Origin of the sequence: Caulobacter sp. 602-2 (assembly GCF_011043625.1) — a bacterium.
Lineage (GTDB): Bacteria > Pseudomonadota > Alphaproteobacteria > Caulobacterales > Caulobacteraceae > Caulobacter.
Map to the genome: position 1 here is coordinate 1 of NZ_JAAKGT010000001.1, position 115,343 is coordinate 115,343.

At 70.4% G+C, this 115,343-nt stretch carries 83 protein-coding genes and 1 pseudogene (1 of these 84 running past the window's edge); 49 read left to right on the top strand and 35 right to left on the bottom strand.

From position 1 onward, the window contains the following. The first annotated feature begins 184 nt into the window (after nucleotides 1-184). A complete protein-coding gene (locus tag G5B46_RS00005) occupies nucleotides 185-1,636 on the top strand; it encodes a porin (RefSeq protein ID WP_165255022.1) in 1,452 nt (483 codons plus the stop codon). On the opposite strand, the gene G5B46_RS00010 is transcribed toward G5B46_RS00005, so the two are convergent. The 7 genes and pseudogenes from G5B46_RS00010 to G5B46_RS00035 form a co-directional block, all read right to left on the bottom strand. Next, entirely contained in the window at nucleotides 1,633-2,634 is a 1,002-nt protein-coding gene (locus G5B46_RS00010) for an alpha/beta hydrolase (protein ID WP_165255024.1), read from the bottom strand. The genes G5B46_RS00005 and G5B46_RS00010 overlap by 4 nt on opposite strands. Before the next feature lie 10 nt (nucleotides 2,635-2,644). Next, a complete protein-coding gene (locus G5B46_RS00015; protein WP_165255026.1) occupies nucleotides 2,645-3,247 on the bottom strand; it encodes an AraC family transcriptional regulator in 603 nt (200 codons plus the stop codon). A gap of 150 nt (nucleotides 3,248-3,397) precedes the next feature. After that, nucleotides 3,398-6,118 (bottom strand): winged helix-turn-helix domain-containing protein, encoded by a 2,721-nt coding sequence (locus G5B46_RS00020; RefSeq protein ID WP_205691410.1) that lies wholly within the window; start codon nucleotides 6,116-6,118, stop codon nucleotides 3,398-3,400. Nucleotides 6,119-6,191: 73 nt separating this feature from the next. After that, nucleotides 6,192-6,887: an ABC transporter ATP-binding protein gene (locus G5B46_RS24785; RefSeq protein WP_346764868.1), complete on the bottom strand. Its 696-nt coding sequence runs from the start codon at nucleotides 6,885-6,887 to the stop codon at nucleotides 6,192-6,194. A gap of 276 nt (nucleotides 6,888-7,163) precedes the next feature. Beyond that, nucleotides 7,164-8,663: pseudogene (locus G5B46_RS24790) on the bottom strand (ATP-binding cassette domain-containing protein); the annotation flags it as partial. Continuing rightward, nucleotides 8,660-9,538: a branched-chain amino acid ABC transporter permease gene (locus G5B46_RS00030; protein WP_165255030.1), complete on the bottom strand. Its 879-nt coding sequence runs from the start codon at nucleotides 9,536-9,538 to the stop codon at nucleotides 8,660-8,662. The pseudogene G5B46_RS24790 and the gene G5B46_RS00030, both read right to left, overlap by 4 nt. 3 nt (nucleotides 9,539-9,541) lie before the next feature. After that, nucleotides 9,542-10,720 carry an ABC transporter substrate-binding protein gene (locus tag G5B46_RS00035; RefSeq protein WP_205691411.1) on the bottom strand — a complete coding sequence of 393 codons (1,179 nt, stop codon included), beginning with the start codon at nucleotides 10,718-10,720 and terminating at the stop codon, nucleotides 9,542-9,544. A gap of 273 nt (nucleotides 10,721-10,993) precedes the next feature. Here G5B46_RS00035 and G5B46_RS00040 point away from each other — a divergent pair, with 273 nt between their 5' ends. The 6 genes from G5B46_RS00040 to G5B46_RS00065 all read left to right on the top strand — a co-directional run bounded on the left by G5B46_RS00040 (nucleotide 10,994) and on the right by G5B46_RS00065 (nucleotide 19,566). After that, entirely contained in the window at nucleotides 10,994-11,779 is a 786-nt protein-coding gene (locus G5B46_RS00040; RefSeq protein WP_165255031.1) for a GntR family transcriptional regulator, read from the top strand. Between the two features lie 8 nt (nucleotides 11,780-11,787). Continuing rightward, nucleotides 11,788-12,420 (top strand): flavin reductase family protein, encoded by a 633-nt coding sequence (locus G5B46_RS00045; protein ID WP_165255033.1) that lies wholly within the window; start codon nucleotides 11,788-11,790, stop codon nucleotides 12,418-12,420. Nucleotides 12,421-12,916: 496 nt separating this feature from the next. Continuing rightward, nucleotides 12,917-16,201, top strand: coding sequence for a TonB-dependent receptor (locus tag G5B46_RS00050; protein WP_205691412.1), 3,285 nt, complete (start codon nucleotides 12,917-12,919; stop codon nucleotides 16,199-16,201). An 8-nt stretch (nucleotides 16,202-16,209) separates the two neighbouring features. Continuing rightward, on the top strand, nucleotides 16,210-17,613 hold the full coding sequence (locus tag G5B46_RS00055; RefSeq protein ID WP_205691413.1) for an amidohydrolase: 1,404 nt from the start codon (nucleotides 16,210-16,212) through the stop codon (nucleotides 17,611-17,613). Nucleotides 17,614-17,798: 185 nt separating this feature from the next. Continuing rightward, complete coding sequence (dusA, locus tag G5B46_RS00060) at nucleotides 17,799-18,818, top strand: tRNA dihydrouridine(20/20a) synthase DusA (RefSeq protein WP_165255039.1); 1,020 nt, start codon at nucleotides 17,799-17,801, stop codon at nucleotides 18,816-18,818. A 76-nt stretch (nucleotides 18,819-18,894) separates the two neighbouring features. Then, the gene (locus tag G5B46_RS00065) at nucleotides 18,895-19,566 is read left to right on the top strand and encodes a hypothetical protein (protein ID WP_165255040.1); all 672 of its coding nucleotides are present in this window, start codon (nucleotides 18,895-18,897) and stop codon (nucleotides 19,564-19,566) included. A gap of 163 nt (nucleotides 19,567-19,729) precedes the next feature. Here G5B46_RS00065 and ybaK read toward each other — a convergent pair whose 3' ends face one another. Beyond that, on the bottom strand, nucleotides 19,730-20,203 hold the full coding sequence (ybaK, locus tag G5B46_RS00070) for a Cys-tRNA(Pro) deacylase (protein WP_165255043.1): 474 nt from the start codon (nucleotides 20,201-20,203) through the stop codon (nucleotides 19,730-19,732). A 109-nt stretch (nucleotides 20,204-20,312) separates the two neighbouring features. Here ybaK and G5B46_RS00075 point away from each other — a divergent pair, with 109 nt between their 5' ends. Both G5B46_RS00075 and G5B46_RS00080 read left to right on the top strand, forming a co-directional pair. After that, entirely contained in the window at nucleotides 20,313-21,458 is a 1,146-nt protein-coding gene (locus G5B46_RS00075) for an aminotransferase class I/II-fold pyridoxal phosphate-dependent enzyme (protein WP_165255045.1), read from the top strand. Nucleotides 21,459-21,572: 114 nt separating this feature from the next. Beyond that, nucleotides 21,573-24,338 (top strand): twin-arginine translocation signal domain-containing protein, encoded by a 2,766-nt coding sequence (locus G5B46_RS00080; protein WP_165255047.1) that lies wholly within the window; start codon nucleotides 21,573-21,575, stop codon nucleotides 24,336-24,338. 147 nt (nucleotides 24,339-24,485) lie between these two features. Here the strand turns inward: G5B46_RS00080 and G5B46_RS00085 are convergent, their stop codons facing one another. Together G5B46_RS00085 and G5B46_RS00090 are read right to left on the bottom strand one after the other, a co-directional pair. Beyond that, nucleotides 24,486-26,525, bottom strand: a complete 2,040-nt coding sequence (locus G5B46_RS00085) for a HAMP domain-containing sensor histidine kinase (protein WP_165255049.1) — start codon at nucleotides 26,523-26,525, stop codon at nucleotides 24,486-24,488. Continuing rightward, complete coding sequence (locus G5B46_RS00090) at nucleotides 26,522-27,256, bottom strand: response regulator transcription factor (RefSeq protein ID WP_165255051.1); 735 nt, start codon at nucleotides 27,254-27,256, stop codon at nucleotides 26,522-26,524. Before G5B46_RS00090 ends, G5B46_RS00085 begins: the two co-directional genes overlap by 4 nt. Before the next feature lie 391 nt (nucleotides 27,257-27,647). Here G5B46_RS00090 and G5B46_RS00095 point away from each other — a divergent pair, with 391 nt between their 5' ends. The 6 genes from G5B46_RS00095 (at nucleotide 27,648) to G5B46_RS00120 (ending at nucleotide 37,272) form a co-directional block, all read left to right on the top strand. Next, nucleotides 27,648-28,667 (top strand): LacI family DNA-binding transcriptional regulator, encoded by a 1,020-nt coding sequence (locus G5B46_RS00095; RefSeq protein ID WP_165255052.1) that lies wholly within the window; start codon nucleotides 27,648-27,650, stop codon nucleotides 28,665-28,667. 319 nt (nucleotides 28,668-28,986) lie between these two features. Continuing rightward, nucleotides 28,987-31,176, top strand: a complete 2,190-nt coding sequence (locus G5B46_RS00100) for a TonB-dependent receptor (RefSeq protein WP_165255054.1) — start codon at nucleotides 28,987-28,989, stop codon at nucleotides 31,174-31,176. An 82-nt stretch (nucleotides 31,177-31,258) separates the two neighbouring features. After that, a complete protein-coding gene (locus tag G5B46_RS00105; RefSeq protein WP_165255055.1) occupies nucleotides 31,259-33,235 on the top strand; it encodes a glycoside hydrolase family 3 N-terminal domain-containing protein in 1,977 nt (658 codons plus the stop codon). Between the two features lie 13 nt (nucleotides 33,236-33,248). Continuing rightward, complete coding sequence (locus G5B46_RS00110) at nucleotides 33,249-35,444, top strand: beta-glucosidase (protein WP_165255057.1); 2,196 nt, start codon at nucleotides 33,249-33,251, stop codon at nucleotides 35,442-35,444. Between the two features lie 15 nt (nucleotides 35,445-35,459). Continuing rightward, nucleotides 35,460-37,046: a carboxylesterase family protein gene (locus G5B46_RS00115; RefSeq protein ID WP_205691414.1), complete on the top strand. Its 1,587-nt coding sequence runs from the start codon at nucleotides 35,460-35,462 to the stop codon at nucleotides 37,044-37,046. A 13-nt stretch (nucleotides 37,047-37,059) separates the two neighbouring features. Further along, the gene (locus G5B46_RS00120; protein ID WP_165256440.1) at nucleotides 37,060-37,272 is read left to right on the top strand and encodes a hypothetical protein; all 213 of its coding nucleotides are present in this window, start codon (nucleotides 37,060-37,062) and stop codon (nucleotides 37,270-37,272) included. 181 nt (nucleotides 37,273-37,453) lie between these two features. On the opposite strand, the gene pip is transcribed toward G5B46_RS00120, so the two are convergent. After that, nucleotides 37,454-38,551 (bottom strand): prolyl aminopeptidase, encoded by a 1,098-nt coding sequence (pip, locus tag G5B46_RS00125; RefSeq protein WP_165255058.1) that lies wholly within the window; start codon nucleotides 38,549-38,551, stop codon nucleotides 37,454-37,456. A 141-nt stretch (nucleotides 38,552-38,692) separates the two neighbouring features. Here pip and G5B46_RS00130 point away from each other — a divergent pair, with 141 nt between their 5' ends. Together G5B46_RS00130 and G5B46_RS00135 are read left to right on the top strand one after the other, a co-directional pair. Next, nucleotides 38,693-39,118 (top strand): hypothetical protein, encoded by a 426-nt coding sequence (locus G5B46_RS00130; RefSeq protein WP_165255060.1) that lies wholly within the window; start codon nucleotides 38,693-38,695, stop codon nucleotides 39,116-39,118. Continuing rightward, nucleotides 39,115-39,795, top strand: a complete 681-nt coding sequence (locus G5B46_RS00135; protein ID WP_165255062.1) for an HTTM domain-containing protein — start codon at nucleotides 39,115-39,117, stop codon at nucleotides 39,793-39,795. Before G5B46_RS00130 ends, G5B46_RS00135 begins: the two co-directional genes overlap by 4 nt. On the opposite strand, the gene G5B46_RS00140 is transcribed toward G5B46_RS00135, so the two are convergent. Beyond that, nucleotides 39,792-40,943 (bottom strand): lactonase family protein, encoded by a 1,152-nt coding sequence (locus G5B46_RS00140; protein WP_165255063.1) that lies wholly within the window; start codon nucleotides 40,941-40,943, stop codon nucleotides 39,792-39,794. The two genes, G5B46_RS00135 and G5B46_RS00140, sit on opposite strands and share 4 nt — an antisense overlap. Before the next feature lie 185 nt (nucleotides 40,944-41,128). Between G5B46_RS00140 and G5B46_RS00145 the strand changes: the two genes are divergently transcribed. From G5B46_RS00145 to G5B46_RS00160, 4 genes are all read left to right on the top strand, one after another. Next, nucleotides 41,129-41,686, top strand: coding sequence for an RNA polymerase sigma factor (locus tag G5B46_RS00145; protein WP_346764848.1), 558 nt, complete (start codon nucleotides 41,129-41,131; stop codon nucleotides 41,684-41,686). Then, nucleotides 41,661-42,611, top strand: coding sequence for a FecR domain-containing protein (locus tag G5B46_RS00150; protein WP_165255065.1), 951 nt, complete (start codon nucleotides 41,661-41,663; stop codon nucleotides 42,609-42,611). Before G5B46_RS00145 ends, G5B46_RS00150 begins: the two co-directional genes overlap by 26 nt. A gap of 136 nt (nucleotides 42,612-42,747) precedes the next feature. Then, nucleotides 42,748-45,810 (top strand): TonB-dependent receptor, encoded by a 3,063-nt coding sequence (locus G5B46_RS00155; protein ID WP_205691415.1) that lies wholly within the window; start codon nucleotides 42,748-42,750, stop codon nucleotides 45,808-45,810. Nucleotides 45,811-45,899: 89 nt separating this feature from the next. Further along, a complete protein-coding gene (locus tag G5B46_RS00160; RefSeq protein WP_165255066.1) occupies nucleotides 45,900-47,000 on the top strand; it encodes a pectinesterase family protein in 1,101 nt (366 codons plus the stop codon). A gap of 4 nt (nucleotides 47,001-47,004) precedes the next feature. Here the strand turns inward: G5B46_RS00160 and G5B46_RS00165 are convergent, their stop codons facing one another. Further along, nucleotides 47,005-48,429 (bottom strand): XRE family transcriptional regulator, encoded by a 1,425-nt coding sequence (locus G5B46_RS00165; RefSeq protein WP_165255068.1) that lies wholly within the window; start codon nucleotides 48,427-48,429, stop codon nucleotides 47,005-47,007. A 150-nt stretch (nucleotides 48,430-48,579) separates the two neighbouring features. Between G5B46_RS00165 and G5B46_RS00170 the strand changes: the two genes are divergently transcribed. From G5B46_RS00170 to G5B46_RS00190, 5 genes are all read left to right on the top strand, one after another. Continuing rightward, entirely contained in the window at nucleotides 48,580-50,202 is a 1,623-nt protein-coding gene (locus G5B46_RS00170; RefSeq protein ID WP_165255070.1) for an isocitrate lyase, read from the top strand. A 99-nt stretch (nucleotides 50,203-50,301) separates the two neighbouring features. Further along, nucleotides 50,302-50,505, top strand: a complete 204-nt coding sequence (locus tag G5B46_RS00175; RefSeq protein ID WP_165256446.1) for a hypothetical protein — start codon at nucleotides 50,302-50,304, stop codon at nucleotides 50,503-50,505. 245 nt (nucleotides 50,506-50,750) lie between these two features. Further along, the gene (gene aceB, locus G5B46_RS00180; RefSeq protein ID WP_165255071.1) at nucleotides 50,751-52,331 is read left to right on the top strand and encodes a malate synthase A; all 1,581 of its coding nucleotides are present in this window, start codon (nucleotides 50,751-50,753) and stop codon (nucleotides 52,329-52,331) included. Nucleotides 52,332-52,474: 143 nt separating this feature from the next. Next, nucleotides 52,475-54,805 (top strand): acyl-CoA dehydrogenase, encoded by a 2,331-nt coding sequence (locus G5B46_RS00185; protein ID WP_165255073.1) that lies wholly within the window; start codon nucleotides 52,475-52,477, stop codon nucleotides 54,803-54,805. Nucleotides 54,806-54,844: 39 nt separating this feature from the next. After that, nucleotides 54,845-56,686 (top strand): acetyl-CoA hydrolase/transferase C-terminal domain-containing protein, encoded by a 1,842-nt coding sequence (locus tag G5B46_RS00190; protein WP_205691416.1) that lies wholly within the window; start codon nucleotides 54,845-54,847, stop codon nucleotides 56,684-56,686. A gap of 4 nt (nucleotides 56,687-56,690) precedes the next feature. Here the strand turns inward: G5B46_RS00190 and G5B46_RS00195 are convergent, their stop codons facing one another. Next, nucleotides 56,691-57,272 (bottom strand): helix-turn-helix transcriptional regulator, encoded by a 582-nt coding sequence (locus G5B46_RS00195; RefSeq protein WP_165255074.1) that lies wholly within the window; start codon nucleotides 57,270-57,272, stop codon nucleotides 56,691-56,693. Nucleotides 57,273-57,610: 338 nt separating this feature from the next. Between G5B46_RS00195 and G5B46_RS00200 the strand changes: the two genes are divergently transcribed. From G5B46_RS00200 to G5B46_RS00245, 10 genes are all read left to right on the top strand, one after another. Beyond that, the gene (locus tag G5B46_RS00200; protein ID WP_165255076.1) at nucleotides 57,611-58,282 is read left to right on the top strand and encodes a hypothetical protein; all 672 of its coding nucleotides are present in this window, start codon (nucleotides 57,611-57,613) and stop codon (nucleotides 58,280-58,282) included. A 118-nt stretch (nucleotides 58,283-58,400) separates the two neighbouring features. Beyond that, entirely contained in the window at nucleotides 58,401-58,988 is a 588-nt protein-coding gene (locus tag G5B46_RS00205) for a hypothetical protein (protein ID WP_165255077.1), read from the top strand. Nucleotides 58,989-59,013: 25 nt separating this feature from the next. After that, on the top strand, nucleotides 59,014-59,577 hold the full coding sequence (locus tag G5B46_RS00210; RefSeq protein ID WP_165255079.1) for a hypothetical protein: 564 nt from the start codon (nucleotides 59,014-59,016) through the stop codon (nucleotides 59,575-59,577). A 16-nt stretch (nucleotides 59,578-59,593) separates the two neighbouring features. Then, the gene (locus tag G5B46_RS00215; RefSeq protein WP_165255080.1) at nucleotides 59,594-60,181 is read left to right on the top strand and encodes a hypothetical protein; all 588 of its coding nucleotides are present in this window, start codon (nucleotides 59,594-59,596) and stop codon (nucleotides 60,179-60,181) included. A gap of 3 nt (nucleotides 60,182-60,184) precedes the next feature. Continuing rightward, nucleotides 60,185-60,751 carry a hypothetical protein gene (locus G5B46_RS00220; RefSeq protein ID WP_165255082.1) on the top strand — a complete coding sequence of 189 codons (567 nt, stop codon included), beginning with the start codon at nucleotides 60,185-60,187 and terminating at the stop codon, nucleotides 60,749-60,751. Between the two features lie 13 nt (nucleotides 60,752-60,764). Further along, nucleotides 60,765-61,379, top strand: coding sequence for a hypothetical protein (locus G5B46_RS00225; RefSeq protein ID WP_165255083.1), 615 nt, complete (start codon nucleotides 60,765-60,767; stop codon nucleotides 61,377-61,379). Next, nucleotides 61,376-61,951 (top strand): hypothetical protein, encoded by a 576-nt coding sequence (locus G5B46_RS00230; protein ID WP_165255085.1) that lies wholly within the window; start codon nucleotides 61,376-61,378, stop codon nucleotides 61,949-61,951. Before G5B46_RS00225 ends, G5B46_RS00230 begins: the two co-directional genes overlap by 4 nt. Before the next feature lie 42 nt (nucleotides 61,952-61,993). Next, complete coding sequence (locus G5B46_RS00235; protein ID WP_165255086.1) at nucleotides 61,994-62,803, top strand: fimbria/pilus periplasmic chaperone; 810 nt, start codon at nucleotides 61,994-61,996, stop codon at nucleotides 62,801-62,803. Next, entirely contained in the window at nucleotides 62,769-65,324 is a 2,556-nt protein-coding gene (locus G5B46_RS00240) for a fimbrial biogenesis outer membrane usher protein (protein ID WP_165255088.1), read from the top strand. The genes G5B46_RS00235 and G5B46_RS00240 overlap by 35 nt, the downstream gene beginning before the upstream one ends. Before the next feature lies 1 nt (nucleotide 65,325). Next, nucleotides 65,326-66,321 carry a hypothetical protein gene (locus tag G5B46_RS00245; protein WP_165255089.1) on the top strand — a complete coding sequence of 332 codons (996 nt, stop codon included), beginning with the start codon at nucleotides 65,326-65,328 and terminating at the stop codon, nucleotides 66,319-66,321. A 92-nt stretch (nucleotides 66,322-66,413) separates the two neighbouring features. On the opposite strand, the gene G5B46_RS00250 is transcribed toward G5B46_RS00245, so the two are convergent. The 15 genes from G5B46_RS00250 to G5B46_RS00320 all read right to left on the bottom strand — a co-directional run bounded on the left by G5B46_RS00250 (nucleotide 66,414) and on the right by G5B46_RS00320 (nucleotide 79,278). Continuing rightward, on the bottom strand, nucleotides 66,414-66,818 hold the full coding sequence (locus G5B46_RS00250; protein WP_165255091.1) for a hypothetical protein: 405 nt from the start codon (nucleotides 66,816-66,818) through the stop codon (nucleotides 66,414-66,416). A 476-nt stretch (nucleotides 66,819-67,294) separates the two neighbouring features. Continuing rightward, nucleotides 67,295-67,921, bottom strand: coding sequence for a LuxR C-terminal-related transcriptional regulator (locus tag G5B46_RS00255; RefSeq protein WP_165255092.1), 627 nt, complete (start codon nucleotides 67,919-67,921; stop codon nucleotides 67,295-67,297). Nucleotides 67,922-68,212: 291 nt separating this feature from the next. Further along, a complete protein-coding gene (locus tag G5B46_RS00260; protein WP_165255094.1) occupies nucleotides 68,213-68,719 on the bottom strand; it encodes a prepilin peptidase in 507 nt (168 codons plus the stop codon). 21 nt (nucleotides 68,720-68,740) lie between these two features. Next, entirely contained in the window at nucleotides 68,741-69,256 is a 516-nt protein-coding gene (locus G5B46_RS00265; protein WP_165255096.1) for a tetratricopeptide repeat protein, read from the bottom strand. Between the two features lie 2 nt (nucleotides 69,257-69,258). Continuing rightward, nucleotides 69,259-70,218 (bottom strand): type II secretion system F family protein, encoded by a 960-nt coding sequence (locus G5B46_RS00270; RefSeq protein ID WP_165255098.1) that lies wholly within the window; start codon nucleotides 70,216-70,218, stop codon nucleotides 69,259-69,261. Between the two features lie 9 nt (nucleotides 70,219-70,227). Beyond that, entirely contained in the window at nucleotides 70,228-71,223 is a 996-nt protein-coding gene (locus tag G5B46_RS00275) for a type II secretion system F family protein (protein WP_165255100.1), read from the bottom strand. A 4-nt stretch (nucleotides 71,224-71,227) separates the two neighbouring features. Next, a complete protein-coding gene (locus G5B46_RS00280; RefSeq protein ID WP_165255101.1) occupies nucleotides 71,228-72,574 on the bottom strand; it encodes a CpaF family protein in 1,347 nt (448 codons plus the stop codon). A 2-nt stretch (nucleotides 72,575-72,576) separates the two neighbouring features. Continuing rightward, a complete protein-coding gene (locus tag G5B46_RS00285) occupies nucleotides 72,577-73,791 on the bottom strand; it encodes a hypothetical protein (protein ID WP_165255103.1) in 1,215 nt (404 codons plus the stop codon). Beyond that, nucleotides 73,788-74,381, bottom strand: coding sequence for a TadE/TadG family type IV pilus assembly protein (locus G5B46_RS00290; RefSeq protein WP_165255104.1), 594 nt, complete (start codon nucleotides 74,379-74,381; stop codon nucleotides 73,788-73,790). Before G5B46_RS00290 ends, G5B46_RS00285 begins: the two co-directional genes overlap by 4 nt. Beyond that, nucleotides 74,378-74,845 carry a TadE/TadG family type IV pilus assembly protein gene (locus tag G5B46_RS00295; protein WP_165255106.1) on the bottom strand — a complete coding sequence of 156 codons (468 nt, stop codon included), beginning with the start codon at nucleotides 74,843-74,845 and terminating at the stop codon, nucleotides 74,378-74,380. Before G5B46_RS00295 ends, G5B46_RS00290 begins: the two co-directional genes overlap by 4 nt. Nucleotides 74,846-74,870: 25 nt before the next feature. After that, nucleotides 74,871-76,355: a pilus assembly protein TadG-related protein gene (locus tag G5B46_RS00300; protein ID WP_165255108.1), complete on the bottom strand. Its 1,485-nt coding sequence runs from the start codon at nucleotides 76,353-76,355 to the stop codon at nucleotides 74,871-74,873. Between the two features lie 2 nt (nucleotides 76,356-76,357). Further along, a complete protein-coding gene (locus tag G5B46_RS00305) occupies nucleotides 76,358-76,675 on the bottom strand; it encodes a hypothetical protein (RefSeq protein ID WP_165255109.1) in 318 nt (105 codons plus the stop codon). Next, nucleotides 76,647-78,032, bottom strand: coding sequence for a type II and III secretion system protein family protein (locus G5B46_RS00310; protein ID WP_165255111.1), 1,386 nt, complete (start codon nucleotides 78,030-78,032; stop codon nucleotides 76,647-76,649). The genes G5B46_RS00305 and G5B46_RS00310 overlap by 29 nt, the downstream gene beginning before the upstream one ends. Nucleotides 78,033-78,103: 71 nt before the next feature. Continuing rightward, a complete protein-coding gene (cpaB, locus tag G5B46_RS00315; protein WP_165255113.1) occupies nucleotides 78,104-78,997 on the bottom strand; it encodes a Flp pilus assembly protein CpaB in 894 nt (297 codons plus the stop codon). Nucleotides 78,998-79,095: 98 nt separating this feature from the next. Then, nucleotides 79,096-79,278, bottom strand: coding sequence for a Flp family type IVb pilin (locus G5B46_RS00320; RefSeq protein WP_165255114.1), 183 nt, complete (start codon nucleotides 79,276-79,278; stop codon nucleotides 79,096-79,098). A 594-nt stretch (nucleotides 79,279-79,872) separates the two neighbouring features. Here G5B46_RS00320 and G5B46_RS00325 point away from each other — a divergent pair. Beyond that, nucleotides 79,873-92,163, top strand: coding sequence for an autotransporter outer membrane beta-barrel domain-containing protein (locus G5B46_RS00325; protein ID WP_165255116.1), 12,291 nt, complete (start codon nucleotides 79,873-79,875; stop codon nucleotides 92,161-92,163). Nucleotides 92,164-92,507: 344 nt separating this feature from the next. Continuing rightward, nucleotides 92,508-93,197 (top strand): DedA family protein, encoded by a 690-nt coding sequence (locus G5B46_RS00330; protein ID WP_165255118.1) that lies wholly within the window; start codon nucleotides 92,508-92,510, stop codon nucleotides 93,195-93,197. Between the two features lie 13 nt (nucleotides 93,198-93,210). On the opposite strand, the gene G5B46_RS00335 is transcribed toward G5B46_RS00330, so the two are convergent. After that, nucleotides 93,211-93,423, bottom strand: coding sequence for a DUF2188 domain-containing protein (locus G5B46_RS00335; RefSeq protein WP_165255119.1), 213 nt, complete (start codon nucleotides 93,421-93,423; stop codon nucleotides 93,211-93,213). Between the two features lie 186 nt (nucleotides 93,424-93,609). Between G5B46_RS00335 and G5B46_RS00340 the strand changes: the two genes are divergently transcribed. Continuing rightward, entirely contained in the window at nucleotides 93,610-96,033 is a 2,424-nt protein-coding gene (locus G5B46_RS00340; RefSeq protein WP_165255121.1) for a glycoside hydrolase family 2 TIM barrel-domain containing protein, read from the top strand. Between the two features lie 164 nt (nucleotides 96,034-96,197). On the opposite strand, the gene G5B46_RS00345 is transcribed toward G5B46_RS00340, so the two are convergent. After that, nucleotides 96,198-97,295, bottom strand: coding sequence for an aldose epimerase family protein (locus G5B46_RS00345; RefSeq protein ID WP_165256450.1), 1,098 nt, complete (start codon nucleotides 97,293-97,295; stop codon nucleotides 96,198-96,200). A gap of 195 nt (nucleotides 97,296-97,490) precedes the next feature. Between G5B46_RS00345 and G5B46_RS00350 the strand changes: the two genes are divergently transcribed. Further along, entirely contained in the window at nucleotides 97,491-98,822 is a 1,332-nt protein-coding gene (locus G5B46_RS00350) for a sugar MFS transporter (RefSeq protein ID WP_165255123.1), read from the top strand. A gap of 220 nt (nucleotides 98,823-99,042) precedes the next feature. On the opposite strand, the gene araD1 is transcribed toward G5B46_RS00350, so the two are convergent. Continuing rightward, nucleotides 99,043-100,041: an AraD1 family protein gene (araD1, locus tag G5B46_RS00355; protein ID WP_165255124.1), complete on the bottom strand. Its 999-nt coding sequence runs from the start codon at nucleotides 100,039-100,041 to the stop codon at nucleotides 99,043-99,045. 281 nt (nucleotides 100,042-100,322) lie between these two features. Between araD1 and G5B46_RS00360 the strand changes: the two genes are divergently transcribed. Together G5B46_RS00360 and G5B46_RS00365 are read left to right on the top strand one after the other, a co-directional pair. Next, on the top strand, nucleotides 100,323-101,087 hold the full coding sequence (locus G5B46_RS00360) for a FadR/GntR family transcriptional regulator (RefSeq protein ID WP_165255126.1): 765 nt from the start codon (nucleotides 100,323-100,325) through the stop codon (nucleotides 101,085-101,087). Between the two features lie 689 nt (nucleotides 101,088-101,776). Continuing rightward, on the top strand, nucleotides 101,777-103,339 hold the full coding sequence (locus tag G5B46_RS00365) for an alpha-N-arabinofuranosidase (protein WP_346764849.1): 1,563 nt from the start codon (nucleotides 101,777-101,779) through the stop codon (nucleotides 103,337-103,339). Between the two features lie 93 nt (nucleotides 103,340-103,432). Here G5B46_RS00365 and G5B46_RS00370 read toward each other — a convergent pair whose 3' ends face one another. The 3 genes from G5B46_RS00370 to modA form a co-directional block, all read right to left on the bottom strand. Beyond that, complete coding sequence (locus G5B46_RS00370; protein WP_240903280.1) at nucleotides 103,433-105,490, bottom strand: transglycosylase domain-containing protein; 2,058 nt, start codon at nucleotides 105,488-105,490, stop codon at nucleotides 103,433-103,435. A gap of 102 nt (nucleotides 105,491-105,592) precedes the next feature. Then, a complete protein-coding gene (gene modB, locus G5B46_RS00375; RefSeq protein WP_165255128.1) occupies nucleotides 105,593-106,255 on the bottom strand; it encodes a molybdate ABC transporter permease subunit in 663 nt (220 codons plus the stop codon). Nucleotides 106,256-106,260: 5 nt separating this feature from the next. Next, on the bottom strand, nucleotides 106,261-107,019 hold the full coding sequence (gene modA, locus G5B46_RS00380) for a molybdate ABC transporter substrate-binding protein (RefSeq protein ID WP_165255129.1): 759 nt from the start codon (nucleotides 107,017-107,019) through the stop codon (nucleotides 106,261-106,263). A gap of 121 nt (nucleotides 107,020-107,140) precedes the next feature. On the opposite strand from modA, the gene G5B46_RS00385 reads away from it, so the two are divergent. From G5B46_RS00385 to G5B46_RS00415, 7 genes are all read left to right on the top strand, one after another. Further along, the gene (locus G5B46_RS00385; RefSeq protein ID WP_165255131.1) at nucleotides 107,141-107,926 is read left to right on the top strand and encodes a TOBE domain-containing protein; all 786 of its coding nucleotides are present in this window, start codon (nucleotides 107,141-107,143) and stop codon (nucleotides 107,924-107,926) included. A 150-nt stretch (nucleotides 107,927-108,076) separates the two neighbouring features. Beyond that, nucleotides 108,077-108,655 (top strand): ANTAR domain-containing protein, encoded by a 579-nt coding sequence (locus tag G5B46_RS00390; RefSeq protein WP_165255134.1) that lies wholly within the window; start codon nucleotides 108,077-108,079, stop codon nucleotides 108,653-108,655. Further along, the gene (locus G5B46_RS00395) at nucleotides 108,652-109,818 is read left to right on the top strand and encodes a CmpA/NrtA family ABC transporter substrate-binding protein (protein ID WP_165255135.1); all 1,167 of its coding nucleotides are present in this window, start codon (nucleotides 108,652-108,654) and stop codon (nucleotides 109,816-109,818) included. The genes G5B46_RS00390 and G5B46_RS00395 overlap by 4 nt, the downstream gene beginning before the upstream one ends. Before the next feature lie 265 nt (nucleotides 109,819-110,083). Continuing rightward, nucleotides 110,084-111,304 carry a nitrate/nitrite transporter gene (locus G5B46_RS00400; protein ID WP_165255137.1) on the top strand — a complete coding sequence of 407 codons (1,221 nt, stop codon included), beginning with the start codon at nucleotides 110,084-110,086 and terminating at the stop codon, nucleotides 111,302-111,304. Nucleotides 111,305-111,334: 30 nt separating this feature from the next. Further along, nucleotides 111,335-113,800, top strand: a complete 2,466-nt coding sequence (nirB, locus tag G5B46_RS00405) for a nitrite reductase large subunit NirB (protein WP_165255138.1) — start codon at nucleotides 111,335-111,337, stop codon at nucleotides 113,798-113,800. Continuing rightward, nucleotides 113,797-114,150 carry a nitrite reductase small subunit NirD gene (nirD, locus tag G5B46_RS00410; RefSeq protein WP_165255140.1) on the top strand — a complete coding sequence of 118 codons (354 nt, stop codon included), beginning with the start codon at nucleotides 113,797-113,799 and terminating at the stop codon, nucleotides 114,148-114,150. The genes nirB and nirD overlap by 4 nt, the downstream gene beginning before the upstream one ends. A 4-nt stretch (nucleotides 114,151-114,154) precedes the next feature. After that, a protein-coding gene (locus G5B46_RS00415) for a nitrate reductase (protein WP_165255141.1) crosses the window boundary here: on the top strand, nucleotides 114,155-115,343 show its 5' portion. 1,511 nt of this gene lie beyond the right edge of the window; the window shows 1,189 of its 2,700 coding nt (coding positions 1-1,189); it begins with the start codon at nucleotides 114,155-114,157; its stop codon lies beyond the right edge, outside the window.

Below are 115,343 nucleotides of genomic sequence, written 5' to 3' on the forward strand. Positions count from 1 at the left end.
CTTGGACAAGGAGCAGCTGGACGCCGCCCTGGCCGGCCGCGCCGCCCCGCTGGACGCCGAGCCGCTGCCGGCCCCGGCGCCGGCCGAATAGACCCTCCCGCAACGGGGCCGCCCGCAGGCGGCGGCCCTTCCGTCCCTTCGTCTCCCTCCCGCGCCATGCGCGGGAGGCGGGGAGAACACGCCCATGCGCATGCTTTTCGCCACCACGGCCCTCGTGGCCGTCAGCGCCGTCGGCGCGGCCCACGCCGAGGACGCCGACCTGGCGCTCCTGAAAGCCCAGATCCAGGCCATGCAGGCGCGGATCGACGTCTTGGAGCGCCAGGCCGCCGTTCCGACCGCGCCCCCCGCCGTCGTCCAGCCCACGGCCCGGCCCGCCGCCCAACCTGTCGCGCCCACGCCGGCCGCGCCGCCCAAGCCCGAGCCGATGCGGTGGGAGAACGCGCCGCGCTTCACCGATCCATCGGGCGCGACCTTCAAGCTGCGCGGCCGGATCCTGCTGGACGCCGTCGACGCCACCGCCCGGCGCGACGGCCTGGCCGACTATCACGCCCGCCAGTTCAAGGCCCGGCAGCTGTTCCTCGGCGTCGAGGGGCAGAACGGCCGCTGGGGCTATCGCCTGGAGGGCGGCGCGGTCAGCGGCGGCGCCTGGGGCTGGGACGACGCCATCATCGACTATCGCCTCGACAAGCAGACCAGTCTCCTGATCGGCAACCAGAAGGCCGCCTCGCTGGAAGGGCTGACCTCGTTCAAGTCGATGACCTTCATGGAGCGCGGCGCCTTCGGCGACGTGATCGACGCCGGCTACGCGCTGTCGCTGCAGGCGGTGCGGACCGGGACCAACTGGTCGCTGTGGGGGGCGCTGCAGGGCGACAACATCAACCGCACCGACGCCGTCGGCGGTTATGATCCCAACCAGGCGGTCGAGCGCCTGGGGGCCACGGTGCGCGCCACCTGGTCGCCGCAGCTGTCGCCGGACGACCGCCTGCACCTGGGGGCCTGGGTGCGGCGGCGCGACCGGGGCGGGGAGACCGGGTTTACCTATTCGGCGGCGGCCAACACCGCCTTCCGTCCGCAGGCGTCGAGCGGCGCGACCCTGTTCTCGACCGGCGCGGTCGGCGACGGCGACACCACGGTGGGCCTCGAGGCGGCCTGGGTGCATCACGCCCTGTCGCTGCAGGGCGAGGCGGCCAGGATCCGGGTCGACCGTATCGGGACCGACGTCAGCCAGGCCCTGGGCGGACCCAACTTCGACATCGTCACGGCCTACGGCTCGGCCAGCTGGTTCGCGACGGGCGAGACCCGGCCCTACAACCCCAACGGCTCGTTCGGGCGCATCCGGGTGGCCCATCCGCTCGACCGCGGCGGCTTCGGCGCGCTGGAGTTCGCCGCGCGCTACGACTACGCCGACTTCAGCGACATGGGCGCCAACGGCGTCGCCGCCCTGAGCGCGCAGACGGGCCTGGCCACCGCCGGGACCTATCGGGCGGTGACGCTGGGCGCCAACTGGTACCCCTACGCCTATGTCCGGCTGAGCGGGAACCTGACGCGCGCCAGGATCGACAACCGCCCGGTCGCCGGCGCGCAGCTCGACGCCGACGTCACCGTCGCCCAGGCGCGGCTGCAGCTGGAGTTCTAGCGGCGGGCGGCCAGCACCGTTCGCAGGAAGCCGATCGTCGCGCCCACCGCCGCCTTGGTGGGCGGGGCGTCGCGCAGGGCTTCCAGCACCATGAAGTCGTGGATGGCGCCGACCATCCGCAGCGCCGTGACCTCGACGCCGGCCCGCATCAGCTTGCGGGCGTAGGCTTCGGCGTCGTCGCGGGTGACGTCGGCCTCGGCGGTGATCACCAGGGTGGGCGGCAGGGCCGAAAGGCGGCGCAGCGGCGTGTCGAGCACGAAGGCCGGCGTCTCGTCGTCGGGGCTCGCCGCCAGACAGGCCTCGCAGTAGCGCAGGTCGTCGGCGGTGGGCCCGGGCCCTTCGGCGAAGGCCTGGCTGGAGGCGCTTTGGCCCACCGGCGCGGTGATCGGGCACAGCAGGGCCTGGCCCGCCAGCGCCGGGCCGCCCGCGATCCCCAGCCTCAGCGCCAGGACCGCGGCGATCGCGCCGCCCGCGCCGTCGCCGGCCAGGGCCAGGCGGCCGGTGTCGAGGCCCAGGCTCCCGGCGCGCTCAATGAGCGCCAGCAGCGCGGCGTGGGCCTGCTCGACCTGGGCCGGATGCCTGGCCTCGGGCGCCAGGGCGTAGCCGACCTGCACGACGGCGGCCGCGGCGCCCAGCGCTAGGCGCCGCATCAGCCGCTCGTGCGTGCTTGCGCCGCCCATGATCCAGCCGCCGCCGTGCAGATAGAGCACGACCGGCAGGGCGCCGGCGTGGCCCGGCGGACGCAGGATGCGGACCGGCAGCCGCTGGCCGTCGGCAAGATGCAGCATCAGGTCGAGGACCTCCGCCTCGGGCAGGTCCGACTGCGGGGCCTGGGCCAGGGCGAAGGCTTCGCGCACGGTCGTCAGCGGCTGGTCGCGCAGGGGCGGCGCGCCGCGGTCCTGGCGCTCGTCGACGAACTGCTGGGTGACGGGATCCAGCACCGGATGGGCCGAGCCGGGGGTCAGCACCGGGCCGGCGGAGGGGGCGTTGCGGGACAAGGCGGGGTCCTCAGGCCAGGGCCGCGTCGGCCAGGCCGATCGAGGTCGCCTGGTCGCGCTGGTGCAGGCGCCGCCAGACCAGCGGGCTGGTCTCGAAGGCCCGACGGAAGCGGTTGGAGAAGTGCGCCTGGTCGGCGAAGCCGCAGGCGGCGGCGATCTGGCCCAGCGGCTCGTCGGTCTCGACCATCATCTCGCGGGCGCGCTCCAGGCGGCGCTGGATGATGTGTTCGCGGGCCCCGCCGCCGTAGCTGACCGCGAACGCGCGCGAGAAGTGGCTGACGCTGAGGCGGACCAGGGCGGCCAGGTCCGACACCTTGACCGGCGCGTCCAGGTTGGCGGCGAGGTGGGCGTCAACGCGGCGGACCTGCCAGGGGGCGAGACCGCCGGTGACGGGCGCTGGGCGCGCGTCGTCCAGCAGGCGCTTGCCCTCGCGCTGCACCAGTTCGATCGCCTCGCGCACCCGGCGCTCGGCGGCCAGGCGGTCGTCGCGGGCGGCGGCGCGGGCGTCGGCCAGCAGGCCGGCGATCAGGTCGGGCAGGGCGCCGGCCTGCAGGTCGATGACGCGATCGAAGCCGGACGCGGCGGCGACGGGGATCATGGGTTCGAAAGACATGGCGACGTTCCTTTCAGCGCCCGGCTCGCCGCCGGTGTGAAACTACGATGCCAAGGTCCTCCGCCGAGCGTGAGTTAAGCCTTGTGTAGAGTTGTTAAGTTGGAAAACGTCAGGAAAATCAGTTGCCTGGCGAAGTGTTGCGAGGTGCGTTCAGGTCGTGCCAAGCAGCGCCCGGGCGGCCTGGCGATCGGGGCAGCCGGGAACGTCGGGCAGGGCCTCCAGCGCCTCGCGCACCCGGCCGGGCTCGGCCAGGGAGATGGCGGTCCGCAGGGTCCAGGCGCCGGCGTTCTGGGCGCGGGCCAGGTCGAGGGCCGCGTGCAGGCGGTTTTCACGCTTGGCCGGATCGCCGGCCAGGGCCGCAAGGCGCATCAGCTCGGGCCTGACCCAGGTGGCGGGCTCGTCGTCCAGCCTGGCCAGCATGGCGGCGTCGACCAGCCCCGCGTCCGAGGCGGCGAAGCACTCGATCTGCATGGGGAAGGCTTCGGCGGGCGTGCGCGTCGAAGGATCGAGGGCGGCCAGATAGCCCTGGCCCCAAAGCTCCCAGAACCGCACGCCGCGGCCACGCGCCCGCTCCAGCAGGCGATCCGTCCAGTGACGGGCTAGGTCGGCCTGCCCGGTCCACAGGGCGACAGGCACGGCGCCCACGGCCAGGCCGTAGCAGATGGTCAGGTCGTGGTCGGTGGCCAGGGCGGCGTCGGCCGTCTCCTGGGCCAGGTGCAGGGCCTGAGCGGACTCGCCCTGCAGCCACAGGATCCGCATCTTCAGGGCATGGGCCGCGACCGTGTCGTTGACCTGGGCGTGGTTGGCCTGGTTTGCCACCACCGGGCCGGTGTGGGTGGCGATCACCCGCTCGACGAGCGCCAGAGCCGTGCTCTGGTCGCCCGAGAAGTGGTGGCGCAGGGCCTGCATGTGGTCGGCGGTCTGCAGGGCGGCCGGATCCCCGACGGCCCGGGCGATGTCCTGGAAGCTGTCGGCGAACACGGCGCAGTCGGCGTAGCGCCCGGCCAGGATGGCCTGGGCCCAGCGGCCCCAGCCGGCCCGCAGCCTGAGGCCCGGATCGTCCAGCGCCTCGGCGATCGCCAGGGCGCGGGCGAAGGCCGTCTCCATGGCCGTCGTCGGGCCATGGGTGTGCCACAGGGCGTGGCCTTGCGCGGTCAGCAACTCGACCTCGTCGGCCGAGCCGGCCATGCCGGTGTCGGCGATCCTCTTCAGCGCCGTCTCGACCAGGGTCAGGAACTCGCGCGGCAGGCTGAGATGGAACCAGAGCGCCGCCGAGACCACGGTCAGGCGGATGGCCAGCGGCAGGTCGCCGGCCGGCGAGAAGGCCCAGGCGAGCGCGGCGCGCACGTCGTCGACCAGGCGGCTCTTCTCGGCCAGCCATTCGCGGCGGGCCCGGCCCTCCCAGGCGCTGTCGGTGTCGGCCAGCTGCGCGCAGCAGTATTCGGCGTGGCGGCGGGCGGTCTCGCCGGCGTCCGGGCGCGCGGCCAGGGTCTCGCGGGCATAGGCGCGGGTGGTGTCGAGCAGGCGATAGAGGGTGGCTGGCCCCGAGGCGTCGACGGCCAGCAGCGACTTGCGCGCCAGGGCGGTGACGACGTCGAGCACGGCGTGACGGTCCAGGCCCTCGTCAGCGGCGACCGCGCGGGCGGCCTCCATCGGGAAGCTGCCTGCGAACAGGCTCAGGCGGTCCAGCACCGCGCGGCCGTCGGCCGGCAACAGGCCGTAGCTCCAGTCCAGCGTGGCCCGCAGGGTCTGTTGGCGGGGCAGGGCGGTGCGCCGGCCCTTGGTCAAGAGGCCGAAGCGGTCGTCGAGATTGGCCGCCAGCTCGGCGGCGCTCATCATGTCGATGCGGGCGGCGGCCAGTTCCAGCGCCAGCGGCATGCCGTCCAGCCGGCGGCAGATCTCGGCCACGGCGCCGGCGTTGGCGTCGGTCAGGGCGAAGGCGTCGTCGCTGGCGCGGGCGCGCTCCACGAACAGCTGCACGGCCGCGAAGCCGGCGGCGGTCCGCGCGTCGACCGTTTCGTCCGTCGGCGCGGGCAGGGTCTGCAGGCGGTGCACCCACTCGCCCTCGGCCCGCAGCGCCTCGCGGCTGGTGGCCAGCAGCAGGGTTTCGGGCGCGTCCTGGTGGATGGCCTGGGCCAGGTCGGCGGCGGCGTCGACCACGTGCTCGCAGTTGTCGAGCACCAGCACTGCAGGAGCCTGCGAAAGCCGCGCGACGACGGCGGCCAGGGCCTCGCGGCCCGAGCCGGGCAGGTCGAGGGCGGCCGCGCAGGTTCCGGCCACGAGCTCGGACTGGGCGACGGGGGCCAGGTCGACGAACACCCAGGGCAGGCCCTGGGCTTGGGCCACGCGCTCGGCGACGGCGGTCGCCACCGTCGTCTTGCCGATGCCGCCGGGCCCGATCACCGTCATGAAGCCGCGCTCGGGCAGCAGCTGGACCAGGCTATCGACGATGGCGTCTCGCCCGACGATGCGCCGTGCGCCGCTCCGGGGGCGGGCCGTGGCGGGCGGCGGGGGCGGCGGCGCGGCCGGTTCCGCGTCGGGACGGGTGACGGGGGCGACGAAGCGATAGCCGCGCCCTTGCTCGTTGAGCACGTAGCGGGCGCCGTCGCGGCCATCGCCCAGCGCCTTGCGCAGGCCCGCGATGTGGACGCGCAGGGTGCTCTCGTCGACCACGACGTCGGCCCAGACCCGCGCCAGCAACTGGTCCTTGCTCAGGAGGCCGCCGTCGGCGTCGATCAGGGCCAGCAGGATGTCCAGCGCCCGGCTGCCGATCGCCACCGGCTGGCCGCCCGCGCTCAGCAGGCGCCGTTCGCGATCGAGCGTGAACGGGCCGAAGGCGAGGGAGGAGGCGGCGGAGATCGTGGGCGGCATGCCGGCGGTTTCGCGCGGATTCGTTCGGCGTCGATAGAACTAATCTTGCGCGAAGGCATGATCGTGACTCCGTTCAGCCGCCGAGATAGGCCGTGTTCACCGCCGGATCGGCGGCGATCTGCGCGGCGGTCCCCTGGGCCACGATCCGGCCGCCGCTGAGCACATAGGCCCGGTCGGAGACCGACAGCGCCAGCCCGGCCATCTGGTCGACGATCAGCAGCGTCAGGTCCTGGTCGCGCAGGTCGCGGAAGGCGGCGAAGATTTCGTCGATCACGCGTGGGGCGAGGCCCAGCGACGGCTCGTCCAGCAGCAGCACCTTGGGCCGGCTCATCAGGGCGCGGGCCAGGGCCAGCATCTGCTGCTCGCCGCCGGAAAGCAGGCCGGCCCGCTGGTGCAGGCGTTCGGCGAGGCGCGGGAAGCGGGCCAGCATCTCCTGGGTGCGGGCCTCCAGGTCGCGGCGGTCGAGGAAGGCGCCCAGGCGGATGTTGTCGCGCACCGTCAGCTCGGGGAACACCTGCCGACCCTCGGGCGACAGCACCACGCCGCGGCGCACGCGCTCGTTGGCGGAACGGCCGTTCAGCAGTCCGCCCTCGAAGGCGACCTGGCCCTCGGCGGCAGGGTGCAGGCCGGCGATCACCCGCATCAGGGTCGACTTGCCCGCGCCGTTGGCGCCCAGCAGGGCCACGGCCTCGCCCTGGCGGACCTCGATCTCGACGCCCGACAGCACGGGCGCGGCGCCATAGCCGGCGGTCAGGTTGACCACGCGCAGGGCGTCCAGGCGGCTGACGGGGCCGCGGTCGACGGGCGCCGAGGCCGGGGCCGCGCCGAGATAGGCCGCGCGCACCGCCGGATCGGCCTGGATGTCGCCCGGCGTTCCCTGCGCGATCTGCACGCCGGCGTTCAGCACCACGACGGCGTCGGACACGCCCATCACCAGGCCCATGTCATGCTCGATCAGACCGACGGCGACGCCGGCGCGCGCGATGTCCTTCAGCAGCACGGCCAGGAGGCGCTTGTCCTCCTGCGACAGGCCGGCGGCCGGTTCGTCCAGCAGCAGCACGTCGGGATCCAGCGCCAGGGCGCGGGCGATCTCGACGAGGCGGCGATCGACATGAGCCAGGTCTCCGGCGGGGAGCGTCGGGTCGCCGGCGTAGCCGCAGGCGGCCAGCAGGGCGCGGGCGCGTTCACGCTGGGCCTTCGCGGCGAAGCGAGCCAGCGGCGCGCCGAGGCGGCCCCGGCGGGCGGCCAGCAGCACGTTGTCCTCGACGCTGAGGCTCTGGAACACCTGCGAGGTCTGGTAGGAGCGCGCCACCCCGGCGCGCGCGGCGGCGAAGGCCTGGCGGGGCAGGGGCGCCGCGCCCAGCAGGCAGCGGCCGTCGGTGGGGCGATAGAAGCCGCTGAGCAGGTTCATCACCGTCGACTTGCCCGCGCCGTTGGGACCGATCAGGGCCGTCACCCGGCCCGGCGGCAGCGAGAAGCGGGCGCCGTCCAGCGCGCGCAGGCCGCCGAAGCGCATGCCCAGGTCTTCGGCCTGCAGGGCGGCGCGGGGGCGATCGGCCAGCAGGTCGGCGAGCGTCGTCGTGCTTCCGGCGATCAGGGCGGCGGCGGGCCTTCGCTTGAAGGGCAGGGCCTCCCAGAGACCGGCCAGCCCTCGCGGCGCCAGCCACAGCACCACCATCAGCAGCGCCCCGAACACCAGGATGCGATAGGCCTCGAACCCCGACAGCAGCTCGGGCAGCAGCCCCACGACCAGCGCGCCCAGCAACGGCCCCAGCCGCCCTCCCGACCCGCCCAGCACCACCACCAGCACGAACAGGATCGACTGGGTCAGGTTGAAGGTCTGGGGTGTCACGAAGCCGGCCATCGGCGCGAAGAGGCCGCCGGCGGCGCCGGCGAACAGAGCCGACAAGGCGAAGGCCAGGGTGCGGATGACGGTGGGGTTCAGGCCCACCGAGGCGGCGGCGACGTCGGTGTCGCGCACGGCCCGCATGGCCGCGCCCCAGCCGCCGGCCGACAGGCGCGCGAAGATCGCAAGCGAGGCGGCCGCCACGGCCACCGCCAGCATGGCCATGCCGTTGGCGTCCAGAGCGGCGCCGAAAAGACTGGGCGGGGCGATGTCGAGAATGCCGTTCTGGCCGCCTGTGACCTCGCGCAGTTCCACCAGGCCATGCTCGACGATCAGGCCGAACGCGATGGTCACCATCGCCAGGTACGGCCCCTTCAGGCGCAGGGCGGGGATGGCCATCAGCGCGCCGACGCCGCCAGCCAGCAGCGCGCCCAGCGGCCAGGCGATCCAGAAGCTGACGCCGAGCCGCGTGGTCAGCACCGCCACCGCATAGGCGCCGATCGCGTAGACGCCGGCATGGCCGAACGACATCTGGCCGCTCAGGCCCACCAGGATGTTCAGGCCCACGCCGACGATGGTCAGCAGGGCGATCTGCCCCAGGACGAAGGCGTAGTAGCTGTCGAGCCCGCCGGCCAGCACGAGGGCGACGACGACCGCGCCCAGCGCGGCCAGGGTGGAGCCGAAGGAACGCATGCTCATACCTTTCGCACCTCGGCCCGGCCGAGCAGGCCGTCGGGGCGCAGGGCCAGGGCCAGGATCACCAGGCCGAAGGTCAGCATCTGGGTGTAGCCCGAGCCCAGTGCGCTGGCGGACGCGGCCTCGACCACGCCGAACAGCACGCCCGCGGTCATGATCCCCCACGGGTTCTTCAGGCCGCCGAGGATGGCCACGGCGAAGGCCTTGAGGCCCAGGACCACGCCCATGTCGGGCTGGATGGTGAACAGCGGCGCGACCAGGGCGCCGGCCATGCCGGCCAGCGCCGAGGAGACGGCGAAGGCCGCCGCGATCATCGCGCTCACGGGGATCCCCATCAGGCTGGCGGCGTCGCGGTTCTGGGCCACGGCCAGTACCGCCGTGCCCAGCAGGGTCTTGCGGCTGACCCAGTGCAGGGCGCCGGCGACGGCCAGGCCCACGACGGGGATCAGCAGGTGCAGCGGATAGACGCCCAGCGACGCGCCGCCGAGGCTGACCGAAGACGCCGTCAGGATCGAGCTGAGGCTGCGCGGCTCGGTGCCGAACAGGAACAGCGTGGCGTTGTCGGTGACCAGGCCCAGGGCGACGGTGGCCATCAGCCAGGCGTCGGACCTGCGCTTGAGGAACGGCCGCACCGCCAGCCCCTCGACCAGCAGGCCATACAGGCCGCACAGCGCGATCGTCGCCGGCGCGGCCAGCAGGACGGGCCAGCCCAGCGTGCGTTCCAGCGTGAACAGCAGCACCGCGCCCAGCATGGCGCTGGTCCCTTGCGCGAAGTTCAGCGCGCCGCAGACCGAGAAGGTGATGTGAAAGCCCAGCGCGATCAGCCCGTACATGCTGCCGAGCGCCAGGCCGCTGAGGAGGGGAGCCAGGAGATCCATGGCCTAGCCGCGCCGGACCGGTACGATGGCGTCGCCCTCGAAGCGGGCCCAGACGTAGTCGTTCTGCGTCAGGGCGTCGTGGCGGCCGTCGGCGAACGGGCGCTCGTAGGTCTTGATCAGGCCCTCGTAGCGGTCGATGGCGGAAAAGCCCTTGCGCACGGCGTCGCCGTCGGTCGAGCCGGCCTTGTCGATGGCCAGCGCCGTCAGCCGCAAGGCGTCGTAGGCGTTGGCCACGCCCACGGCCGGCGAGATGTCGGCCGGCGACTTGATGTCGGGGTACTTGGCCATCAGCGCGGCCAGCACCTTGTCGCGCGCCGGCGTGACCGGGCCGGCGAAGCTGTAGGTCTGGACGAAGGTGACGCGGCCGGCGTTGGGGCCGGCCAGTTCGCCGAAGCGGCCGCCGGCCGGGCCCCAGTGCGAGACCACCGGCACGCTCCAGCCCATGCGGTCGAGCGAGCGCACCACCTGGGCCGACGGTCCCACCGTGCCGACCAGCAGCAGCGCGTCGGCGCCGGCCGCGCGCAGCCGGCCCAGCTGGGGCGTGACGTCGACGTCGGACGGCTCGAAGCGTTCGGCGCCGGCGAGAGGAGAGCCGACCGCGGCCAGGGCCGCCTTCAGGCCCTTCTCGTTGGACTCGCCCCAGGGGTTGTTGAGCAGGATCAGGCCCGGACGCTTGGCGGCGAAGGTCTCGCGGGCGTAGGCGACCATGGCCTTGTCGACCTCCTCGTCGACGGCCGAGACGCGGAACACGAAATTGGGGCTGGTTCCATTCTGGGTGATGGCGGTGCCGGCCGCCCACGGCACCATGAAGGGAACCTTGGCTTGGCTGGCGATCGGCACGATGGCCCGGGCCACCGGCGTGTCGAGCCCGCCGAACAGCACGGCCACCTTCTCGCGGTGGATCAGTTCGCGGGCGGCGGTGACGCCGCGGGCGGGGTTGCTCTCGTCGTCGCGGCGGACCAGTTCCAGCTTGCGCCCGCCCAGCACGCCGCCGGCGGCGTTGATCTCGTCGATGGCCACCGTGAGGCCGCGGGTGATGGCCTCGCCCGAGCGCGCCGACTGTCCGGAGAGGGCGGTGACCAGGCCGATCTTCACCGGCCCCGCGCCGCCCTGGCCCTTGCAGGCGGCCAGCAGGACGGCGAGGCTTCCGACGGCGAACATGCGGCGGGACGGATTCGACACGAGACACCTCTTGAGCTGGCGCGGCGCGTGGGCGGCGGGCCGTGTTCGAAGGCGAGTTAATCGCGTCGCTCGCGGATCGGATCATAAAATCGTCGACGATTTGAAGAAATGTACGTCGACATTCTGACTGTGCAGAAAGTCGACATTCGTCGTTGCAAATCTGCTCGCGATCGCGGCATCGTGGCCCTGAGGCGGTGGGTTGGCGCGGATCCCCGGTTGCATCGGGCTCGATGCGGGCGCCTACAACCGCAATCACCAGTTTCGGCGGATTTCATGACCCAGAAGCCTTCGGCCAAGCCGCGCAAGACCGCCTCGACCGCCGCCGGCGCGCGCAAGGCCGGCCGCGGTCCGGCCCGGACCGACATGGCCGGCATCGCCGCCGTCGACGGCGGGGCCGACGTCGAGCAGCGGATCTACCAGTCGGTGTTCGACGGGGTGCTGAACCAGCGCCTGCCGCCCGGCACCAAGCTGCCCGAGCCGGCCCTGTGCTCGCTGTTCGGCGTCAGCCGGGCGGTGGTGCGCAAGGTGCTGCAGCGGCTGGAGCACGACCGCATCGTCGAGCTGCGTCCCAACCGCGGCGCCGTCGTCGCCGCCCCGACGCCCGAGGAGACCCGCAAGATCTTTGAGGCCCGCCGCGCGCTGGAAGCCGCGCTGGTCGAGCTGGCCGTCCAGCGCCACAGCGGCAAGGACATCGAGGAGCTGCACGCCCTGCTGCACCAGGAGGAAGAGGCCATGGCCAACGCCTACCAGCCGGCCTGGGCCCAGACGGCGCGCAACTTCCACCTGCGGGTGGCGGCCCTGGGCGGCAACCCGATCCTGCTGGCCTATCTGACCGAGCTGATCTCGCGCTGCTCGCTGATCGTGGCCCTGTACGAGCCGGCCGGCAACGCCGCCTGCGAGCACGAGGAGCATTGCGACATCGTCGACGCCATCTCCAAGGGCGACGCCAAGCGCGCCGTGGCGGCGATGAACGCCCACCTGGTCGGGCTGGAGGAGCGGATCTGCCTGGAGCGGCCGTCCTCGGTAAAGACCCTGGCCCAGATGCTGAACCTGGCCTGAGCCGCGCCATGCACGTCGATTTCGCCAGCATCACCGCCTATCAACGCTACAAGCTGATGGCGAGCCTGATCGTGCCTCGGCCCATCGCCCTGGTGACCACGATCAACGCCGACGGCGTGGTCAACGCCGCCCCCTTCAGCATGTTCAACATGCTGGGCGAGGAGCCGCCGCTGGTGATGATCAGCATCAACCTCCTGGCCTCCGGCGGGCTGAAGGACACGGCCGCCAACATCGTCGCGTCCGGCCAGTTCGTCGTGCACCTGGCCGACGAGGCCATCGCCGCCAAGATGCACGCCTGCGGCGAGGCGCTGCCCGCCTACCAGAGCGAGCTCGACAAGGTGGGGCTGACCACCGCGCCCTCGGTCGAGATCGCCCCGCCGCGCATCGCCGAGGCCCCGGTCGCCTTCGAATGCGCCCTGTGGGAGACGATCCGCACCGACAGCCGGCTGATCTTCTTCGGCAAGGTGCTGCACCTGCACGCCCGCGAGGGGCTGATCGACACCAAGGCCTGGCGCGTCAGCCTGCAGGACTATTTCCCCGTTGGCCGCTTCGGGGCCAGCTTCTATGTCACCACCCGCGACCGCTTCTCGCTCGAGGACGAGGCGGGCAGGGTGCGCGAGACCGAGATCGACCGCATCTAGGGCTGGGCTGGGGCTTTCCTGCCCCTGCCATTCCCCCAAATCCGTCCTTCCCCGCGTAGGCGGGGACCCAAGCGGACTCTGCGGATCGCCCACGGCTGCGCCTTTTCCCGAAAAGCAGTTTGGATCCCCGCCTGCGCGGGGAAGCTCGGGGTGATGGTTGGCGTCGCCGGGTGTCGATTCAATCTTGATCGTCCGCCTTGGGAAGATCGTCGACGATCCTTCGACTCCCCGTCCGCCCCAGAACAACAGTTGACGACCCGCGGCGCCCCAAGGCCGGGCGCCTCGCCCTGCCGCGTGGCCAAAAAAACCGGCAGACATAACGTCGACACTCATTTATCAAATCGTCGACGATTTAGTTTTAGATCATCGACGAAATTCCAGTTTCCCTGAAGTCGTCCCTGGCGGCCCGGCGACCGTGCCGATCCCGCCGCCGAGGACACGGCCGCGTGGGGATACGCGCGCCGCACTCGCAACAGGGGATATGGCGATGACGTTCATGAGAAGGCTTTCGGCCGGCGCCGCGATCGGGGTGATCGCGATGGCGGCCGCGCCCGCGGTGGTCCAGGCCCAGGTGATCACCGGCGCGATCCAGGGGCGGCTGACCGACGAGGCCGGCGCGCCCGTGGCCGGCGCCCAGGTCACCATCGTCCACGCCCCCTCGGGCACGACCACCACGGCGACCACCAGCGCCGACGGCGTCTTCTCGGCCCGCAACCTGCGTCCGGGCGGTCCCTATCGGGTGACGGCCAGCTCCGAGACCTACGGCGCCAAGACCGTCGAGGTGCCTTCGGTCAACACCGGCGACGCCTTCCAGCTGAACTTCGCCCTCGACGGCGGCGCGGTCGACGCGGTGGTGGTCACCGCCGCCTCGGTCGGCGCCAAGGACCTCAAGACCGGTCCCAGCTCCAACTTCAGCGCCGCCCAGATCCAGCTGGCTCCCTCGATCAGCCGCGACCTCAAGGACCTGGCGCGGATGAACCCGTTCGTGGCCATCGACTCCACCAACAGCAAGGCGCTGATCTGCGGTGGGGCCAACAACCGCTCCAACTCGCTGACCATCGACGGCGTGCGCCAGAACGACGACTTCGGCCTGCAGGCCAATGGCTATCCGACCCAGCGCTCGCCGATCTCGATGGACGTGGTCGAGACCCTGGGCGTCGAACTGGCGCCCTATGACGTCAACTACGGCTCGTTCGGCGGCTGCACCATGAACGCCACGACGAAGTCGGGCGGCAACGCCTTCCACGGCATGGTGTTCTTCGAGAACACCAACCAGAACCTGCAAGGCAAGAAGTTCGAGTACGACGACTTCCAGGACGGTTCGCGCCAGAAGCGCACCCTGGGCGGCAAGTTCTCGGAAAAGACCTGGGGCGCCACCCTGACCGGTCCGATCATCAAGGACCGGCTGTTCTTCACCGCCAACTACGAGAAGTTCGAGCGCGTCGAGCCGTCGCTGACCGGCCCGGTCGGTTCGGGCATGCCCAACGAGGTTCCGGGGATCACCGTCGCCCAGGCCGAGCAGGTGCGCGAGATCATCAAGCGCGTCTACGGCTACGATCCCCTGGGCTACTCGGCCTCGCAGTTCCGCAATCTCGACGAGAAGTACTTCATCAAGCTGGACTGGAATATCAGCGAGCGCCACCGCGCCACCGTCTCCTACCAGCGCACCTACGGCTCCAACCTCAACGCCTCGGGCAACACCCTGACGGGCGCCTCGACCTCGCTTGGCCTGCTGTCGAAGTGGATCGAGCGCGAGAACAATCTCGACGTCTACAAGGCCCAGCTGTTCTCGAACTGGACCGACAACTTCACCACCGAGCTGTCGGCCTCCTACAAGAAGATGGACAACCCTTCGACGCCGCTGGCGGGCACGGACTACGCCCAGTTCCGGGTGTTCGTGAACGGGACGGGCGCTGGCCCCAGCGTTTATGCCGGCACCGACGCCTCCTACCAGGCCAACGAGCTGACCACCTATCTGCAGCAGTACCGCGCCAAGGGCGTCTACACCCTGGGCGCCCACAAGATCACCGGCGGCTATGAGCGCGAGGCGCTGAAGATCTGGGACGTCTTCGTCCAGAACGCCAACGGCGCCTACGTCTTCGACTCCATCGCCGACCTGGAGGCGCGCCGCGCCTCGTCGCTGGCCTACGCCAACGCCGGCGACAACATCAAGGCGCACGGCGGGGCGACGATCCACTCGGCCATGAACACCGTCTACCTGCAGGACGAGTGGGCGATCCTGCCGAACCTGACCCTCAAGGCGGGCCTGCGCTACGACTGGTTCGAGCAGAGCGACAGCCCGCAGGCCAACCCGGTGATCCTGGCCCGCTACGGCCTGGACAACAGCGCCAATCTCGACGGTAAGCGCCTGCTGCAGCCGCGCTTCGGCTTCAACTGGCAGCCCGATCAGACCCTGACCATCTACGGGGGCGTGGGCCTGTTCGGCGGCGGCTCGCCCACCGTGTGGACGGCCAACACGTTCTACAACACCGGCATCGTGCTGGGTAACGTCAACTGCGCCCGCACCGCCACGGCCAGCGCCGCCTGCCTGGCGGGGCTGAACAATGTCGACGCCAAGACCGTCAATCCCGCCGTGCAGCAGCTCAACACCGCCAGCGCCGCGACCGGGCAGGGGCTGACCAACATCCTGGATCCCGACTTCAAGCCGCAGTCGTCGTGGAAGGCCTCGATTGGCGTCCAGAAGTACTTCGACATGGGACGCTTCGGCGGCGACGACTGGCGGGTCAGCGCCGAGTACATCCGCACCGAGGTCAAGGACGCCGTCACCTGGCGCGACCTCTACAGCGAGGCCAATCCCGGCCCCGCCGCCCCGGACGGCCGCCCGACCTTCCTGCGTGGTCGCGACAACCGCTACGACATCTTCGTCACCAACACCGGCAAGGGCCACACGGACCAGCTGGGCGTGGCGCTGGGCAAGCGCTGGTCGGACGGCTGGCTGGACGGCTTGGACGCCCAGGTCTCGCACACCTACATCAACTCCAAGGACGTCAATCCGGGCATCAGCACGGTGGCGGCGGCCAACTACAACGGCGTGGCGACCGACGACCCCAACGATCCGGCCCTGGCGACCTCGAACTACGAGTTCCGCAACCTCTCCAAGCTGTCGCTGAGCTATCGCCGCGAGTTCTTCTCGGGCTATCGCACGGGGATCAGCCTGTTCGCCCAGCGCCGTTCGGGCCTGCCGTTCAGCTACACCTTCGACGTCGGCGCCAACGCCGCCCAGGCCGGCGACGTGCTGGTCGGCGAGAACGGCTCGAACGCCTCGCGCAATCGCCAGCTGCTCTACGTGCCCAAGACCCAGAACGGCCTGGTCACCGCCACCAGCGACCCGATCATCTCCTACGCGCCGGGCTTCGACTTCGCCGCCTTCAACGCCTTCCTGCAGAAGACCGGCCTGATCGACTACGCCGGCAAGATCACGCCGCGCAACGCCTTCAAGTCGCCCGAGGTCACCACCGTCGACATCCGCATCAGCCAGGAGGCCCCGGCCTTCTTCCCGCAGGCGGCCAAGGCCGAGATCTATGTCGACATCGAGAACCTGGGGAACATGCTCAACAACAAGTGGGGCGTGATCCAGCAGGTGCCCAACCCCTACGTCTCGTCGAACATCGTGGCCCGCAACTGCCAGTTCACCGGGGTCGGCTGCGCCGCGGGGCAGGGGAATTTCTACCAGTTCGACAAGTTCACCTCGAAGGCCGCCACCAGCTTCAACACCCAGTCCGTCTGGCAGGTGAAGCTCGGCGTCCGCTACAAGTTCTAGAGGCCGATATGAGCGATCGCATGTTCAACCAACCCTCCGCTTCCGCCGCACCGGCGGCCGATCTTTCCCGCCGCGCCCTGCTGGGCGCCGGCGGCCTGGCGGCGGGGGCTATGGGCCTCGCCGCTTCGGCCGCGCCGGCCTCCGCCGCCGCCCCGGCCAAGGCGCCGGCGGCGGGCGCGACGTACTTCCTGCGCAACGTGCGCCTGGAGACCGGCTACGAGCGCGAGGGCGACGAAGTCATCGCCACCCGCACCGCGCTTGCGACCCTCAAGATCGAGAAGGGCGTGATCGCCGCCGTCCTGCCGGCCGGCGCGGCGATCCTGCCCGGCGCGGTCGTGCACGACGCCGGCGGCCTTCTGATGCTGCCGTCGTTCCGCGACATGCACATCCACCTCGACAAGACCTTCTACGGCGGTCCCTGGCAGGCGCCGCGCAAGCGCAAGGGCGGCATCGCCGGCCAGATCAAGCTGGAGCAGAAGCTGCTGCCCGAGCTCCTGCCGACGCTGGAGCCCCGCGCCGAGGCCCTGGTGGCCCTGCTGCAGGGCTATGGCACGACCTTCGCCCGCAGCCAGTGCAACGTCGACCCGGTGATCGGGACCAAGCACGTCGAGAAGCTCAAGGCCGCGCTCGACCGTCACCAGCCCGATTTCGGCTACGAGATCGTCGCCTTCCCGCAGCACGGCTTCGCCAGCATCGGCCTGGAGCAGCAGATGCGCCAGGCGGTGCGGGCGGGCGCGGCCTATGTCGGCGGCATCGATCCCACCACTGTCGACGGCGGCATGGAGCGCTCGGTCGACCTGATGATGCAGGTGGCGCTGGACGAGAAGGCCGGCGTCGACATCCACATCCACGAACCGGGCGAGAGCGGCGTGGCCGCCATCGCGCGCATCACCGACATCACCGCCCGCAATCCGGCGCTGAAGGACCGGGTGACGATCAGCCACGGCTTCTCGCTGATGTCGCTGGAAAAGCCGGCCCTGACCGACCTGGCCGCCCGCATGGCGGCGGCGGGCGTGTCGGTGGCCTCCACCGTGCCGTTCGGCGGTCGGATGATGCCGATCCCCGCCCTGCAGGCGGCGGGCGTCAAGGTGTTCACTGGCACCGACAGCGTCATCGACCACTGGTCGGTGTTCGGCAGCGGCGACGTGCTCGAGAAGGCCAAGCTGGCCTGCCAGCTCTACGGCTGGTCGGACGAGCAGGCCATCGGCCAGGCCCTGAAGATCCCCACCGGCGGGATCACGCCGCTGTCGCCCACGGGGCAGCAGCAGTGGCCCAAGGCCGGCGATGCGGCCGACTGCGTGTTCGTCGACGCCGCCAGCTCGGCCGAGGCGGTTGCCCGCCTGACGCCTCGCCAGGTGGTCCTGCACCGCGGCGTGGTCGCCGCCGGCGGCTTCAAGACGGCCCGCGCCTAGAGCCCCGGGCCGACCCGCCCCGTCGCGACGACGGGGCGGGTCGAAGGGGCGCGGCAACATGAAGGTCGATCCGGCCGGCGAAATTTCGTATGTGAGGGCCAATCTTCGGCGTCGGCGTCCCGCCGGCGCCGTTTTCGCGCCCGACAGGCCGGTCCGCGCCCTGGCGCTTCGATCCCAGTAGAAGAATGACCCAGTTCCAACCGCATAGATTTTCCGTCGCGCCGATGATGGACTGGAGCGACCGCCACTGCCGGTCGCTGCATCGCGTGCTGTCGTCGCGGGCTCTGCTGTATTCGGAGATGGTCACCACCGGCGCGGTGCTGCACGGCGATCGCGAGCGGCTGCTGGGCTATGCGAGCGACCAGCATCCGGTGGCGCTGCAGCTTGGCGGCTCCGAGCCGGCCGACCTGGCCGTCGCCGCCCGCATCGGCGAGGACTACGGCTACGACGAGATCAACCTCAATGTCGGCTGCCCGTCCGATCGCGTGCAGAGTGGCCGGTTCGGCGCCTGCCTGATGCGCGAGCCTGACCTAGTAGCCGAGTGCATGGCCGCCATGGCGCACGCCGTGAAGGTTCCGGTGACGGTCAAGTGCCGCATCGGCGTCGACGACCAGGATCCGGAAGAGGCCCTGTTCACCCTGGTCGACCGTTGCGTCGCCGCCGGCGTCACTACCTTCATCGTCCATGCCCGCAAGGCCTGGCTGCAGGGCCTGTCGCCGAAGGAAAACCGCGACGTGCCGCCGCTGGACTATCCGCTGGTCTATCGACTCAAGCGCGAGCGGCCGGACTTGACCATTTCGATCAACGGCGGCGTGCCCAGCGTCGACGCGGCGCTGGAGCACCTGCAGCACGTCGACGGCGTCATGCTGGGCCGCGCGGCCTATCACGAGGCGGGCCTGCTGGGCGCGGTCGATCGCCGGGTGTTCGGCCTCGACCTTCCCGACGTGACGCCCTTCGAGGCCGTCGAGCGCTATCGCCCCTACATCCAGGCCAACCTGGCCGAGGGCTGGCGGCTGGCCGGGATTACCCGCCACATGCTGGGCCTGTTCCACGGCCTGCCGGGCGCGCGCGCCTGGCGCCGCATCCTCACGGTCGAGGGCGTGGCCGAGGGTGCCGGGATCGAGGTCGTCGACAAGGCCCTGGAGGCCGTCCGTCGGGCCGTCGAGGAGCGCGAGCAGCGGGCCGTGGAGGCCGCGGCGAGCTGAGCCATGGGAACTGTCAAGCCTTCATAAGGGTTTGCGGCCCTAGAGGACGCCTCGAGCACTTCAAGGGACACGCAAGATGAAGACGGGACTTTTCGCGACGACGGTGATGGCGGCGCTGCTTGCGGCCGCCGGCGCCCAAGCCCAGGACGGCGGCAACTTCGCGGTCGGCGCCAATGTCGGTACGCCCGGCCTCGGCGTCGAAGCCCAGTTTCGCCTGAACGACAGCCTGGTGGTCCGCGGCGGCGGCGACTGGCTCGACTTCGACCACGACGAGACCTACGGCGACGTCGCCTATAAGGGCAAGGTCAAGTCCAAGACCGCCGGGGTCTTCCTCGACTGGCACCCGATGCAGGGCGGCTTCTTCGTCTCGGGCGGCAGCTATTTCGGCAAGCGCAAGCTGAACCTGGCCGGCACGCCGACCCGCGACACCGAGATCGGCGGCGTCACCTTCACGCCCGCCCAGATCGGCACCATCACCGGCGACGTCGAACTGTCGGACGCCCAGCCGTTCGTCGGCCTGGGCTGGGACAACACCTTCACCCGCGACGGCGCCTGGGGCTTCCGGGCCATGGCCGGCGTGTCGTTCAGCGACAGCCCGAAGGTTGATCTGACCGCCTCGGGCGGCACGCTGTCCAACGACCCTACCTTCCAGCAGCGCCTGCGCGAGGAAGAGGCCGAGGTCCGCGACGACGCCAAGGACTTCAAGTACTTCCCGGTGGCGCAGGTCGGCGTGACCTACCGGTTCTAACGCCCCTCAAGCTCGTCATCCCGGAAAGCCCGCAGGGCTTATCCGGGACCCAGGGGATTGGGCGCCGAGCTTGGGTTCACCGCCTCCCAGTGGCCGATGCGACGCGGCGGCCCCTGGGGCCCGGCTCTGCGCTTCGCTCCGGCCGGGATGACGACGAGTTGGGTTAAGCCACCAGGGCGGCCCGGATCGCTCCTGCCGCCGCCATCGCGTCGGCGGGCGCCAGCAGCACCTGCAGCCCCCGCTGGCCGCCGTTGATGTAGACGCGGTCCAGCACGAAGGCCTCGTCCTCGATGGCGGTGGGAACCTTCTTGCGCTGGCCGAACGGGCTGACCCCGCCCACCTTGAAGCCGGTCAGGCGCTCGGCGTCGGCCGGCTTCATCATGGCGGCGGCCTTGCCGCCGAAGGCCGCCGCCAGCTTCTTCATGCTCACTTCGCGGTCGGACGGCACGATCACGCAGACCGGCTTGCCGTCGACCTGGGCCATCAGGGTCTTGAGCACCCGGCCCGGATCCACGCCCAGGGCCTCGGCGGCCTGAAGCCCCACGCGCTCGGCGTTGGGGTCGTAGTCGTAGGTCGCCACCTCGAAGGCGACGCCGGCCTTGGAAAGCGCCAGGGTGGCGGGCGTGCTCTTGGACATCTGACTTCCCCTCGACCGCTTGCCGGCCCTCGACTGCGCGCCGGTTGATGGCGCAAAGCCGAGAACCGGTCTAGCAGTCGCTCGCAGTTTTCCGACGGACCGCCCCACGATGACCCGCGCCGAGATCGAACCCTTCCACGCCATCGGCATCAGCCGCCTGGCGCACCAGCTGAAGGGGGAGGGCGCGCAGATCATCCACATGGAGTTCGGCCAACCCTCGACCGGCGCGCCCGCGCCCGCCATCGCCCGCGCCCACCAGGTGCTCGACAGCGACGGCATGGGCTACTGGGAGAGCCCGGCGCTCAAGGCGCGCATCGCCCGCCACTATCAGGAGACCTACGGCGTCGCCCTCGAGGCCGAGCAGGTGATCCTGACCTGCGGCGCCTCGCCGGCCCTGGTGCTGGCGCTGTCCAGCGCCTTCACGCCCGGCGACCGCATCGCCCTGGCGAGGCCCGGCTACGTGGCCTACCGCAACAGCCTCAAGGCTCTTCACCTGACGCCGGTGGAGATCGCCTGCGGTCCCGAGAGCCGCTACCAGCTGACCGCCCAGGCCCTGGCGGCGCTGGACCCGGCCCCGGCCGGGGTGATCATCGCCAGCCCGGCCAATCCCACCGGCACGATCATTCCGCCGGAGGAGCTGGCGGCGATCGCCGAGGTCTGCCGCGAGCGCGGGATCCGCATCGTCTCCGACGAGATCTATCACGGCCTGTCCTATGTCGGCCCCACGCACTCGATGCTGGAGTTCGAGCCGACGGCGCTGATCGTCAACAGCTTCTCCAAGTACTTCAGCATGGTCGGCTGGCGTCTGGGCTGGCTGGTCGCGCCGGCCGACCTTGTCGCCCGCGCCCGCGCCTTCGTCGGCAACCTGTTCCTGACCGCCCCCTCGCTCAGCCAGCACGCGGGCCTGGCCGCCATGGACGCCCGCGAGGAGCTGGAGGGCCATGTCGCCGTCTACCGCGCCAACCGCCAGCTGCTGCTCGACGCCCTGCCGTCGCTGGGCCTGACGGCCATCGCCCCGCCCGACGGCGCCTTCTACATCTGGGCCGATATCGGCCACCTGACCGACGACAGCCTGGCCTTCTGCGAGCGCCTGCTGCGCGAGACGGGGGTGGCCACCGCGCCGGGCCTGGATTTCGATCCGGTCGAGGGCCGCCGCTTCATCCGCTTCAGTTTCGCGGTCTCGACGCAAGAGGTGCGCGAAGCGCTCGAACGCATTCAACCGTGGTTTGCAGCTCAGGCGCAAAATTCCAGATAATGCGTTGACTATCCATTATGTGAGAATAAAGCTGCGCCCGTTCCGGTGATGAAAGGGTGGCGACGGCTGCTCGCGCGGCGTCTCGACCGCCCCGGTACGGGAGGGCGCACCGCCATGGATCCTTTCAATCGTCGCGATTTCCTGCGCACCGCCGCCCTGGCCGGCGCCGTCGCCCCGATCGCCGCTCAATCCGCTCAGGCCGCCCAGGCCGCGCCGCAGACCCCGCTTGGCGCGGACGGCGTCCGCTGGCTCGACGATGTTCCCCCCGCGGCTCACGAGGGGCAGACCTTCGGCCTGCCTTGGCCGCGCGGAGCCCTGAAGGGCAAGACCGCCCTTACCGTCGCGAGCTCCGACGGCCAGATCGTGCCCGTCCAGACCTGGCCGCTGGCCTATTGGCCCGACGGTTCGCTGAAGTGGACCGGTCACGCCATCCCCGCCGACGCCGGACGCGCGCCCTTCCTCAAGGTCGTTCCCGGCAAGCCCGCCGCGCCGGCCGCCGGCGTCTCGGTGCGCGAGACCGCCGACGCGGTCGAGATCATCAGCGGCGAGCAGTCCTGGACGATCCCGCGCAAGGGCGCCGACATTATCGCCCGCGCCGCCGTGGCCGGCCGCGAGACGGTCCGCAACGTGCGCCTGGTGGCCCTGACCCAGGACAAGCCCGACTTCGAGAGCGGCCCGGTCACCGAGACCCGCTTCGAGGGCGAGATCGAAAGCCTGGTCGTCGAGCAGAAGGGCCCCGTCCGCGCGGTGGTGAAGCTGGAAGGCAAGCACCGCGGCGCGGGCCGCGCATGGCTGCCCTTCACCCTGCGCCTCTACGTTTATGCCGGCGGCCGCTCGCTGCGGATCATGCACAGCTTCGTCTTCGACGGCGACGAGAACCGCGACTTCATCCGGGGCCTGGGCCTCGTCGGCCAGGCGCCGATGACCGACCCGCTGTATGACCGCCACGTGCGCTTCGCTGGCGAGAACGACGGCGTCTGGGGCGAGGGGATTCGCCCGCTCACCGGCCTGCGCCGCGATCCGGGCAAGGCCTGGCGCGACGCCCAGGTCGCCGGCCAGAAGACCCCGGGGCTGGAGGGCATGGCGCCCACCGTCTCCAAGCGGCTGGACCTGATCCCGGCCTGGGGCGACTTCACCCTCAGCCAGCCCAATTCCGACGGCTTTGCGATCAAGAAGCGCACCAAGCCGGGTCACGGCTGGATCGACGCCATCACCAGCGGCCGAGCGACGGGCCTGGGCTATATCGGCGGGGCCAGCGGGGGCGTGGCCTTCGCCATGACCGATTTCTGGAAGCGTTGCCCCACGCGCCTGGATATCCGCAACGCCCACACCGAAACGGCCGAGTTCACCGTCTGGCTGTGGTCGCCGGACGCGCCGGCCATGGACCTGCGCTTCTACCACGACGGCATGGGCATGAACGATCACCCGGCCGAGCGTGAAGGCCTGGAGATCACCTACGAGGACTACGAAAAGAACTGGGGGCGCCCGCTGGGCATCGCCCGCACCAACGAGATCACGCTCTGGGCTCTGCCCACGACGCCCTCGCGCCCCGACTTCGCGGCCATGGCCGGCCGCCTGCGGCAGACCCCGCGCCTGATCGCCACGCCCGCCCGCCTGAAGGCGGCGCAGGTGTTCGGCGACTGGAGCCTGGTCGATCGCTCCACCCCGACCCGCCGCGCGCTGGAAGACCAGAACGATGGCCTGCTGGCGTTCTACATGCTCGATGTCGAGCAGCACCGTTGGTACGGCTTCTGGAACCACGGCGACGTCATGCACACCTATGACAGCGACCGTCACGTCTGGCGCTACGACATCGGCGGCTTCGCCTGGGCCAATTCCGAGCTGTCGCCGGACCTGTGGCTGTGGCTGTCGTTCGTGCGCTCGGGCCGCGCCGACGTCTTCCGCCTGGCCGAGGCCATGACCCGGCATACCGGCGAGGTCGATGTCTGCCATATCGGCCCCTACCGGGGCCTGGGCACGCGGCATGGCGTGCAGCACTGGGCCGACAGCTCCAAGCAGCCGCGCGTCTCCAACGCCGCCTACCGCCGCTACTACTACTACCTGACCGCCGACGAGCGGGTGGGCGACCTGATGCACGCCCTGATCGACTCCGACGAGAGCCTGACCCGCGTCGACATCGGCCGCAAGCTGCCGGGCGCCCAGCCCTCGCGGCCGCCGGGCGTGGTCGACATGGGCTTCGGCACCAGCTGGAGCGCCTTCGCCGCGGCCTGGCTCACCGAGTGGGAGCGTACGGGCGACAGGCGCTGGCGCGACCGCATCGTGGCCGGCATGGACACTATCGCGGCCATGAAGCAGCAGTGGTTCGCTGGCGGCACGGATTTCGACCTGAAGACCGGCAAGTTCCTGGGCAAGGGCGAAACCGTCAGCGTCTCGCACCTCAACGCCGTGTTCGGCGCGGTCGAGGTGCATTCCGAGTTGTTCCAGCTGATCGACAATCCGCGCTATCGCGAGGCCTGGCTGGACTACTGCCAGTTCTACAACGCCTCGGATGCGGAATTCCGGGCCAAGACCGGCGCGCCGGCCAAGGGCCGCAACCTCAAGGAAGGCCATTCGCGCCTGACCGCCTACGCCGCCTTCCACCGCAAGGACCCGGCCCTGGCCCAGCGAGCCTGGCGCGAATACTTCAGCGGCGACGCCGGCCTCGGCGTCGGCACGATCGCCACCAAGCGCCGCGTCGACGGCCCGGCCGTCATCGAGCCGATGGAGGAGATCCCGCGCATCTCGACCAACGCCTCCTCGCAATGGGGCCTGGCCACGATCCAGAACCTGGCCCTGATCGGCGACGTCCTGGAAGAAGCCCGCGCCAACCTGCCCGCCGCCGGCAAGCGCGGCCAGGACCTGGGCAAGGACACGTTCTAACCAGGAACCTCCCCCTCTTGGGGGGAGGCGCCGCCAACAGATCCTCCCCCTCTGGGGGAGGTGGCCCGGAGGACCGGAGGGGGCCAGCGCCGGCGCCGCGATCAGCCCTCAAGGAACCTCCCCCCGTGGGGGAGGTTCCAGAAACCGCTACTCGGCCGCTTCCAGCATCGCCGGCGGCTCGCGGGTTCCGCCGCGCTGGGCGGCCAGCGGCAGGCGGACCTGGGCCATCAGGCCTTCGCCGGTGTTGGACAGGCGGATCTCGCCGCCGTGGGCGCGGACGGTGGTGCGCGAGGTGGCCAGGCCCAGGCCGACGCCCTGCTTGGTCGAGGTGCGGGCCGCCACGCTGCGGTAGAAGGGCGTGAACACGCGGCCCAGTTCGTCCTCGCTCATGCCGGGGCCGCGGTCGCGGATCTCGGTCACGGCCTCGTCGGCGTCGACATAGAGGCGCACCCGGGCGCTGTCGCCGTACTTGACGGCGTTGTCGACGAGGTTGGTGAACACCCGCTGCAGGCCCAGCACGTCGATCTCGACCTGCGGCGCGGCGCCGGCTTCGAGCACCACGTCGCCGCCGGTGATCTCGGCGTCGTCGACCACGCATTCGATCAGCGAGCGCAGGTCGACATGCTGGCGGGCGCCGGCCTCGGCGTTCTCGCGCATGAAGGCCAGCACCGAATTGATCATCGCCTCCATCTGGTCGATGTCCTGGCCGATCTCGCGGCGCAGGGCGGGCGAGGCGCGCTCGAGCCGGAAGCGCATGCGGGTCAGCGGCGTGCGCAGGTCGTGCGAGATGGCCCCGATCATCGCCGTGCGGTCGTTGATGAACCGGGTCAGGCGGGCCTGCATCTGGTTGAAGGCGCGGGCGGCGCGGCCGATCTCGGCCGGGCCGTGGGCGGCCAGCACCGGCGAGGACGGGTCGCGGCCCAGGGCCTCGGCGGCGTCGGCGAAGCCGGCCAGCGGCGCGACCAGGCGGCGGGCGAAGAGATAGCCGACCGGCCCGACGATGGCGAACGAGACCAGGAACCACAGCAGCACGCGGCGCTGCCAGCTGTTGGGGAAGCCCTCGGGCTTGGGCTGCAGGGTCACCCAGCGACCGTCGGCCACGCGCAGGGCGGCCACGAAGTCGCCCTCGATATAGGGCGCGGGCGCCAGGCCGAAGAGGCCGCGCGCGACGGGGGCGGGCAGGGCGCGGCCCTGCGGCTGGGGCTTGGCCTCGGCGACGACCGGCCTGGACGCCGCGGCCGGGGCCGCCAGATGCGGGGCGGCGGCGACCGTCTCGACCACGGGGCGGGCCCGGGGAGTCAGCGTCGGCGGCGCGACGACGGCATGGGTCGTCATCGGCTCGGGCGCGGGCGGCGCGGGGGCCGCGACCGGTTCGGCAGGCTCGGAGACGGCCACGAAGGTCGAGGTGCGGAAGGGCGCGGTGAACAGCGGATCGGACGACAGCCGCGGCGCCAGGCGCGGGATCACCCGCGGCGGCCCCGCCATCGCCTGGCCGGCGCCGTCGGGGCGACCCGGCGCGCCCTGGAAGGCCTGGCCGGGCCGTCCCGACGGTCGCGCGTCGCCGATCACGCCGCCCGGCGGACGGTAGTCGGCCCGCGTCGCGCCCTGCGGTCCGCGGCCCGGACGCCAGGTCCCGCCCGACATCGGAACGTTGGGAACGGCGTTGACCGGGAAGCCGACCGAGCCTGGGCCCACCGACGGCCGCACGCCCGGGGCCGGGCGCGGGAACCCGCCGGGGCCGGCCATCGGCTGGGCCTGCGCGTAGGAGGTGAACAGGAAGGTCAGCGGCGAGGGGCCTGCCTCGGCCCGCTGGCGCGCGACGCCGGCGCCGGCGAACGGCGGCGGGGCGTAGAACAGCAGGCGCACGTCGTCCGGATCGGCGTTCAGAAGACGCGCCAGATCGGCGCTGGAGCGCTCCGAGGCGACCCAGCCGGGGCTGTTGAGGCTGGGCGGTTCGTCCTCGAGCGTGCGCACCAGCGGGCGGCTGGCGGCGGTGTCGATGGCGGCGCCCTTCAGGCCGGCGGCGATGTCGGCCAGGCTGTGCTGCTCGGGCGGCTTGGGCGGCAGCAGCAGGGTCAGCGCCATGGTCGCCAGCTGGGCCACGACCAGGCTGCCGACCAGCAGGCAGACGATGCGCAGGGCGATCGGCGCGTCGGGGCGGCGAAGCTGGGCGATCAGGCGCTTCATTCGATCACCACCTTGGCGTCCAGCACGTAGCCGACGCCGCGATAGGTCTTGATCAGTTCCTGGTCGCACTGGGCCTCGATCTTGCGGCGCAGGCGGCTGATGTGCAGGTCGACGCCGCGACCGACGGTCTCGGCGGCCTCGCCGCGGATGACGGTCAGCAGGTCCTCGCGCGAGACCACCGAGCGGGCGTTGTCGAGCAGCAGCGAAAGAATGGCCAGTTCGCCCCGGGTCAGCAGCAGCAGCATGCCGTTGGGCGCGGTCAGCTGCCGGGCCGACAGGTCCATGCGAAAGCCGGCGAAGGCGTAGGTGTTGCGCTTGGGGTTGCGGCCTTGCGGACCGGCGGCGGCCCGGCGGCGCATCAGGGCCTTGACCCTGGCCAGCAGCTCGCGCGGCGGGATCGGCTTGACCACGTAGTCGTCGGCGCCGAGCTCCAGGCCCAGGATCCTGTCGACGGCCTCGCCCATGGCGCTGAGCATCAGGATCGCCGGGCCGTCGGGTCGAGCCAGCTGTCGGCACAGCGAAAGGCCGTCTTCGCCGGGCAGGTTGACGTCCAGCACGACGACGTCGACGGCGTGGGCTTCCAGGATCTCGCGGGCGGCCTCGACGGCCCCGGCCTGGCGCACCGCATAGCCTTGCGCGGCCAGATAGGCGGCCATCTCGCGGCGCAGGACGTCGTCGTCCTCCACGAGCAGGACGGTCGCGGTCTCGGTGATCGAGGCGTCGGGGGTCATAGGCTCCCGGTTATGACATGGCGAAAGCGTCCGCGTCCCGGCCGCGGGCAGGGCGAGAGGCCGGCGGCGCGCGTCATGACGTCGCGGCGGCGTCTGGGGCGCGCCTGGCGCGGGAGGCGGGCTCAAGGTTCCGCTCCATGGTTGCGGCGCGGACATGCCTCGTCGATTCGAACAGCCGGCGATGGTCGCCGAAAAGTACGGAATCGTTGCGGATCCTGGCCCATGAGCCAGCTTTGCAGGCGTAACGCGTCTGCAATTTGTCGCTATGTATCCGCCTTGTATCGTTGGGCGCGGCCCGCGATACGCGGCCACGGACTTGCGGGAGGATCGGCGCGCCCGCTACCACAGGGCGTCGCGCCGACTGCCGGGCGCGGAAGGGCCGAACGCACGCATGAGCGACATCACCATCGTCGATATCGCCAAGCAGGCGGGCGTCTCGATCAAGACGGTGTCGCGCGTCATCAACCGCGAGGAGGGCGTGGGCCCGGCCACCAGGGCGCGGGTCGAGGACCTGATCGAGAAGCTCGGCTATCGGCCCAACGTCTCGGCCCGCTCGCTGTCGAGCCGCCGCAGCTACCTGATCGGCGTCGTCTTCATGCGGGTGGGCGCCTATCACTATGTCGGCGAGGTCCAGGTCGGGGCCATGCGCGCCTGCCGCCGGGCCGGCTATCACATGGTCATCGAGCAGGTCGACGATCCGGGGCAGGCGAGGGGGCCGGGGCTGGAGCAGGCCCTGAAGGCCGGACGCTTCGACGGCCTCGTCCTGACCCCGCCGGTCTGCGACGACCCGGAGATCCTGGCCATCATCGAGGCCCAGGGGCTGTCCTACGTGCGCGTCGCGCCCGATCGCGACTTCGGCCGCTCGCCCTACGTGTTCATGGACGACCAGCAGGCCGCCCACGACATGACCGCCAGGCTCTGGGATCTCGGCCACCGCCGGATCGGCTTCATCGACGGTCCTGCCGACCATGGCTCGGCCCGTCGCCGCCGAGAGGGCTACATGACCGCCATGGCCGAGCGCGGCGCGCGCGTGAAGCCCGAATGGATCGCGCCGGGCGACTTCATGCCGCTGTCGGGCCTGGAGGCCGGCGACCGGCTGCTGGGACTGCCCGAGCCGCCGACCGCGATCTTCGCCGCCAACGACTCCATGGCCATGGGCGTGCTGTCGGCCGCTTCTAAGCGTGGGCTGTCGGTCCCCGGCGACCTGTCGGTGGTCGGCTTCGACGACGGCCCGCTGGCGGAGTCGTCCTGGCCGGGACTGACGACCGTGCATCAGCCGATCGCCGAGATGGCCGAGGCGGCGACCGAAATGCTGATCGAAGGATTCGGCGACCCCCGCTTCCGCAGCCGGACCGCCGCTCGCCAGCTCGACTACCATATCGTCGAGCGTGGATCCTCGGCCTCGCGCTAGCGGTAACTCGCGGACGGGTTGAGGTTTGTATTGCGCGCTCTGCGCACATTGCCGGCATTATGATCCACTGATTTCCCGCTTTCGTGGGTGGAAAATCTAGACAGCGGTGTCTTCTGAAAATGGCATAGACAACGTTGTCGTATCGTGGTGTCAATCTACGACAACGTTGTCGTCATCGGGACATTCCGAGGCGAAACGGAGCTCAAACCCCGGGACAAGGGGTGGAGGAAACATCGCCCGACGTCCGCTGCGGCGCCGGGATCCTGGCTGGAACGACGCCTCGGCGCCGTCACCGGTCCGCGCAGGAAAGGGGAACAACATGCGCACCATGCTCTTTACGTCGGCCGCCCTGGCGGTCGTGTGCTTCAACGCGCCCGCAGCCTTCGCCCAGGACGCTCCGGTGGCGCTGGACGAGGTGGTCATCACCGCCCAGCGGCGCAGCGAGAACCTGCAGAAGACGCCGCTGACGGTGTCGGCGGTGACCGGCGACAAGCTGGAAGCCCAGGGGGTCAAGACCGTGGTCGACCTGGCCAGCCAGGTGCCGGCCCTGCAGATCACCTCCAGCGGTTCGGGCGCGGCCCAGGTCTTCCTGCGCGGCATCGGCAGCACCAACACCACCGAGGTCGGCGATCCGGCCGTCGCCTACCACATCGACGGCATCTACCAGGCCCGCTCCACCTCGGTCGGCGCGCTCTTCTACGACATCGACCGGGTGGAAGTGCTGCGCGGCCCGCAGGGCACTCTCTACGGCCGCAACGCCACCGCCGGCGCCATCAACGTCATCACCAAGAAGCCGGTGCTGGGCGAGTACGAGGGCGCGGGTTCGATCGAGGTCGGCAACTACAGCGCCGTCACCACCTCGGGCCTGATCAACGTGCCGATCGGCGACACCCTGGCCGTGCGCGCCTCGTTCCAGCAGAGCCGCCACGACGGCTACGTCAACGCCATCAACCAGGGGCCGGGCACCGGCGGCAACGACCGCTACGATCAGGACGACAAGTCGGCCCGCGTGCGGGTGCTGTGGAAGCCCAGCGACAGCTTCTCGCTGATCGTCAACGCCGACTACCTGCACCAGGGCGGCGCGGGCGGCGGCGACGGCACCTACGGCACTACGCGCGTCACCGGCGATCCGTGGACCTGTTACTGCTCGACCAACCTCTATCGCAATAACCGCTTCTTCAGCACCGGCGCCGAGGCCAACTGGGACCTGGGCTTCGCCAACCTGACCTATCTGGTCGGCTACAACTTCTCCAAGCTCGACCGCACCGGCGAAAACGCCAGCACCGGCGCGCCGAACTACTTCCTGGGCAAGGACTACACCTGGTCGCACGAACTGCGTCTGGGCGGCGACACCGGCAAGCTGAAGTGGGTGGTCGGCCTTTATCGCTTCACGGAAGACAACAACGTCGACTTCCGCGTGTTCCTGGCGACCAACTCGTACCTGTCGTTCATCCAGCCGCAGATCACGGCCGAAAGCATCGCCGTCTTCGGCCAGACGACCTACGAGGTCACCGACCGGTTCCGCGTCACCGGCGGCCTGCGCTACACCGAGGACAAGAAGGGCCGAGTGGGCGGCACCTACCTGACCAACTCGGCGGGTGCGATCGTCTCGACCGTGGTGGCCAACGTCGCCGACGCCAAGTGGGACGCCACCAACTGGAAGCTGGGCGCCGACTTCGACCTGACCTCGACCTCGATGCTCTATGCCAACGTCGCCACCGGCTACAAGGCGGGCGGCTATTACGACGGCATCGCCGACAACGTCTACGCGCCGGAGAAGATCACCTCCTACGAAGCCGGAGTGAAGAACCGCTTCCTCGACAACCGCCTGCAGGTGAACGCCACCGCGTTCCTCTACGACTACCGCGACTTCCAGGTCAGCGCCCTGGGCACCATCGGCGGCCAGGACGCCACGGTCACCCTGAACGCCGACAAGGCCAAGATCTACGGCCTGGAGTTCGAGACCAACCTGGCGCTCACCGAGCATGACCGGATCGATGCGACCCTGGGCTGGCTGCACGCCGAGTACACCGACTTCGTGCTGCCGCGCGGGGACTCGTTCTCGAACAATAACGCCAACGCCACGGTGGCGGCCTGCTACACCGCCAACTACGCGACGGCGGCTCCGCGCTCGACCGACTTCTCGGGCTGCCGCATGGCCCGCACGCCCGAGTGGACCTTCAATCTCGGCTACCAGCACATCTGGGAGCCCAGCTTCGGCGGCACCCTCACGGGGCGGATCCAGACCCACTACGAGACCAGCAAGAACCTCGAGTACCACGGCTTTGCCGAGAACAAGGAAGGCGCCTTCACCAAGACGGACGTCAGCCTGACCTACGCCAGCCCCGACGACCGCTGGACCCTGCAGGGCTACGTCCGCAACCTCGAGGACGACGACGTGCGCACCGCCTCGGCGCCGAACTCGACCACGGGCCTGGCCACCAACGGCGCCGGCGAGTTCTACGCGCCGCCGCGCACCTACGGCCTGCGCCTCGGCGTGACTTTCTAACCTCCTCACTCCCCCTCGCGCCCGGCGGCCCCTGCCCGTCGGGCGCGCCTTTCTTTTTCGAGTAGATACGAGAGTTTAGCCGATGATCCTCACCCGACGCCTTCTGCTCCTGGCCGCTTCGGCCGCGGTCCTCGGCGGCGCGGCCCAGGCGGCGCCCAAGCAGCCCGAACTGGGCGTGCGCGAGGGCAAGACGATCACCGTCGACGGCCTGAAGTTCCGCGACCTCGACCGCGACGGAAAGCTTTCGCCCTACGAGGACTGGCGGCTTTCGCCCGAGGTCCGCGCCGCCGACCTGACCGCGCGCATGACGCTGGACGAGAAGGCCGGCCAGATGATGCACGGCACCCTGCCGGCGACCGGCCCGATGGGTGTGGCCGGCATCGGCTCGGGCTACGACATGGCCAAAGCCGCGCCCCTGGTCGTGGACCGTCACGTCACCACCTTCATCACCCGCCTGGCCGGCGCGCCGAGCTTCCTGGCCCAGCAGAACAACGCCATCCAGGCGATCGCCGAGAAGGGCCGCCTGGGCGTGCCCGCGACGATCAGCACCGACCCGCGCCACCACTTCCAGTTCACGGCCGGCGCCAGCGTCGCCCCCGGCGGTTTCTCACAATGGCCTGAGGCCCCGGGCCTTGCCGCCATCGGCGATGCGGCGCTGACGAAGCGCTTTGGCGACATCGCCCGGCAAGAGTATCGCGCCGTCGGCATCCACCAGGCGCTGTCGCCGATGGCCGACCTGTCGACCGAGCCGCGCTGGTCGCGCACCAACGGCACTTTCGGCGAGGACGCCGATCTCGTCGGCAAGATGACCAAGGCCTATGTCCAGGGCTTCCAGGGCGGAGATGAGGGCCTGGCGACCGGCGGCGTCTCGGCCGTGGTCAAGCACTGGGTCGGCTACGGCGCCTCGGCCAAGGGCTTCGACGGCCACAACAGCTACGGTCGCTACGCCGTCTTCCCGAAGGGCCAGTTCGACCTGCACGTCAAACCGTTCGACGAGGCCTTCGCGGCCGGCGTCGTCGGCGTGATGCCCACCTACGCCATCCTGCGGGACGTGGCCCTGGAAGGTCAGCCGCTGGAACCGGTGGCCGCCGGCTTCTCCAAGCAGCTGCTGACCGACCTGCTGCGAAACAAGCACGGCTTCAAGGGCGTCGTGCTGTCGGACTGGGCCATCACCAACGACTGCGGCGAGACCTGCCGCAACGGCTTCCCGGCCGGCGTGACGCCCAGCTTCGAGGGCTTCTCCACCGCCTGGGGCGTCGAGGACCTGGCCAAGGTCGACCGCTACGCCAAGGGCGTGAACGCGGGTCTGGACCAGTTCGGCGGCGTCGAGGACACGGCCGAGCTGGTGGCCGCCGTGAAGGCGGGCAAGATCACCGAGGCCCGCATCGACGAGTCCGTGAAGCGCATCCTGCTGGTCAAGTTCGAGCAGGGCCTGTTCGAGAACCCCTATGTCGACCCCAAGGCCGCCGACGCCATCGCCGGCGCCAAGGCCTTCGTCGCCGAGGGCAGGGCGGCCCAGAGCGCGGCGCTGACGCTGCTGGAGAACAAGAACGGCCTGCTGCCGCTGAAGGCCGCCGGTCGCAAGGTCTGGCTCAAGGGCGTCTCGCCCGACGTCGCCAAGGCCTACGGCCTGACGCCGGTGACGGATCTGGCCCAGGCGGACCTGGCCATCATCCGCGTCGAGACCCCGTTCGAAACCCTGCACCCGAACTACACCTTCGGGGTGCGCCAGCACGAGGGCGACCTGTCGTTCAAGGATGGCGCGGCCGACTACGAGGCCATCAAGGCCGCCTCGGCCAAGGTTCCGACCATCGTCAGCGTCTATCTCGACCGCCCGGCGATCCTGACCAACGTCCGCGACAAGGCCGCGGCCCTGGTTGGCGACTTCGGCTCCAGCGACGAAGCGCTGCTTGATGCGTTGACCGGAAAGGCCAAGGCGCGCGGCAAGCTTCCGTTCGAGCTGCCCTCGTCGATGGCCGCGGTCGAACAACAGGCGGAAGACGCCCCGCACGACAGCGAAAAGCCGCTCTACCCGATCCACTACGGCCTGACCTACTGAGGGGACCGACACCATGATCCGCATGACGACCGCCGCCAGCATCGCGGCCCTCTCGCTGGCCGCCGGCGCGGCCCAGGCCCAGACCGCCCAGCCGTGGATGAACACCAAGCTCTCGCCCGACGAGCGCGCGGCCCTGCTGGAAAAGGAGATGACCCTCGACGAGCGCATCGGCCTGGTCCACGGCCCGATGTCGATGCCGATCTTCGGCATCAAGAAGCCCGACGGCGCCATCGGCTCGGCCGGCTACATCCCCGGCATCCCGCGCCTGGGCGTGCCGGCCCTGGAGGAAAGCGACGCCAGCCTCGGCGTCACCAACCCGCTGGGCGTGCGGCCCGGCGACGGCGCCACGGCCCTGGCGTCTGGCCTGTCGCTGGCGGCGACCTTCAACACCAAGCTGGCCTATGACGGCGGCGCGGTGGTCGGCCGCGAAGCCCGCGCAAAGGGCTTCAACGTCCAGCTGGCCGGCGGCGTGAACCTGGCCCGCGACCCGCGCAACGGCCGCAATTTCGAGTATCTGGGCGAAGACCCGTGGCTCGCCGGCAACCTCGTGGCCGCCCAGATCAACGGCATCCAGGCCCAGGGCATCGTCTCGACCATCAAGCACTTCTCGCTGAACGGCCAGGAGACCAGCCGCCACTTCGCCAACTCGGTGATCGACGAGGCGGCTCACCGCGAGAGCGACCTGCTGGCCTTCCAGATCGCCATCGAAAAGAGCCAGCCGGGCTCGGTGATGTGCGCCTACAACCTGGTCAACGGCGACTACAGCTGCGGCAACCCCCACCTGCTCAACGACGTGCTGAAGGGCGACTGGGGCTACAAGGGCTGGGTGATGTCGGACTGGGGCGCGGTCCACGCCACCGACTACATCGTCAAGGGCCTGGACCAGCAGTCGGGCGAGCAGCTGGACGCCAAGATCTGGTTCGACGAGCCGCTGAAGGCCGCCGTCGAGAAGGGCGAGATCCCCGCCGCGCGCCTGTCGGACGCCACGCGCCGCATCCTGCGCTCGATGTTCGCCGCCGGCCTGTTCGACAAGCCGGTGACCCCGGGCGGCGCCATCGACTACGACGCCAACGCCGAGGTCGCCCGTGCGGCGTCGTCGGAAGGCATCGTGCTGCTGAAGAACCGCGAAGGCCTGCTGCCGCTGGCGAAGTCCGCAAAGACCATCGCCGTGATCGGCGGCCACGCCGACGCCGGCGTGCTGTCGGGCGGCGGCTCCTCGCAGGTGGTGCCGCCGGGCGGCGCCAAGCGGGTCGTGCCGTTGGGCGGGGAGGGCATGATGGGCGCCTTCCGCAGCCAGTACTTCAACGGCTCCTCGCCGCTGGCCGCCATCCGCAAGGCCGCGCCGGAGGCCAAGGTCACCTTCGACGACGGCCGCTACGTCGCCTCGGCCGTCGCCGCCGCCAAGGCCGCCGACGTGGTGGTGGTGATGGGCAACCAGTGGATGGGCGAGGGCGAGGACGCCTTCGACCTGTCGCTGCCCAACGGCCAGGACGAACTGATCGCCGCGGTGGTCGCCGCCAACCCCAACGCCATCGTCGTGCTGCAGACCGGCGGCCCGGTCTCCATGCCCTGGCTGAGCCAGGCCGGCGCGGTGGTCGAGGCCTGGTACGGCGGCGCGAAGGGCGGCGAGGCGATCGCCGACGTGCTGTTCGGCGCGGTCAATCCGTCGGGCCGCCTGCCGGTGACCTTCCCGGCCTCGCTCAGCCAGTACCCCCGCGAAGCCCTGCCGGGCCGCGGCGTGCCGGAGAAGACCAAGTTCGACGTCAACTACGCCGAGGGCTCGGATGTCGGCTATCGCCGCTTCGCCGCCACCGGCGACAAGCCCCTGTTCCCGTTCGGCTACGGCCTGTCCTACACCTCGTTCGCCTATTCGAACCTGAAGGTCGAAGGCGGCCAGTCGGTCACGGTCAGCTTCGACGTCGCCAACACCGGCAAGGTCGAGGGCAAGGACGCCCCGCAGGTCTATCTGACCGGCGCGGCCGGCAAGCCGTTGCAGCGCCTGATCGGCTTCGACAAGGTGGCGCTGAAGCCGGGCGAGACCCGCCGCGTGACCCTGACCGCCGATCCGCGCCTGCTGGCCAGCTTCGACGCCAAGGGCCGTCGCTGGGTCGTCACGGGCGGCGACTATCAGGTGGCCGTCGGCGCTTCGGCTACGGACCTGGCCCTCAAGGGCGGGGCTAAGGTCAAGGCCCGGACGCTGAAGCCGTAAGGGAAGGGCATGGCGATGAGATCTTCAGGGAAGTCCCTGGTTTCGGGCCTCGCCTTGGCGCTGGCCATGGGCCTGCCGGCCCTGGCCGCCGGTCCGGTGGTCAAGACCGTCAACGGTCCCGTCGAGGGCGTCGAGAGCGGAATGGTGGCGGCGTTCAAGGGCGTGCCCTTCGCCGCCCCGCCCGTTGGCCCGCTGCGCTGGCGCGCGCCCCAGACCCCCACCGCCTGGACCGCCGTCCGCTCGGCCGCCGAATACGGCCCCGACTGCGCGCAGAACCCGTTCCCGGGCGATGCCGCGCCCCTGGGCGTCAAGCCGGCCGAGGACTGCCTCTATGTGAACGTCTGGACGCCGAAGGACGCCATCAAGGCCAAGGCGAAGAAGCCGGTGATGGTCTGGATCTATGGCGGCGGCTTCGTCAACGGCGGCTCCTCGCCGTCGGTCTATGCCGGCGACCGCTTCGCCCGCGACGGCGTGGTGCTGGTCAGCTTCAACTACCGCGTCGGGCGCTTCGGCTTCTTCGCCCACCCGGCGTTGTCGGCCGAGAACGCCGACGGCGGCATGTTGGGCAACTACGCCTTCATGGACCAGATCGCGGCGCTGAAATGGGTGCAGGCCAATATCGAGGCCTTCGGCGGCGATCCGGACAACGTGACGATCTTCGGGGAGTCGGCAGGCGGCATGTCGGTCAACGCCCTGCTGACCACGCCCCTGGCGCAGGGCCTGTTCCACAAGGCGATCATCCAGTCGGGCGGCGGCCGGCCGCGCCTTCTGCCGTCGCTGCCGATCAAGGCCGCGCCCGGTGAGCGCTCGGCCGAGAGCGTGGGCGTCGCCTTCGCCGCCAAGGCTGGGGTGACCGGGGAGGGGCCCGAGGCCCTGGCCGCCCTGCGCGCCCTGCCGGCCGACACGGTGGTCGACGGCCTGAACATGGCCACCTCCGGCGTTCCCACCTGGAACGGCGGGCCGATGGTCGACGGCAAGATCGTCACCAAGCCGGTGCTGGACGCCTTCGCCGCGGGCGAGTGGACCAGGATGCCGGTGATGGTCGGGGCCACCGGCGCCGATGGCTTCTTCTTCGGCGGGACCCGCGACCAGGTCTTCGCGCCGTTCGGCGAGCGGCGGGCCGAGGCCGAGGCGCTCTACGATCCCACCGGCGATGGCGACATCAAGGTCTATGGCTGGAAGGCGGCCGGCGACCGGATGTTCATCGAGCCGGCTCGCGAGGTGGCGCGAACCCTGTCGGCGCAAGGCGCGCCGGTATGGTCGTTCCGCTTCTCCTACGTGGCCGAAAGCCAGCGCAAGGAGTGGTGGAGCGCCCCGCACGCCACCGAGATCCCGTTCGTGTTCGACACGGTCGACGCCCGCTATGGCGCGGCCCTGACCCCGGCGGACGCCGCCGCGGCCAAGGCCGCCCACGCCTACTGGATCGCGTTCGCGACCAACGGCACGCCCGCGCCGGCCGGTCAGCCGGCCTGGCCGAAGTACGACGCCGCCGGTGATGCGATCATCGACTTCACCAATGACGGGGTGAAGACCGGGGCGGATCCGCTGAAGGCGCGGCTGGATCTGGTCCAGGCCACGACCCCAAAGCCGGCGGGGCGGTGACGTGGCCGTCCGGCTGGCGCACGCGGTGATCGATCGCGACACCTTCCAGGCCCTGCGCCGCGCCCTGCCGGCCGCCACCAAGGCCTGCCTGCAGGAGACCTTCGGCATCAGCGAGACCACCTGGGTCAAGCTGCGCGACGGCCGCCCGGTCAAGCAGGCGACGCTGGAGCGGCTGCTGGAGCGCTATCGCCGCATGTGCGGGGAGATGGGGCGAAGGGCGGCTTAGGTCGACCAGGGTCACCTCTCCCATAGGGAGAGGGAGGGGCCCATTGCGCAGCAATGGGAGGGTGAGGGGTTAGGGACTTCGGCCGATTGCCCTGAATTGGTTTGCTAGGATTAGGGGAGGGGACCGCCATCGGCGTAACCCCTCACCCTCCCACGCCTGCGGCGCGGGCCCCGCCCTCTCCCTATGGGAGAGGGTTGATTTGGGGCAGCCCGTCCATGATGGCCGTGAGCGCCAGCACCGTCTGGCCTTCCATGGCGCTGTGGCCGGCGTCGGTCTTGACGTAGCTGGCCGGCGGGGCGCCGATCTCGTCCAGGGCCGCGACCAGGCGCGAGGCCTGCGACAGCGGGCAGACCTGGTCGAAGCGGCCGTGGACGATGTGGATGTCCAGGCCCTTCAGCTTGTCGACGTTGTCGACGATGTAGTCCGGCTCGAGGAACAGCCCGTTGGCGAAGAAGTGGGCTTCGATCTGGGCGAAGCACAGGGCGAAGTCGGCCTCGCCGAACTTACCCGCGTCGGCGTTGTCGGGGATCATGTTCGAGATCGTGCCTTCCCAGACCGACCAGGCCACGGCCGCTTCCAGTTGGCGCTGACGCTCGGCCTCGCTGGTCGGGACCATGTCGAAGATCTTCTTGTAGGCGCCCATGATGTTGCCGCGCTCTTCGGCCGGGATCACCTCGACGAAGGCCTTCCACTCGTCGGGATAGGCGATGTAGGCGCCCGGCTCGGTCAGGGCGTAGGGGGTGTTGGTGAAGGCCGCCGCATTGCCCTGGTACATGTAGAGCAGGTCTTCGGTCGCGCCGAGGAAGATGCCGCGCAGGATCAGCGAGGCCACCTTGTCGGCATGGCGGATGGCGTAGGTCAGCGCCAGGGTGCTGCCCCAGCTGCCGCCGAACACGTGCATGCGGCCGGTGATCCCCAGGGCGTCGCGCAGCCTGTTGATGTCGTCGACCAGGTGGTCGGTGGTGTTGTTGGTCAGGGCGACCTGCGGGCCGGCCGAGGCGACCGTCGGCTCGCTCTTTCCGCAGCCGCGCTGGTCGAACAGGATCACGCGATAGCGCTTGGGATCGAAGAAGCGGGCCATCGGCGGAGCGCAGGCGCCGCCCGGGCCGCCGTGCAGGAACATCACCGGCTCGCCGTCCGGATTGCCGTACTCTTCCCAATAGAGCTTGTGGTCGGGCGCGGCGTCGACCTGCAGCAGGCCGCTCTTGTTGGCGACCGGCTGATCGTACTTCCATTCACCAGTGACCTTGCTGGTGGTCCGCAACCGCGAGAAATTCATAACTCGACCTTTCGTGAGGCTGTCGCCCGTGCGGCTTAGATGCGCTCGTCACCGGCGACCGCAAGTGAAAATCGGCGGCTCTCGACAGGATCGGGGCGTCCGCGTACCCCACCGCTTCGCCCCAACCCGAAAGGAGGGACCATGGCCAATCCCTTCTCGCTGCTGGCGCCGGCGTTGATCCCGTCCTGGAACTTCTTCGACGTCATCGCCGCCTCGCCGCGCGTCGAGCACGCTCTGGCCGACACCCGCGAGGCGACGCTGGAAGACTGGGACGAGTTTCGGCCGCGCCCGCAACGCCTGTCGCCGGCGGTCATGCTGGGCCGCCTGGTTTGGAACCCGCGCTGGAATGAGAGTCTCTATCTGGTCAGCTGCGCCGAGCGGCTGGTCGAGGAGCCGACAGTTCACGGCGAGGACGAGATCTTCCGCCGGATCGCGGCCGATCTCGCCGGCCGCCCCGGCACGCGGCCCTGGCTGTCGTTCCGGCTGCAGTTCATCGACGCCGCTGGCGAGCGCGAGGTGCTCTACCAGGCCGCGCCGCGGCGGCTGGCGGACATCGAGGTCCGATGAGCTTCGACCACGCCCTGCGCCTGACCGAGGTGCTGCTGGCCCTTGCGCTGATCCAGCAGAGCCTGGAGCATCTGCGGGTCTTTCGTCGCGAGCGGCTGCTGTTCGGCGCGCGCATCCTGCTGTGCGGGCTGGTCGTTGCGGGCGCAGCCTCGCCCTGGCCGCTGGTCGTCCTGGCGGGCCTGTCGGTGCTGATCCTCCAGCGCTTCCAGGGGCCCTACAACGGCGGCAGCGACCGGCTGGGCCTGTTGGCCCTGTGGTGCGTGACCCTGGCGCGCACCCTGCCCGTCGAGGCCTGGCGAGAACTGGCCTTCGGCTATCTCGGCGTGCAGCTGATGCTGTCCTACTTCATCTCCGGCTGGGTGAAGATCGTGAACCCCGACTGGCGCAAGGGCGTGGCTCTGCGCCAGGTGTTCGCCTTCTCGGCCTATCCGGTGGCCGAGAGCCTGCGCGGCTGGGCCGACCGGCCGCGCCTGCTGCTGGCCATGTCGTGGGCGGTGATGCTGTTCGAGCTGGCCTTTCCGCTGACATTGCTGTCGCCGCCGTCGCTGATGGTCGGCCTGGCGGTCGCCGCGACCTTCCATCTGGCCAACGCCGGCCTGTTCGGCCTCAACCGCTTCTTCTGGACCTGGCTGGCGGCCTATCCGGCCATCGTCTGGCTGCAGCAGCGCCTGTTCTAGCCCCAGGCGGGGAAGACCACGCAAGTTGGACGGTCGACGGCGATGACCTGGTCGGTGGCGCTCAGGCGGCCGGAGGCCGTATTTCGCGCCAGAACCGTCACCGTTCCCGAGCCCTGGTTGGCCGCCAGCAGCCAGCGGCCCGTCGGATCGAGTGAGAAGCTCCAGGGCGTCTTGCCGCCGGTGGCGATGCGCTGGATTTCCTGCAGCGTCCCTTTGGCCTCATCCACCGCATAGACGACGATGACGTGCTCCACGCGGATCGAGGCGTAGACGAAACGGCCGTCGTGGCTGACCGCCACCTCCGCGCCGTTGATCGGCGGCTCTCCGCCCGCCCGCAGGGTCTGCAGCAGCTCCAACTGGCCCTTGCGCAGGCGATAGGCGCGGATTTCCGGCAGGATCTCGCTGAGCAGGTAGAGGTAGCGGCCGGTCGGATGCAGCGCCATGTGACGGGGCCCCGTTCCCGGCGGCAGTGCGATGGACGCTTCGCCGGGCGGGCCCAACGTCCTCGTCGCCGCATCGTAGGGATGCACGAAGACCCGATCGGCGCCGAGATCGGCGACCAGGACCTGGCGCCCCGTCGGATCGACCATCACCGCATGGGCGTGCGGCCCCTGCTGCTGGGGCGAGGGGCCAGAGCCCGTATTGGCCTGCACCGAGGCCGGCGGCTCCAGCCCGCCGTCGGCGCGGACGGGCAGGACGGCGACATGGCCCGTGCCGTAGTGAGCGACCAGCAGCCCGCCGGCCCTGTCGTCCAGCGACATGTGCGCCGGACCGCCGCCGCCCGAGGCGACCGTCGAGATCACGGTCAAGGCGCCCGTCGCCCGATCGGCCTTCAGCGCGTGAACCTTGCCCTGTTCGCCGGGGCCATAGCCGGTCTCGCTTAGAGCGTAGAGCACGGGCAAGGAGGGATGAGCGACCAGCCAGGTAGGGCGCTCCAGCGTCGCCACAACGCCGATGGGGGTGAGCGTGCCCCTGGGCGCGTTCAGCCGGGCGGCGAAGATGCCCTGGCCGTCCTTGTCCGCTTGGCCGCCGACGTAGACGAGCTGCTCGTCCCGCGGCGCCGCCTGCGCCGCTTGGGTCGCCATCAGCCCCAGCGCGCCGGCGGCGACCGCGCGACGGGTGGGCGAACCGTGTCTGGAATCGGTCATCGGCGTCTCCTCCGCCCACGCTTGTCAGGCTTTGGAAGGGGCGTCGATAAGACCACTGCGGTTTCTTCTCCGAAGAAAATCGCGCCGGGTTTGACGGAAGTTTCGCGCCCGTGCATCGCTCCCTCCAGAACAACTCGACCAGAGTGGGTGGGACGGAAACGGTGTCGGAGGGGCGTGCGCGCGTCGTGGCTTGGATCGGGCGGGAAATCCTGCCCCACGAAGCCGACCTGCGCGCCTGGCTGCGGCGGGCCTTCGCCACGGCCGGCGACGTCGACGACATCGTGCAGGAGACCTACTGCCGGCTGGCGGGCCTGTCCCATGTCGACCACATCGGCGAGCCGCGGGCCTATCTGTTCCAGGCCGCCCGCAGCGTCGCGCTGGAGCAGCTGCGGCGGGCCCGGGTGGTGCGGATCGACACGGTGACGGAAATCGACGCGCTGAACGTCGAACTGGACGAGCCTTCGCCCGAGCGCATCGCCGGCGGGCGGCGCGAGCTGGAGCGGGTGCGGCGGCTGATCGCCGCCTTGCCCGACCGCTGCCGCCGGATCTTCGAGATGCGCAAGATCGAGGGCCTGCCGCAACGCGAGATCGCCCGCCGCATGGGCGTGACCGAAAACGTGGTCGAGAACGAATCCGTGAGGGGGCTGCGCGCCATCCTCGCCGCCCTCGCCGAGGGTGAAATCGAAGGAACCGCGGCCGCGAGGAGGCCGAGTACGCATGACCGAACGCGAAAGCGCCGCTGACATCGAGGCGGCCGCCGCCCGATGGGTGGTGCGCGCCGATCGCGAAGATCTGGACCAGGCTGAGCTGGAGGCCTGGCTGGCCGGCGACACGCGCCGCCAGGGCGCCTTCGTGCGCGCCCAGGCGGCCTGGGGCCTGCTCGATCGCGGCCGCGCGCTGGGTGTCGAGGAAGCGCCGCAGCGTCCGCGCGTCGGTCGTCGCGGACTGTTGGCCGGCCTGGGCGTCGCGGCGGCCGCCTGCGTCGCGGTGGTGGCGACCCCGCGCCTGCTGGCCGCCCGCTACGGCACGGCGGTGGGCGAGATCCGCCGCGTGCCGCTGGCCGACGGTTCGCTGGCCGCCATCAACACCGACACCGCGCTGGAGGTGGCCATGAAGCCGCGCAAGCGCGAGGTGCGGCTCGACCGGGGCGAGGCCTGGTTCCAGGTCGCCAAGGACGTCCAGCGGCCGTTCGTGGTCGAGAGCGGCCCGGTGCGGGTGAGGGCGGTCGGGACGGCCTTCTCCGTGCGCCGCCGCGATGGCGGCTGCGAGGTGCTGGTCACCGAGGGCGTGGTCGAGGTGTGGTCGGAGGGCGCGGGCGAGGAGCCCCGGCGAGTGACGGCCGGCGAGCGGGTCTTTGCTTCCGACAGCGCCGGGGCGGCTCGTCCCGTGCCGGCGTCGCTCGAGATCACCCGCGAACTGGCCTGGCGCGAAGGCCAGATCGTGCTCGACGGCGAGGCCTTCGGCGCGGCCGCCGAGGAGTTCAACCGCTACAACGCCCGCAAGATCGTCATCGCCGACCCGGCCCTGGCCGAGCAGAAGCTGGTCGGCTGGTTCCGCACCAACGAGCCCGAAAGCTTCGCCCGCGCCGCAGCCGCCAGTTTCGGCGCGCGGGTGACGGTGCGCGGCGACGCCATCCTCGTCCAGTCGATCGCGCCCCTGGCGGAGTAGGGGTTTGGCCGTCCACGGATGGACGGCTCCTGAAAAATATTCGCAGCGTCGTGACGGAAACCGGTTTCCCGCCCATCGCTCAAGACAGGCGCTCCCAGAAGCGCCGTGCGAAACAAACACATAGGGAGGGCGCGGAATGGGTTATCCGCGAGACGTCTACGGAAAATCGGCCCTGATGCTGGCGGCGGGCGCCGCCGCGGTCCTGGCCAGCAGCCAGGCCCAGGCCCAGACGCGCAAGTTCGACGTGCCGGCCCAGGCGGCCGCCACCGGCATTCCCCAGTTCGGCAAGCAGGCCGACCTGCAGATCCTGGCCCCGCAGGCGGCCGTCCAGGGCAAGCGGGTCAACGCCGTGCGCGGGACCTACACCGTCTCCGAAGGCCTTTCGCGCCTGCTCGACGGGGCCAACCTGACCGTGGTCTCCAACGATGGCCGCACCGCCGTGCTGGGCCAGAAGGGCTCGGTGCAGCTGGCCTCGACCGCCGCCGTGGCCATCCCGCAGCAGTCATCCGCGCCGATCGGAGACACTATCGAGGAGCCCGCCGCCGTCGAGGAGGTGGTCGTCACCGGCTTCCGCGCCAGCCTGGGCAGCGCGCTGAACATCAAGAAGCGCACCAGCGGCGTCGTCGACGTCATCAAGGCCGAGGACATCGCCGACTTCCCGGACGCCAACCTCGCCGAGTCCATCCAGCGCGTGCCGGGCGTGTCGATCGCCCGCGACGCCGGCGAAGGCCGCCAGATCACGGTCCGGGGCCTGGGCCCCCAGTTCACCCGCGTGCGCATCAATGGCGTCGAGGGCCAGAGCACGGCCAGCGGCACCGACAGCTCGGGCGGCGCCAACCGCAACCGCTCGTTCGACTTCAACGTCTTCGCCTCGGAACTCTTCAACAGCATCACCGTGCGCAAGACCGCCTCGGCCTCGACCGAGGAGGGCTCGCTGGGCGCGACGGTCGACCTGCAGACGGGCCGGCCGTTCGACTACAAGGGCGCGACCCTCGTGGTCTCGGCCCAGCAGGGCTACAACGATCTGTCGGAAAGCTGGGACCCGCGTTTCGCGCTGCTGGCTTCCAACACCTGGGCCGACGGCAAGCTCGGCGCCCTGATGTCGGTGGCTTACACCGAACGCAACCTGCTGGAAGAGGGCCACGGCTCCGGCGGCTGGCTGAACGGCACGGAGGTCGGCGGCTTCAGCCCGGCCTCGACCTTCACCCAGGCCAATTCCGCCAGCGTGTTCACCCCGCGCTTCCCGCGTTACGGCCGCCTGACCCACGACCAGAAGCGCCTCGGGGTCACCACCTCGCTGCAGTTCCGGCCTGACGAGAAGACCCTGGTCACGGCCGACTTCCTCTATTCGGACTTCAAGGCCACCCGCACCGAGAACTGGCTGGAAGCCCTGTCCTTCGCCCGCAACGCCGCCCAGGGCGGCCGGCCCGAGATCATCGTCCGCGACGGCGTGGTGAACGCCAAGGGCGACATGGTCTACGGCCTGTTCGACGACGTCGACGTCGAGAGCGAGACCCGCTTCGACAAGCTCGACACCAAGTACACCCAAGGCACCTTCACGGTCGAACACCGCTTCTCCGACCGCTTCAAGGTGACGGGCCTGGTCGGCTTCTCGAAGTCGGACTTCGACAACCCGATCCAGACGACGGTGATCCTCAACCGCGAGAACGCCGACGGCTTCTCATACGACTACCGGAACAACGCCAAGCTGCCGGCGATGAACTTCGGCTTCGATGTCACCGACCCGCTGGCCTACAATTTCGGCGCGGCGCGTTCGGAGATCCGCCTGCGGCCGCAGGGCGTGACCAACACCATCCAGACCGCCCAGCTCGACGGCGACTACGAGCTCTCCGACACCTTCCGCCTGAAGGCTGGGGTGAACCTCAAGAAGTACGAGTTCGACTCCTGGGCCCTGGCGCGGGTCAACGAGTCCGTCGTGCCGACCCTGCCGGCCGGCGTCACGCTGTCGAGCCTGACCAAGCTGGTCAGCGGCTTCGGCAAGAACCTCGGCGGTTCGGGCTATCCCACCAGCTGGGCCGCTCCCGACCTCGACGCCTTCGCCCAGCTGTTCAACATCTACAGCGGCACGGGCCTGTTCGAGCTGTCGGGCGCCAGCAACTCGGCGGCGCGCGGTAACATCCGCAGCGTCGAGGAGAAGGACACCGCCGCCTACGTGCAGCTGGACTTCAACTCCGACCGCTTCGCCTGGCCGATCCGCGGCGACGTCGGCGTGCGCTACGTCAAGACCGAGCAGAGCTCGACCGGCTATCAACTGGTCGCCGGCGCGGCCCAGCAGGCCACGGTCGATCGCGACTACGAGGACGTGCTGCCGGCCCTGAACCTGACCGCCGAGGTGACACCCGATTTCCTGCTGCGCTTCGGCGCGGCCAAGGTCATGACCCGCCCCAACCTGGGCAGCCTGACGCCCGGCGGCAGCCTCAGCGTCGTGGGCGTGTTCAGCGTCAGTTCGGGCAACCCGTATCTCGATCCGATCCGGGCCACCACCTACGACCTGTCGGCCGAATGGTACTTCGCCAAGGACGCCCTGCTGTCGGTCGGCCTGTTCTACAAGGACATCGACAGCTATATCCAGACGCAGCGGATCTCGCAGACCTTCGCCGCCTCGGGCCTGCCGACCAGCCTGCTCGACGGCCTGGCCGGCGTGTCGGCCAACGACACCTTCCTGTTCAGCAAGCCGGTCAACACCGAGGGCGGCCCGCTGAAGGGGATCGAGATCAGCTACCAGCAGCCGTTCAGCTTCCTGCCGGGCCCGCTGCGCCACACCGGCGCGATCTTCAACGTCACGATCGTCGACTCCAAGATCGACTACATCTCGTCGCGCTCGGCCACCGGCTTCGTGCAGAACGACCTGGTGGGCCTGTCGAAGAACGCCTTCAACGCCACGCTCTACTATGAGGACAGCAAGTTCAGCGCCCGCGTCTCCGGCGCCTATCGCGACAAGTACCTGACCGCCGTGCCCAGCGGCACGTCGACCAACGACATCGACGGGGTGCGCGACACCTTCACCGTCGACGCCTCGGCCTCGTACCAGATCAACAAGCGCCTGAAGGTCACCTTCGAGGGGCTGAACCTGACCGACGCGTTCAACGAGCAGTACACCGACAGCGTGCGCGACAGCATCTACGTCTATTCGCACACCGGCCGGCAGTACAACTTCGGCCTGAGGTACTCCTTCTAGGCTGGACCGGACCTTCCTCCTCCCAGGGGAATGTTGGGCGTCGGCCGTCCCTCCTGGCCGGCGCCCGCTCTTTTTCTTTCGAGGCTTCGATGACGATGGTTTCGCGACGGACCGTGGCGGCCGGGCTCCTGCTGCTTCCTGGCGTCGCCTCGGCCACGCCGCGCTACGACGCCGTGCTCAAGCGCCCTGATGATCCGCGCCGGTTCTCGGCACCGACCTACGAGACGCTGTCGGCGGCCGTGGCCGCAGCATCGGCCAATGGGACGCGGCCGTTCCGCATCCTGGTGACCAAGGGCGTCTTCGACGAACAGGTCGTCATCGACAAGCCGTTCGTGCACCTGATCGGCGAGAGCCGCACGGGCTCGATCATCACCCATCTGGCCGCTTCGGGGCTGACCGCGCCCGACGGCAAGCGCTGGGGCACCTTCCGCACGCCGACCCTGTTCGTCCGCGCGCCGGACTTCGCCGCCCGCAACCTGACCATCCGCAACGCCTTCGACGGCCTGGCGGAGATGACCAAGCCCGGCGGCCTGCACTCGCACGACGGCGGCGGCCCGCAGGCCGTGGCTTTGATGCTCGACAAGGGCAGCGACCGCGCAAGGCTGACGGAAGTCGACATCCTCAGCTACCAGGACACCCTGTTCCCCGACGCCGGGCGCAGCCTGTTCGAGCGCTGCCTGATCGTCGGCAGTTACGACTTCATCTTCGGGGCGGGGCGGGCGTTCTTCAGGGAGTGCGAGATCCGCTCGCTGCCGCGCCCGGTCGACCCTGTCGACGGTTACGTGGTCGCGCCCAGCACCCCGATCGACCAGCCGTTCGGCTTCGTCTTCAAGGACTGCAAGCTGACCAAGGCGCCGGGCACAGCCAAGGGCTCGGTCTATCTGGGCCGGCCCTGGCGGCCGTCGAGCCAGTTCCCCGACGGGCGTTACGGTGACCCCAGGTTCGTGGCGCAGACCGCCTTCATCGATTGCTGGATGGACGACCACGTCGCGCCGGAGGGCTGGACGGAGATGTGGTACACCGGCAAGGACGGCAATCCGCGCACCATGCTGCAGCCGGAGGAGGTCCGCTTTTCGCAGTACGGCTCCAGGGGGCCCGGCGCGGCGGCCTTCCGTCGTGGACGGACGCTGAGCGCCGCCGAGGCCAGGGCGATGGACGTTCGCGCCGTGCTGGACGGCTGGGCCGTCTGAGGCCTCAGCGTGCGAACGGGAAGGGGGTCACCGACTTGCTGGCCTCTTCGACCAGCAGGGTGCGGTTGATCGGGGCGGCGGCGCGCTGGGGGCAGGCCGGGCGCTCGCAGATCCGGCACGACGGCCCGATCTCGACCGCCAGCGGCGAGGCGATGTCGAGCCCGCGCGAGGCGGCCAGCTTGCCGGCGAACTTCAGCTCGCAGCCCAGGCCGATGACCAGTTCGTCCTCCAGCCCCGCCTGCAGGCCCGAGGTCCGCCGCACGGTGCGCGACAGGGTGAAATAGCGTTCGCCGTCCGGCGTCTCGATCACCTGGGTGACGATGCGGCCGGGGGTCTTGAAGCTGTCGTGGACGTTCCAGCGTGGGCAGGCCCCGCCGAAGCGCGAGAACGGGAAGGGGCCGGCGGCGAAGCGCTTGGAGATGTTCCCCGCCGCGTCCAGCCGCATCATGAAGAACGGGATCCCGCGCGCGCCGGGGCGGCTCAGCGTCGTCAGGCGCTGGGCGGCCTGCTCGTAGCTGACGCCGAAGCGCGGCCGCACCCGCTCGATGTCATAGCCGCTGGCCTCCATGGCCGCATGGAACGGCTCGTAGGGCATCATGATCGCCGCGGCGAGGTAGTTGTCGAGGAACACCTTCAAGAGCTGGCGCGTGGCGCGGTCGGGGGCTGCGAAGCGGTCGGCCAGGCGGGTCAGCGCCTCGGGCGCCTCCATCAGGCCCAGCTGGTAGCACATGGCGAAGATGCGGCTGGCCGGGGCCAGGGTCTCCGACACCATCAGCCGCTTGCGGTGGTGGTCGTAGCGGCGCAGCGAGCCGGCCATGACCTCGGCCGGCATGACCCGCGTCTGGATGCCGTGGCGGGCGACCAGGCGTTCGCGCACGGCCGGGCCCAGGTCCTGCAGGTCGGCGTCGAGTTGCGCGACGATGGCCTCGGCCGCCGTCTCCAGTTCGGCGAAGTGATTGCGCTGCGAGCCCACCAGGTCGCGCACCCAGTCGGTCGGCGACTGCGACGACGAGGAGGGTAGGCCGTCCGGACGCTCGAAGGCGCCCATGTCGATCATGCGGCCGCGATCCAGATAGGCGCGATAGAGGCGGGCCATGGCCTCGGCCAGGCCCGGCGACAGCTCGGCCACTTCCGCCACCTCATGCCGGCCCAAGCCCAGGTCGGCGAACATCTTGTCGGCCAGGACCTCCTCCAGCCCCGCGCCGCCGCCCGGGTCGTCGGCCGACAGGGTGCGCAAATCGAGGTCATAGGCCTCGGCCAGGCGCAGCAGCATCTGGGCGGTCACCGGCCGCTGGTTGCGCTCGAGCAGGTTCAGGTAGCTGGGCGAGACGCCCAGCTCGTCGGCCATGCGGCTCTGGGTGACGCCCAGGTCGCGGCGGAGGCGCTTGAGGCGGCCGCCCAGGAACAGCTTTTTGTCGGTCGTGACCATGTTTGTCACGTTGTCACGAATTTACAAAATACACAAAGTCGATTTGTGACAAATCGTCTTCAATAGGTTCGACCGCCTTGCCGCATCGGCGTTAGCTCCCTGTCACAGCTTACAGCCCGCCTCCCAACAAGCGGGCCCCGATGGGGAAGAATGACGACCATGCGCAAGACCTACGCCGAGCACCGCCAGGACCTTACCGCCCGCTATCCGCAAGGCGTGACGCCCGGCGGCGTCGCCATCGACGACATCATCCAGCTGAAGCTGCAGAACACCTTCAACACCCACCTCGACATCGCTCGCGAGATGGCTGTCGTCATGCGCGCCGACATGGCCGCCTATGACGCCGACGCCAGCCAGTTCACCCAGTCGCTGGGTTGCTGGTCGGGCTTCCACGCCCAGCAGATGATCAAGTCGGTCAAGCGCCTGCGGGGCACGACCAAGGGCGCCTACGTCTATCTGTCGGGCTGGATGGTCGCGGGCCTTCGCAACCGCTTCGGCCACCTGCCGGACCAGTCGATGCACGAGAAGACCTCGGTCGTCGACCTGATCGAAGAGATCTACGTCTCGCTGCGCCAGGCCGACGAAGTGGCGATCAACGACCTCTTCAAGGCCCTGAAGACCGCCCGCGACGCCGGCGACCAAGTCGCCGAGCAGGCCGCGATCAAGGCCATCGACACCTTCGAGACCCACGTCGTTCCGATCATCGCCGACATCGACGCCGGCTTCGGCAACGAGCACGCGACCTACCTGCTGGCCAAGGAGATGATCAAGGCCGGCGCCTGCTGCCTGCAGATCGAGAACCAGGTCAGCGACGCCAAGCAGTGCGGCCACCAGGACGGCAAGGTCACCGTGCCGCGCGAAGACTTCATCGAGAAGCTGCGCGCCTGCCGCCTGGCCTTCGAGGAACTGGGCGTCGACGAGGGCGTCATCGTCGCCCGCACCGACAGCCTGGGCGCGGGCCTGACCCAGAAGGTTCCGGTCAGCCAGGGCGCGGGCGATCTGGCGGCCGAGTACATCAAGTGGCTGAAGACCGAGGCCATCACGGCCGAGAACCCGCTGCGCGACGGCGAGATCGCGATCATGAAGGACGGCGCCTTCGTCAAGCCCGTGCGCATGGCCAACGGCCTGTTCGCCTTTCAGGACGGCACCGGCCGCGCCCGGGTCATCGAGGACTGCATCGCCAACCTGACGCAAGGCGGCGCCGACCTGCTGTGGATCGAGACCGACACGCCCAACGTCGACGAGATCGCCTCGATGGTGGCCGAGGTCCGCAAGGCCGTGCCGAACGCCAAGCTGACCTACAACAACTCGCCGTCGTTCAACTGGACCCTGAACCTGCGCAAGCAGGTGCGCGCCCAGTGGATCGCCGAGGGCAAGATCCACGAGGACTCCTATCCCGACGGCAACGTGCTGATGTCGGCGGAGTACGACGCCACCGATCTGGGCCGCGAAGCCGACGATCGCCTGGCCCGCTTCCAGGTCGACATCTCGGCCCGCGCCGGGGTGTTCCACAACCTGATCACCCTGCCGACCTTCCACCTGACCGCCAAGAGCGTCGACGAGCTGTCGCGCGGCTACTTCGGCGACCAGCGGATGCAGGCCTACGTCAACTCGGTGCAGCGCGAGGAGATCCGTCGCGGGGTCTCGGCCGTGAAGCACCAGCACGAGGTCGGTTCCGACCTTGGCGACACCTTCAAGGAGATGGTCGGCGGCGAGCGGGCCCTGAAGGCCGGCGGTCACGCCAACACCATGAACCAATTCGCCGCCGAATAGCTCGGCGTCCGAAACCGATAACCCCCACTTCACCCCCACTGGCGAAAACCTACAGGAGAGAACGCCATGACCAACGTCACGCAATTCGCTCCGGCCGCGATGCCGGACTCGTCGGCCCAGGATCGCGCCGTGGACCGCCTCGCCGAGGCCTCGCACCGCCTCAACGAAGCCGTCCGCCGCGCCATCGAGGCCGGCTACTCGGTCGAGCTGGTGCGCACCTCGCGCCACCACGACGGCTCGGGCAACTGGGGCGACCAGATCGTCCCGACCATCCGCGCCACCGAAGCGCCCAAGAGCGCCTAAAGACGCTCGGCGCCTGCGGGTGAGGGGAGGCGCCTGCTTCCTCCTCTCGCCCGCCACACTGCAATCGTCATCCCGGAGGGCGCCTGGCGCCCGTTCGGGACCCAGGGACCGCCGTGCGGCGTCGAGGCTTCTTCGCGGTGGCCGGCGCAGTACGGCGGTCCCTGGGCTCCGGCTTCGACTTGGGTGCGCAGAAGGCATCCGATAAATCTCTTCCAAGTCCGCGTCCCAACACCACGGAACACGCCATGCCTCTCGACATCGCCGCCAACGTCCAGATCCTCGGCCCTATCGGGGGCCGGGCGGTAGAGATCCTCACCCCCGAGGCCGTGGCCTTCGTGGCCGACCTGCACCGCCGCTTCGACGGCCGCCGCCGCGAGCTGCTGGCCGCCCGCCAGGCGCGCCAGGCCCGCTTCGACGCCGGCGCACTGCCCGACTTCCTGGCCGAGACCTCGCACGTTCGCGCCGCCGACTGGCGCGTGGCCGCCATTCCGGCCGACCTCACCGACCGCCGCGTCGAGATCACCGGCCCGGTCGACCGCAAGATGATCATCAACGCCCTAAACTGCGGGGCGAAGGTGTTCATGGCCGACTTCGAGGACGCCACGGCTCCCACCTGGGCCAATGTCGTCGAAGGCCAGGTCAACCTGAAGGACCGCTGGAACGGCGTCTTGGACCACGTCGATCCGAAGTCCGGAAAGACTTACGCGTTGGGAGCCAACCCGGCCGTCCTGAAGGTCCGCCCGCGCGGCTGGCACCTTCCCGAACGCCACCTCGAAGTCGACGGCGCGCCTGTCGCCGGCGCGCTGTTCGACTTCGGCCTCTATGTCTTCCACAACGCCCGCGCCGCCCTGGCGCAGGGCTCGGGCCCGTACTTCTACCTGCCCAAGCTGGAGAGCCACCTGGAGGCGCGCCTCTGGAACGAGGTCTTCATCCGCGCGCAGGAGGCCCTGGGCCTGCCCGTCGGCACGTTCAAGGCCACGGTGCTGATCGAGACGATCCCGGCCGCGTTCGAGATGGACGAGATCCTGTTCGAGCTGAAGGACCACATCGTCGGCCTCAACTGCGGCCGCTGGGACTACATCTTCTCGTTCATCAAGCGCCTGGGCCGCACGCCGGCGTTCCTGACGCCTGACCGCTCGGCCATGGTGATGGGCAAGGCCTTCCTCGGCGCCTATTCGCTGAAGCTGATCCAGACCTGCCACCGCCGCGGCGCCTTCGCCATGGGCGGCATGGCCGCCCAGATCCCGGTCAAGGGCGACGAGGCCGCCAACCAGGCCGCCTTCGCCAAGGTCCGGGCCGACAAGGAGCGCGAGGCCGGCGCCGGCCACGACGGCACCTGGGTCGCGCACCCCGACCTGGTGCCGGTGGCCATGGAGGTCTTCGATCGCCTGATGCCCGCGCCCAACCAGCTGGATAAGACGCTGGAAGGCCTGGAGATCACGCAAGCCCAGATGCTGGAGTTGCACGACGGCGCCCGCACCGAGGCCGGGGCCCGCGAGGCCGTCCGCGTCGGCGTGCGCTACACCCAGGCCTGGCTCGAGGGCCGCGGCGCGGTGCCGCTCTACAACCTGATGGAAGACGCCGCGACGGCCGAGATCTGCCGCACCCAGCTGTGGCAGTGGGTGCGCCTGGGCGCCGAGCTCGACGACGGCCGGGTGCTGAGCGCCGAACTGTTCGTCAGCCTGTTCACCCAGGAGATGGCCGACCTGCGCCGCGAGTTCGGCTCGCCGCGCCTGGAGGAGGCCGCGCACCTCTTCACCCGCATGGTGCTGTCCGACACGCTGGAAGAGTTCCTGACCCTTCCGGCCTATGAACTGATCGGCTGACACCGGCGCGGCGGCGGCGCTCCATCCCCCCGGAGCGCCGTCGCTTGCGTCGGCCTGCTGACGTTCACGACCCCGAAAAGCTGGAGCCATGCGAGCCCCGGCGCGTTTGACGCTCGACCAGTAAACAAGGCGGGCGTCTCGTCATGACCATCTCCTCCCTGCGCCGGGATCTCCTCACCCGGCCGATCTTCCAATGGGCCCAGGGCGTTCTGCCGGCCCTGTCCCAGACCGAGCGCGACGCCATCGACGCCGGCGACGTCTGGTGGGATGCGGCGCTGTTCACCGGCGATCCCGACTGGAACGAGCTCTTGTCGTTCCCCATGCCCCAGCTGCGTCCCGACGAGCAAGCCTTCATGGACGGCCCGGTCGAAAAGCTGTGCGCCATGGTCGACGAATGGACCATGACCTGGGAGACCCGCGACCTGCCGCCCGAGGTCTGGACCTTCCTGAAGCAGAACAAGTTCTTCGGGATGATCATTCCCAAGCAATACGGCGGCCTGGGCTTCTCGGCCTATGGCCATGCCGAGGTCGTGCGCCGCATCGCCACCCGCTCGGTGTCGGCGGCGGTGACGACGATGGTGCCCAACTCGCTGGGCCCGGGCGAGCTGATCATGCGGTTCGGAACCAAGGCTCAGCAGGACCACTGGCTGCCCCGCCTGGCCGACGGGCGCGAAATCCCCGCCTTCGGCCTGACCAGCCCCGAGGCCGGTTCGGACGCCTCGGCCATGGTCGACGAGGGTGTGGTCTGCCGCGGAACCTGGGAAGGGCGGGAAGTCCTGGGCATCCGCCTGAACTGGCACAAGCGCTACATCACGCTGGGTCCCGTCTGCACGGTGCTGGGCCTGGCCTTCAAGCTGCGCGATCCCGACCGCCTGCTGGGCGATGAAGAAGACATCGGCATCACCTGCGCCCTGGTGCCGACCACCACGCCGGGCGTCGAGATCGGGCGGCGTCACCTGCCGGCCTTCCAGACGTTCCAGAACGGTCCCAACTGGGGCAAGGACGTCTTCATCCCCATGGATCTGGTCATCGGCGGCGCCGAGCGCGTGGGGCAGGGGTGGAAGATGCTGATGACGGCCCTGGCGGCTGGACGTGGCATCTCGCTGCCGGCCCTGTCGGGCGCGGCGGCCGCCTTCAGCGCCCTGACGACGGGCAGCTATTCTCGGGTGCGCCAGCAGTTCGGTATCTCGATCGGCAAGTTCGAGGGCGTGCAGGAGCGTCTGGCCCGCATCGCCGGCAACGCCTATCTCGTCGACGGCACGCGCCGCCTGACCTGCGCGGGTCTCGACATGGGCAGGCATCCGTCGGTGATCTCGGCCCTCCTGAAGTCCGGCGCCACCGAGCGCATGCGGGTAGTGGTCAACGACGCCATGGACGTCCACGGCGGCAAGGCGATCATCGAGGGGCCGCGCAACTACATGGGCGCGCAGTACCGGGCGATCCCGGTCGGCATCACCGTCGAGGGCGCCAATATCCTGACCCGCAGCCTGATGGTCTTCGGCCAGGGCGCGATCCGCGCGCACCCCTACATGCTCCGTGAGATCCTGGCCCTGGGCGACGCCGATCCCGAGAAGGGGCTGGCGGACTTCGACGAGGCGTTCTGGAGCCACGTGGCCCACGCCCTGCGCAACGGCATCCGCACCTTCGCCCGCAGCTGGACGAACGGCGCGCTGTCGCCGGCGCCCGACGCTGGCCGTGCAAGGCGCTTCTATCGCCAGGCCGGCCGCTACAGCGCCGGCTTCGCCCTGGCCTCGGACATCGCGTTGCTGACGCTCGGCGGCGACCTCAAGCGCAAGGAGATGCTGTCGGCGCGCCTGGGCGACATTCTGTCGGAGCTCTACTTCCTGTCGGGTGCGCTGAAGCGCTGGGAGGACGAGGGCCGCCAGGAGGCCGATTTCCCGCTGCTGCAATGGTGCGCCGACACGGCCTTTGCGACCATCGAGCAGCGCTTCGACGAGGTGTTCGCCAACCTGCCCAACCGTCCGGCGGCGTGGCTGCTGCGGGCGGCGATCCTGCCGTTCGGCGTGCATCGCCGCGGCCCGTCGGATCGCACGACGCAGGTTTGCGCCGAACTGCTGCTGCATCCGTCCAAGACCCGCGACCGCCTGGTCGAGAACGTCTATGTCGGCGGCAAGGACCAGGCGGTCGGCCAGCTGATCGACGCCTTCGAGCGCGTGGTGGCGACCCAGCCCATCCATGATCGCCTGAAGGCCCAGAAGATCCGCGACTGGAAGGTCGCCGCCGAACAGGGCCTGGTCTCCGTCGCCGAGATCGCCGAACTGCAGGCCGCCGACAAGGCCGTCGCCGAGGTGATCGCCGTCGACGACTTCGCCCATGACGGCCTGGCGACCCAGGCGCGGGCTCAGGCTCGCTCGGGGGCGGTCAGCGACAGGAGCGCGGGCGCGCAGGGCGACGGCGAGATCCCCGACCGGCCAGGCCAGGGCGAGGCGCGCAGTTTCGAAGCCCGCCAGTGATCCGCGGCGCGAGCTTGAGCGCTTCAATCCGATGACCGGATGGTCCAAGCTCGCAGCATGACGCCGCGCTTCACCGACCCCGACGCGCTGGCCGACGCGATCATCGCGCGCCTCGGCCGCCGTATCGTTCTGGGCCTGCCGCTGGGCCTGGGCAAGGCCAACCACGTGGTCAACGCCCTGGTGGCCAGGGCGCTGGCCGACCCGTCGCTGCACCTGCATGTCTTCACGGCCCTGACCCTGGAGGCGCCGCGCCCGAAGTCGGATCTGGAGAAGCGGTTCCTCGGGCCGATCATCGAGCGCACGCTCGGGGGCTATCCGTCGCTGGCCTACGCCGACCTGCAGCGGCGCGACGCCCTGCCGCCAAATATCGAGGTCGACGAGTTCTTCTTCCAGGCCGGCACGCGCCTGAACGTGCCTTGCGCCCAGCGCAGCTACATCTCGGCCAACTACACCCACGCGGCGGGCTACCTGCGCGAGCGGGGCGTCAACGTCGTCGCCCAGCTGGTGGCGGGCAGGGGAGACCGCTACAGCCTGTCGTGCAACACCGACATCACGCTCGACCTGCTGGCGGCCCGCAAGGCGGGGGCGGCGGATTTCCTGCTGGTCGGCCAGGTCAATGACGAGCTGCCGTTCATGCCCGGCGACGGCGACCTGCCCGCCGAGATGTTCAGCCATCTGCTCGACGGGGCCGACGTGCAATTTCCGCTGTTCGCCCCGCCCAAGGAGCCGATCCCCGACGCCTCCTACGCGATCGGCTTCCACGCCGCCTCGCTGGTTCCCGATGGTGGAACGATCCAGATGGGCATCGGCGCGATCAGCGATGCGGTGGCCCAGGGGCTGATCGTCCGCCACCGCGAGCCCGAGGTCTTCGCGCAGGCGGTTCAGCGCCTGTCGCCGACGGGGGCGTCGCCGCCCTGCGGAGGGCGCTTCGAGACCGGCCTCTATGCGGCCACCGAGATGTTCGTCGACTGCCTGCTCGACCTGCGGCGGGCCGGCGTGCTCAAGCGCGAGGTTGACGGCGCGGTGCTGCACGGCGGCTTCTTCCTTGGGCCGCGCGCCTTCTACCAGGCCCTGCGCGAGATGCCCGAGGACGAGCGGGCCAGGTTCCAGATGCAGGCCATCTCGGGCATCAACGAGATCTATGGCGACGAGGCGGCCCGGCGGGCGGCCCGGGTCGACGCCCGCTTCGTCAACACCGCCATGATGGCGACCCTACTGGGCGCGGTGATCTCCGACGGGCTCGACGACGGCCGCGTGGTCAGCGGGGTGGGCGGGCAATACAACTTCGTCGCGCAGGCCTTTGCGCTGGAGGGCGCGCGCTCGATCATCACCTTGCCGGCCGTGCGGGGCGGTGGTCGGAAAGCCGCGTCCAACATCCTGTGGTCCTACGCCCACGGCACGATCCCGCGACACCTCAAGGACGTGGTGATCACGGAGTATGGGGTCGCCGACCTGCGGGGGCGCACCGACCGCGACGCCGTCGTCCGCATGCTGAACATCACGGATTCCCGCTTCCAGCCGGCGCTGCTCGATGCGGCCAAGAGCGCGGGCAAGCTGGAAGCCGGCTATGCGATCCCCGAGCCTTTCCGTCGCAATACGCCGGACCGGATCGCCGAGGCGCTGGCGCCGGTCAAGGCCACGGGCCTGGCGCCGCTGCTGCCGTTCGGCTCGGATTTCGATGCGGTGGAGCAGTCGCTGCTGCCGGCGCTCGGACGCCTGAAGGCGGCCCAGGCCGATCCGCTCGCGTTGCTCGGCCATATGTGGAAAGGGCTGAGGTCGTCCGGGGACGACGCCGGCCTTCACCGCCTGGGGCTGGCGCATCCGAAGACGCTCGGCGAGCGACTGCTGGCCTGGGCGGTGCGCGGCGCGGCGACGGGTTGAGCCGTCAGGCGAAAATCTTGATCACCGTGGCCAGGATCTCTTCCTTCGAGCGCACGCCCATCTTGCCGTGAATGTGCTTGATGTGCGTACGAACCGTCAGGATCGAGACGCCCTTCAGCTCGGCGATCCGGTCTGCGCTGTGGCCGGCGATGATCTCGGCCAGGATCCTGGCCTCCATGATGCTCAGGCCGAACAGGGCGCCCAGGCGGGGCAGGTTGGCCGGCGCGTCGAAGTCCTTCAGCACGATCACCAGCGCCAGCTGGTCGCCGTCCTGCACGGCGCGCATGCGCAGCAGGAAGCGCCGGTCGTCGTCGTCGCTCTCGATGAACTGGCAGACCTCGTGGCCGGCCAGGGCCTCGGCCATCCGTTCCATCAGGAAGTGATGCGTGCGGCGGTCGACGCCACCGATCTTGCCGCCGCGATCGACCAGCGGGCTATGTCCTGAAAGCAGCGCGGCGGCCGCGCGCGAGCGCCACAGCACCGTGGCTGTCTGGTCGATGACGATACGGGCGATCGCGTCTTCGTCGAGACAGAAGCGCACCGCGCTTGTGTCGAAAACCGCCGCCGCGGCATGAGAGCCGTCCATCCTTCCCTCCCTCGCCAGCCTTTGGCCGGCGCTGGACCCGGCTGCTTTGGCCGGGCCGACTTTGTTGTGCAGTTAAAACCAACTAGGGATAAGTTATCCACAACCTGGGATTACTAGGTGTTGCATAGCGTCGGTTTGTCGCACGATTTTTGAGAATGCTTATCACTGAGAGTTCGCTATATACATTTGTATTACTAAGCGCGCTCTACACGTCCGTATTTTATTCAAATTCTCCTGTCGGGTGAAACTGTACTAGCTACCCAAGGTGGGGGATTTCAGGCCCCCGGTTCTCTGCAATCGTTCATTAAGAACTTGTTAAGAGAAACGGGGTCTGGGACATGGCTGGCAAGCAACTGACGCTTCCTCGCGCCGTGCGCACCCAGCGCAAGCCGTCCTATAGGGACTGGATACTTGGCGGGAGCTTGCTGGCGGGAGTGATCCTCGCGGCCAGCGTGACCGAAAGCCGGGCGCAGGTTACGGCCTATGCTGGCGGTTCGCCCCCGAACATCGTCCTGTCCATTCCGGTGACGGCTTCCGTGGGCGGACGTTGCGGCTTCGCGCCGGGCATGGCGCCCAGCGGCTCGACGGATGTTGGCGAGGTCAACAACGCCTTCACGGCGGACTTCCCCTTTACTCTGCAATGCACGGTGCCGTTCCGGGCCGCGGTGGTGTCGAGCAACGGCGGCCTGCTGGCCTCCAGCGTCACCCCGGCGACCGGCTACACCAACCTGGCGCCCTATCTGGTCGACCTGAACCTGGTCGGCGACGTCGGGGTCGGCACGGTCAACGCCACCTGCGACACCGGCGACCTGAAGAGCACCTCGGGCGCGACCTGCGGCTTCAAGGGGCCGGCCAGCGCCAGCCAGGGGCTGCGCCTGAACGGCTCTTCCTACGACGTCTCCGGCTCGTACCTGCGGGTTCATCGCGCTGCCTACGCCGGCGCCCAGATCCTCGCGGCCGCCAACACCTATTCGGACTCGCTCACGGTGACGCTCAGCGTCTCGCCGTGACCCGCCTTCCGGGCCCGCTCCCCCGGCGGATCCGGCGTCCTTTGAAGGGGGAGGGGGTGCAAGACCCCGGAACAAACAGAAGTCGGCCCGTCCGACGCAAGACTTTGGGAGTGAAGAGATGAAGAAGACGATCCTTCTCGGCGCCGCCGCCCTGCTGGCCCTGGCCGTCGCCCCGGCCGCCATGGCCCAGACGGTCACCGGCACGGTCAACGTCACCGGCAGCGTCGCGGCCAAGTGCGTGGTCATCACCGGCGGCAGCGGCGGCACCTTCTCGGGCTCGATCCCGCTGGGCGAGCTGTCGCAGGCCGACGGCACCCTGTCGACCACCCTGTCGGGCTCGACCAACGCCAGCCCCGGCGGCTCCACCCAGTTCCGAGTGAACTGCAACACCGCCGCCCCCAAGGTGACGCTGAGCTCGACCCGCCTGTCGCTGACCCCCAGCGCCACCGCCCCGACCGGCTACACCGGCAACATCGACTACACCGCCGCGCTGGACGCCGCGCTGTCCAACAGCACGACCCAGACGGTCAGCTACGTGACCGCCGCGGCCCTGCCGGCCGCCACCGTGCAGAGCCTGTCGAGCAGCCTGGCCAACAGCGCCGGCAACCTGACGGTCAAGGCCTACGCGCTGAACACCGCCTCGGGCGCGCTGCTGATGGCCGGCAACTACCAAAGCACGATCTCGATCACCATCGAGCCCTCGTGATCGGGCCGGGAAGGGAGGAAGCGCCATGCGTAGCAGCCTTCTCCTGACCGTCGCCGCGGCGAGCCTCGCGCTCGCCGCCGCCTCGGGGCAGGCCCAGGCCCAGAGCGTGACCGGCACGGTGCAGGTCAACGGCACGGTTTCCAACCGCTGCCTGTTCGTGACCGACAACGTGGTCCTGGATCTGGGCGAACTGTCGCTGCAGACCGGCGACGTCTCGGCCATCGGCCGGCTCGACGGCGTCAAGCTGACCAGCCGGAGCGCCACGCTGAACGGTTGGTGCAACGGAGTTTCGGCGACCATGGCCGTCGAGGCCCAGCCGATCTTCAACACCAGCTTCACCAGCACGGCCCCGACCGGGTTCGAGCGTCGGATCGACTACACGGCCACCGCCACGGCTTCGCCCGCCGGCGGCTCGGTGTCGGCTTCCGACAGCACGCTCGCCTCCGGCGGCGGCGCGGCCAGCACCACCGGCATCTTCGCCAGCGACATCGTCGTCAGCTTCGCCGACGCGGCCACGCCGGCCGGCGGTCGGCTCGTCTCCGGGTCCTATTCGGGCTCGGTGGCGGTGACTTTGGCTCCGGCCACCTGAGGGGAGAAAGGTCGTCATGATCCTGCACCGAACCTGCCTTGTCGGACTCGCGGCGACCGCTCTTCTCGCCCCGCTGGCCGGGGCGACCGGCGCCTGGGCCCAGGATCCCGTCCAGGGAACCGTCGGCCTGGACGCCCAGGTCGCCCAGGTCTGCGTCCTGGGCGCGCCCAATCCCGGCTCGCTGGCGCTGGGCCAGATCTCCGAGAGCTCGGGCGCCCGCGTGGGCCGGCTGGCCAGCATCGCCAACCAGTCGATCCAGCTGCCCGGCACCTTCTGCAATTACGCCGGCGCGGCCCTGGCCATCACGGCCTCGCCGCTGGCGGTGACCGGAACCACGACCCAGCCAGGCTTCGTCGGCTCGGTGGACTACACCTGCACGATCAGCGCCTGGGGCGCGACGTCGGCCACGGTCCGCACCAGCGCCAGCAACGCCTCGGGCGTCGGCTCGCCCTCGACCAGCAGCGCGCCGAAGGAGACGGACCTGACCCTGGTGGTCTCCGACTTCGCCACGGCCAGCGACAGCCAGCTGCAGCCGGGCGCCTACCTGGCGCTCGTCACCATCACGCTCGGGCCCGATGCGGGCCTGGCCGCCTCGGGGAGCTGAACCATGCGGCGCGCCCTTCTTCTCATCGCCCTGGCGCCTCTGGCGCTGGCCGGCGCCGCGAGGGCCCAGACCTATGGGCCGTCCGACAGCGTCGGGCCGATCCAGATCACCGCCACGGTGCCTGACAACATCTGCACGATCGGCGACCTCAGCGACGGCGACAACCTGTTCGACGTCGGGGTGATGATCGACACCACCACGGGCCTCTTGCTGCCGGACCTGTCGGCGCCGCCCAAGGTGCTGACCGGCACGCAATGCGGCGCGCCCAGCCAGCTGACCATCGCCGCCACCCAGATGACGGCCCAGGCCTTCCTGGCCGCGCCGCCCTCGGGCTTCTCGCGCGCCGTCGACTACACGGCCACGGCCTCGGGCTGGACGCCCGTGGACGCCAGCTTCTCGACCGGAGCGGCCGCCAACGCCGGCGCGTCCCAGACCCGCGACAGCGGCGGCTCGGGCCAGATCACCATCAGCCTGTCGAACTTCGCCACGTCCGGCGGACCCAGCCTGCGGCCGGTCGCCGACGACACCTACCAGGGGGCGATCGTCGTCACCCTGGCGGCGGCCAGCTGAGGGGGAGGGCGCTATGACCAGAGCCAATCGTTTCAAGGCCGCCGTCCTCGCCGGGGCCTCGGCCGTCACCCTGCTGCTGATGGGCCAGCTGGCCCGGGCCCAGGAGACCGACAACACCCGCGACTTCGTCGTGCGGGGGCAGGTGCCCAAGGTCTGCACCATCGCCTCGCCGACCATCGGCGCGGGCCAGGTGGTCAACTTCCTCAGCCTGACCGGCGGCACGCTGCAGGTCGACCAACTGACCGACCCGGCCACCCTGTCCACCCGCGCCGCCTCGGCCCAGGTGAACTTCGCCGCGGTGTGCAACTACGCCCACCAGATCGTGCTGGAGAGCCAGAACAACGGCCTGTGGCGCTCGGAGCTGGGCCTGACCCCGGCCCCGACCGGCTTCAGCGACGCGGTGCCCTACACCGCGACCCTGGCCTGGGGACCGGTCAACAACCGGTTCGAGGCCGACGCCAGCGCCCGCCGCATCCGCGACAGCGCCCACCTGGTCGACCAGCCGGTCGTCGGCGACGTGACCCTGCGCCTGGATATCCAGCCCGGCGCCACGAACCTCCAGACCAACGCCCCGCTGGTGTCCGGCGTCTACCGCGACACCCTGCGCCTGACGGTGGAACCCCAATGAAGACCGTCCTTCTCATCGCCGCCGCCGCGACGCTGGGCGTCGCCGCCGCCGCTTCGGCCCAGACCCTGCCCACGGGCGAGGAGGCCTCGAGCGAACTGCAGATGATCGGCCAGGCGCCCAGCGCCTGCGTGCTGTCGCCGCCCTCGGCGGCGGCCGGCGCCAACACCAGCTTCGCCGCCCAGGGCGGCCAGGCCGGGGTGGTGCGCTTCACGCAGTTCGTCGATCCCCAGACCGCCCAGCCGCGCGACGCCTCGATCAGCCTGGCCTTTCCGGTGGTCTGCAACTCGGCCCACCGCCTGGTGGTGCGCACCGACGGCGCTGGCATGTCCCGCGTCGGTGGCGGCGCGGCCGCCCCGGGCTTCCGCGATCGCCTCGACTTCCAGCTGACGGCCGACTGGGCCGGAGCCAGCGCGTCGGGGACGAGCGCGGTGACCACCCCGATCAACCTGGCCACCGCCAACGGCGCGGCGGGGCAGATGAACCTCGTCGTCGCCGTCACCGGCGGCGGGACCCCGATGGTCGCCGGCGACTACGCCGGAACCCTCGTCGTCGAGCTCGAGGCCCAGAACTGACCCTGACTTGAACGAACTGAATCCATGAGGAGCGGACACCGAATGACTCGTTCGAAAACCTTCCGAGGGCGCTTGCTGGGGGCGGCGTGCGCCGGCCTCCTGGCCCTCGCGGGGCTGGCGGCGCAGGGCGCGCCGGGCCTGGGCGGAAGCGCCCTGGCCATGACCGTCCAGCCCGTCGTCATCGACCTCAAGCCGACCGGTCGGGGCATGTCCCAGATCGTCACGGTGCAGAACACCTTCGCCAACCCGCTGCCGGTCGAACTGCGCGCCGAGGAGCTGTCCTTCGACGAGAAGGGCGCCCACCCCAGCGACACGCCGACCAACGACCTGCTGATCTTTCCGCCCCAGGCGGTGATCCAGCCGGGCGAGACCCAGTCGTTCCGGATCCAGTGGGTGGGCGATCCGGCCCTGGCGCAGAGCAAGCACTACTACGTCACCGTCGCCCAGATGCCGGTGAAGCTGCCGGAGGGCCAGTCGGCCATCCAGATCCTCTACAACTTCCAGGTCCTGGCCAGCGTCGCGCCTTCGGGCGGCAAGCCGGCCCTGGCCCTGTCCAAGAGCGAGATCGGCGCGGACGCCGACGGCAAGCCCGTCCCGGTCGTCTACGTCGCCAACACGTCCAACACGCACGGATACCTGTCCCGCGGAAAGCTGCGGATCATCGAGAAGGACGCCGCGGGCAAGGCGGTCTTCCAACGGACCATTCCCGGTCCGGAGATCCAACAGACGATCGGCTTCGGCCTGATCGCCCCCGGCCAGACGCGGCGCATCGCCGTTCCCATCGAACTGCCCTTGACGGCGGCAGCAGGAGGCTCCCTTGAGGCCCAATTCTCGTCCGACGAAGGGCGCTAGGTCGCGCGCCTACCGCCGCTGGCTGATGGCGGGATGCCTGGCCGGCGCGGTCCCCTTCGCCGCCCCCTTGGCCGCCCTGGCCGAGCCCATCCCCTACGCCATGCTGGCGGCGACCCAGGAGCCGACCAGCGCGCCCTCGGCCGGCGCGGCCACCGCGGCCGACGCCCGCCGCCAGCTGAACCCCACGGGCCGCGACGTGACCCTGACGGTTCCGCTGAAGGACGGCGAGTTCTATGTCGGCGACATGCCGCTGGCGATCTCGGCCGACGGCCAGCTGTCGATGCCGTCGGACCGCCTGCTCAGCCTGGTCGCGCCGCTGCTCGACGCTCCCGCGGTCGGCGTCCTGCGCACGGCCCTGGCCGGACGCAGCGTGGTCTCGCCCGAGGTGGTCACCTCGGCCGGCATGACCATGACCTACGATCCCCGGGCGCTCGAACTGCGGATGAACATCCCGCCCGAGCTGAAGGTCGTGCGCAGCCTGCAGGTCACGCCGATGGACCGCATGGGCCTTGGCTCCTACATCGCCCCGGCCGGCTTCAGCGGCTATCTCAACATCCGCGGCTCGGTCGACTATGTGGAGCAGGGCTTCGACGAAGGCTTGGGCGACCCGACCTTCCTGCTCGACAGCGCCGTGCGCCTGAACGGCGTGGTGTTCGAGAACGAGGCCGTCTGGCAGCCCGGTGGCAACGAGGACTTCCAGCGACTGGGCACGCGCTTCGTCTATGACGACGTCAAGAACGTGCTGCGCTGGACCGCCGGCGACCTGCAGGCCGTCGGTCGCGGCTTTCAGTCCGCGCCCGACATGGCGGGCCTGTCGATCTACCGCTCCTACAGCGTGCTGCAGCCCCAGACGATCGCCCGTCCGCGTGGTCGCGAGAGCTTCACCCTGGCCCGGACCTCCGACGTCAGCGTGATCCTCAACAACCAGCTGACCCGGCGCATCCGCCTGGATCCCGGCCGATACAACGTGCGCGACTTCCCGTTCGCGCAGGGCGCCAACGACGTCCGCCTGGTCATCGAAGACGACACCGGCCGTCGCGAGACGCTGCAGTTCAACGTCTTCTTCGACCGCTCGCAACTGGATCCGGGACTGTCGGAGTTCGGCCTGTTCGCCGGCGTGAAGGCGCCGCTGCTGCTCGACGGTCCCGACTATACCGAGGAGTGGACGGTCAGCGGCTTCTATCGCCGCGGCATCACCGACCGGGTGACCCTGGGCGTCAACGGCCAGGCCGACGACACCACGGTGATGATGGGCGCCGAAGGCCTGTTCGGCACCAAGATCGGCACGCTCGGCGTCGACTTCGCGCTGTCGCACATCGACACCTACGGCTCGGGCTATGCGGCGATCGTCAGCTTCCAGCGGCTGTTCCAGTTCGCCGGCGGCCGCGCCGACGCCCTGAACCTGTCGTTCGAGACCCGCAGCCGCGAGTTCGGGCCGGTGGGAACCTTCGTTCCCGACAACCGCTACAACTACGAGATCGGGGTCGGCTACTCGCACGCCTTCAGCGACGCGATCTACGCCAGCTTCGACGGCCGCTATTCCAGCGGTCGGGACGAGTTCCCCGACGCCAGCGCCTACCGGCTCGGCATGGGCTATCGCCTGACCTCGAACCTCGCGATCACGGCCAACGTCATGTACGACGACGTGCCCGGCCGCCGCGAGACCTCGGCCCTGATCTCGCTGTCCTGGCAGTTCTCGAACAATTCGAGCCTGCGGGCCGAGTACGACGGCCGCGAGGACCGGGCGCGGATCGCCTACCAGACGATCCACGGCCAGGGCGTGGGCTCCTACAACGCCTTCGCCGAGGTTTCGCGCTCGCCCGACGACTCCGCCTTCAACGGCAGCGTCAACTACATCGCCAATCGGGCGGAGCTGGGCCTGTCGCATTTCCAGGCCTTCGACGGCCCGGACAACGGCCGCACCTCGCTGCGCGTCGGCACCTCGATCGGCTTCGCCGACGGCGCGGTGTCGGTCGGCCGGCCGATCTACGACAGCTTCGCCATCGTCAAGGGCCACAAGAGCCTGAAGGGCGCCGACGTCGTCGTGAACCCGACCCCGTTCGGCTACACCTCGAACACGGGCGAGCTGGGCACGGCGCTGGAAACCAACCTGGCGGCCTATGCCGAGCGGACCATCACCGTCGACGCGCCCAACGCGCCGGCCGGCTATGATCTCGGCTCTGGCTCCTTCCGGGTCTTCCCGCCTTATCGCTCGGGCTATCGCCTGGAGGTCGGGTCGGACTACTCGATCACCGCCATCGGTCGCTTGGTCGACGCGGACGGCCAGCCGCTCGCGCTGGTGTCGGGTCGCGCGGTCGAGGTCGCCCAGGGCGGCAAGAGCGAGCCGATCACCATCTTCACCAACCGCGTCGGCCGCTTCGGCGCCTCGGGCCTGCGGCCCGGCCGCTGGCGGCTGGAAATGGGGACGACGCCCCCGACGGTCTACTACCTCGACGTGCCGCAAAGCGCCGAGGGCTTCGTCAAGGCTGGGGACCTCAAGCCCAACGCGTCCGGAGGCTGACATGAAACGCCGATCGCATTCCCTGCTCATCGGACTGGCCGCCGGCGTTGGCGGGATCCTGCTGGTCTCGGGCGTGGCCCAGGCCCAGTGCGTGACCTTCGATCCCGTCGTGCTGTCGGGCACCTTCGACCCCTTCAACCCGACCGGCACGACGGTGCAGACCCTGGCGATCACCGCCCGGCGTCCGCCGGCGGTCGGCGGCAAGAAGACGCAGGAGGTGAACTTCATCTACCTGCGCCGGCCGGACACGCCCTCGAGCCTGACGATCGTCCAGACCTCCACCGGCGGGCAGATCCTCGAAAATCCGCCCGGGCACGTACTCGACCCCAACAACGTCAATCCCAACGAGGTCGAGCTGAACTTCGGCGGGGTGGGCCAGCCCGACGTGCAGACGTTCATGGTGACGATCACCGTGCCCAGCGGCGCCGACCTGCCGGCGGGGACGACCGACCTCTATCTGGACCAGAAGTACTACTGCAAGCGCACCGGCGGCGCGGCTGACGAGCAGGGCGTGATCGCCAACTCGCTCGACATCCGCATCAATGTGCTCAGCGCCCTGCAGGCCAGCTTCGTTGGTCCGGCGCTGGACTTCGGTGAGATCGGCACGTTGACGACGGCCTCGCTGCCGTCGACGCCCAACTCGGTCAAGCAGCGCACCGGCAACGTGCGCGTGGCCAGCTCGGGTCCGTACTCGGTGGCGCTGACCTCGGCCAACCAGTTCCGCATGACCTATGCCGGCGGCAACCTGGGCACGACCAACCAGCGGATTCCTTACCAGTTGGACTTCCTGGGGCAGAGCAAGACCACGGCCTCGCCGACCTTCAACACCGTCACCTGCGCCCGCGCGGGCCTGTCGGGTCAGTACCTGGCGGTGACGCCGACCCTGCTGGAAGGCGGCGCGGGCAAGGTTCCGTCGCCCAACTACCAGGACATCCTGACGGTGACCGTGACGCCCCTGGCCGTGCCGACGGCCACCACCCCCGTCGCCTGCATGTGACCTCGGCCCAGCCTGAAAAAGCCCCGCCGGCGCGAGCCGACGGGGCTTTCTTTTTGCCGACCGCCCGGGGGGAAGGGCGGAGCAAAACGGTGTCAGAGCGCGGTGATGTTCACCGACAGGTCGCCGACCTGGCCGGCGTCGGCGCCGGGGTCCAGGCGCAGGCTGTGGCTCTGCGAGGCCGCGGTGCTCGAGCGGCTGATCAGGGTGACGCCGGTCGACGACAGCTGGATCTTCTGGCCGTCGACATAGACGGCGGCGTCGGTCAGGCCCTGGGCGTGCGTCAGGCGCACTTCGTAGCCCGAAGCGCTGTTGCAGAACTCGGTCATGCGGCCCAGGTCGGTCGGCTCGGCGGCCGAGGCGGTGGTGGCGTCGAGATTGACGCGGCAGATGACCGGCACGTGCCCTTCGAGACGAAGCTCGTAGCTGGCCGGCGCGGCGGAGGCGGTGGTGGCGGCCAGAGCGGTGAAGGCGGCGGCCAGGATCATCGGAAAGCGCATTGCAAACCCCAAGAGTGAGGATGATGGGAGGATCATCGCGAGGGAGGGTTAAGCAGAGCGCCCTAAAGCATGGTAAACGATTTGCATAGTAAGAATGACAGGGTGTCGCACTTAAATATTGTCTAAATCCAATGTTTAACGTGTATTGCGTAGTGCATTCTTACTATGGGCAATGCAAAGCGCGCCGCGAGCTTGGCCGCGGCGTGGAATGTTCGGTTGTGCTGGGAGTGCCGAGCGATCGACCGGCGCCGGGTCTGGACGAGGGGGTGCTGATGTCCAGACCCGGCGCTCGGCGGGCGGGGCGCGCCGCCGAGGATCGTCGATGGCGTTGCGGACAGCCTCGGCGAGCCGGTCATTCGTCGCGGCGGTGACAAAACGGGGGGATTTGCCCTCGCGACCTGTAAATATTAACATATACAGATCGCGCGACAATAACTCACTCTTACTAATGGCAAGAATAGTTGCCTATAGATATTTCATTCAAGGATGTCGGCCGAAGAAATAACCGAGACCAATTCGGCCTGGCGGTGAACGCCAACCTTGACCATGGCCGAGGCCATCTGCACGCGCAGGGTGTTGATGCTGACCTTGCGCTCGGCGGCGATCTCGGCCGGCTCGCGGCCCTGGGCCACGCGCGAGACGATCTCGGCCTCGGCGGGCGAGAAGTTGAACATCATGCGCGCGCGCTCGGCGATGTGCGGCGAGGCGCGGCCGACCTCGCGCACGGTGACCAGCGCGCAGCGGAAGCCGCTGTCGTCGGTGCTGAAGGGTTCGATCAGGACCACCAGCGGCTTCTGGCTGCGCGAGCGGTGGATCAGCATCGCGCCCGAGCGGCCCTGGCGCACGGCCGCGGCGATGCGGTTGTGCAGGGCTTCGGACTCGAAGCCGTTCTCGGCCGTCAGCAGGCCGCCTTTCTCGGCCAGGCCGTCGCCTTGCGCGACGTAGCTCCAGGCCATGTCGTTGGCCGCGTAGACGCAGCCTTCGCTGTCGGCGACGATGACGCCGAAGTTCACCAGATTGAGGATCGCGTTGGCGACGTGCGACTCGAACACGCCGCGTTCGACCTCCGAATCCACCACCTCGATCATCTTTATCAGTCCCATGTGCGACGCCCCGTAAGGATCGCCGCCGGTGCAGGAAGAAAGATCAGGTCCGAGATCGCGATAAAACTCTCGATTGCAATGCTGTCGCGATTAAAAACCATATTGCTTTATTCTGCCCGCCGACGGCTGGTTTACTGATTGGATATTATTTCCGACGGGCTCGCATACCCTGCATTGGGTAGCTGAAATGACTAAACCAGGAAGACAACGCTATCAGATCTGCGCGAAAAACGTGGTTTTCTCCTGTCAGGAGATAATCGCGCAAATACAGGAGATCGCCTTTTCTTGCTTTCAAAGTTGTAAGTGGGTCAGGCGCTGGCTGATCGCCAGCATTCCCGTGGTCGTGCCGACGTGCAGGGCGCCGACCGCGATGGCCACGCCGTAGGGCACGCCCGCGCGGCCGCGGATCCAGCCGCCGAAGGCTCCGGCGTAGGGCCGGGCGGCCAGGGCCACCAGCGCCAGGGCGCCGCCGGCGATGGCCGTGGCCACCAGCAGCAGCAGCAGGTTCTCCATTCCCGCGAACAACGCCGCCACGGCCAGCAGCTTGACGTCGCCGGCCCCGACCAGCCGCCGCGCGAACATCGGCACGCCGGCCAGCATCACCAGGCCGAAGGCGCAGAAGCTCGACAGCCAGTTGGGCGTCGACCAGGTCAGCAGCTGGGCGAACAGGAAAAGCACGGCCAGGGCCGCGACGGTCCAGTTGGGGATCTTGCGCGTCCAGGCGTCCCAGCCGGCGGCGACGATGAACAGCACGGCGTAGGCGACCGAGCCGGTCAGGCGAACGAGGTCGATTTCCATCGGAGGATCTCCTGATCGGTCTTACGAGCCGCCGCCGGGCATGGGGACGATCTCGGCCGGCGGTCCGCCGGCCAGGGTCGTCTGGGGCTCGGCCAGGGCCTGCAGCACGCCGGCCGGCGGCTCGCGGCCCTGCAGGCGGGCCGAATAGGCCATGTTGCCAAGCACGATGCGCGAGTGCGGATCGACCGCCAGGGCCTGGGTGTAGTAGCGCTCGCTGAGGTCGAAGCGGCCCAACTTGTCGTAGACCACGCCCTGGGCGTTCAGCACCCGCACGTCGGTCGGCGCACGGGTCGCCGCCAGTTGCAGCAGCTCCAGCGCCAGGGCGTAGTCCCGCGCCTTGATGGCCTCCGCCGCGCGGCCGTAGAGCCGGTCGACCGCCGCGGCCGGATCGGGCGGGGGCAGGGCCGCCAGGGCGCGGATCTCGGTCTGCGCCGGCTTGGGGCCCATCAGGGCGCTGGCCAGCTGCTTGAGGGTGGCGCAGCCCGACAGCGGGACGAGCAGGGCGCAGGCGGCGGAAGCGACGAGCAGTTTGCGCATCTCTAGTGCCTTTTCATGGCGGGCATGAGGTTGTGGACGACGTCGAGGCCGGCGGGCAGCAGCAGGGCGGTGATGATCACCGGCAGGATGCAGGCCACCAGCGGGATGGTCAGCAGCACCGGGATGCGCATGGCCTTCTCCTCGCCGCGCAGGAAGCGACGCTCGCGCAGTTCGCCCGAGTAGGAGCGCAGGGTCTGGGTGATGCTGGCGCCCAGGCTGTCGGTCTGGATCATCAGGGCGGCGAAGGCGCGCAGGGCGTCGACATTGACCCGGTCGGCCATCCGCCGCAGGGCGTCGGCGCGGCTGCGGCCGGCGCGCAGTTCCTGCGAGACCTGGCTGAACTCGCGCGCGATGTCGGCGTGCGAGGGCTTGATCTCCTGGCTGACGCGGATGAAGGCCGCATCCACGCCCAGGCCCGCCTCGACGCAGACCACCATCAGGTCCAGGGCGTCGGGGAACTGGTTCTCCAGTCGCTCGCGGCGTCCGACCGCCCTCAGGTCGACGATGATCGCGGGGATCACCAGGCCAAGGCCGCACAGAAGCAGGGCGCCGGCGATCAGCGGCAGTCCGACCACGGGCTTGGCCGACAGCTTCTGGGCCAGCAGCAGGATGGCCGGCAGGCCGACGGCGCTCAGCACCCGCACCAGGAAGTAGCCCGGCACGGCGGCCGGTCCCTCGAAGCCGGCCTCGGCCAGGGTCTTGGCCAGGCGCGAGCGCTTTTCGGCGGTCTCGGCCCTCGGCGCCTTGGCCTGCAGCCAGCCCAGCAGAGGGGTCTTGGGCTTGGAGTCCTTGAGCAGCCCGCCCGCGGGGCCCGTCGCCAGGGCCGCGCCGCCGGCGGCCCGCTCGCGCATGCGCCGCTTCAGGGCCGCGCCGGTGTCGACCTGGCGGAAGACCAGCAGGGCCATGGCGCCCACCGCCAGGAAGACGGCGACCTGCAGTCCGACGGAAAGGAAAAGGTCCATGGCGAGGCCTCAGTACTTGAAGGTGACGATCCGGCGGATCATCAGCTGGCCGATGAGGTAGAGGACCACGACGCCGCCCACGACGGGCCAGAACGCCGGGTCCGAGAACTTCGTGGTGTAGAATTCGGGGCGGAACACGCTGACCACGCCGACGCAGAACAGCGGCAGCAGGCTGAGGATCAGCGCCGACATCCGGCCCTCGCTCGACAGCGCCCGGATCCGCTTGGCCAGCGAGGCGCGGCCGCGGATGACGGCGGCCAGGCCCGACAGGATCTCGGCCAGGTTGCCGCCGGTCTCGCTCTGGATGGCGATGCTGACGGCGAAGAAGGCCACGTCCGGCGAGCCGGTGCGACGCGACAGGTTGGCCAGGGCGTCGCGGAACTCGACGCCATAGGTCGTCTCGTCCAGCACCAGGCCGAACTCGGTGCCGATCGGGTCGGGCATCTCCTGGGTGACCAGGCCCACGGCCGAGATAACCGGATGGCCGGCGCGCAGGGCGCGGATCATCACGTCGAGGGCCAGCGGCAGCTGCTCTTCCAGCTTGGCCAGGCGCGCGCCGTGCCGCTGCACGATCCACATCGCCGTGACGCCCGCGCTGATCACGATCGCGCCGACGGCGGTGACCAGCACCTGCGAGACCGGCGTCTCGACCGGCTGGCCGCGCAGGAACACCAGGGCCAGCAGCCACAGGCCGGCGGCGATCGCGCCCACGACGCCCAGCACCTGCAGCGGGCCGGCGGTGATCCCCGCCTGGCGCAGGTACAGCGTGGCGCGGCCGTGCAGGGCGCCATAGGGCGTGCGGTCGATCCAGGTGCCGCGCGGGTCGCGCACCAGGGCCTCGTAGACCTTTTCCTGGCTCATGCCGCCGGCCATCAGGGTCAGGCGGCGATTGACCCGCTGGGTCTGCTCGCGGGCCGAGAGCAGCAGGCCGAAGATGGTCTGGCCAGCCAGCACCGCGGCCACGAAGGCCAGCACCAGCGCCATCGGAAAGAACAGTCCCTGCATGGTGTCACCCCGAGATCCGGCCAGGTGAGAAGAGGTTGGGCGGCAGGTCGACGCCGCGCGCGTGCAGCACCTCCATGAACCGCGGGCGCACGCCCGTGGCTTCGTAGGAGCCGGCCACCCGGCCGTCGGTGGTCCGGCCCGCGCGGCGGAAGCGGAAGATCTCCTGCATGCAGATGACGTCCTCCTCCATGCCGGTGATCTCCGAGACCGACACGATGCGGCGGTGGCCGTCCTCCATTCGCTCGGCCTGCACCACCACGTGGATGGCCGAGGCGATCTGGCCCCGCACCGAGCGGGCGGGGATGTCGAGCCCGGCCATGCCGACCATCTGCTCCACCCTTGAGAGGGCGTCGCGCGGGGTGTTGGCGTGCACCGTGGTCATCGAGCCGTCGTGGCCGGTGTTCATGGCCTGCAGCATGTCGAAGGCCTCGCCCGAGCGGACTTCGCCGACGATGATGCGGTCGGGCCGCATGCGCAGGGCGTTGCGGACCAGTTCGCGCTGCTGCACCTCGCCCTGGCCCTCGATGTTGGCGGGGCGGGTCTCCAGGCGGCCGACGTGGGGCTGCTGCAGTTGCAGCTCGGCGGAATCCTCGATGGTGATGATCCGCTCGCGCTCGTCGATATAGGCCGACATGGCGTTGAGCAGGGTGGTCTTGCCAGAGCCCGTGCCGCCCGAGATCAGCACGTTGCGGCGGGCCTGGACGACGGCCTCCAGCACCAGGGCCATCTCCTGGGTGATGCTGCCCAGCTCGACCAGCCGGGTCATGGCCAGCGGCACGCGCGAGAACTTGCGGATCGAGACCAGCGGCCCGTCCACCGCCAGCGGCGGGATGATGGCGTTGACGCGGCTGCCGTCGGCCAGGCGGGCGTCGACCATCGGCTGGCTCTCGTCGATGCGCCGACCGACGGCCGCGACGATCTTGTTGATGATCCGCACCAGGTGGCGGGTGTCCTGGAACCGCACGTTGGTGCGATGCAGGCGGCCGGACCGCTCCACGTACACCGTCTCGTGGGTGTTGATCAGGATGTCGGTGACGCTGTCGTCCTTGAGCAGCGGCTCAAGCGGGCCAAGGCCGAGGAGCTCGTCCAGGATCTCGTCGACCAGCTGGTCGGTCTGGGCCGGGGTCAGCAGGCGCTTCTCGTCGGCCAGCAGGCCGCTGACGGCGCCGCGGATTTCCTGGCGCAGGGTCTCGCGCGGGGTGCGGTCCAGCAGGCTGAGGTTCAGAAGGTCGATCAGCCGCTGGTGCAGCCGGACCTTCAGGCCCAGGGCGTCGTCGATCGGCGCAGGCTGGGCGAAATCGGCGGCCGCGGCCTGGCTTTCGATCCGGCGGGTCTCTTCGCTCCAGAGCATGGCTACCTCCCGACCTGGGCGAGGGCGACGGGCTGGGCCGGAACCAGGGTGTCGGCCAGGCGCGCGATCGCCGCCTCCAGCTTGCTGCCCCGGCGCACGGCGCTCAGCGCCACGCCCTGGTTGATGGCTTGCTGCATCAGCTTGCGGTCCTCGGGCGCCACCAGGTCGAAGGGGCGGCCGATGGCCTGCTCGGCGGCCTTCAGCGACAGGCCGCTGGCGCTGTCGGGCTCGACCTGGTTGCAGACCAGCGTCACCGGCACGTCGTCCAGACGCTGGGCCGACAGCATGTGCAGCTGCCGGCGGGCCAGATGCACGTGCGGCACCGACAGGTGGGTCACCAGCACGATCCTCTGCGACTGGCGCAGCAGGCGGTTGGTCCAGGCGGTCCACACGGTGGGCAGGTCGACGAGGGTGGTCTCGAAGTCACGGCGCAGGGCGGCCATCAGGCCGTCGACCAGCGTCGGGCTCAGCGCCTCGACCGGCATCATTTCCTGCGGCGCGCCCAGCACCGCCACGCCGCTGCGGTGGCAGGGCAGGGAGGTGGCGAAGGGCATTTCCTCGACCGCGCCGCCGGCGGCCAGCACCTGGCCCACCGTCACCGCGTCGCCGACGTCGAGATAGAGCGCCGCCGCACCCATCTGCACGTCCAGGTCGGCCAGGCAGACGCCGCCGGCGCCCGTGCGCCCGGCCAGCATCACCGCCGTCTGGGCCGCCAGCGAGGTGGCCCCGACGCCGCCGCCGGCCTTCAGCACGCTGATGATCTCGCCGCTGCGCTTGTGGGCCCGGCCGGTGTCGAGCCGGCAGAAGATCCGCTCCAGGGCGATGGCCAGGGTGGTGTCGCTGACCGGCGCGGGCAGCACGTCGGCCGCGCCCTGGTGCAGCAGGCGGCGGGTGGCCTCGATGTCGGCGCCGCGCATGGCCACCAGCACCTCGAACCGTCCGGCGCTGGCCGCGATCCGCGAGGTCATGCGCTCCAGCTCGGCCGGATCCCCGGCGTCGACGCCCACGATCAGCAGGTCGAAGGCGTGGGCGGCCCGTTCAGGCCAGGCGCAGTCCAGCAGGCGGAAGGTCACCGCCGGGAACATCGCCGACAGCATCGCCACCGGGGGATCGGCGCCGAGGCCCGCGCCGCACAGCCCCACCCGCCAGGCCGTGGGGCGGCTGGGCTGGGGCGGCGGCGCGACGGTCTTGGGACGGCCGAAGTGGAGCAGGCTCATGACAGGCTCTCTCCGCTGAGTGTCGACGTCATGGTCGGCAGGTTGAAGGGGGCGACGCCGAAGATCTGCAGCGCCACGCTCGTGAAGGTGAGGTTGGCGACGCTGACGCTGACCAGCGGCTCCATGTCGGGGGCGTAGGGGTTGCCCACCTTGCCGATGCCGACATGGCGATAGGTGATGGTCACGTCGGCTGCGGTGATGTCGGGCTGGTAGGCCTGCATCTTGTTCAGCACGGCGGTGAAGGTGGTGTTGTCGAAGCCCGGCGAGCCGCCGCTGCCTTGCGTCTGGGTGCAGGTCGTGTTCGAGCCCGTGCAGCTGAAGGCCATGTCGGGCACGGTGCCGCCGCCGCCATAGGTGGCCGTGCCGTCGTAGGTCGCCATGTAGGTCGAGACGATCGGGCTGACGACGGCCAGGCGCGCGCCCTCGCGGGTGGCGGTCTTGGCGGTGTTGATGGTCCAGCCCAGCCGGCCCATGTCGATCACCGCCAGCAGCATGACAATGAAGGCGAAGCACACCAGGCCGAACTCGGTCGCCGTGGCGGCGCTTTCGTCGCGGGCGAACCGCGAGGCTATGGTCGGAAGACGGGTCATTCTGTCCACGCCTGCTGCGAGCTGACCGTGAACGAGGTGAGGGTGATGCCGGTCAGCGGACCGAAGGATTCGATGTAGGGCGGGGTCGCGGCGACCTGCACCCGGGGCACGCCGGTCATGCCGTCGTAGCGACCCGAATAGGTTCCGCCTGCGTTGCTGACGCAGGTGACGGTGACCGTCACCGTGGCGTTGCTGGTCCAGGTGGCGATCAAGGGCGCGCCAGAGCCGTCCTTGGTGCCGGTGCGGGTCAGATTCTGGATGTTGGCGACGTCGCCGGCGTTGGTCAGGCCCGCGCAGGTCATCGGCAGGCGGGCGGCGTAGCGGGCCGCGTCGCGCACCGACGAGACGGCGATGTGGTAGTTCCAGAACAGCCGTCCCGCGCCGACGAAGGCGAAGCACAGCAGCACCATGAACGGCAGCACCAGGGCGAATTCGACCGCCGCCGAGCCCTCGCGCCCGGCCATCAGCCGTCCTGCGAAGGAGGGGCGCTTAGTCATAGAGCCGCACCGAGTAGAGCATCGTCTCCGCGCCGACCGCCGAGGTGTCGGTGGTCGAGCCGATGACCTCGCCATAGATCGAGTTGCTGACGGCCGGGCCGATCAGGAACAGGTCGACATAGGCGATGACGTTGACGGTGGAGCTGCCGTGGACGTTGTCGGCGTTGCAGTTGACGATCACGGCCGAGATGGTGCGTCGGTCGGGCGTGGCCTGGCCGCCGTTCTTGTTGCACTGGGGCGCGGCGTAGTCGTGCGAGCCGCTGTTGGCGGTCTGGCCGTCGGAGAAGGCGCCCGCCGGGGTCGAGATCGACCCGCTCAGCATCGCCAGTTCCCACTTGTAGACCTGATAGCGGCTCGGGCTGGTGGCCCCGGCGACCGGCGTCGGCCCATAGGCGGCCCAGCCCGTGCCCGTCGATCCCGCCGGAACCTGCGGGATGTAGGTGGTCGGGTTGATGCCCGAATGGTTGGTGGCGAAGTACTGCGCGACGTTCCACACGCCGCTGCCAACCGTTCCGGTCTGGTTGCAGTCGCGCGGCAGGCCCATGCCGCCGGCGACCGCCGCGCTGCTCGAGCAGCTGTTGCTGGGAACCGAGACCGTGGGGCTGCAGGCGCTGTTGCCGGCGTTGGTCTTGGCGCCGACCAGCGTGTTCATCGCCGGGCGGAACAGCGGGTCGCTCTTCAGGCCGCTGGCCGAGGACTTGTAGATGTCGAAGCGGACGTTGAAGTAGTCATCCGCCGAGGCGATGTTGCCGGTCTGGGTCTGCACCACGGTGCCAAAGCACTCGGTCAGCGGCGGATAGCGGCCCATGGCGTTCTTGACGTCCGCCGCGCCGGAGCCGACCGACAGGAAGCCGAAGTTCCCGGGACCCCAGGCCCCGTTGCCGCCGGGCGGCGGGGTCAGGACGAAGTTCTTGCCGATGTAGTTGTCGCCGTCGAACACCAGGCTGGTCGCCTCGTTCGGGTTGCAGATCATCAGCGGCGGCACCTTGCAGATCGCCGTGCCGTAGCCGGCCACTGCGCGGGCCGTGGCGTTGAATCCCGCCGCGCCGGTCAGGGCGCCGAACACCAGGCCGCGGGGGCGCGGCGTCAGGTTGATGCGGATGAACTTGGCCGTGGCGTCGGTGGTGGCGGTGACGTCCGGGTCGCGGCTGGACAGGAAGATGATGTCGCTGGCCGCGACGGCCACGTTGCTCTCGAAGGTGTCGCCCAGGGCCTGGCGGTTGCTGACCAGGCTGCCCATGGCCGCCGTCTGGGCCCGTCCCATCGCGCCGCTCGTGCCGTCCAGCTGGCTGGCGCCGGCCAGGGCGGCGGCGTCCACCGCGTTCTCCAGCTCGGCCCTAAGGGCCAGGGCCCGGCTGACGTCGAAGGCCAGGCCCCCGATGGCGACCAGTCCGATCAGGGCCACCCCGGTGAGGGTGGCCACCGTGCCGGAACGGTCCTGGACGAAGCGATGAAGAAGGCGGGGCGCGCGCGACATGGTCAGTTGGCCGGAGACTTGGCCGCTCCCTTGTTGTCGATGCTGGAGGTGCTGGCCTGGACGGGCTGGATCACCTGGTTCTTGCCGTAGCGGGTGGCCGCCAGGGCGGCTCGGACGCCGTCGCCGCCGGGTTGCAGCACGCCCTCGTAGCGGGCGTCCGGGTCGGCCTTCTGGGCGGCCAGGTTGGTCCGCACCGCCATGCCGAAGTCGGGCGACAGGTCCTTGCGGGCGTCGGTGCAGCCGGCGAGGGCGGCCCCGGACGCGGCGAGCGCCGCGGCGGCCAGCAGGATCCTATTGAAGGACATGGCCTTGAGGCGCATCGGCCCCTCCCTTGACTGGTTGCGTGCTCGACTGGGTCTTGCCCAGCAGGAACAGTTCGGTGTCGGACGGCGGCACGAAGTTGTCGGCCGGCGTCGCCTGCCGGGCCCGGGTGGGCCGGACGAGGTGCGGGGTGACCAGGATCACCAGTTCGGTCTGGTTGCGCTGGTAGCTGGTCGAGCGGAACAGCGAGCCCAGGATCGGCAGGTCGCCCAGCATCGGGAACTGGCGGATCTGGTCCTGGTAGTCGTCGCGGATCAGGCCCGCGATCGTGAAGGACTCGCCGTCGCGCAGCTCGACCGTGGTCTTGGCCCGCCGCACCTTGATGCCGGGGATCCGCAGCCCGTTGCTGACGAACGAGGCGTTGGGATCGATGCTCGAGACCTCGGGATTGACCACCAGGTTCACCATGCCGTCCTGCAGGACGGTGGGGGTGAAGGCCAGGCCGATGCCGAACTGCTTGAACTCGACCGTGATCGTCGTCTGGCCGCCGCTCTGGTTCTGGGCCACGGGGACGGGGAACTCGCCGCCGGCCAGGAAGTTGGCGGTGTCGCCCGACATGGCCGTCAGGTTCGGCTCGGCCAGGGTCTTGACCAGGCCCTTGGTCTCCAGCGCGTCGAACAGCACGTCCAGGTCGACGTCGCCGGCCCGCAGCGGGAACTTCAGGAGGCCGAAGGTGTCGGTCAGCGTCGTGGCCACGCCGGTGTCGCCAGTGCCGATGACGAAGTTGTGGTAGTTCGGCGAGGCCGGGTTGGCGGTGTTCATGTTCAGCCGCAGGGCCTTGGCCGTGGCGCGCTCCATCTCGACGATGCGCACCGAGAGGGTGACCTGCTGGCTGCCCTGGACCGACAGCATGTTGACCACCTGGCCCGGCGCGTAGCTCTCGGCCAGGGCCGCGGCGCGGCCGGCGACGGCGCCGCTGCTGGCGGTGCCGGTCAGCACGATCGACTGGTTGCCCGAGGCGACCTTCAGGTTCTCCTCGTTGGGCAGGGCGTCGCGCATCCGCTGGCGCAGGGTCTCGACGTCGGCGCCGACCACCACGTTGGCGGCGGCCACGAGCCGGCGGCCGGGGCCGTAGGCGGTCAGCGTGGTGCCGCCCAGCTTCTTGCCGACGACATAGACCGACCGCGAGGTCAGGGGCAGCACGTCGGCGGTGTCGGGGTTGCCGATCATGATGTCGGTGTAGGGAGCGGGCAGCTCCAGCACCTGGGCCTTGCCGACGGCGACGTTGACCTCGACCTTGCGGACGGCGACGTCGGAGAGGGCGGCGGCGGGCTGAGCCAGGGCGGTGGTCGGAGCCGCCGCCAGCAGGGGCAGCAGGCCGGCCGCCGCGGCCAGCAGCGAGCGTTTCAGGGTCATGTGGGCGGGTCCTGCGCCGTGCGCGTCAGCGGCGCGCCGGCGGGAGGGAGGGGGAGTGGTGGCGGCCATGGTCACAGCCCCACGCGATAGCCGGTCGTCTCGACGCCGCGGGTGACGCGGACCTCGGTCGAAGACGGCGGCATGGACGAGACCGCGGGCCGCGGCGCGGCCGGACGGCGGGGGGCGACGGCCCGGACCGGCGTCGGAGCCGGCGCGTTGACCTGGGTGGGGCCCATGCCTCGCGACAGGTCGGCCAGCGTCATGGTCCGGCGGCCCAGCGGCGCCTGGTCGGAGATCTGCCGCAGCGACAGCGACACCGCCCCGACCGCCTGGGCCAGGGTGATGGCCTGGGCCTGGTCGGGCGTCACCTCGACGGTGATCGCCTTGACCACCACCGGCTTGTCGGCGCCCTGGTCGTCGGACTGGTCGACGCCGACGACGCGGACGTTCTCGGCCAGCACCTGGGTCAGGCTGGTGTCGGGCTGGTTGTTGTCCTTGCTGCGGGTCAGCAGCACGTCCACCCGGTCGCCCGGCAGCACGAACCCGCCGACGCCGGCGACGTCGTTGGCCCGCAGCGACACCGCCCGCATGCCTTCGCCCAGCGAGCTGGCGAGGTTGGAGCGGCCGCCCGAGCCCGACACGCGGTCGGACAGGATCGGCTCGTTGGCGGCGATGTCCTTCAGCGCGATGCGCGCGCCGCCCGGGCCTGAGGCGGCCTCGGGAATGGAACGGAAGGCGCCGGCCGGCACGGCGTCGGTCGGATAGTGCGCGACCTTGAGCACGGCGGACTGGAGCTTGAAGCCTCTCGCCAGAGGCTGGGCGGCGACGACGACGGGCGTCGAGCCGGTTTCCTTGACCACCGGGGCGTCCACGCGCCCGGCGCTCATATAGACCCGTGCGGCGAGCACGGCGCCCAGGCCCAGCACAGCGGCCGCGCCAAGGGATATGACGGTTTTCGTCTGCATTGTTGCAACCCCCTCCCCACGTCAGCGGGGAGCCTGTCCTGGCTCACCACCATGGGTCGGCGACGCGGCTTGCCGCCCCGCGCCGCCGACGACTTGGTTCAGCAGTTGGCGGCCGACGGATTGGCCACGCAGGTGGCGGCGTCCGTGATGGCGACCCCGATGTTGGTGCCCAGCAGCACGGCGGCGACGGCGATCGCGCTGCCGATGATGGCCAGGATCAGGGCGTATTCGGCCGCGGCCGCGCCGTCTTCTTCGAAGATCAGTTCGCGCAGAGTATTCATGTCGTATCCTCCTCTAAGTGTTCTCAACCGCGCATCTTTGTTCGCGGACAAAGAAGAGGTTTCCCCCTTCGCCGTGAATTAAGGTCTTAATGATTTGGTAAGTAAATACATCGGTCGGCGTAATGCAAAATCGGTACGGCGACTCCGAAGGCATACGTCAAACGCACTATTTTTCAGTATTTGGGGCGCAAACGTCGCGCATCTGGGGAATATACTTTTAGATGTGTGTCGGCATATGCCGCTGGCAGGTTGTCGATGCGAGTGTTTCGCTCGGCGAGAGGCGGCCTCGGATCGCCAAAAGATTGTACTACTCAATTTGGGGGTGCTGTGGCGCAGGCCCCTCGGCCAGGTCGGCAGGACAGTCCGGGCGGCTCGTTGCGCACGTCGCTGCTGCGCTTCAGATTGAAATAATTGATCTTTTCAGCGTGTTGCCGCTGGGTGGTGCGACAGGATGACGCCCCGGGCGCGCACTGGCTGCACGGCGCCGCGCGCCGATTGACGAGGGGGCGTTCGTCAACCCCGGAGAGAAACTGCTGGTTTGCGAACTCGAATATCACCATCCAGTCACGGTTTGGCGCCTAGGGGGTTGGGATCGTGGCGAAGAAGCAAACCTTGTCCCGGCTGGCCCAGGCCGCCGCGCTGGTCGATCAGCTGATCCAGGCCATCGAGACCGAGGGCCTCTCCCGAAGCGAAGCCGCCTCGGCCGCCGCCCAGGTTCTGGGCCTTGTGCAGACCTTGTCGCTGCGCGGCGATCCGGACGCCGCCGCCCTGAAGGCCGCCCTGGGCCGCCTGGCCGAACGCCTGGCCCAGGCCAAGGACGACCCGGCCGCGCCCGAGACGCCCGCCGTCGAGACCACCGTCGCCGGCTCGCGCTTCGCCAAGCGCCTCAAGCGCCTGGCCATGATCGTCACCGCGGGCGCGGTGCTGACGGCGCCGATGGCCGCCGCCGCGCGCGACACCGGCGCAGGCCTGCGCGGAACCCTGATGGGCTCGTCGGCGGCGTCGATCGCCCTGATGGGCGCGCTGCCCGTCTATAGTGTCGGCGACATGATCGTGAACCCAGTGTCGGGCGTCAGCGAGAAGGTGGTCGAGAAGCTGACCACGGTCGCGGTCCGCACCGAGGCTGGCAACATCATCCTGCTGGCGACCACGGTCGGCGACACCTTCACCGATCCTGAGACCGGCAAGGCCTACGAGGTGACGGCGGTCTCCAAGAACGCCGACGACCGGGTGATCGGGGTCACCGTCAAGGAATCCGGCACGGCCACCACCTCCAACCTGGCCGTGGTCACCAACAAGTCGACCGACATCGGCGCCGTCACGACCCCGCCGGGAACGGGCGGCAGCGGCGCGGGCAGCTTCGCGTTCACGCCGGCCACGGGCGACGTCAACACCTTCGCCGACTCCAAGTTCGGGGCCAACGGCGGCGACGGGCACGACGGCGGCGGCGTGCGGATCTGCATTCCGTTCATCGGCTGCGCCACCATCGGCTATCCGCCCAGCGGCGGCGGCGCCGGCCAGGCCGGACCGGCGATCACCCATGACCTGACCGTCGCCAACAACGGCGACATCCAGGTCGTCTCCGACAATCTGCCGGGCGTGGTGGTCTCCAGCGTCGGCGGCAACGGCGGCGACGGCGGCGACGCTTTCGGCAACCTCAAGGGCGCGCCCGGCGGCGCGGCCGGGGCCGGCGGAAACGTCACCCTGAGCAGCGCGGTGACCATCGTCACCGACGGCGTGAAGGCTCACGGCATCTTCGCCCAGAGCCGCAGCGGCAAGGGCGGCCAGGGCGGCACGGGCTATATCGCCGGCGACGGCGGCACGGGCGGCTCGGCCGGGCAGGGCGGCGCGGTCACCGTCACCAACACCGGCGCCATCTACACCGGCAAGGCCGGCGCCATCGGCATCCTGGCCCAGAGCCTGGGCGGCGCGGCCGGCGGCGGCGGCGACAGCTACGGCATCATCGGCGACGCGGGCGGCGGCACGATCGGCGGCAACGGCGGCGCGGTGCTGGTCCAGCAGGCGGGCTTGATCCAGACCAAGGGCAAGGACGCTCACGGCGTGCTGGCCCAGTCGATCGGCGGCTCGGGCGGCAACGCCGGCGACGCGGGCGGCATCGTCAGCTTCGGCGACACCGGCAAGGCCGGCGGCGTCGGCGGCAAGGCCGAGATCATCGCCAAGATCGGCTCGTCCACCAGCACCGAAGGCCAGGGCGCGCACGCCCTGTTCGCCCAGAGCGTGGGCGGCGGCGGCGGCAACGGCGGGGTCTCCATCGGCCTGGTGGCCCTTGGCTCGGGCGGCGGCGCCGGCGGCTCGGGCGGCCTGGCCAAGGTCACGGTCGAAAGCGGCGCGGCCGTCTCGACCAAGGGCGCCGACGCTCACGCGATCTTCGCCCAGTCGGTCGGCGGCGGCGGCGGCAGCGCCGGCGTCAGCGGCGGTCTGGTGGCGCTGGGCGCCAAGGGCGACGCCGGCGGCGTGGCCGGGGCCGTCGAGATCTCCAGCAGCGGCGTCGTCTCGACCGACGGCGTCGACTCCCGAGGCGTCTTCGGCCAGAGCGTGGGCGGCGGCGGCGGCGCGGCGTCCGGTACGGGCGGCCTCGTCTCGCTGGGCGGCTCCGGCGCAGCCGGCGGCGCGGGCGGCTCGGTCACCGTCACCACCGGCGCGGGCGGCTCGGTGAAGACCACCAAGCAAGGCGCCGACGCCATCTTCGCCCAGTCGGTGGGCGGCGGCGGCGGCAGCGGCTCCAGCTCCGGCGGCGTCGTGGCCCTGGGCGGCGCGGCCGGCGGCGGCGGCGCGGGCGGCGCGGTCACGGTCACCAACGGCGGCGTCGTCGAGACCGCGGGCGACAAGGCGCGCGGGATCTTCGCCCAGTCGGTGGGCGGCGGCGGCGGCTCGGGCGGCGACGGCGGCGGTCTGGTCACCATCGGCGGCAAGGGCGGTGCGGCCAGCACCGGCGGCGCGGTCACGGTGGCCAACACCGGCGCGATCACCACCAAGGGCGATCTCTCCAGCGCTATCCAGGCCCAGAGCGTGGGCGGCGGCGGCGGCGACGGCGGCAGCACCGGCGGCGTCTTCCTGACCATCGGCGGCGGCGGCGCCGCGGGCGGCGGCTCGGGCCTGGTCACGGTCAAGCACGCGGGCGACATCTTCACCGGCGGCAACGACTCCCACGGCATCTTCGCCCAGAGCGTGGGCGGCGGCGGCGGCAGCGGCGGCTCCAGCGTCTCGATCAGCGCCTTCGCCGGCGTCGCTATCGGCGGCGACGGCGCGCTGGGCGGCGACGGCGGCAAGGTCGACATCGACCTCAGCCAGAGCACGGTGACCACCGGCGGTTCCACCAGCCTAGTGAATCCGCTGATCGTCACGGGCGGCGATCGCGCGCGCGGCATCTTCGCCCAGAGCGTGGGCGGCGGCGGCGGCAACGGCGGCTTCGCGGCCCAGGTCTCGGCCGGCTACGGCGTCGGCGCCAGCGCGGCCGTGGGCGGTCGCGGCGGCAAGGGCGGCAAGGGCGGCGAGGTCGACATCGACGGCGACGTCCTGATCCTGACCAAGGGCGACTACTCCGAAGGCCTGTTCGCCCAGTCGGTGGGCGGCGGCGGCGGCTCGGGCGGCTTTGCGCTGTCGTTCGCCTTCGCGGCCGGCGAGACGGCCGCGGCCGCCTTCTCGGTCGCCCTCGGCGGCAAGGGCGGCGACGGCGGCGAAGGCGGCCTAGTCGACATCAAGTCGGGCGGCGCGATCCTCACCGAAGGCAAGTTCTCGACCGGTCTCGTCGCCCAGTCCGTGGGCGGCGGCGGCGGCAACGGCGGCTACACCGTCAGCTTCGCGGGCGCGGGGGCCGGCGCGGCCTCGGCCTCGGCGGCCGTGGGCGTCGGCGGGGCCGGCGGCAAGGGCGGCAAGGGCGGCGTGGTCGATGTCGACTTCGACGGCGCCATCACCACCGGCGACGACGACGCCATCGGCGCGCTGATCCAGTCGGTCGGCGGCGGCGGCGGCGGCGGCGGCTTCAACGTCTCGGGCGCGGTCGCCGTGGCCGGCACGGCCGGCGTCGGCGCCTCGGCCGGGGTCGGCGGCAGCGGCGGCGACGGCGGCATCGGCGATAGCGCCACCGGACGCATCGGCGGCGACGTCTCCACCAGCGGCAAGCGCTCGACGGCCGTGATCGTCCAGAGCGTGGGCGGCGGCGGCGGCAGCGGCGGTTTCAACGTCGCTGGCTCGATCGGCGGCGGCGGCACGGCCGGCGTCGGGGTGTCGGTCGGCGTCGGCGGCTCGGGCGGCAAGGGCGGCAACGCCGGAACCGCCGACGGCGAGGTCGAGGGCGACATCCACACCAAGGGCGACCAGTCCGGCGGCCTTCTGGTGCAGAGCGTGGGCGGCGGCGGCGGCTCGGGCGGGTTCAACGTCTCCGGCTCGATCGGCGTGGCCCAGACGGCCGGCGCGGGGATCTCGGTCGGCGTCGGCGGCGCGGGCGGCGGCGGCGGCGACGGCATGCTGGTGGTCGGCAAGATGACCGGCGACACCCTGACCGAGGGCGCCGACGCCGACGGCGTCGTGGCCCAGAGCATCGGCGGCGGCGGCGGCAGCGGCGGCTTCAACGTCTCCGGCTCGATCGGCGGCGCGGCCACGGCGGCCGGCGGGATCAGCGTTGGCGTCGGCGGCAGCGGCGGCGACGGCGGCAAGGGCGGCGAGGTCCGCCTCGACGTCATCGGAACGACCGCCACCAAGGGCGCGCGCAGCGACGCCATCATCGCCCAGAGCGTGGGCGGCGGCGGCGGCAGCGGCGGCTTCTCGGTCGCGGCCGGCATCGCCCTGTCGGCCAACGGCGCGGGCACGCTCAGCGTCGCCGTCGGCGGTTCGGGCGGCAAGGGCGGCGACGCCGACACGGTCACCCTCAAGGTCAATGACGGCGTCGCCGATCCGCTGGGCGACCTGATTGCGGCGGTTACCGAGGGCAAGGGCGCGCGCGCCATCGTCGCCCAGAGCGTGGGCGGCGGCGGCGGCGGCGGCGGCTTCACCATCGCCGGCGGCTTCTCGGCGGCCAAGACCGGCGCGGGCAACATCGGGGTCGGCGTCGGCGGCGGCGGCGAAAAGGGCGGCGACGGCAAGGCCGTGACCGGCAAGATCACCGGCGACGTCGGCACCAAGGGCGACGACGCCTCGGGCGTGCTGGTCCAGAGCGTCGGCGGCGGCGGCGGCAGCGGCGGCTTCAACGTCACCGGCGGCTTCGCGGCGGCCAAGACCGGCGCGGGCAACATCCTGGTCGGCGTGGGCGGCTTCGGCGGCACGGGCGGCGGCGCGGGCAAGGTCGACGGCGGCGTCACCGGCGACGTCGTCACGACGGGCGATCGCGCGTTCGGGGTCAGCTACCAGAGCCTGGGCGGCGGCGGCGGCGCGGGCGCCTTCAACATCACCGGCGGCGTCAGCCTGGCCTCCAGCGGCGGCGGAACCGGCACGCTGGGCGTCGGGGTCGGCGGCTTCGGCGGCGACGGCGGCAAGGCCGGCGAGGTCGACGCCTTTGTGAAAGGCGATGTCTGGACCAAGGGCGACGACGCCCACGGCGTCCTGCTGCAGAGCGTGGGCGGCGGCGGCGGCTCGGGCGGCTTCAACGTCACGGGCCTCGTCAGCGCTTCGCAAGGAGCCAACGGCGCCATCGGGTTCGGCCTGGGCGGCTTCGGCGGCGGCGGCGGCGACGCCGACGTCGTCAAGGGCTTGCTCTCGGGCGACGTCACCACCGAAGGCGACGGCTCGTTCGGCGCCATGCTGCAGAGCCTGGGCGGCGGCGGCGGCAACGGCGGCATCAATGTCAGCGGCTCGGTCGCCCTGTCGGCCGGCAACAACGCCGCGGTGGCCATCGGCCTGGGCGTCGGCGGCTTCGGCGGCGGCGCGGGCGCGGGCAAGGACGTCACTGGCACGGTCACCGGCCGCTATCAGACCTCTGGCGACGAGGCCGACGGCGTGGTGGCCCAGTCGATCGGCGGCGGCGGCGGTTCGGGCGGCCTCAACGTCTCGGGCGCGGTGGCGGTCAGCGCCGGCACGGCCGGGACCGGCTCGGTCGGTATCGGCGGCTTCGGCGGCAAGGGCGGCGCCTCGGGCGCGGTGACCCTGACCCGCGTCGGCGACACCCTCACCGACGGCGCCAATTCCGACGGGATCATCGCCCAGAGCATCGCCGGCGGCGGCGGCCAGGGCGGGATCAATGTCGCCGGCGGCCTGTCGGCGACCACCAAGGGCAGCGCCGGCAGCTTCGGCTTCGGTCTTGGCGGCTTCGGCGGCGACGGCGGCCAGGCGGGCGACGTGAAGGCCAGCGTCACGGGCAACGTCTGGGCCCAGGGCCTGGAGTCCGACGTCACCACGCCAGAGCAGGTGGTCAAGATCCCGCTGTTCGGCGGGGACTTCGAGTTCACCATCGCCGCCGACCGCACGCGCCTGAACGGCTCCAACGGCGTGATGGCCCAGAGCGTGGGCGGCGGCGGCGGCGCGGGCGGCCTCAATGTCACCGGCCAGCTGTCGCTGACCAAGCCCGGCGGCTCCTCGACCAGCCGGTCGATCTCGCTCGGCGTCGGCGGATTCGGCGGCAAGGGCGGCGACGCCGGCAAGGTCGACCTGACCATCGCCGGTCCCACCGCCGACTACGTTCAGGTCACCGCCGTGGGCGACGACCGCTATGCGGCCGTGGCGCAGTCGATCGGCGGCGGCGGCGGCGCTGGCGGCATCAACGTTTCGGGCGGCCTGGCCATGGACGGCCAGCTCGTCGCGGGCGTCGGCGGCTTCGGCGGCGACGGCGGCAAGGGCAAGGACGTCGAGGCCGACGTCACCGCCAACCTGTTCGCGGCCGGTGATCGGTCGCGCGGCCTGATGGCCCAGTCGATCGGCGGCGGCGGCGGCGCGGGCGGCATCAACATCTCCGGCGGGATCAGCGCCGACACCTCCAACGAGGAACCCTCGATCGCCTTCGGCCTCGGCGGCTTCGGCGGCGCGGGCAACATCAGCGGCGACGTCAAGGTCGCCCAGAACGGTCAGGTCTGGGTCGAGGGCGTCGACGCCATCGGCGTCCTGGTGCAGAGCGTCGCGGGCGGCGGCGGCTCGGGCGGCCTCAACGTCGCGGCCGACGTCAACATGGGCAAGTCCACCTCGTCCTCGAACGGCTTCGCCATCGCCGTCGGGGTCGGCGGCAAGGGCGGAACCGGCGCCGATGCGGGCAACGTCTCGCTGGACAGCCTTGGCGACGTCATCGTCAACGCCCGCCTGAAGGCCAATCCGGTCGCGGGCGGAGACACGCTTGAGGCTGTCGACTTCACCGGCGGCGCCAAGGGCATAATGGTCCAGTCGATCGGCGGCGGCGGCGGGGTGGGCGGCGTCAGCGCCACCGGCGCCATCGCCCCCTCCGGCAATCCGGTCGCCCTGGGCATCGGCGGTTCGGGCGGTTCGGGCGGCGACGCCGGCACGGTCACCGTCGTGCGCGGCTACGCCGACGACGGCTCGGTCGACGCCCACCTGATCCGCACCTTCGGCTACGACTCCGACGGCCTGGTGGCCCAGAGCGTGGGCGGCGGCGGCGGCTCGGCGGGGATGAACTTCACCATCGCCGCCACCGTGGCCAACAAGGCCGAAAACCCGGTGGCCGCCATAATCACCGTCGGCGGCGACGGCGCGGGCGCGGGCTCGGGCAAGAAGGTCGACGTCGCCCACGCGGGCAACATCGTCACCGACGGCGCCTACAGCGACGGCCTGATCGCCCAGAGCGTCGGCGGCGGCGGCGGCTCGGGCAACTTCAACATCGGCGCCGGCGTGCTCAGGAACGCCAACGCGCTGAACATGGCCATCGGCGGCGCCACGGGCGCTGCCGGCGACGGCGGCGAGGTCGAGGTCGACCACGCGGGGACGATCGTCACCAAGGGCGACAACTCGGTGGGCCTGCGCGCCCAGTCGATCGGCGGCGGCGGCGGCAACGCCGGCTTCGACATGGCCATGGGCGCCATGAACAAGAACGCCGTCAGCATCACCATCGGCCGCATCGGCGGCATGGGCGGCCTGGGCGGCGACGTGAAGGTCTCGTCGGACGGGACGATCGACACCACCGGCGCGGACTCCTCGGCGATCTTCGCCCAGAGCATCGGCGGCGGCGGCGGGGCGTCCAGCGCCATCACCGTGGGCGCTAACGGCACGCGCGGCCAGGGTGCCAACGCCGAGTCGTTCAGCGGCTCGCTCAGCATCGGCCTGGACGGCGGCTTCGGGGCCGAGGGCGGCGACGTCACGGTCGGCGCCAAGGGCGCTCTGACCACGCGCGGCGACGACTCCCGCGGGATCTTCGCCCAGAGCATCGGCGGCGGCGGCGGAGCCGGCGGTTCGGCGGCCACCACCATCGTCCGGGCCTCGGGCGCGGCCGGCGTCGCGGTCGGCGGCAAGGGCGGGGTCGGCGCCCTGTCCGGCAAGGTCACGGTCGACACCGCCGCGACCATCGTCACCGAGGGCGAGCGCTCCGACGGCGTGCTGGCCCAGTCGATCGGCGGCGGCGGCGGCCTGGGCGGCATGGCCCGCACCATCCAGTTCCAGGTCGGCGGCGCGCCCTCTGGCACGACCACTCGCACCGCCACGGTCAGCGTCGGCGGTTCCGGCGGCTCCGGCGCGGTCGGCGGCGCGGTCGAGGTCAAGAGCAGCGGTGTCGTCTACACCAAGGGCGCCGACGCCTTCGGCATCCGCGCCCAGTCGATCGGCGGCGGCGGCGGCATCGGCGGCGCGGTCCTCAACGTCCGCGCCCAGGGCACCAGCAGCAACGACTCCTTCGACCTCAACATCGGCGGCTCGGGCGGAACCGGCGGCACCGGCGGCAAGGTCGAGGTGCTCAACACCGGCCTGATCGTCACCGAAGGCCGCGGCGCGGCCGGCGTCTCGGCCAACAGCATCGGCGGCGGCGGCGGCGACGGCGGCATCGTCGTCGAGGTGGTCGGCGGCTATGCCGGGGCCGACAAGCAGAGCCACCGCTATGTCATGAACATCGGCGGCTCCGGCGGCGACGGCGGCACGGGCGGCGACGTCACCGTGACCAACCGCGCCGTGGCCGGCGTCAAGGACAGCGGCACGATCTCGACCGCCGGCGAGCGCGCCTACGGCGTTTTCGCCCAGAGCCTGGGCGGCGGCGGCGGCAACGGCTCGACCATCCTGTCGCTGACCGCCCTGAAGAGCGGCGAGAACAGCGCCTCGGTCGGCCTCAACATCGGCGGCTTCGGCGGAACCGGCAACACCGCCGGCAAGGTCGTGGTCGACAACGCCGGCCTTATCCAGACTACGGGCGCGGACGCCTATGGCGTGCTGGCCCAGTCGATCGGCGGCGGCGGCGGCAATGGCGGCATGGTCATCGCCGCCAACCTGCTGATCGGCGCGCTTTCCAACGCGCCGCTCGTCTCGCTGGGCGGGATCGGCGGCGACGGCGGAGACGGCGGCGAGGTGATCGTCACCAACAGCGGCCGCATCCTGACCACCGGCGCCCGGGCCCACGGCATCGTGGCCCAGAGCATCGGCGGCGGCGGCGGCGACGCCCAGATGGGCTTCAGCCTGACCGGCGAGGCCAAGAGCTTGATCCTGTCCAACGCCCTGGCCGCCACGGTCGGCGCCGTCGGCGGCGGCTCGGGCGGGCAGGGCGGGGCGGTCACCGTCAACCACTCGGGCGACATCACCGTGCTGGGCGACGGGGCCATGGCCATCAAGGCCGAGAGCATCAACGGCGGCGGCGGCACGCTCAGCCTCGACTTCTCGGGCATCACCGGCCTGCCGGGCCAGCCCTATCTCAAGCCCGACGGCTCGACCGGCCGCGTCGACCCGATGGTCGTCGCCAAGGCCGGCGCTGAGAACGTCACCGGCGCGGCCGGCGGCCTGGTCACGATCAAGACCACCGGCACGTTCGGCGCGGCGGGCAAGAACGGCGTGGCCTCGTTCGCCCAGTCGATCGGCGGCGGCGGCGGCGCGCTCGACCTCAAGCTGCTGCTTTCGGGCCAGCTCGACGAGGTCAATGTCGACTCGCCGGTGGCCACCCAGGTCCAGCTGGGCCTCGGCGGCTCGGGCGGCCGGAACGTCGGCGGCGGAACCATCGTCAGCGAGCATGCCGGCCAGATCGTCACCACCGGTGTCAACACCGCCGGCGTGCTGGCCCAGTCGGTCGGCGGCGGCGGCGGCCGCGCCAACGGCGACGTCGCGGTTCCGGCCGGGGCCCTGCTGGGAACCACGACCCTGACCCTGGGCGGAGCCAACCAGGTCGACGCGGCCGGCGGCGGCGTCTCGCGCATCCAGGGCGGCGCGGTCACCACCACGGCGGCCAGCGCCTCGGGCGCGATCCTGCAGTCGATCGGCGGCGGCGGCGGCTCGGCGGGGCTCAACCTGTCGGGCGCCGGCTCCAGCGGCGCGAGCGTCGTCGCGGCGCTGGGCGCGCAGGGCGGCTCCGGCCTCTCCGGCGGCGGCGTGACGGGCGCCTTCAGCGGCGGCCTCACCACCCTGGGCGACCATGCCCTGGGCCTTGTCGCCCAGTCGATCGGCGCGGGCGGCGGCGAGGTGCACGTCACCGGTTCGCCCAAGCTTTCGGTCACCCTGGGCGGGACCGCCGGCGCGACCGGCGACGGCGGCGACGTCGTGCTGACCAACAGCGGCGCGATCCAGACGGCCGGCGCCGGCGCGCACGCCGTCTTCCTGCAGTCGATCGGCGGCGGCGGCGGCGCGGCCTTCGGCGGCTCGTCGGCCTCGACCGTGGCGCTGAACACCGGCGGCGTCGGCGACGGCGGCCATGTCGACTTCCGCCAGACCGGCGACATCTTCGCCATCGGCGACGCAGCTTTCGGGGTCGTCGCCCAGAGCCTGGGCGGCGGCGGCGGCTGGGTCGACGGCAAGTTCGCCGGCGCGGCCGGCGGCGCCGGCGCGGGCGGGGCGATCGATCTCGTGCTTTCGGGCCAGGTCTATGCGGGCGGCGCGAACTCCACCGCCGTCTTCGCCCAGAGCCTGGGCGCGGACGGCGCGGGGAACATCGCCCTGCGCACCACCGGCTCGGTGCGCGGCGGCTCTGGAACCGGCGTCGGCGTGCAGATCAGCGGCGGCGCGGCCAACGGCCTGGCCAACACCGGCCTGATCTCGGCCGTCTCGGGCAAGGCGATCGTCTCGGGCCAGGGCGACGAGCGGGTCGACAACCGCGGCGTCGTCATCGGCGACATCGACCTGGGCGCGGGGACCAACGCCTTCGACAACCAGTCCGGCGCGGCCTTCATGGCCTTCAGGACCATCGACCTGCGCGATCCGGCCGGAACCGGTCCGCTGTCGTCCTCGGGCGGCGGGATCTCGACCCTGGGCGTCTCGGCCCAGGCCGTGCCGGGCGGCGCTGCGACCTTCACCAACAGCGGCGACTTCCTGATGGGCCTGTCGGCGTCGCGCGTGCCGATCGACCTGGCGAACGGCGCGACCTTCGCCAACCTCGACGGCGCGGGCGATGCGAAGACCAACGCCTATTACGGCGCGCGGGTGATCAACACCGTCGCCCTCGACGGCCACTTCGTGCAGACGGCGGGCGGCCGCTCGGTGTTCGACGTCGCCTTCGGGCCCTACGCCTCCGACCGGGTCGACGTCACCGGCGACGTGGCCCTGGCCGGGACCGGCGACGTCACCCTGACCTGGCTGCAGGACGCCAAGCCCGTGACCCTGTTCTCGGCGGGCGGCTCGGTGACCGACAACGGCTTCAAGGTCACCGACACCCTGGCCATGGACTACCGCATCCAGACCAGCGGCGGCGCGGTGCAGCTGGCCTTCGACACCCACTTCGACCAGGGCTTCCTGGCCCTGAACGAGCGGGCGCTGGGCAAGCACATGAACTCGGCGATCGCGGTGGGCGACTCCGGGGGCATCGGTCGCCTGATGGCGCTGATCGGCAACCTGCAGGTTGGGCAGGAGGCCGCCTACAAGGCGATCTTCGCCAACCTCAATCCCGAACCGCACCTGGCCCCGCTGCGCAGCCAGCTGGCTTCTGCAAATGGGTTCTCGCAACAGCTGTTCGGCTGCGCCAACCCGACCCTGCAGGTCGACGGCAAGTGCAGCTGGGCGGTGATCGAGCGCGCGACCGCCGACGGCGAGCGCGACGCCGACACCCTGGCCGTCAAGGCCGAGGGCGGCCGCCTGCGCGGCGGCTTCGAGCATTCGCTGGATGGCGGCTGGTCGTTCGCCACCGCCGTGGGCTACGAGCGTCTCGACCGGGTCATCGTCGACGGCGGCCGCTCCTGGTCGCAGGGCCAGGGCTTCAGCGCCGGGGCGGGCTTCAAGCGTCGCTCGGGCGGGGCCGAGATGGCCTTCTCGCTGTCGGGCGGCTGGCAGTGGATGGAGACCGCGCGCCTCGTCGACGTCTTCACCATCGGCCGGGCCGAGTCCGATCCGGAAAGCGGCTATGTGCGCGCCGACGCCCGCTTCGCCTACGTCATGGAGAACGGGCGGCTGTTCGTGCGCCCCGCGCTCAATGTCTGGGGCACGGGCCTGCACCAGCGCCGCTTCGAGGAGCGTGGGCTGGACGGCATGGGCGCGCGGGGTCTTTCCGACACCCAGTGGATCGGCACGGCCAATCCCGAGCTGACCCTGGGCTTCGTCATGAAGGAGACGGCGCGCAGCCAGGCGGCGGTGTCGTTCACCGTCGGCGGCCTGTTCAACTCGACCGACAAGATCCAGATGCCGTTCCAGCTGATGGGCGCCAACGCCTCGTCCGAACCGGCCCAGATCCGCACGGCGCTCGACCGCTCGGGCTGGCGCGCGGGCGTCGACTTCCATGTGATCGGCGATGACAAGGTCTCGGTGAAGTTCAACTACACCACCGAGTTCGGCGACCGCACCAGCAATCAGGCCGCCGGCCTGAACCTGCGCGTGAGGTTCTAGGGGAGGGGATGTTCACGCGCTGACCACTCTTCAATCCCTTGAGCTTGTCATCCCGGCCGCAGCGAAGCGGAGCGCCGGGATCTCCCACCGTTCAGCCGGCGTGGGAGATCCCGGCTCTACGGACCGCTGACGCGCTCCTTCGGCCGGGATGACAAGTCTCTTTGAGCTTTCGATGGCGTCCCGGCCCTGGGGCAGGGGGACGGCGCCGTTTCGGCACGGCTCGTCCCGAAGTTGTCCCCAAAGGTGCGGCATCCGGGGCACAGTCGGGTTTAATTGACGCAACGGCGCGCAACGCTCTGGCGGCGCGGCGGCTTGATCTCCATGTGGGGGCTCGAAGGACCCCCATGGACAACTTGCTTCAATCCGTCGCCGCTTTCGTCACCGAGCACCAGAGCTGGGCGGGCTTGATCCTTGGGGCCCTTACCTTCGCCGAATCCCTCGTCCTGATCGGCGCCTTCGTGCCCGCGACCGCCCTGATGCTGCTGGCCGGCACCCTGATCGGCGGCGGCGTGCTCGATCCGTTCGAAGTGCTCCTGTGGTGCACCATCGGCGCGGTGCTGGGCGATGCGGTGTCCTACGCCTTGGGCCGTCGTCTGGGTCCGCGCGTCCTGCGCATTCCGGCTTTCCGCGACCATCGCCGCACCATCGCCCGCACGCGCCTGTTCAACCGCCGTTTCGGGGTCGCCTCGATCTTCATCGGCCGCTTCTTCGGCCCGCTGCGGGCCTTCGTGCCGATCATGGCCGGCATCCTGCAGATGAAGTCGTGGACCTTCCAGACGGCCAACTTCCTGTCGGCCCTGGTCTGGATCGCCAGCCTGCTGGCGCCCGGCTACCTGGCCGCCCGCAGCCTGTCGGGCGTCAGCCTCGAGCTGGGCCTGGCCATCGCCGCCGGCGTCGCCCTGACCGTGCTCGGCGTCGTCGTCGCCTGGCGCTTCGCCGCCTCGCGCCGCAGCGTGGCCGCCGCCAAGGCCAAGGCCGCCGCGCTGGCCGAGAGCCCCGCGCCGATCGTCGAGCTGAAGCCCAAGCGCGCCTGAGGCCGACTGGGCCTCAAGCCGCCGCGCCCTGGGCCACCCAGCGCCCGACCAGCCGTCCGCCACGATCGTGGATCCGCACCTCAACGGGCTCGCGCGCGTCCGCGGCCAGCTTGCGCGCGCGCCGCTCGGCTTCGCCTCCGCCGGCGAAATGCAGCACCTCGCCGGTGGCGTGAACGCGCACGCACCAGCCCCCTTCGCAGGGAACGACATCGACGACCCCAGGCATGTCGTACCCCTTCGTACGCTGAACTCGCGCTGCCAAACGCCGCCCTCGGCAAAGGGTTCACCGCGTCGTTCACCCTGATTGAGACGAAGTGTTGCGAGGGGCTGGCGTTTTGTCTGAGCTTTCATAAAATGACACAAAATATCAAAATATGGGATTAGCGTTTCGTCGCGTCCCAGGGAGAAAACGATGGCTCATTCCCTGACGCGCGGCGTCTCGCGCCTGGCCCTAGCGGCCGTTCTCGGCTTCTGCGCCCTGCCGGCCCTCGCGGCCGATCGGGTGACGACGCCGCTGGGCGAGGGGTGGACCTTCTTCCAGGGCGACCCCGAGGGCGCCGAGACGGCCGCCTTCGACGACGGCGCCTGGACCAAGGTTTCGGTGCCCCACGACTGGGCCATCGCCGGACCGTTCGACATCAAGGCCCGCGCCGGCGGGGCGGGCGGCTTCCTGCCCACCGGCATCGGCTGGTATCGCAAGGCGCTGGACGTCAAGCCGCCCGCGCCGGGCCGACGGGTCTATGTCGAGCTCGACGGCGTGATGGAGCGCAGCGGCGTCTGGATCAACGGCCACCACCTGGGCCATCGCCCCAGCGGCTACGTGGCGCTGCGCTACGACATCACCGACTTCATCAAGGCCGATGGCCCCAACGTCCTGGCCGTTCGCGCCGACACTGAGCACGCGCCGTCGTCGCGCTGGTACGCGGGCTCGGGCGTCTACGGCAAGGTCCGCCTGATCGAGAGCGCGGCCCAGCATGTCGAGCAGGGCGGGGCCTTCGTCAGCGTCACCAAGATCGCCGAGGGCAAGGCCACGGCCGACATCGCCGTCGACGTCGTCAACGACGCCAACGCGGCGGCCAGGGCGGGCCTGGAGGTCGTGCTGCGCGACCCGTCCGGCAAGGAGGTCGCCCGCGGCGCCGTCCCCGCCGTGTCCATCGATCCGGCCCGCACCGAGACGCTCAAGCTGTCGCTCGACATCGCCTCGCCCAGACGCTGGGACCTGGAGACGCCCAACCTCTACCGCGCCGAGATCCGCGTGGTGGGCGAGGGCGGGGCGGGCCTCGACGCCGAGACCGTGCCCTTCGGCGTGCGTGAAGCGGCCTTCAAGGCCGACAGCGGCTTCTGGCTGAACGGCAGGAACACCAAGCTCAAGGGCGTGGCCCTGCACATGGACGGCGGCGCGGTCGGTGCGGCCGTGCCCATGGACGTCTGGCGTCAGCGCCTGTCGGCCCTGAAGACCCAGGGCGTCAACGCCATCCGCACTGCCCACAACCCGCCGTCGCCCGGCTTCCTGGATCTCTGCGACCAGATGGGCTTCGTGGTCATGGACGAGCTGTTCGACCAGTGGAACGTCTCCAAGACGCCCGGCGACTACCACCTGTTCTTCAGCGACTGGCACAAGCGCGACGCCCGCGACATGGTCCGCCGCGACCGAAACCACCCCAGCATCGTCCTCTGGAGCGCTGGCAACGAGATCCACGACACGGCCTATCCGGTGCAGGCCAAGGCGGCGCTGACCAGCCTGCTTAACGTCATGCACGCCACCGATCCGACCCGGCCGGTGACGATGGGCCTGTTCCGTCCGAACGTGACGGGCGACTACCAGAACGGTTTCGCCGACATGCTCGACGTGGTCGGCCAGAACTATCGCGAGAACGAACTGATCGCGGCCCACAAGCAGAACCCCGCCCGCATCATCGTCGGCACGGAGAACAGCAAGACCCGCACCTCGTGGGTGGCTGTGCGCGACTACCCGGCCTATTCGGGCATGTTCCTGTGGACCGGCATCGACTATCTGGGCGAGGCCGACCGCAGCGGCTGGCCCAATATCGACAATCCGGCCGGCATCATCGACCGCACCGGCGCCCTGAAGATCATCGGCATGCAGCGGGCCTCGTGGTGGGCCGAAAAGCCTGTGCTGCACGTGGTGCGCAACGCCCTGCCGGCCGCCCCGCCGCCCTCGTCCGACGGCGCCGGTCCCGCGCCGGCCCTGCCGACCATGGTCGCCGTCGCCACCCCGCCGCCCAAGGTGGCGATCTTCGATGACTGGACGCCGCAGGACCTGTCGCCGCACGAGGAGACCATCGAGGTCTATTCCAACTGCGCCAGCGTCGACGTTTCGCTCAACGGCCGCTGGCTGGGCGCCAAGGCCCTGCCGGCCGACGCCTCGCCGCGCCAGTGGACCGTCACCTTCGCGCCGGGCGAGGTGAAGGCCGCCTGCCGCGATCCCGGGGTTAAGCTGGAAGACACGCTGCGCACCGCCGGCAAGCCGGCCCGCATCGAGCTGACCGCCGAGAGCGACAAGGTGGGCAAGGGCTTCGACGACCTGGCCTTCGTCCGGGCCCGGGTGGTCGACGCCAAGGGCGTGGTCGTGCCCTCGGCCCAGGACGCCATCACCTTCCAGGTCTCGGGCGCGGGGGTCTTTGTGGCCGCCGACAACGCAGCCCCGACCGATCACACGGCCTTCGCCTCGCCGACTCGCAAGGCCTGGCAGGGCAAGGCCGCGGCCCTGGTGCGCGGGGCCGGCGAGGGGGCCTCGCTGACCGTCACCGCCACCGCGCCGGGCCTGACGGAGGGCAAGGTTTCGCTCAAGACGCTCGCCAAGGGTGTTCAGTGAACATGTTCTGCGACAAAGCGTCACTTTTCGCAGGAAGGGGCTTGAAAACCCAGCTGGTAGCGCTAACTACAACCCCGTGAGGCGCGAGCGCCTCTGCCCTTCCTGGGCGTTTCCTCCCTAATGAACTAAGCCCGGCGGGTAACCGCCGGGCTTCTTTTTTGCGTTCATTTCTCGGTGGTGAGGCGGAAGACCATCTTGTTCTGGTAGGTCTGGCCCGGATCCAGCCGCACCGGCGCGAACTGCGGCTTGTTGGGCGCGTCGGGGAAGTGCTGCGGCTCCAGCGCGATGCCGTCGCCCTGGCGATAGATCTTGCCGCTCTTGCCGATCGTCGTGCCGTCGATGAAGTTGCCGGCGTAGAATTGGATGCCCGGCTGCTCGGTCAGGATTTCCAGCACCCGGCCGCTCTTGGGATCGGCCAGCCGCGCGCCGAGGCGAAGCGCGCCGCCCGACTTGCCCGTCAGCACGTAGTTGTGGTCGTAGCCGCGCCCGGCGACGATCTGCGGATCACTGGCGTCGCGGATCTGGTCGCCCACGGCCTTGGGCTTGCGGAAGTCGAACACCGTGCCGGCCACCGGCGTCGTCTCGCCGGTCGGGATCAGCTCGCCGTCGACGGGGCTGTAGCCGTCGGCGGGGATGGTCAGCACATTGCCCATGGCGCCGTCCGCCGAGCCCTCGCCGGCGACGTTGAACAGGGCGTGGTTGGTGATGTTGACGATGGTCGGCTTGTCGGTCGTGGCGCCGTAGGTGACCGTCAGCTGGTTCTGCTCGTCGAGCGCATAGGTCGCCGTGGTGGTCAGCGTGCCGGGATAGCCTTCCTCGCCGTCGGGGCTGACGTGCTTGAAGGTCACCGAGGCTGTCGGGCCGGCCTTGGCCTCGACCACCGTCCAGACCACCTTGTCGAAGCCTTTGACGCCGCCGTGCAGCGCGGCCACGCCGTTGTTGTTCAGCGCCAGCTGGTAGGTCTTGCCGTCCAGCGTGAACTTGCCCTTGCCGATGCGGTTGGCGAATCGGCCCACCGAGCCGCCGAAATAGTTGGCCGCCTTCACGTATTCGGCGGCGTCCTTGTAGCCGAGCACGATGTCGGCCTTCTTGCCCGCGCGGTCGGGAGCGACCAGAGCCTGCAGGGTCGCGCCATAGGTGATGACGGTGGCGCTGACGCCCTTGCCGTTGGTCAGGGTAATGGCCTCGACGGCCTGGCCGTCCGGCGTCTGGCCGAAGGACTTGCGGCTGATTTCGGCGCTCTGGGCCGCCATCGGAGCCATCAGGGGCGCGGCCCCGGCGGCGGCGAACAGGGCAAGGCTCGGCAGGGCGTGGCGCCAGGTCTTCATCGGGTTTCCTCTCAGGCGGGCCGCTCGCGCTCTCTGTCGGCGTTGACGGCCATTGGGTCGCCATATACTCAGACAAAAAATCGCCGCGCAACGTCAAGACGTCGGCGGCTCCACACGGGAGACCCGGGAATGCCCGCACCGATCACCAGCTCCGCAGGGGAAGGCGGCAGCATCCTCGCCGACCCGCGCGCCCAGCGCTCGGCCCTGACGCTGCTGGCCAGCCTCTTCTTCATGTGGGGCTTCATCACGGTCATCAACAACACCCTGCTGCCGCACCTGCGCTCGGTGTTCGACCTCAGCTACACCCAGACGACCCTGATCGAGTCGGTGTGGTTCATCGCCTACTTCTTCGCCTCGATCCCGTCGGCCAAGCTGATCGAGGCGATCGGCTACAAGAAGTCGATGGTCACGGGCCTGCTGATCATGGCCGTCGGCGCGCTCCTGATGATCCCCGCCGCGCGCATCCCGTCCTACGGCGTGGTGCTGACGGCGCTCTTCATCATCGCCTCGGGCATCACCCTGCTGCAGGTCGCCGCCAACCCCTACGTGGCCGTGGTCGGCCCGCCGGAGACGGCCTCCTCGCGCCTGAACCTGGTGCAGGCCTTCAACTCGATGGGCACCACCCTGGCCCCGCTGTTCGGCGGCTACCTTATCCTCAGCCGCAGCGCCTCGGGCAACGCCGAGGCCGGCAAGGTGCTGACCCAGGCCGAGCGCCTGGCCGACGCCCAGTCGGTGCAGCTGCCCTACCTCATCGTCGCCGTCGTGCTGGTGATCCTGGCCGTGGTGATCGGCCGCTACAAGCTGCCGGACCTGGGCGGCGCCAGCCGCAAGGCCGCCGCCGGCGAGCGCAAGAAGCACTCGCTGCTCAAGCACCGCAACCTGGTGCTTGGCATCCCGGCGATCTTCATCTACCTGATCGCCGAGATCGGGGTCTCCAACCTGTTCATCAACTTCGTGTCCGATCCCAAGATCGGCAACCTGACCCATACCCAGGCGTCGAACTACCTGTTCCTGCTGTGGGGCGGCATGATGGTCGGCCGCTTCGTCGGCAGCATCTGGATGCGCAAGGTCGACCCGGGCAAGGTGCTGGCCATCTTCTCCAGCCTGGCCTTCGTGGTGATGGTCATCACCGTCTTCGCCAGCGGCCCGGTGGCCATGTGGAGCCTGATCGCCGTGGGCCTGTTCCACTCGATCATGTTCCCCACGATCTTCACCCTGGGCATCAAGGGCCTGGGCGCCCTGACCGAGGAAGGCTCGGGCCTGCTGGTCATGGCCATCGCCGGTGGCGCGCTGGTGGTCGTCCAGGGCGTGCTGGCCGACAAGTTCGGCCTGCAGATCTCGTTCCTGCTCACCGCCGTCTGCGAACTCTACGTCCTGTTCTACGCCCTCTGGGGCAGCAAGGTGACGGTCGAGGAAGAGCCCGTCGCCCTCGAAGCCCAGTCGGCTCCGGCCGCCGAGTAAGCCGGGCAGGAGAGCGGTCCGCCGCTCTCCATCGCCCAAACGAAAAGGCCTCGCACCCTGCGGTGCGAGGCCTTTTTGCTGCGTGCTTCCTTTATCCGAGCATCCTCGCGAAGGCGGGGATCCAAGCCGGGACTGCGGGCCGAGCTGCGACCGCGCCACATCCTGAGAGACAGCTTGGGTCCCCGCCTTCGCGGGGACGCGCGGGTGAAGGAGCGAGGGATCAGAGCGCCTTCACCGTCACGGTGACCTCGGCCGGCGCCGCGTCCTGGGCCAGCGGGTTGCGCACCGGCAGGCCGAACGGCGCCGCCTCGATCTCGAACACGTCGCCGACCTGCGTCTGGAAGCCTTCGGAAAACGACAGGGTGGCCGTGCCGAAGAAGTGCACGTGCACGTCGCCCGGGCGGCGGAACAGCGCGTACTTGAAGTGGTGGTGCTCCAGGTTGGCGATGGTGTGGGACATGTTGGCCTCGCCCGACAGGAAGGGCTTTTCCCACACGGTCTCACCGCCGCGCACGATCCGGCTGGCGCCGCGCACGTCGGCCGGCAGTTCGCCGCTCAGCAGTTCCGGGCCCAGCGCCGCCTGGCGCAGCTTCGAGTGCGCCAGCCACAGATAGTTGCCGCGCTCGATCACGTGGTCGGAGAACTCGTTGGCCAGGCAGAAGCCCAGGCGATGCGGCGCGCCGTCCGGACCGATCAGGTAGACGCCGGCGATCTCGGGCTCCTCGCCGCCGTCCTTGGCGAACGAGGGCGAGGTCAGGGGCTGGCCGGGGCCGACCAGTTGCGTGCCGTCGCCCTTGTAGAACCATTCCGGCTGCACGCCTTCCTGGCCAGCGGCGGGCTTGCCGCCCTCGACGCCCATCAGGAACATCCGCATGGAGTCCGTCAGGTTCTCGCCCGACTGGGCGGCCTTGTGCATCTTGTCGCGACCCTCGGCCGAGCCCAGGTGGGTCAGGCCGGTGCCGGTCATGATCAGGTGGGCCGGGTCGACGTGATCGATCGGGGCCAGCACCCGGCCTTCCGCCAGGGCGGCGGCGACGTCGATGCTCTCGCCCAGCGGCTGGGCGGCGTCGGCCAGGCTGAGGCCCTTGTCGATGGCCAGCTGGCCCAGCGCGTACAGGGTGTCGGCGGAACCGACCTTGCGGGCCGCACCCGTCTCGTCCACCGCCGCCAGGGCGCGGGCGCCGTCGGGCGTCTTCAGCTGCACGAACCGCAGGGACATGGTCGATCCTCTCGTCTGTAATTAGTCAGACAAATAGCGATCGGCGCGGACGTGTCAAACCCGGATCGCAGGGCTCGACGCCGTCCTCGGGGCGCGGCGGCGGCCGTTCCTCCGAACTCTGTGATCCCTTCTATCACCTGATTTATCATACTTTTAAGCGCGGCCTGGACGGCGCCCGCCGGCTGGCCGGACGGTGAATTTCCTTGTCGTCAGACAATTAGTCTCGCTAGAGTCGCTTCGTGAACCGGCGGCGACGCCGTGCGGTGATTTGTGGAGGCGGCGTGGTCAAGGGCAAGGTGAGCGGCGCGGACGGCGAGTTCGAGCGCGAGGAAGGCTTCTCCGGCCGCATCCATGGCTCCATCGCGCGCACGCTCGGCATCGCCATCGTCTCGGGCCGCTACGCGCCCGGCGACGTGCTCAACAACGAGATCGACGCCAGCGAGCAGCTGAACGTCTCGCGCAGCGCCTATCGCGAGGCCATCCGCATCCTGGCCGCCAAGGGGCTGGTCGAAAGCCGTCCCAAGGCCGGCACCCGCGTCAGCCCGCGCTCGCGCTGGAGCCTGCTGGATCCCGAGGTCCTGGCCTGGTTCTTCGAGGCCGAGCCCAGCGAAGAGTTCCTGACCAGCCTGCACGAGCTGCGGATGATCGTCGAACCCTCGGCCGCCGCCCTGGCCGCCGAGCGCCGCAACGACGACCAGCTGGAGCGCATGCGCGCGGCGCTGATCCAGATGCAGCAGCACACCCTGGCCACCGAAGCCGGCCGCGCCGCCGACCGCGACTTCCACGACACCGTGCTCGAGGCCACCGACAACGAGCCGCTGCGCACCCTGTCCAGCAGCATCGGCGCGGCCGTGCGCTGGACCACCATCTTCAAGCAGCGCGACCGCGAACTGGCCCGCGACCCGATCCCCGACCACTGGAAGGTCTTCGACGCCATCGCCGCCAGCCGCCCCGACCAGGCCCGCCAGGCCATGGAACGCCTCGTTGGCCTCGCCCAAGACGACACCCGCGCCGCCATCGCCCGCCGCAGCGGCGGAGGGGTCTAGAAAGCCGGGAACTGGGAGGCGAACCGCAGATCCTCCCCCTCTGGGGAAGGTGGCCCAAAGGGCCGGTGGGGGTCAGCGCCGGAGGGCGCCGCGATGCGAACCCTCAAGGAACCTCCCCCCGTGGGGGAGGCGATCGCGCAGCGATCGGTGGGGGGAGTGATTGCGAACTCACCCGCCGTCTCGAAAGCTGAAACCGGCCCCCCACCGGCCTTCGGCCGCCTCCCCCAGAGGGGGAGGTTCGCCACCAAAGACCCTCCCCCTGAAGGGGGAGGTGGCCCGGAGGGCCGGAGGGGGAGGTTCCTGATGAGGTCGACGCGCGCCCGAACAGCAGCAATCCCTTCCTCCTCAGTCGCTCCGCGACAGCTCCCCCTTCAGGGGGGCATCTTGGACGGAGGGCCGAAGGGGGGTAGCGCTGGATGAGGCCAGTTCATGCCAGTCCTTCAGTCGGCTCCCCCTTCAGAGCGCGTCGCCACGACGAACCAGCCAAATCATCCGACAAGCCCGACCCGCCAAACCCCTCTCCATGTCTTTGTATTGCTGGCCTGCGCCGTCCGCGCGCCTCGATTGACGCTCCTCGCGGGCAAGTATACTCAGACAAATAACAAGGGGCTCCGGCGCGTCGTGCGCGCCAGGATGCGCGCCTGTCCGAGCCGGCGTCGCGCGCACGGCGAGTAGAGGGAGAGAACGACGTGAATTCCAAGATGCTCAAGCACGCCCTGATGGGCGGCGTCGCCGCGGCCCTGCTGATCGCCGGGGGCGCGGTCGCCCAGACCAAGGTCAGCGGGACTCTGCGCGCCGACCAGCCGGGCGCGGTCATCCAGCCGGAAGTCTACGGCCAGTTCGCCGAGCACCTGGGCCGGGGCATCTATGAAGGCGTCTGGGTCGGCGAGGACAGCAAGATCCCCAACATCAAGGGCTACCGCAAGGACGTGGTCGACGCCCTCAAGGCCCTGAAGGTGCCCGTCGTGCGCTGGCCGGGCGGCTGCTTCGCCGACGACTACCACTGGCGCGAAGGCATCGGCCCGCGCGACAAGCGTCCCGTCAAGGTCAACGTCATGTGGGGCGGCGTCGAGGAGCCCAACACCTTCGGCACCCACGAGTTCATGGACTTCGCCGAGCTGATCGGCACCAAGACCTATGTCGCCGGCAATGTCGGCACCGGCACCCCGCAGGAGATGTCGGAGTGGGTCGAATACCTGACCTCGCCGACCAATTCCTCGATCGCCAACATGCGCCGCGCCAACGGCCGCGACAAACCCTGGAAGGTCGACTTCTTCGGCGTCGGCAACGAGAACTGGGGCTGCGGCGGCCAGATGACGGCCGAGCACTACACCAACCTCTATCGCAACTTCGCCGAGTTCGTCCGCGCCCCGCGCGGCAATCGCCCGGTGAAGGTCGCCGCCGGTCCCAACGCCGAGGACTACAACTGGACCGAGGTCCTGATGAAGGGCGCGGCCAAGAACATGAACGCGCTCAGCCTGCACTACTACGTCATCCCGACCGGCAACTGGACCAAGAAGGGTTCGGCCACCGTGTTCGACGAGCAGGGCTGGGGCGACACCATGGTCCAGGCCCTGAAGATGGAAGAGCTGGTCACCAGGCACAGCGCGGTGATGGACAAGTACGACCCCGAGAAGAAGGTCGGCCTCTATGTCGACGAATGGGGCGTCTGGTACGACGTCGAGCCGGGCACCGAGCCGGGCTTCCTCTATCAGCAGAACACCATGCGCGACGCCGTGGTGGCCGCCGTGACCCTGAACATCTTCCACAAGCACGCCGACCGGGTGCGCCTGGCCGCCATCGCCCAGATGGTCAACGTGCTGCAGGCGATGATCCTGACCGACAAGGAAAAGATGGTCCTGACGCCCACCTACTGGGTGTTCGACCTCTATAAGCCCTTCCAGGGCGCGACCCTGCTGCCGGTCGAGATCGACACCCCGCAGTACGTGGTCGGCAAGTCGTCGGTCCCGGCCGTGACCGCTTCGGCGGGCAAGGGAACGGACGGCGCGGTGCACGTGGCGCTGGTCAATCTCGACCCCAACAAGCCGGCGACGGTCACCGTCAAGCTCTCTGGCTCGACCGCCAAGACCGCCAAGGGCCGGGTGCTCACGGGTCCTGAAATGGCCTCGCGCAACACCTTCGAAAAGCCCGACGCGGTCAAGCCGGCCGAGTTCAAGGGCGCGACCATCAAGGGCGACACCCTGACGGCCACCCTGCCGGCCAAGTCGGTCGTGGTGCTGGATCTGAACTAAACCCCCTCTCCCAGAGGGAGAGGGAGGGGCCCAGGCGATAGCCTGGGAGGGTGAGGGGTTAGGAACGTCGGCCGTTCCTGACCCCTTCGCTTTTTACGGAAGGTTCGTCGGGCCGCGAGGCTCGGCCGGCGGCGGCGGCGGCGCCGGCGCGGCCGGAGCCGGAACCACCGGCGCCGGCGCGGTCGGATCGGCCGCAGCCAGGCCCTCGACCGGCGCGGCCTCGGGCGGCAGCGGCAGGCCGTCCGGTCCCAGGATCGGCTCGGCCAGGCTGGCGTCCTCGGCGGCGGTGATCGCGTCGTCTTCCGGCGGCTTGGGAGCGCCGCCAGTGGCCGAAAGGGCGAAGGCCTTCCAGATCTTGGCCGGCAGGCCGCCGCCGACCACGCCGTTCATGGCGCTGTTGTCGTCGTTGCCGACCCAGACGCCGATGACCAGGTCGCCGACATAGCCGACGAAGATCGCGTCGCGATAACCTTGCGTCGTGCCGGTCTTGCCGAAGGCGCCGGGAATGGCGGCCTCGACGCCCGTGCCGCGATGCACGGCCGAGCGCAGCAGGTCGCGCATGCCGGCCAGTTCGCTCTTCGACAGGGCGCGGGCCTTCTTCGGGGCCTTCCAGTCGGCCAGGCCGTGCGGCGTCACGGGCGTCTCGCCCGCGGCGATGGCGGCGTAGGCGCCGGTCAGCTGCACCAGGCTCATCGGGCCGGTGCCGAGCGCCAGGGTCAGGTCGTCGGGGATCGGCTCGGTGACGCCCAGGTCGCGGGCGGTGTCGACAATGGCCTTGCGGCCGACCTGCTGGGCCAGGCGCACGGCCGCCACGTTGGACGAGCCGGCGAAGGCGGTGATCAGCGGCACTTCGCGGCCGGCGTACTTGCCCTCGTGGTTCTTCGGGCTCCAGCCGCGCACGTCGACCGGCGCGTCGAGGATCGGCGAGGTCGGGGTCATGCCCTGGCGGATGGCGGCCAGGTACACGAACAGCTTGAAGGCGCTGCCCGGCTGGCGACCGGCGTCGGCGCGGTTGAACTGGCTCTGCTTGTAGTCGCGGCCGCCGACCATGGCCACGACGCTGCCGTCGGTGCGCATGGCCACAAGCGCGCCCTGGGTGACGTTCAGCACCTTGCCGTCACGGGCGATGGCGTCGTTGAGGATCTTCTCGGCCTTGGCCTGCAGCTTGGCGTCCAGCGTCGTCTTGACGATGGTCTCGCCGTAGCGGGCGTCATAGGCGGCGCGGGCCTGCGGGAACACCCAGTCGGCGAAGTACGAGCCGGTCGGCAGCTTCTCGCGCTCGGGGATCGGATGCATGTCGCGCTTGGCCTTGTCGGCCTGCGCCTGCGTGATCACCTCGGTCTCGACCATGGCGCCCAGCACCACGTCCATGCGCTCGCGGGCGCCTTCGAAGTTTTCGGTCGGCGCCAGGCGCGAGGGGGCCTTGACCATGCCGGCCAGCATGGCGGCCTGGCCGACCGAGAGCTTCTCGGGCGTGGTGTCGAAATAGTGCCGGGCCGCGGCGCGCAGGCCAAAGGCGCCTTCGCCGAAATAGACCGCCGACAGGTAGCGCGACAGGATCTCTTCCTTCGAGAGCCTGGCTTCCAGCCACAGGGCGATCAGGGCTTCCTGGGCCTTCCGGCGAAGATTGCGGTCGCTGCTCAGGAAGGCGTTCTTGGCCAGTTGCTGGGTGATGGTCGAGCCGCCTTCGGAGACGCCGCCGGCCTTGGCGTTGGCGCCCAAGGCCCGGGCGATCGCCTTGGGGTCGATACCCATGTGCTTGTAGAAGCGACGGTCCTCGATGGCGATGAAGGCGCCGGGAACATAGGCCGGCAGCTTGGCTGCCTCGATCGGGGCTTCCTTGTACGAGCCGCGGCGGGCGATCGGCGTGCCGTCCGAGGCCAGCAGCACCATGGTCGGATTGTTGGCCGGCTCCAGCGCCCGGCCCAGCGGCAGCGACCAGAGGAGCCAGGTCACGACCGCCACGATCGCCAGCACCACGACGCCGGCGCCGATCTGCCAGGGACGCTGCTTCCAGATCGGAACCCGCCTGGGCTTCGCCGGCTCGTCGGCGATGGGCGTCGGCGCCTCGGGGGCGGCCTCGGCGACGGTGTCGGGCGCCTTGTCCTCGGCGTCGTCGGGACCGGTTTGCGTAGCGGCGGGATCGGACATGCGCGATGGGACTCGAAAAGGACGCCGATGGAAGCGAGGCGCGTCAATACCACAGGCGAGGCGACCGCCCAGCCCACAAGCTCTATTTGGGGAAACGCCGGTTCAGGCCGGAGCGCTCCGTCGCTTTTCAAGCAAGAGCAGCGTCAGGGCCGCCAGGAAGCCGAACGCCAGCAGCAGGGCCGACAGCTGGTGGGCCTTGTCCCACTCCAGGCTCTCGACCAGCCGGTAGATCTCGATCGACAGCACCTGGGTCTCGCCCGGAATGCCGCCGCCCAGCATCATCACCACGCCGAACTCGCCGATGGTGTGGGCGAAGGCCAGCAGGGCGGCGACCGCGTAGCCGGGCAGGGCCAGGGGCAGGGCCACGCGGATGAAGGTGTCGATCTTGTTCGCGCCCAGGGTCGCGGCGACTTCCAGCGGCTCGTCGCCGATGGCCAGGAAGGCGTTGCGCAGCGGCTGCACGGCGAAGGGCAGGGAGTAGACCAGCGAGCCGATCACCAGCCCCTCGAAGGTGAAGGCCAGGGTGCGGATCCCCAGCGGCCGCAGCAGCGCCATCAGCGGGCTTTCAGGACCGAGCGCGATCAGGAGGTAGAAGCCAAGCACCGTGGGCGGCAGCACGATGGGCAGGGCGACCAGCGCGCCGATGACCGGCTTCACCGGCGAGCGTCCCCGCGCCAGCCACCACGCCAGCGGCGTCGCCAGCGCCAGCAGCAGCACGGTGGTGACCGTCGCCAGCTTCAGGGTCAGCCAGACGACCTCGACCATGGTGTTCAGCGCACCTCGTAGCCGTAGCGGCGGATGATCGCCTTGGCCTCGCGACCCTTCAGGAAGGTCATGAACGCCTTGGCCGCATCGCTGCCGGCGCCGGTCTTCAGCAGAACGGCCTGCTGGTCGATCGGCGTGTGGTCGGCCTTGGGCACGACCCAGCGCGAGCCGCCCTTGTCGTCGACGACCTGCGACAGGGCCACGAAGCCCAGCTCGGCCGCGCCGGTCTGGACGTACTGATACGCCTGGGTGATCGACGAGCCGGTGACGATCTTGGGCTTCAGGCCCTCGTAAAGCTTCAGCCTGGTCAGGGTCTCGACGGCGGCCAGACCGTAGGGCGCCGCCTTCGGGTCGGCGATCGACAGCTTCTCGAACCTGCCCTTGGCCAGCACCGCGCCCTGGCCGTCGACCAGGCCAGGCGTCTTGCTCCACAGCACCAGTCGTCCGGTGGCGTAGGTGAAGCGCGAGCCGGTCACGGCCAGGCCGTCGGCCTCGGCCTTCTGCGGCCGCTCGACGTCGGCCGACAGAAAGACCTCGTAGGGCGCGCCGTTGGCGATCTGGGCGTAGAACTGGCCGGACGAGCCGAAGCTCAGGGTGGCCTTGTGGCCGGTGGCCTTCTCGAACCGGGCGGCGATGGCCTTGGCCGGCTCGGTGAAGTTGGCGGCCACCGCGACCTTGGTCTCGCCAGCGAAGGCTGCGCCGGCGACCATCGACAGCGCCGCGGCGAGGGCGGCGGCGATCAGGGGGCGGCGGGCGAGAGACATCGGCGGCTCGGATCTGGCGGATATGTAAAGCGAGTACATAACGAGCTTTGGCCCACTGTCAGGCTGTTTTTTCGGGCGCTCCCGGGCGACAAGCGGTCGAACGGAGTCGGAAAGGATGTCGATGAGCGGAGCGGGCGATCTGAGCGCCAGCCTGATCCTGCGGCGCGGCGCCCTGGCCCGTGTCGGACTGGAGCGCGTGGCCCTGATCGAGGCGGTGGCCGAGCTCGGCTCGATCAGCGCCGCCGCCAAGCGCCTGGACCTGTCCTACAAGGGCGCGTGGGACGCCGTGCAGGCGCTCAACAACCTGTTCGACGCGCCGCTGATCGCCGCCGGGGCCGGAGGCCGCGCGGGCGGCGGCGCGCAGGTCACGCCGCGAGGCCACGCCGTGGTGCGGGCTTTTCGCGACATGGAACGCGAGGTGGGGGCGGCGCTGGCGCGGCTGGAGGCCGGCCTGGCGTCGGAGGTCGGCGAGGACCTGTTCTGGAGTCTTGGCCTGCGCACCAGCGCCCGCAACGCTCTTCGCGGGACGGTCGTCGCCTTGGCGCCTTTGGGCGTGACCGTCGAGGTGCGGCTGGCCATCGGCGGGGGCGTCGAGATCGCCTCGGTGATCACCCGTCGCAGCGTCGAGGAACTGGGCCTGGCCGTCGGGCGGCCGGCGGTGGCGCTGATCAAGTCGAGCTTCGTGCGTCTCGTATCCGATGCGCAGGCCGGCGTGGACGGCAATGTGCTGGCGGGAGAGGTTCTCGACCGCGAGGACGGCGAGGCCGCCAGCGAGGTCGTGGTCGCGCTGCCTGGGGACAAGACCCTGGTCGCCACCGTTCCGACCGCGCTGGTCGCCGGCCTGGCGCCGGGCGTGTCGGTCCACGCCGTGATCGCCCCGTCGGACGTGATCCTGGCGGTCGATTAGCGGGGCGCCGCCCTTGGTCGCAGAGGCGCGGGCGCTCGCCTGCTCTAGCAATACGCAGCGGCGCCCGCTGATTGAGCGGAACTGTGTTCGAGCGTGACCGTGGCCGCAAAACGCTCCCCCGGGGCGTCCATGGTCCTTAGGGCGTTGGGCATGCGCGTTCTCGTCATTGATCCGGATCCGGCCCGCGCCGCCCTGGTGGCGGAGGGGCTCGAGGGCGTGCATCCGCTGGAGGTGCGCCGGTCGGCGCGCTTCGACGAGCGCGAGGCGGTCGAGTTCGCGCCCGACGTCGTGGTCATCGCCGCCGAGAGCCCCGACCGCGACACGCTGGAAAGCCTGCGTGAAGCCAGCCAGTCCAACCCGCGCCCGGTCGTGATGTTCGTCGATCGCTCCGAGCCGGGCCTGGCCGAACAGGCGGTGCGCGCGGGCGTGGCCGCCTATGTCGTCGACGGCCTGGCGCCGGCCCGCGTGCGGCCGATCCTGGACGTGGCCATGAGCCGCTTCGCCTTGACCCAGCAGCTTCGCGGCGACCTGGCCAAGGTCAAGGCTGACCTGGAGTCTCGCAAGACGGTCGAGCGCGCCAAGGGTCTCCTGATGAAGGAGCGCGGTCTCGACGAGGACGGCGCCTATCGCCTGCTGCGCAAGCTGGCCATGGACCGGGGCAAGCCGATCGGGGCGATCGCGGCCGACCTGCTGGCCTTCGCCGGGGTGCTGAAGGGGGACGCGTCTTGAGCGGGCTGGCCGATCTGAAGCTGGGCTTCATTCCGCTGACCGACTGCGCGCCGCTGGTGGTCGCCAAGTCTCTCGGCTTCTTCGCCGAGGAGGGGCTCGACGTTTCGCTCAGCCGGGAAGCCTCGTGGGCGACCATCCGCGACAAGGTCGCCGTCGGCGCGCTCGACGGCGCCCATATGTTGGCCCCGATGGCCCTGGCGGCCGCGGCCGGCGCCTCGGGCGGCCTTACGCTGGACGTCGGTCCGTCGCTGATCGCGCCGATGGCCCTGAACCGCAACGGCAGCGCCATCACCGTCTCGAAGGGGCTGGCCGCCGCCATGCGCGCTGCGGACCCGGAAGCGATGGCCGGACAGCCGGCCTCGGCCAGGGCCTTGGCGCGCGTCATCGCCGAGCGGGCGGGGCAGGGCGGCGCACCGCTGACCTTCGCCGTCGTCTTCCCGTACTCGATGCACAATTACGAGCTGCGCTATTGGCTGGCTCAGGCCGGGATCGATCCCGACAAGGACGTACGCCTGGTCGTCACGCCGCCGCCGCGCATGGTCGAGCAGATGCGGGCTGGCGATATCGACGGCTTCTGCGTCGGCGCGCCCTGGAACGCCGTCGCCGAGCGCGAAGGGCTGGGCGAGATCGTCATTACCGCCTCGACCTTCTGGCCGGGCGGTCCCGACAAGGTCTTCGGCGTCACCGAGGCCTGGGCGCACCACTATCCCGACGAATTGCGGGCGGCGCTGCGAGCGCTGATCCGGGCCTCGGCCTGGGCCGACGAGCCGGCCAATCGCCAGGACCTGATCGCCCTGCTGGCGCGGCCGGAGCACGTCGGCGTATCGCCCGAGGTGCTGGGCCGGGCCCTGACCGACGAGATCGTGTTCCACCGAGACGGGGCCGGGGTGCCCAGGCGCGAGCATGCGCTCTGGTTCCTGTCGCAGATGGTGCGTTGGGGGCAGGTGTCCGCCGGCGCCGACCTCGAGGCGGCCGCCGACGCGGTCTACCGGCCCGACATGTTCCGCGCCGCGGCGCTGTCCGCCGGTCCGATGCTGGAGCCGGCCCAAGTCTTCGCCGATGGGCCGGGCGAACTGGCGCCGCTGTTCGAGGGACCGGCCTTCGATTCCCGGCGTGCAGGCCCTTACGCCGCGGCGTTCTCGATCGGTCGCGCCCGGGCCTGAGCGGCCTTGGGGCGCATCAGCGCTTCGCATCTGCACAATTGAAGGGCGCCGCTGGCGCCTTTTTGCTGAGCAACCAAGCGGGGCGTGCGTTGTGCGGGCCATGGCCCTTTACAGCCCGTGACATCCGTCCCCGGACCGATGTTCAGTGAGCTCAAGCCTTCGGACAACGGCGTCCGTGGCTGCCAGAGACGACCGCTCGGATGCGGTCACCCGACGAGGCGACGACGCCTCGCTCTTGCAGACACGCAACACTCCGAGGCGCATCATGATCTCTCGTGACTTCCTCAAGGCCGGCCACACGCCGACTCTGTTCGCCGCGTTCCTCTATTTCGACCTGTCGTTCATGGTCTGGGTGATCCTGGGCCCGCTGGGCGTGGCCATCGCCAAGGATTTCGGGCTCGACCCCGCCCAGAAGGGCCTGATGGTCGCCATCCCCGTACTGGCCGGCGCGCTGCTACGCCTGGTCAACGGCATCCTGGTCGATCGCATCGGCCCCAAGAAGACCGGCATGATCGGCCAACTGATCGTGCTGACCGGCCTGGCCGTCGCCTGGTCGCTGGGCGTGCACAACTACCACCAGATCCTGGCGCTGGGCGTGGTGCTGGGCGTGGCCGGCGCCTCGTTCGCCGTCGCCCTGCCGCTGGCTTCACGCTGGTATCCGCAGGAGCACCAGGGCCTGGCCCTGGGCATCGCCGGCGCCGGCAACTCGGGCACGGCCCTGGCCGCCCTGTTCGCGCCGATGCTGGCCAAGACCTTCGGCTGGCAGAACGTCATCGGCCTGGCCGCCATCCCGCTCGCCATCGCCTTCGTCGTCTACATGCTGCTGGCCAAGGACGCCCCCGAGCAGCCTGCGCCCAAGAAGCTGGCCGAGTATCTCGACGTGCTGAAGGTTCCGGACGCCTGGTGGCTGATGCTGCTCTACGGCGTCACCTTCGGAGGTTTCGTGGGCCTAGCTTCGTCGCTGACGATCTACTTCAACGCCGAGTACGGCCTGGACCCGGTGATCGCCGGCTTCTTCACCGCCGCCTGCGTCTTCGCCGGCTCGTTCATCCGCCCGGTCGGCGGCGCCCTGGCCGACCGTCACGGCGGCGTGCGCACCCTGAGCATCGTCTACGCCCTGGCGGCGCTTGGCCTGGGCGTCGCCAGCTTCAAGCTGCCGACCGCCTGGTTCGCCCTGGCGGCCCTGATGTTCTCGATGCTGGCGCTGGGCGCCGGCAATGGCGCGGTGTTCCAGCTGGCGCCCCAGCGTTTCCGCAAGGAGATCGGCGTCATGACCGGCCTGATCGGCATGACCGGCGGCATCGGCGGCTTCTACCTGGCCTCGACCCTCGGCCTCGCCAAGAAGCTGACCGGCGACTACCAGATCGGCTTTCTCGGCTTCGCGGCCCTGGCGCTGTTCGCGCTGCTGGCCCTGCACGGACTGAAGGCCCGCTGGCGCGCCGTCTGGCCGACCCTGCACGGCGACGCCGCCCCGGTCCGCGTCTGACCTCCCATTCCTCCGCAACGAGCTAGAACCATGACCAAGGAAAAGCTGGTCGTCATCGGCAACGGCATGGCCGGTTGCCGGGCGGTCGAGGAAATCCTCAAGCGCGATCCCGAGCGCTACGACATCGCCATCTTCGGCGCCGAGCCGCGGGTGAACTACAACCGCATCATGCTTTCGCCGGTGCTGGCCGGCGAGAAGACCTTCGACGACATCGTCATCAACGACGAGGCCTGGTACCGCGACAACGGCATCGCACTGCATGCCGGCCGCTGGGTCACCGGGGTCGATCTGGAAGGGCGCAAGGTGATCGCCGAGGGCGGCCTGGAGGTCGCCTACGACAAGCTGATCCTGGCCACCGGCTCGGACCCGTTCCGCCTGCCGCTGCCCGGCGCGGACCTGTCGGGGGTGGTCACCTTCCGCGACCTCGACGACGTCGACGCCATGATCGCCGCCTCGGCCAAGCCCGGCGCCCGCGCCGTGGTCATCGGCGGCGGCCTGTTGGGCCTGGAAGCCGCCTACGGCCTGGCCCGTCGCGGCATGGGCGCCACGGTCGTGCACCTGATGGACGTGCTCATGGAGCGCCAGCTCGATGAGAGCGCCGGCTACCTGCTGCGCGAGGCCCTGCTGGAGCGCGGCGTCGAGACCGTGCTCGGCGCCCACTCCGAGGCCATCGTCGGCGAGGACGGCAAGGTCACGGGCCTGAAGCTGAAGGACGGCCGGGTCCTGCCTTGCGACATCCTGGTGATGGCCGTCGGCATCCGTCCGAACGCCACCTTGGCCAAGGCTTCTGGGCTGCAGGTCAACCGCGGCATCATCGTCGACGACGCCATGCGCACCTCCGATCCGGCGGTGTTCTCGGTCGGCGAATGCGTCGAGCACCGCGGCAATTGCTACGGCCTGGTGGCCCCCATCTGGGACATGTGCCGGGCGCTGGCCGAGGAACTGACCGACGGCGAGGGCGCCTATCAAGGCTCGGTCCTGTCGACCCGCCTGAAGGTCTCGGGCGTCGACGTGTTCTCGGCCGGCAAATTCGCCGGCGGCGAGGGCTGCGAGGACATCGTGTTCCGCGACGCCGCCCGGGGCGTCTACAAGCGCGTGGTCATCGAGGACGGCCGGGTCGCCGGCGCGGTGCTGTTCGGCGATGCGGCCGACGGCGGCTGGTACTTCGACCTGATGAAGGCCGGGACCGACGTCGCCGAAATCCGCGACACCATCATCTTCGGCCAGGCGATCACGGAGGGGCTGTCCGGCCTGGACCCTAGCGCGGCCGTTGCGGCCATGCCCGACACGCAGGAAATCTGCGGCTGCAACGGCGTCTGCAAGGGTGCGATCACCTCGGCCATCACCGCCCAGGGCCTGACCACGCTGGACGACGTGCGGGCGGTCACCAAGGCTTCGGCCTCGTGCGGCTCGTGCACGCCGCTGGTCGAGCAGGTCATCAAGGCCACGCTGGGCGACGGCTTCAAGGTGCAGACCGGCCCCAAGCCGATGTGCAAGTGCACCTCGCATCCGCACGGGGCGGTCCGCGAGGCGATCCTCGCCAAGGACCTGAAGTCCATGCCCGCGGTGATGCAGGCCATGGAGTGGACCACGCCCGACGGCTGCGCCTCGTGCCGCCCGGCCCTGAACTACTACCTGCTGTGCGCCTGGCCCGGTGAGTATGTCGACGACAGCCAGTCGCGCTTCATCAACGAGCGGGTCCACGCCAACATCCAGAAGGACGGCACCTATTCCGTCGTTCCGCGGATGTGGGGCGGGATGACCACCCCCGACGAACTGCGCGCCATCGCCGACGTCGCCGACAAGTACGCGATCCCGGCGGTGAAGGTGACCGGCGGCCAGCGTATCGACCTGCTGGGCGTCCAGAAGGACGACCTGCCGGCGGTGTGGGCCGACCTCAACGCCGCGGGCATGGTCAGCGGGCACGCCTACGCCAAGGGCCTGCGCACGGTGAAGACCTGCGTCGGCTCGGAGTGGTGCCGGTTCGGCACCCAGGACTCCACGGGCCTGGGCGTCAAGCTCGAGAAGTTCATGTGGGGCTCGTGGGCGCCGGCCAAGGTCAAGCTGGCCGTCTCGGGCTGTCCCCGCAACTGCGCGGAGTCGACCTGCAAGGACATCGGCGTGATCTGCGTCGACAGCGGTTACGAGATCCATGTCGGCGGCGCGGCCGGCCTGCACATCCAGGGCACGCAACTGCTGACCAAGGTGGCCACCGAAGAGGAGGCGATCCAGCTGATCTCGGCGGTCATGCAGATGTACCGCGAAGGCGGCTGGTACCTGGAGCGGATCTACAAGTGGATGGCCCGCATCGGCCTGGAGACGATCCACGCCGCCACGGTCGAGGACCTCGACAACCGCGCGGCGCTGTTCGCCCGGTTCGTGAAGTCGCAGGAGACCGCCCAGGTCGATCCGTGGGCCGAGCGCGCCAGCAAGGGCGTCGAGGCCGGTGAATTCGCCCCGATGGCGACGCTTCCGATGGGGATGGCTGCGGAATGACGATCCAGACTTTCGACATCGATCCGGCCTGGCACGACGTCGGCGCCGTCACCGACATTCCCGAGCGCGGGTCGCGCCGGGTGGCGACGGCGCAGGGCGACGTGGCGGTGTTCCGCACCGGCGACGGCCAGATCTTCGCCCTGGTCGACCGCTGCCCGCACAAGCACGGTCCCTTGAGCCAAGGCATCGTCCACGGCCACGGCGTGACCTGCCCGCTGCACAGCTGGGTCATCGACCTGGCCACCGGCCAGCCCACCGGCGCCGACGCCGGCAAGGGCTGCACGCCGGTCGTTCCGGTGCGGGTGCAGGACGGCCGCGTCCTGCTGGCCCAGCCGGTGATGGCGGGCTGACGCCATGGCCGACGGCTCCGGGGCCATCGCGACGGTTCGAACCACCTGTCCCTATTGCGGCGTCGGTTGCGGCGTCGCGGGCGCGGCGGGCGGGAGCCAAATGGGCGGGGAAAGGGTGCTGGCTGTGTCCGGCGACCCGGCCCACCCGGCCAACAGGGGCCGGCTGTGCTCCAAGGGTTCGGCCCTCGGCGCCACCGTCGGCCTGCAGGGCCGTCTGCTGGAGCCCTCGATCAACGGCCGTATCGCCACGTGGGGCGAGGCCACCGCCCTGGTCGCCAAGCGGTTCCGCGACACCATCGCCCGCCACGGCCGCGACAGCGTCGCCTTCTACGTCTCGGGTCAGCTGCTGACCGAGGACTACTACGTCGCCAACAAGCTGATGAAGGGCTTCATCGGCTCGGGCAACATCGACACCAACAGCCGCCTCTGCATGGCTTCGGCGGTAGCGGCCCACAAGCAGGCCTTCGGCGCCGACCTTGTGCCCGGCTGCTACGAGGACCTCGACGAGGCCGACCTCGTCATCTTCGCCGGCCACAACGCCGCCTGGACCCACCCGATCCTGTTCCGTCGCCTGGAGGCCGCCAAGGCTCGTGGTCAGAAGCACGTGGTCATCGACCCGCGCCGCACCGACACCGCCGAGGGCGCGGACCTGCACCTGGCCATCGCGCCGCAATCCGACGTGCGGCTGTGGAACGGCCTGCTGGCCGAGATGGACCGTCGCGGCGCGCTCGACATCGACTACATCCGCGAGCATGTCAGCGGCTTCGACGCCGTGCGCGAGGCCCTGGCGCAGGACGACCAGTCACCCGCCGCCGTGGCCGCCGACTGCGGGATCGCGGTGGAAGACCTGCTGGCCTTCTACGACCTGTTCGCCGCTCATCCCAAGGCCGTCAGCCTGTTCTCGATGGGCTCCAACCAGTCGGCCCAGGGCGTGGCCAAGGGCCTGGCGATCATCAACGCCCATCTGGCCACGGGGCGGATCGGCAAGCCGGGCGCCTGCCCGTTCTCGATCACCGGCCAGCCCAACGCCATGGGCGGGCGGGAGACCGGCGGCATGGCCAACACCCTGGCCGGCCACATGGATTTCGCGCCCGAGGATCGCGATCGCGTCGCCCGCTTCTGGGGCGGGCCGAACACCGCCCGCGCGCCGGGCCTGAAGGCCGTCGAGATGTTCGAGGCCGTGCGGTCGGGCA

What these genes read in the sequence shown, in the direction of transcription:
- G5B46_RS00005 (WP_165255022.1), top strand. Translation starts at nt 185, where the DNA reads ATGCGCATGCTTTTCGCCACCACGGCCCTCGTGGCCGTCAGCGCCGTC.
- G5B46_RS00015 (WP_165255026.1), bottom strand. Translation starts at nt 3,247, where the DNA reads ATGTCTTTCGAACCCATGATCCCCGTCGCCGCCGCGTCCGGCTTCGAT.
- G5B46_RS00020 (WP_205691410.1), bottom strand. Translation starts at nt 6,118, where the DNA reads ATGCCGCCCACGATCTCCGCCGCCTCCTCCCTCGCCTTCGGCCCGTTC.
- G5B46_RS00030 (WP_165255030.1), bottom strand. Translation starts at nt 9,538, where the DNA reads ATGGATCTCCTGGCTCCCCTCCTCAGCGGCCTGGCGCTCGGCAGCATG.
- G5B46_RS00040 (WP_165255031.1), top strand. Translation starts at nt 10,994, where the DNA reads ATGACCCAGAAGCCTTCGGCCAAGCCGCGCAAGACCGCCTCGACCGCC.
- G5B46_RS00045 (WP_165255033.1), top strand. Translation starts at nt 11,788, where the DNA reads ATGCACGTCGATTTCGCCAGCATCACCGCCTATCAACGCTACAAGCTG.
- G5B46_RS00050 (WP_205691412.1), top strand. Translation starts at nt 12,917, where the DNA reads ATGAGAAGGCTTTCGGCCGGCGCCGCGATCGGGGTGATCGCGATGGCG.
- G5B46_RS00055 (WP_205691413.1), top strand. Translation starts at nt 16,210, where the DNA reads ATGAGCGATCGCATGTTCAACCAACCCTCCGCTTCCGCCGCACCGGCG.
- dusA (WP_165255039.1), top strand. Translation starts at nt 17,799, where the DNA reads ATGACCCAGTTCCAACCGCATAGATTTTCCGTCGCGCCGATGATGGAC.
- G5B46_RS00065 (WP_165255040.1), top strand. Translation starts at nt 18,895, where the DNA reads ATGAAGACGGGACTTTTCGCGACGACGGTGATGGCGGCGCTGCTTGCG.
- ybaK (WP_165255043.1), bottom strand. Translation starts at nt 20,203, where the DNA reads ATGTCCAAGAGCACGCCCGCCACCCTGGCGCTTTCCAAGGCCGGCGTC.
- G5B46_RS00075 (WP_165255045.1), top strand. Translation starts at nt 20,313, where the DNA reads ATGACCCGCGCCGAGATCGAACCCTTCCACGCCATCGGCATCAGCCGC.
- G5B46_RS00080 (WP_165255047.1), top strand. Translation starts at nt 21,573, where the DNA reads ATGGATCCTTTCAATCGTCGCGATTTCCTGCGCACCGCCGCCCTGGCC.
- G5B46_RS00085 (WP_165255049.1), bottom strand. Translation starts at nt 26,525, where the DNA reads ATGAAGCGCCTGATCGCCCAGCTTCGCCGCCCCGACGCGCCGATCGCC.
- G5B46_RS00090 (WP_165255051.1), bottom strand. Translation starts at nt 27,256, where the DNA reads ATGACCCCCGACGCCTCGATCACCGAGACCGCGACCGTCCTGCTCGTG.
- G5B46_RS00095 (WP_165255052.1), top strand. Translation starts at nt 27,648, where the DNA reads ATGAGCGACATCACCATCGTCGATATCGCCAAGCAGGCGGGCGTCTCG.
- G5B46_RS00100 (WP_165255054.1), top strand. Translation starts at nt 28,987, where the DNA reads ATGCGCACCATGCTCTTTACGTCGGCCGCCCTGGCGGTCGTGTGCTTC.
- G5B46_RS00105 (WP_165255055.1), top strand. Translation starts at nt 31,259, where the DNA reads ATGATCCTCACCCGACGCCTTCTGCTCCTGGCCGCTTCGGCCGCGGTC.
- G5B46_RS00110 (WP_165255057.1), top strand. Translation starts at nt 33,249, where the DNA reads ATGATCCGCATGACGACCGCCGCCAGCATCGCGGCCCTCTCGCTGGCC.
- G5B46_RS00115 (WP_205691414.1), top strand. Translation starts at nt 35,460, where the DNA reads ATGAGATCTTCAGGGAAGTCCCTGGTTTCGGGCCTCGCCTTGGCGCTG.
- pip (WP_165255058.1), bottom strand. Translation starts at nt 38,551, where the DNA reads ATGAATTTCTCGCGGTTGCGGACCACCAGCAAGGTCACTGGTGAATGG.
- G5B46_RS00130 (WP_165255060.1), top strand. Translation starts at nt 38,693, where the DNA reads ATGGCCAATCCCTTCTCGCTGCTGGCGCCGGCGTTGATCCCGTCCTGG.
- G5B46_RS00135 (WP_165255062.1), top strand. Translation starts at nt 39,115, where the DNA reads ATGAGCTTCGACCACGCCCTGCGCCTGACCGAGGTGCTGCTGGCCCTT.
- G5B46_RS00140 (WP_165255063.1), bottom strand. Translation starts at nt 40,943, where the DNA reads ATGACCGATTCCAGACACGGTTCGCCCACCCGTCGCGCGGTCGCCGCC.
- G5B46_RS00150 (WP_165255065.1), top strand. Translation starts at nt 41,661, where the DNA reads ATGACCGAACGCGAAAGCGCCGCTGACATCGAGGCGGCCGCCGCCCGA.
- G5B46_RS00155 (WP_205691415.1), top strand. Translation starts at nt 42,748, where the DNA reads ATGGGTTATCCGCGAGACGTCTACGGAAAATCGGCCCTGATGCTGGCG.
- G5B46_RS00160 (WP_165255066.1), top strand. Translation starts at nt 45,900, where the DNA reads ATGACGATGGTTTCGCGACGGACCGTGGCGGCCGGGCTCCTGCTGCTT.
- G5B46_RS00165 (WP_165255068.1), bottom strand. Translation starts at nt 48,429, where the DNA reads ATGGTCACGACCGACAAAAAGCTGTTCCTGGGCGGCCGCCTCAAGCGC.
- G5B46_RS00170 (WP_165255070.1), top strand. Translation starts at nt 48,580, where the DNA reads ATGACGACCATGCGCAAGACCTACGCCGAGCACCGCCAGGACCTTACC.
- G5B46_RS00175 (WP_165256446.1), top strand. Translation starts at nt 50,302, where the DNA reads ATGCCGGACTCGTCGGCCCAGGATCGCGCCGTGGACCGCCTCGCCGAG.
- aceB (WP_165255071.1), top strand. Translation starts at nt 50,751, where the DNA reads ATGCCTCTCGACATCGCCGCCAACGTCCAGATCCTCGGCCCTATCGGG.
- G5B46_RS00185 (WP_165255073.1), top strand. Translation starts at nt 52,475, where the DNA reads ATGACCATCTCCTCCCTGCGCCGGGATCTCCTCACCCGGCCGATCTTC.
- G5B46_RS00190 (WP_205691416.1), top strand. Translation starts at nt 54,845, where the DNA reads ATGGTCCAAGCTCGCAGCATGACGCCGCGCTTCACCGACCCCGACGCG.
- G5B46_RS00195 (WP_165255074.1), bottom strand. Translation starts at nt 57,272, where the DNA reads ATGGACGGCTCTCATGCCGCGGCGGCGGTTTTCGACACAAGCGCGGTG.
- G5B46_RS00200 (WP_165255076.1), top strand. Translation starts at nt 57,611, where the DNA reads ATGGCTGGCAAGCAACTGACGCTTCCTCGCGCCGTGCGCACCCAGCGC.
- G5B46_RS00205 (WP_165255077.1), top strand. Translation starts at nt 58,401, where the DNA reads ATGAAGAAGACGATCCTTCTCGGCGCCGCCGCCCTGCTGGCCCTGGCC.
- G5B46_RS00210 (WP_165255079.1), top strand. Translation starts at nt 59,014, where the DNA reads ATGCGTAGCAGCCTTCTCCTGACCGTCGCCGCGGCGAGCCTCGCGCTC.
- G5B46_RS00215 (WP_165255080.1), top strand. Translation starts at nt 59,594, where the DNA reads ATGATCCTGCACCGAACCTGCCTTGTCGGACTCGCGGCGACCGCTCTT.
- G5B46_RS00220 (WP_165255082.1), top strand. Translation starts at nt 60,185, where the DNA reads ATGCGGCGCGCCCTTCTTCTCATCGCCCTGGCGCCTCTGGCGCTGGCC.
- G5B46_RS00225 (WP_165255083.1), top strand. Translation starts at nt 60,765, where the DNA reads ATGACCAGAGCCAATCGTTTCAAGGCCGCCGTCCTCGCCGGGGCCTCG.
- G5B46_RS00230 (WP_165255085.1), top strand. Translation starts at nt 61,376, where the DNA reads ATGAAGACCGTCCTTCTCATCGCCGCCGCCGCGACGCTGGGCGTCGCC.
- G5B46_RS00235 (WP_165255086.1), top strand. Translation starts at nt 61,994, where the DNA reads ATGACTCGTTCGAAAACCTTCCGAGGGCGCTTGCTGGGGGCGGCGTGC.
- G5B46_RS00245 (WP_165255089.1), top strand. Translation starts at nt 65,326, where the DNA reads ATGAAACGCCGATCGCATTCCCTGCTCATCGGACTGGCCGCCGGCGTT.
- G5B46_RS00250 (WP_165255091.1), bottom strand. Translation starts at nt 66,818, where the DNA reads ATGCGCTTTCCGATGATCCTGGCCGCCGCCTTCACCGCTCTGGCCGCC.
- G5B46_RS00255 (WP_165255092.1), bottom strand. Translation starts at nt 67,921, where the DNA reads ATGGGACTGATAAAGATGATCGAGGTGGTGGATTCGGAGGTCGAACGC.
- G5B46_RS00260 (WP_165255094.1), bottom strand. Translation starts at nt 68,719, where the DNA reads ATGGAAATCGACCTCGTTCGCCTGACCGGCTCGGTCGCCTACGCCGTG.
- G5B46_RS00265 (WP_165255096.1), bottom strand. Translation starts at nt 69,256, where the DNA reads ATGCGCAAACTGCTCGTCGCTTCCGCCGCCTGCGCCCTGCTCGTCCCG.
- G5B46_RS00270 (WP_165255098.1), bottom strand. Translation starts at nt 70,218, where the DNA reads ATGGACCTTTTCCTTTCCGTCGGACTGCAGGTCGCCGTCTTCCTGGCG.
- G5B46_RS00275 (WP_165255100.1), bottom strand. Translation starts at nt 71,223, where the DNA reads ATGCAGGGACTGTTCTTTCCGATGGCGCTGGTGCTGGCCTTCGTGGCC.
- G5B46_RS00280 (WP_165255101.1), bottom strand. Translation starts at nt 72,574, where the DNA reads ATGCTCTGGAGCGAAGAGACCCGCCGGATCGAAAGCCAGGCCGCGGCC.
- G5B46_RS00285 (WP_165255103.1), bottom strand. Translation starts at nt 73,791, where the DNA reads ATGAGCCTGCTCCACTTCGGCCGTCCCAAGACCGTCGCGCCGCCGCCC.
- G5B46_RS00290 (WP_165255104.1), bottom strand. Translation starts at nt 74,381, where the DNA reads ATGACCCGTCTTCCGACCATAGCCTCGCGGTTCGCCCGCGACGAAAGC.
- G5B46_RS00295 (WP_165255106.1), bottom strand. Translation starts at nt 74,845, where the DNA reads ATGGCCGGGCGCGAGGGCTCGGCGGCGGTCGAATTCGCCCTGGTGCTG.
- G5B46_RS00300 (WP_165255108.1), bottom strand. Translation starts at nt 76,355, where the DNA reads ATGTCGCGCGCGCCCCGCCTTCTTCATCGCTTCGTCCAGGACCGTTCC.
- G5B46_RS00305 (WP_165255109.1), bottom strand. Translation starts at nt 76,675, where the DNA reads ATGCGCCTCAAGGCCATGTCCTTCAATAGGATCCTGCTGGCCGCCGCG.
- G5B46_RS00310 (WP_165255111.1), bottom strand. Translation starts at nt 78,032, where the DNA reads ATGACCCTGAAACGCTCGCTGCTGGCCGCGGCGGCCGGCCTGCTGCCC.
- cpaB (WP_165255113.1), bottom strand. Translation starts at nt 78,997, where the DNA reads ATGCAGACGAAAACCGTCATATCCCTTGGCGCGGCCGCTGTGCTGGGC.
- G5B46_RS00320 (WP_165255114.1), bottom strand. Translation starts at nt 79,278, where the DNA reads ATGAATACTCTGCGCGAACTGATCTTCGAAGAAGACGGCGCGGCCGCG.
- G5B46_RS00330 (WP_165255118.1), top strand. Translation starts at nt 92,508, where the DNA reads ATGGACAACTTGCTTCAATCCGTCGCCGCTTTCGTCACCGAGCACCAG.
- G5B46_RS00335 (WP_165255119.1), bottom strand. Translation starts at nt 93,423, where the DNA reads ATGCCTGGGGTCGTCGATGTCGTTCCCTGCGAAGGGGGCTGGTGCGTG.
- G5B46_RS00340 (WP_165255121.1), top strand. Translation starts at nt 93,610, where the DNA reads ATGGCTCATTCCCTGACGCGCGGCGTCTCGCGCCTGGCCCTAGCGGCC.
- G5B46_RS00345 (WP_165256450.1), bottom strand. Translation starts at nt 97,295, where the DNA reads ATGGCTCCGATGGCGGCCCAGAGCGCCGAAATCAGCCGCAAGTCCTTC.
- G5B46_RS00350 (WP_165255123.1), top strand. Translation starts at nt 97,491, where the DNA reads ATGCCCGCACCGATCACCAGCTCCGCAGGGGAAGGCGGCAGCATCCTC.
- araD1 (WP_165255124.1), bottom strand. Translation starts at nt 100,041, where the DNA reads ATGTCCCTGCGGTTCGTGCAGCTGAAGACGCCCGACGGCGCCCGCGCC.
- G5B46_RS00370 (WP_240903280.1), bottom strand. Translation starts at nt 105,490, where the DNA reads ATGTCCGATCCCGCCGCTACGCAAACCGGTCCCGACGACGCCGAGGAC.
- modB (WP_165255128.1), bottom strand. Translation starts at nt 106,255, where the DNA reads ATGGTCGAGGTCGTCTGGCTGACCCTGAAGCTGGCGACGGTCACCACC.
- modA (WP_165255129.1), bottom strand. Translation starts at nt 107,019, where the DNA reads ATGTCTCTCGCCCGCCGCCCCCTGATCGCCGCCGCCCTCGCCGCGGCG.
- G5B46_RS00385 (WP_165255131.1), top strand. Translation starts at nt 107,141, where the DNA reads ATGAGCGGAGCGGGCGATCTGAGCGCCAGCCTGATCCTGCGGCGCGGC.
- G5B46_RS00390 (WP_165255134.1), top strand. Translation starts at nt 108,077, where the DNA reads ATGCGCGTTCTCGTCATTGATCCGGATCCGGCCCGCGCCGCCCTGGTG.
- G5B46_RS00400 (WP_165255137.1), top strand. Translation starts at nt 110,084, where the DNA reads ATGATCTCTCGTGACTTCCTCAAGGCCGGCCACACGCCGACTCTGTTC.
- nirB (WP_165255138.1), top strand. Translation starts at nt 111,335, where the DNA reads ATGACCAAGGAAAAGCTGGTCGTCATCGGCAACGGCATGGCCGGTTGC.
- nirD (WP_165255140.1), top strand. Translation starts at nt 113,797, where the DNA reads ATGACGATCCAGACTTTCGACATCGATCCGGCCTGGCACGACGTCGGC.